Below are 93,296 nucleotides of genomic sequence, written 5' to 3'. Positions count from 1 at the left end.
CGCCCACGCAAAACGCTCGACTGGGAAACCCCAGCCGAGCGCCTGCATAAACTGCTCGCGGCCTGATCAACACAACCACGTGTTGCGACGACCCCTAGAGACCGCCGGGTACCGGGGCCCTCTCCCGTATGCGTCGGCTTCCGTGGGCGTCTACGGCCTGCGCGCCGACGTCACGCGGTAGACGTCGTACACGCCCTCCACTCCCCGGACCGCCTTCAGGACGTGCCCGAGGTGCTTGGGGTCGCCCATCTCGAAGGTGAAGCGGGAGGTGGCGACGCGGTCGCGGGAGGTCTGGACGGCCGCCGAGAGGATGTTGACGTGCTGGTCGGACAGGACCCGCGTGACGTCCGACAGCAGCCGGGAGCGGTCCAGCGCCTCGACCTGGATGGCGACCAGGAAGACCGAGGACTGGGTGGGTGCCCACTCGACGTCCAGGATCCGTTCCGGCTGCCGGGACAGCGAGTCGACGTTGAGGCAGTCGGCGCGGTGCACCGAGACGCCGCTGCCGCGGGTGACGAAGCCGATGATGGGGTCGCCCGGCACCGGTGTGCAGCAGCGGGCCAGCTTGACCCACACGTCGTCGACGCCCTTGACGACCACACCCGGATCGGCGCTGGAGCGGCGCTTGGAGCGCGGCCGGATCGGGGTGGACTCGGCGATGTCCTCGGTGGCCTCGTCCTGCCCGCCGAGCGCCTGCACCAGCTTCTGGACGACGCCCTGCGCGGCTACGTGGCCCTCGCCGATCGCGGCGTAGAGCGAGGAGATGTCCGGGTAGCGCATCTCGTGCGCGAGCGTCACCAGGGAGTCGCCGGTCAGGATCCGCTGGATCGGCAGGTTCTGCTTGCGCATCGCGCGCGCGATGGCGTCCTTGCCCTGCTCGATGGCCTCGTCGCGGCGCTCCTTGGAGAACCAGCCGCGGATCTTGTTGCGGGCGCGCGGGGACTTGACGAAGCCGAGCCAGTCACGGGACGGACCGGCGCCGGGCGCCTTGGAGGTGAAGACCTCCACCAAGTCGCCGTTGTCCAGGGTCGATTCGAGCGGTACCAGCCGGCCGTTGACCCGGGCGCCTATCGTGCGGTGGCCGACCTCGGTGTGCACCGCGTAGGCGAAGTCGACGGGCGTGGCACCGGCCGGCAGCGCTATGACGTCGCCCTTGGGGGTGAAGACGAAGACCTCGTTGCGGGACAGGTCGAAGCGCAGCGACTCCAGGAACTCTCCGGGGTCCTCGGTCTCCTTCTGCCAGTCGAGCAACTGCCGCAGCCAGGCCATGTCGTTGACGGTTTCCTGGCCCTTGCCGGCGTTCTTCGGCACGTCCGTGCGGACCTTGGACGCGCCGGCCACCGCTTCCTGCTTGTACTTCCAGTGGGCGGCGATGCCGTACTCGGCGCGGCGGTGCATGTCGAACGTGCGGATCTGGAGCTCAACCGGCTTGCCGCTGGGGCCGATCACGGTCGTGTGCAGCGACTGGTACATGTTGAACTTCGGCATCGCGATGTAGTCCTTGAACCGGCCGGGGACCGGGTTCCACCGCGCGTGGATGGTGCCGAGGGCGGCGTAGCAGTCGCGGACCGTGTCGACGAGGACGCGGATGCCCACCAGGTCGTAGATCTCGGCGAAGTCGCGGCCGCGCACGATCATCTTCTGGTAGACGCTGTAGTAGTGCTTGGGGCGGCCGGTGACGGTGGCCTTGATGCGGGCGGCACGCAGATCCGCCTGGACCTCGTCGGTCACTATCGCCAGGTACTCGTCCCGCTTGGGCGCCCGCTCGGCGACCAGCCGCACGATCTCGTCGTACATCTTGGGGTAGAGGATCGCGAAGGCGAGGTCCTCCAGCTCCCACTTGATGGTGTTCATGCCCAGGCGGTGGGCGAGCGGGGCGTAGATCTCCAGCGTCTCGCGGGCCTTCTTCTCCTGCTTCTCCCGCTTGAGGTAGCGCATGGTGCGCATGTTGTGCAGCCGGTCGGCGAGCTTGATGACCAGGACCCGCGGGTCCTTGGCCATCGCGACGACCATCTTGCGCACCGTCTCGGCCTGCGCGGCCTCGCCGAACTTGACCTTGTCCAGCTTGGTGACGCCGTCGACGAGCAGGGCCACCTGGTCGCCGAAGTCGCGGCGCAGCTGCTCCAGGCCGTACTCGGTGTCCTCGACGGTGTCGTGCAGCAGACCGGCCATCAGCGTCGCCGGGTCCATGCCGAGCTCGGCGAGGATCGTGGTGACGGCCAGCGGGTGGGTGATGTACGGGTCGCCGCTCTTGCGCTTCTGGCCGCGGTGCCAGCGCTCGGCGACCTGGTAGGCCCGCTCGACCTGGCGCAGCGTCGCGGTCTCGATCTTGGGGTCGTTGCCGCGGACCGCCCGCAGCAGCGGTTCGAGCACCGGGTTGTACGGGCTGGAGCGCTGCACGCCGAGGCGCGCCAGGCGGGCCCGTACGCGGTTCGGGGAGCCGGAGCGGCCGGCCGGGGCGGCCGGCAGCGGCTTGGCGGCCGCGGGCTGGTCGGCCTTGGCCGGGGGCTTGGGGGCGCGGGCCGGTGCGGCCGCGGGGTGGGGCGAGGCGGCGGCGGGCCCGGGCTTGGGCGCGGAGCGGGGCCGTTCCGCGGGGGCCGCCGCGCCGGACCGGCCGGTGCCCTCGGGCGTCGCGCCGTGCCGCTCGGGCCGGGGCGCGTCCGGGGAAGCCCCGGTCGCGGGCTTCGGCTCGTCCGGGCGCGCGGCATGGGATCCCGCCGGACGCAGTCCGGGGGAGAGCGGCTGGGCCTCGTCTGGCAAGAGCACTCCTCAAGCGGTTCCGGACCCCAGACCGTCGAACAGGCCGGGGTGCCATGGTATCCAGCCCGGGGCCGCAACCGCCGCGCGGCTACGGCTAGGTACATGACACAGCAGCAGGGGCACCCGGATTGTTCCGGATGCCCCTGCTTGTCCAGCACCTGCCGTGGGCCGGTCAGACCGTGATCAGCGCCTCCAGCGGAGCGCCCTTCAGGCCCGGCTCCAGGCGCTGCCGCCCGGCGAGGAAGCCGAGCTCCATCAGCACCGCGACGCCCGCGACCTCGGCGCCGGCCCGGCGGATCAGCTGCAGCGAGGCATCGGCGGTGCCGCCGGTGGCCAGCACGTCGTCGATCACCAGCACCCGCTCCCCCGGGGCCAGCGCATCGGCGTGCATCTCGATCTCGGCGGTGCCGTACTCCAGCTCGTAGGACTGCCCGAGCGTCGCGCCGGGCAGCTTGCCGGCCTTGCGCACGGGTACGAAGCCGAGGCCGGCCCGGACCGCGACGGGGGCGGCGAGTATGAACCCGCGCGCCTCCAGGCCCACGACCTTGTCGGCACCGTGCCGCTCACACAGCCCGGCGAGCGCGTCGGTGAGCGCACCGAAGGCCGCCGGATCGGCCAGCAGCGGGGTGATGTCCTTGAACATCACGCCCGGCTGGGGATAGTCCGGCACGTCCGCGATCTTGCTGAGGAGCAGCTCCCGCAGAGCTCCCGGGGCCCTCATCGGCGCTTGCCCGACGGGCGGCCGCGTCCGCGGTTGCGGGCGGCGGGCTGGTGGCGGGGGCCGACGACCGCGGGGCCGTCCTCGCCGCCCACCGCACCCTCGGCCTCGGGCTCGGCCTCCTCCTGGCTCTCGGCCTTGGCGGCGGCCGCCGCGCGCTTGGCCTTGACGCGCTTGGCCAGCGCCTTCATCTCCGGCTGCCCGTTCTTGAGGTCGGTGACCAGCGGGGTCGCGATGAAGATCGAGGAGTACGCACCGGCCGCGAGACCGACGAACAGGGCCAGCGAGATGTCGTTGAGCATGCCCGCGCCCAGCAGACCGCCGCCGACGAACAGCAGACCGGCGACCGGGAGCAGCGCCACGACCGTGGTGTTGATGGACCGCACCAGCGTGCTGTTGATCGAGCGGTTGGCGATCTCGCTGTAGGTGAAGCGGGTCTGCTTGGTGAGGTCCTTGGAGGCTTCCTTGAGGCTGTCGAAGACGACGACCGTGTCGTACAGCGAGTAACCGAGGATCGTCAGCAGACCGATGACCGTGCCCGGGGTGACCTCGAAGCCGACCAGGGCGTAGACGCCGACGGTGATCGTGAGGTCGTGGATGAGCGCGATCAGGGCGGCCAGCGCCATCCGCCACTCGAAGGCGATGGCCAGATAGAGCACCACCAGGACCATGAAGATGCCCAGGCCCAGCCAGGCCTTGTCGGCGATCTCCTCACCCCAACTCGGGCCCACCAGCTGGGTGTTGACGTCCTTGACCGGGACCTTCAGGTCCTTGGCGAGCTGCTCCTGGACCGGCACCGCCTGCTGGGTGTCCAGACCGCCGATCTGGATCCGCAGCGCACCGCCGCCGAGCTTCTGCACCACGGCCTGGTGGCCGCCGGACGCGGCCTCCGCCTGATGCTGGGCCTCCGAGGTCGACACCGAGGTCTTCGGGGTGGTGAAGACCGCGCCGCCGGAGAACTCGATGCCCATGTTCAGACCGCGCACCGCCAGGCCGACGATGGCCGTGATGGTGATGAGGATCGAGAGGCCGTACCAGATCTTCCGCTTGCCGATGAAGTCGTAGCCGACCTCACCGCGGTAGAGCCGGGCGCCGATGCTTCCGAGCTTGGACATCTCACGCCTCCTTCGTCTGGGTGGGGGCGGTGCGACGACGGCGCAGCGGCGGCTTGGCGCCCAGGCGCTTGGGGTCGAGGCCGGACCAGGAGTGTCCGTCGGCGAAGAACTTCCGGCGGGCCAGCAGCGTCATCAGCGGCTTGGTGAAGAAGAAGACCACGACGACGTCGAGCAGAGTGGTCAGGCCGAGCGTGAACGCGAAGCCCTGGACCTTGCCGACGGTGACGATGAACAGCACCGCGGCGGCCAGGAACGACACGAAGTCGGAGACCAGGATCGTCCGGCGGGCGCGCGGCCATCCGCGCTCGACGGCCGGACGCAGGGTGCGGCCCTCCCGGATCTCGTCCCGGATGCGTTCGAAGTAGACGATGAACGAGTCGGCGGTGATACCGATGGCGACGATGGCGCCGCAGACCGCCGGGAGGTTCAGCGCGAACTGGATGGCCGGCCCGAGCAGCGTCATGATCGCGTACGTCAGGATCGCCGAGACGCAGAGGCTGGCCAGCGCGACCAGCGCCAGGCCCCGGTAGTAGGCGATGAGGTAGATCACGACCAGCCCCAGGCCGATCGCGCCGGCGATCAGACCGGCGTGCAGCTGCTCACCGCCGAGCGCCGCGGTGACCGTGGTCTCGTCGACGATCTTGAAGGAGAGCGGCAGGGCACCGTAGGAGAGCATGTTGCCCAGGTCCTGCGCGGACTGCTGGGTGAAGCCGCCGGAGATGGTGGCGTTGCCGCCGTTGAGGCGCTCGCTGACCCGCGGGTCGGAGACCACCGCGCCGTCCAGGACGATCGCGAACTGGTTCTGCGGCTGCACCTTGGTGGCGAGCTTGCCGGTGATGTCCGCGAACTTCTTGCCGCCGTCGGAGGTGAAGTCCATCTGGACGATCCAGCCCTGGCCCTGCTGGCCGTCGAAGACCGCCTTGGCGCTCTTGACGTCCGTGCCCTCGACGGCGACCGGGCCGAGCACGTACTTCTGCGTGCCCTCGTTGTTGCAGGCCACGACCGGGTCGGAGGGCTTGGCCGCGGCGGCCTGCTCACCGGCGGCGGCGCGGCCCTGCTTGGTCGTGCAGTCCAGCGCGTTCAGCTTCTTCTGGAGGGCCGGCGGGACCTGGTCCCCACCGGGGACCGGCGGCGCCGGAGGCGTGGACGGCTTCGCCGTGCCCGAAGGAGTGGCCTTGGGTGAAGGCGCCTTCTTCAGGGAGTCCGTGACGGCGCGGCCCTGCGTCGTGGGCTTCGCCTGAGGAGTCGGCGAGGAGGAGGCGTGCTGCTGGGTGCCGCCGGCCTGCTGGCCACCCTTGCCCTTGGCGTTCTTGCCGCTCTGCGAGGGGCTGGGCTTCGGCTCGGGCGTCTTCGTGCCCACGGTGGTGGTGAGCACCGGCCGGAAGCCGAGCTGAGCGGTGGTGCCGACCTGCTGGCGGGCCTGCTTCGCGTTCGTCCCCCGGGGGATGTTCACGATGATGTGGTTGAGGCCCTGCGTCTGGACCTCGGTCTCGGACACACCCAGACCGTTGACCCGCCGGTCCATGATCCCGGCGGCGGTCTTCATGTTGGTCTCGTTGATCGCGTTGGGCTTGCCCGGCATGTTCTCGGCCTGGAGCGTGAAGCTGGTGCCGCCGGCCAGGTCGATGCCCAGCCGGGGCGTCAGCGTGCCGGAGTAGAACATGCCTCCGATCAGCCCCGCCATCGCGATCAGGACCAGGATCAGGGTGCGGCCCGGATGCCCCTGGCCCGCGGGCGCCCTACGGCCCTTTTTCGGTGCTGCCACCTTCTCGATTCTCCCTGTCCAACCCCTCGGCCTGGGGTATCGGCCGAGCGGCCACGAAGTGTTGTGGGGACGTGCCCCCCGCCGGAGCCTAAACCGTCCCGGAACCGCGGTGCACGCCTCGACGCATGCTCCGCGGTTCCGTGGGAGGGACTACTTCGCGTCGTCGCCGCCGGACTTCTTGTCCTCCTTGGCGGCGTCCGCGTCGGCCTTGGCGCCGTCCCCGGCGTCCTCGGTGTCCTTGCCGGCCCCGGCCTCGGCGGCCGCGGACTGCTCGGCGGCGGGCTCGGCGTCGGCCGGGGTCGCGGCCTTGCCCAGGTCGATCTTGTCGGCCTTGTCACCCGTTTCGGTGGCTTCGCCGGCGGTGTCGCCGGTCAGCGACGAGGCGTCGTCCGGGACGACGGTCTCCTCGGCGTGGATCGGGTCGGCACCGTCCAGGATGCGGTTGTACTCCTCGTCCGCGAGCACTGCGCCGATGGCGTTCTTGGCGTAGATGGCGTGCACGCCGGGGGCGACCTCCAGGAGGACGGTGTCCTCGTGGACCTCCTTGACGGTGGCGTACATGCCGCCGATCGTGCGCACGCCGGCGCCCGGCTGCATCTGGTTGCGCATCTCCGCGGCCGCCTGCTGCTTCTTCTTGGCGGACCGCGTCATCAGGATCATGGCCCCGATGAGGACGATGAAGGGGAGGAGAGAGACGATATTGGGCACGGGACGGAGATCCTTCGCACGACCGCTGTCCGCGGTCTCATATACGGGGGTGGTATGCCGGCCCCTACGGACGGCATCGGCGGAGTCTAAGCGAGTCCCCACCAGTGGAACAACGCCCAGCATCGCACCGCAGTTCCTGCCCGGGCGAGTCTCCGCGCCGTCACGCCCCGAACAGGCCCTGCTGTCCGCTTCCCCCCGCTTGGTGCTGCGGCGGAACCATCCCCAGATGCGCCCAGGCCGCCGGGGTGGCGATCCGTCCGCGCGGGGTCCGGGCGAGCAGGCCCTCCCGTACGAGGAACGGCTCGGCGACCTCCTCGACGGTCTCCCGCTCCTCCCCGACGGCCACCGCCAGCGTGGACAGGCCCACCGGGCCGCCGCCGAACAGCTTGAGCAGGGCGGTGAGCACCGCCCGGTCGAGGCGGTCCAGGCCGCGCGCGTCGACCTCGTAGACCCGCAGGGCCTGCGAGGCGATCTCGCGGGTGATCACACCGTCGGCCTTGACCTGGGCGTAGTCGCGGACCCGGCGCAGCAGGCGGTTGGCGATCCGGGGCGTGCCGCGGGAGCGGCCGGCGATCTCGGCGGCGCCGTCCGCCTCTATGCCGACGTCCAGCAGCCCGGCCGAGCGGTGGATGACCCGCTGGAGCTCCTCGGGGGCGTAGAACTCCATGTGGGCGGTGAAGCCGAAGCGGTCGCGCAGCGGCGGCGGCAGCAGACCGGCCCGGGTCGTGGCCCCGACCAGCGTGAACGGCGGGAGTTCGAGCGGAATGGCGGTGGCGCCCGGCCCCTTCCCCACGATCACGTCGACGCGGAAGTCCTCCATCGCCATGTAGAGCATCTCCTCGGCGGGCCGGGACATCCGGTGGATCTCGTCGAGGAAGAGCACCTCGCCCTCCTGGAGGGAGGAGAGGATCGCGGCGAGGTCGCCGGCGTGCTGGATGGCGGGGCCGGAGGTGATCCGGATCGGGGCGCCCATCTCGGCAGCGATGATCATCGAGAGGGTCGTCTTGCCGAGCCCGGGCGCGCCGGAGAGCAGGACGTGATCGGCGGTGGCGCCGCGGGCGCGGGCGGCGCGCAGGACCAGGTCGAGCTGTTCGCGCACCCGCTCCTGGCCGACGAACTCCTGGAGGTCCTTGGGCCGCAGCGCGGCCTCGACGGCGGTGTCCTCGCCGTCCGCGTCGGCGCCGACCAGCCGGTCGGGACCGGCTGGGACGGCGTCGTCGGTGGACGGTGCGGTGTCGTCCCAGTTCACTGCGGAATGCCTCGCGGGGTCGGGGCGGCCGGGCCGCCGGTCGGGTCGTACGGTCGCGGGCCGGGGCGCCGGTCAGGGCGCGCGGCGGGGCCCGCGGCGGCGGTCATCGGGCGCGGTTGAGGGTCTGCAGGGCCGCCTTGAGCAGCTGCGGCACCTGGGGGGTGCCGCCCTCGGCGACGGCGGCCTCGGCCTGCGGGGCGACCGCGGCGACCGCCTCGTCCGCCTCCCGGGTGGCGTAGCCGAGGCCGATCAGGGCGGCCTGCAACTGGTCGCGCCAGCCGGCCGGGCCCGCGGCGGCCGCCGCCGGGCGACGGCTGCCCACCGGCGCGCCGAGCCGGTCCTTCAGCTCCAGCAGCAGCTTCTGCGCACCCTTCTTGCCGATGCCGGGCACGGCGGTGAGGGCCTTCTCGTCGCCGGTGGAGACCGCCAGCCGCAGGGCGTCCGGGGAGTGCACCGCGAGCATGGCCTGGGCCAGCCGGGGGCCGACGCCGCTGGCGGTCTGCAGCAGCTCGAAGGTCTGCCGCTCGTCGTCGTCGGCGAAGCCGTACAGCGTGAGCGAGTCCTCGCGGACGACGAGGGAGGTGGCGAGCCTGGCCGGCTCGCCGACGCGCAGACCGGAGAGGGTGTTCGGCGTGCACTGGACGGCCATGCCGATCCCGCCGACCTCGACGACGGCGGCATCGGGGGCCAGGGCCGCGACCGGGCCGGAGACAAAGGCGATCATCGGGTGCCCTTCAGCGTGCGTACGGGAGCGGGGGTGCGGCGGGCGGCGGCCTGCGCCTCCTGGAGGCGGTTGACCGCGGGGGCGCGCCATATGTGGCAGATGGCGAGGGCGAGGGCGTCCGCGGCGTCGGCCGGTTTGGGCGGGGCGGAGAGCCGCAGCAGCCGGGTCACCATCGCACCGACCTGCGCCTTGTCGGCCCGTCCCGAGCCGGTGACGGCGGCCTTGACCTCGCTGGGGGTGTGCAGCGCGACCGGCAGACCGCGGCGGGCGGCGCAGAGCATGGCGACCGCGCTGGCCTGGGCCGTGCCCATGACCGTACGGACGTTGTGCTGGCTGAACACCCGCTCCACGGCGACGCATTCGGGGCGGTGGCGGTCCAGCCACTCCTCCAGGCCGCGCTCGATGAGGACCAGGCGGTGGGCGACGTCCGCGTCGGCCGGGGTACGGACGACACCGACCCCGGCCATCGTCAACGGGCGTCCGGCCACGCCTTCCACCACGCCGACCCCGCACCGGGTCAGCCCCGGGTCCACCCCGAGCACCTTCACGACGCCTCTCCCCTCCTCACGCGCGGCGCCGCCCGCCGCGCCGTCCTCGCGCTGCCGATCGGCACCCCGGCGACTACCGGCTTACCGACCTGTCGATCTGTCGATGTGTCAGCCGGTCGGTCTGGCAGCCTGTCGACCGGGCCACCTGGGTACCCGGCTATCCGACCACCTGGCCGCCGGGAACCCGGCTACCTGACCACTTGGCCGCCTGGGTACCTGGCCGCCTGACCACCTGGGTACCCGGGCACCTGGCTGACTGACCACCTGACGGACCGTTTCGTCCCGCATCTCCCCCATGGGGGGCGCGGAGATCCCCTGCTCAGCACAGTATCGGGTGCCACTGACAACGCCACGCACCGACCGCACGCGGGACCGACGGCGCCGGCGCCACAGACCGGACAGGCCACAGACCAGGCAGGCCACAGGCCGGGCAGGCACAGACCTGGCAGGCACAGACCTGGCAGGCCACAGACCGGCAGTACGAAGGCCGATGGCGCCGCGCACCGACGGTGCCACCGGCTCGGTCGACAACGCGACGGGCCGACGGGGTGTGTTCCCCGTCGGCCCGTCGATGCGCGACTGTGGTGCCCGTGCGAGGTCCGGCCTGGGTCGGCTCAGGCGTCGACCTTGGCCATGACGTCGTCCGGGACGTCGAAGTTGGCGAAGACGTTCTGCACGTCGTCGCTGTCCTCCAGCGCGTCGATCAGCTTGAAGATCTTGCGCGCGCCCTCTTCCTCCAGCTCGACCTGCATGGTCGGGACGAAGTTGGCGTCCGCCGAGTCGTAGTCGATCCCGGCTTCCTGGAGGGCGGTGCGGACCGCGACCAGGTCGGTGGCCTCGCTGAGCACCTCGAAGGACTCACCGAGGTCGTTGACCTCCTCGGCACCCGCGTCGAGCACCGCCGCCAGGACGTCGTCCTCGGTCAGCTCGGCCTTGGGGACGATCACCACGCCCTTGCGGTTGAAGAGGTACGAGACGGAACCCGGGTCGGCCATCGAACCGCCGTTGCGGGTCATGGCGACGCGGACGTCCGAGGCGGCACGGTTGCGGTTGTCGGTGAGGCACTCGATGAGCACCGCGACACCGTTGGGGCCGTAACCCTCGTACATGATCGTCTCGTAGTCGGCGCCGCCCGCCTCAAGACCGGCGCCGCGCTTGATCGCGGAGTCGATGTTCTTGTTCGGGACCGACTGCTTCTTCGCCTTCTGGACGGCGTCGTACAGCGTCGGGTTGCCGTCGAGGTCGGCACCGCCCATGCGCGCCGCGACCTCGATGTTCTTGATCAGCTTCGCGAAGAGCTTGCCGCGCTTGGCATCGATCACGGCCTTCTTGTGCTTCGTCGTAGCCCATTTAGAGTGGCCGGACATCCGCCTGTCTCCTTCGCGTAACCCATTACTGAAACGAACGCCGTCGATCCTACCGGGGTCGCGTCACACGGTGTTACTCACCTGATCGACGCAGTCTCACCCGGCAGCGGTCCGCACCATGTCCACGAACAGGGCGTGGACCCGGTGGTCCCCGGTGAGTTCCGGGTGGAAGGACGTGGCAAGGACGTTACCCTGCCGCACGGCCACGGTGTGCCCGTCGTACGTGGCCAGGACCTCGACGTCCCCGCCGACCGACTCGACCCAGGGCGCCCGGATGAAGACGCCTTCGACCGGCCCGCCGGGGATGCCGGCCACGTCGATGGCCGCCTCGAACGACTCGTTCTGCCGCCCGAAGGCGTTACGGCGCACGATCATGTCGATGCCGCCGAACGTCTCCTGGTCCTCGCGGGCGTCCAGCAGCTTGTCCGCGACCATGATCATGCCGGCGCAGGTGCCGTAGACCGGCTTGCCCGCGCGGACGAACGCGCGCAGCGGCTCCAGCATGCCGAAGACGACCGCCAGCTTGGACATCGTGGTGGACTCGCCACCCGGGATGACCAGGCCGTCGACCTCGTCCAGTTCCTCGGGACGGCGTACCGGCCGGGCCAGGGCGTCCGCCTCGGCGAGCGCGGTGAGGTGCTCGCGGACGTCGCCCTGGAGGGCCAGCACGCCGATGGTGGGGGTGCTCATCTGCGTTCTTACGTCCTTACCAGCCGCGGTTGGCGTAGCGCTCGGCCTCGGGGAGGGTGTCGCAGTTGATGCCGACCATGGCCTCGCCCAGGTTGCGGGAGACGTCCGCGATGACCTTCGGGTCGTCGTAGAAGGTGGTGGCCTTCACGATCGCGGCGGCGCGCTTGGCGGGGTCGCCGGACTTGAAGATGCCGGAGCCGACGAAGACGCCCTCGGCGCCGAGCTGGCGCATCAGCGCGGCGTCGGCGGGGGTGGCGACACCACCGGCGGAGAACAGCACGACCGGCAGCTTGCCGAGCTCGGCGACCTCCTTGACCAGCTCGAACGGGGCGCGCAGCTCCTTGGCGGCGGCGTACAGCTCGTTGTTGTCACAGCCGCGCAGCTTGGCGATCTCGCCCTTGATCTGGCGCAGGTGACGGACCGCCTCGACGACGTTGCCGGTGCCGGCCTCGCCCTTGGAGCGGATCATCGCGGCACCCTCGGCGATCCGGCGCAGCGCCTCGCCCAGGTTGGTGGCACCGCACACGAAGGGGGTGGTGAAGGCCCACTTGTCGGAGTGGTTGACCTCGTCGGCCGGGGTGAGGACCTCGGACTCGTCGATGTAGTCGACGCCGAGCGACTGCAGGACCTGGGCCTCGACGAAGTGGCCGATGCGGGACTTGGCCATGACCGGGATCGAGACGGCGTTGATGATGCCGTCGATCATGTCGGGGTCGGACATCCGGGCCACGCCGCCGTCCTTGCGGATGTCGGCGGGGACCCGCTCCAGGGCCATGACGGCGACGGCGCCGGCGTCCTCGGCGATCTTGGCCTCTTCCGGCGTGACGACGTCCATGATCACGCCGCCCTTGAGCTGCTCGGCCATTCCGCGCTTGACGCGCGCGGTTCCGGTCTCGGGGGTCTGGGACGTGGTGGGCGTGCTGGACACGGTTTGACCTCACTCAGTGCGGGTGGTTGTGCGTGCGGACCACACAACCGTTTGTGAGCGGCCGAAGGAAAGGGCCAATTCAAGGCCGGTGGCTCGTTGCGGCCGCGCCTCCCGCGGACGGGTACCCCCTCCCGCGGGCGGCACCCGGCCCATTGGTGAGCGGTTCCCGCTCTTTCCTGACCGGGCCGGCACCCGGCTCGGCTCAGTTGCCCGAGGAGCGGTCGTCCAGGACGGCCGGCGGCTCGTCGTCCATCTCGAAGGCCAGCGGGAACGGGGCGTGACCGGCGAGCCGGAAGTATCGCACCACCCGGTGGCGGCGGACCGCGCGGGCGGCCCGTACGGCGTCGTTGTGGAAGCGCCGGGCCATCGGGACGCGGCGGACCGCGGCGGTGAGCTCGGTGACCGTCTGCTCGCCGCCGGGGGCCTGGCGTACGGCCTCCAGCTGCGCCTCCTCGGCGAAGACGGCCCGCAGCGCCTGGCTGAGTTCGCTCTCGGCGACCTCGCGGTGGTCCTCCTCGGCCTGCCGGGCCTCGTGGGCGGCCTGGTAGAGGACGATCGAGGCGGCCGGGTCGAGGACGCCGGACGTCCCGACCTCCTGCGCGACGGAGGCACGCCGCAAGAGCTGGGCATCGAGCGCCGCGCGGGCGGCGTCGATGCGCGCGTGCAGGCGGTCGAGGCGGCCGGCCGTCCAGCTGAGGTAGATGCCGATGAGGATGATCGCGGCGGCGATCCAGATGAACGTGGTCACGGGGTGGCACGTTACTCCCACGTACTCGGGGGCAGCGCGTGCTGCTGTGCGGCGCCCCCGCACGTACCCGTCCATCCCGCCGTCGGGGTTGCTCACCGTTGCGCTCTGCGGCGCCGCGGACGAACACGTGGGAAGGACCGCCTACGGCGCCGGCGCCACCGCGGTCGCGCCCGCCGTCACCGTTTCGTAGACGGCGAGGATGTCCGCGCCGACCGTGGACCAGTCGAAGCGGCGGACGTGGCGGGTGCCGCGGGTGCGGAGTTCGGCGAGGCGGGCAGGGTCGCCGAGGAGCCGGACCGCCGCGGTGGCGAGTGCCTCCGCGTCCTCGTTGGTGAAGAGTTCGCCGGCCTCGCCCTGGTCGAGGACCTGGGCGAACGCGTCGAGGTCGCTGGCCAGTACGGGGGCGCCGGCGGACAGGGCCTCCACGAGGATGATGCCGAAGGATTCGCCGCCCGTGTTGGGGGCGACGTAGAGGTCGACGCTGCGCAGCAGGCGGGCCTTGTCCTCGTCGCTGACCATGCCGAGGAATTCGACCCGGGGGCGGAGTTCGGCGGGGAGGGAGGCGACGGCCTCTTCCTCGTCGCCGCGGCCGGCGACGAGGAGGCGGGCGTCGGGGACCTCGGCGAGGATCTTCGGCAGGGCCTTCATGAGGACCGGCAGTCCCTTGCGGGGTTCGTCGATGCGGCCGATGAACCCGATCGTCTTCCCCTGCCATTCGGCTTTGGGTTCGGCGCGGGCGAAGAAGTCGACATCGACGCCGTTGGGGATGACGACCGCGTCGCCGCCGAGGTGTTCGACCAGGGTGCGGCGGGCGTATTCGCTGACCGCGATGCGGGCGCTGATCTTCTCCAGGGCGGGTTGCAGGATCGGGTAGGCGGCGATCATCGCGCGGGAGCGCGGGTTGGAGGTGTGGAAGGTGGCCACGATCGGGCCCTGGGCGGCCCAGCAGGCGAGCAGGCCCAGGGAGGGTGAGGCCGGTTCGTGGATGTGGATGACGTCGAAGGCGCCGTTCGCCAGCCAGCGGCGGACCCGGGCGGCGGAGAGGAAGCCGAAGTTGAGGCGGGCGACCGAGCCGTTGTAGGGCACGGGGACGGCGCGGCCGGCGGAGACGACGTACGGCGGGAGCGGGGTGTCGTCGTCGGAGGGGGCCAGGACGGAGACCTCGTGGCCGAGCCGGATGAGGTGGTCGGCCAGGTCGCGGATGTGGAACTGCACGCCGCCGGGGACGTCCCAGGCGTACGGGCAGACGATGCCGATCTTCACGCCGTCTCCCTTCCGGGGTCGCGGGCTTCCAGGTCGGCGAGCCACAGGCGCTGGAGCATGTGCCAGTCCTCGGGGTGGTCGGCGATGCCGGAGGCGAAGGTGTCGGCGAGTGTCTGGGTCATCTGGGCGGCTTTCTCGGCGCGGGTGCCGGTCTCGGGGACCTCGATCTCGGGGTGGACCCGGCCGCGCATGACGGGTGTGTCGTCGTACCAGAGGGTGACGGGCAGCAGCATGGCGCCGGTCTGGAGGGCGAGCATCGCCGGGCCGGCGGGCATCTTGGTCTCCTCGCCGAAGAACTTGACGGGTATGCCGGAGCTGGAGAGGTCGCGGTCGGCGACCAGGCAGACCAGGCCGCCGGCCCGCAGGCGGCGGGCGAGGGTGCCGAAGGCGGCGCCGCCGGTGTGCGGCAGGACCTCCATGCCCAGGCCTTCGCGGTAGGCGACGAAGCGGTCGTAGAGGGATTCCGGCTTGAGGCGTTCGGCGACGGTGGTGAAGGGGGTGTTGAGCTTGGTGGTGACCCAGACGCCGGCGAGGTCGTAATTGCCCATGTGGGGCAGGGCGAGGATGACGCCGCGGTCGCTCTTGAGGCCGTCGGTGAGGTGGTGGACGTCCTCGGGGACGAAGCCGTTCTTTCTGCGGTCCTCGCTCCAGGCGGGCAGGCGGAAGGACTCCATCCAGTAGCGCATGTACGAGCGCATGCCCGCGCGGGAGAGTGCGGCCAGGCGCTCCGGGGAGGCGTCCGGGACGACCCGGGCGAGGTTCGCCTCCAGGCGGCGGACGCCCTTTCCGCGGCGTTTCCAGGCGGTGTCGGCGATCTGCCGGCCGAGGCGTACCGCGACGCCTTCGGGCAGCCGCTTGACGGTGCTCCAGCCCAGTCCGTAGAGCGCGTCGGTGAGTGTGCCGGTGTCGATCCGCGGCAGCCGCGGGCTCATGCGCTGTTCCCCCCTTGTGCGATGGCGTCGGCCTCGGCCGATTCGCGGCGTACCGTCACCACGCGCTGGCCGAGGGTGACGGCGCTGCCGATGGCGACGATCCACAGGGCGATCGGCAGCAGTACTTCGATGCCGGGTACCCCGAACTTGTGGAGACCCGAGAAACCGCAGGCGACGAGGGTGACGACGAGCCGTTCGGCGCGCTCCACCAGGCCGTTGACGGCCACCGGCAGCCCGATGGCCTCGCCGCGGGCCTTGGTGTACGAGACGACCTGGCCGCTGGCCAGGCAGAAGATCGCGATGGCGCAGAGCGTCAGGCTGTTGCCGCCGCCGGCGTACCAGAGGGCCAGTCCGCCGAAGATCGCCGAGTCGGCGACCCGGTCGAGGGTGGAGTCGAGGAAGGCACCCCAGCGGCTGGAGCGGCCCAGTTGCCGTGCCATGTTGCCGTCGACGAGGTCGGAGAAGACGAACAGCGTGATGACGACCGTTCCCCAGAAGAATTCGCCCTGCGGGTAGAAGATCAGCGCCCCGGCCACCACGCCGCCGGTGCCGATGAGGGTGACCGCGTCCGGGCTGACGCCGAGGCGGATGAGCAGGGCGGCGAACGGCGTGAGAACACGCGTGAAGAAAGCACGCGCGTACTTGTTCAGCATGGCCTTCCCGGAGGTCGATATGGGCCGCGCGGTCAAGGGGCCACCGGCTGGCCCATCGTAGCCACGAGGTCTTCGGCCACCACGAAGGCATCGCGGCGCAGGGTGCATCCCGCGGCTCGGGCCGGGCGGCGTGCGCCTCCGGGCGCGCGGGCGGGCCCCTCGGACCCCTTGGGAGCGCGGGGGCGCTGTGCCATCTATGGACGGCTGGTGACCACGGTGGAAAGCTCGAATCACCGCAAAGTGTCGACCTGGAGGCGAGACACATGAGCGAGAAGACGAGTACACACCCGGGAGCCGCCGGAAGGGCGGTAACGGCCGGCCGGCCCACGGCCCTGCGGAACGTGGTGCTGGTCGGCCACAGCGGATCGGGAAAAACCACCCTGGTCGAGGCGCTCGCGCTGGCGTCCGGCGCGGTCAACCGGGCCGGGCGGGTCGAGGACGGCGGCTCGCTGTCGGACTACGACGAGATCGAGCACCGGCAGCAACGTTCCGTACAGCTCTCCCTGGTCCCGGTGGACTGGGGCGGAATCAAGATCAATATCTTGGACACCCCCGGATACGCCGATTTCGTCGGGGAACTCAGGGCCGGTCTGCGCGCCGCGGACGCGGCCCTTTTCGTTGTCTCGGCGGCCGACGGCGTGGCCGGCGCGACCCGCGCGGTCTGGGACGAGTGCGCGGCCGTCGGGATGCCGCGGGCGCTGGTCATCACGCACCTGGAGGCGTCCCGGTCGGACTTCGACGAGATGACCGAGCTGTGCCGGGCCACCTTCGGCGGGGAGGATCCGGACGCGGTGGTGCCGCTGTATTTGCCGTTGTACGGGACACCGGGGGCCGACGGCCACGCCCCCGTGCACGGCCTGATCGGCCTGCTCTCGCAGCGGGTCTTCGACTACTCCTCCGGGGAGCGCACCGAGCGTGAGCCGACCGCCGAGGAGCTGCCGTTGATCGAGGAGGCCCGGGGCCGGCTGATCGAGGCGATCATCGCCGAGAGCGAGGACGAGTCCTTGATGGACCGCTACCTCGGCGGCGAGGACATCGACATCAAGACGCTCGTCGGGGACCTGGAGACGGCGGTGGCCCGCGGCACCTTCCACCCCGTGCTGGCCGCGGCCCCGGCCGCCGAGGGCTCGAAGCAGGGGCTGGGGACCGTGGAGCTGCTGGAGCTGATCACCGGCGGTTTCCCGACCCCGTCGGAGCACGAGGCGCCCGCGGTGACCACCCCGGACGGCAGGCCGCGCCCGCCGCTGGTGTGCGATCCGGACGGTCCGCTGGCCGCGGAGGTGGTCAAGACCTCCTCCGACCCGTACGTCGGCCGGATCTCGCTGGTGCGGGTCTTCTCCGGCACCCTGCGTCCGGACGAGACGGTGCACGTGTCGGGGCACGGTCTCGCGGACCGGGGGCATGAGGACCACGACGTGGACGAGCGGGTCGGCGCGCTGTCCGCCCCGTTCGGCAAGCAGCAGCGCCCGCTGCCGCAGGCGATCGCCGGTGATCTGGCGTGCGTGGGGAAGCTGACCCGTGCCGAGACCGGCGACACCCTCTCGGCCAAGGACGATCCGCTGCTGATGGAGCCCTGGTCGATGCCGGACCCGTTGCTGCCGGTCGCCATCCAGGCGCACAGCAAGGCCGACGAGGACAAGCTGTCCCAGGGCCTGGCCCGGCTGGTCGCGGAGGATCCGACGATGCGGCTGGAGCACAACCAGGACACCCACCAGGTGGTGCTGTGGTGCCTGGGCGAGGCCCATGTGGACGTGGCGCTGGAGCGGCTGCGGACCCGCTACGGCGTCCAGGTCGACACCGTTGCGCACAAGGTGCCGCTGCGGGAGACCTTCGGCGAGTCCGCCGCGGGCCGCGGCCGGCACGTCAAACAGTCCGGCGGGCACGGGCAGTTCGCGATCTGCGAGATCGAGGTCGAGCCGCTGCCGGGCGGTTCGGGGATCGAGTTCGTGGACAAGGTCGTGGGCGGTGCGGTGCCGCGGCAGTTCATCCCGTCCGTCGAGAAGGGGGTGCGTGCCCAGGCCGGGCGCGGGGTCGCCGCGGGGCATCCGCTGGTCGACATCCGCGTCACGCTGCTCGACGGCAAGGCGCACTCGGTCGACTCCTCGGACGCCGCGTTCCAGACGGCCGGTGCGCTGGCGCTGCGGGAGGCGGCGGCCGACGCCCGGATCGATCTGCTGGAGCCGTTCTGCGAGGTCAGCGTGATGGTTCCGGACGAGTACGTGGGGCCGGTGATGAGCGATCTGTCGGGTCGCCGGGGCCGGGTCGTGGGCACCGAGCAGTCGGGGGCCGGCCGTACGGTCGTCCGCGCCGAGGTGCCGGAGATCGAGGTCGGCCGGTACGCGGTCGACCTGCGGTCGCTCTCGCACGGCACCGGCCGGTTCTCCCGGGTCTACCTCCGGCACGAAGCGATGCCGCCGCAGCTCGCCGCGAAGGTCCGGGAAGAGGCCGGGAACGGCGGGTAGTTGACGTCATATCAGCGCTGAAGCAGCCGTGATTCAGCCGTCGTCCGGCTCAACTCCCTTGGGGTGGACGGCGGCTGTACGCTGGGATGCCGCCGTTGTGAGGGGGACGGACGCTTGTTCGGCGGTGGTGGCGCGAGGCCGGCAGGTGTGCCGTCAGCGGAAGTCGGGAAGAGCCGCATCATCGGATGCGAGCGGTGTGGGGGCGGTAGTGGCAGACGGCTTTGACTTCAGTCCTGGGGCGCAGGTGCCGCTCTCGGGGAGCGCCGGTCAGACGGCGGCGACCCAGGCACTGGCCTCGGCCGCCTACCGTGACGACCCGCTCGCGGCCATCAGCAAGGCCGACTCCGACACCGCCAAGTCCGCGATCAAGAAGCCGAAGCTGTCGCTGTTCGAGCCCAATCTGGGCGAGGCGTTCGCGCGTGCCGTGCAGGTGCGGATGCTCGGCGGCGGCCGCAAGCCGCTGATCCAGTCGTTCGGCATCGAGCCGCAGACCGTCGTCGAGCACTGCCTGTCGGCGACGCGCATCCGCAAGCAGCGGGACACCAAGCTGACGCTGGTGATGGTGCTGTTCGGCGTGGTGTTCCTGCCCGGTGTGCTGCTGTGGCTGGGTGTCTTCCAGCTGCGCAAGATGCTCTCCAAGGACGGTGAGGGCAACGGCGTCTCACTGCTCGGCGCGACGCTGCTGACGGTGCTGGCCGGTCTCGGGCTGTTCTTCATGGTCAAGCTGCCGCTGACCGGCTTCTGGCCGATGTACGCGCGGGCCATGGTGATCGTGCCGATGATCGGCTGGTGGTGGGCCAAGCAGATCTGCGAGAAGACCGCGGTGGCCATGCGGGAGTCCTGGAAGGGGCTGCTGGAGGGCGGCGGGGTGGCCGCGAAGATCCCCGAGGCGGTGCCGCAGGACCCCAACCAGACCGCCGCCGAGACACTCCGCCAGAACCTCGCCAAGGTCACCGCCGAGCAGAACAGCAACGTGGTCTTCTACGCCGGTCCCAAGGGCATACTCGGCATGGGAACCCGTTGGGGCAGCTGGCAGCTCGCCGAGGAGCTCAAGCCCGTCCAGGAGGGCACGGAGATCCACCCGTTCCGCAGCTGGGACGTGATCCGGGCGATCCACGACAAGCTGCGGCTGCTGGAGCGCAGCCCGCTGCACACCGGCGGTTTCCCCACCCCGTCCGTACGCCACTGGATCGTCTCCCCGGTCGGGGAGAACGCCGACGCCGTCAGCCGCCCCGAGGGCGCGCACGTGGAGGCGTACCAGATCCGGGGGCACGAGATAGAGCGGATCTGCAACGAGCAGCAGTTCGGCAGCGGCAACAGGCACTACCTGGGCGTGCAGTTCGTGCTGTGGGACGGCCAGCTGGTGATCACGCTGATGATCACCGTCACGGTGCTGCACGAGACGCTGCGCATCGAGGTGACCGGCCATGCCCTCGGTCCGGTCCACGGCCTGTTCACGACCAAGCCGGAGCCGAAGACCAAGGACGTCGCCAAGGTCGTCAAGTTCTGGGAGACCAAGACCCAGCACCTCCCGCTCATCGAGCCCAAGGAGGTGGTGCGGCTGGCCGCCCGGGCGCCGCTGACGTGGTTCCCTCCGGTCCTGGACTTCCTCGGCGGGAAGCTGACCCTGCCCGAGCCGTTCGGCCTGCGGCACGTCTGGGCGGACAAGCCCTGGCGGCACCGCTTCATGGCCGATGACGCGCTGCGCGCCGCGACCCCGGTCCTGCGCGTGGTCCACGCCGCCGCCATGGGCGTCCTCAAGGAGCACGGCGTGGACACCGAGCGCTTCACCAACCGTGCGCTGGTGCTCAGCGGCCTGATCCAGGGCGTGGACCCGCAGAAGGCCGACGAGTACAGCGCCTAGCCGGGTGCTCGGCCGTGGGCCGGGCGGCCCCGGGGGTCACCGGAAGATGCCGGTGTGTCCCAGGGAGTACCGCCCGGGCTGCGGGTAGACGGCCAGGCCGTGCGGGCCCTGGCCGACCGGGATCTTGGCGAGGGTCTTGCCGGTTCTGGTGTCGAGCGCGTAGACCTCGGAGTTGTAGCGGCCGGACAGCCACAGCACCTTGCCGTCGGTGGACAGTCCGCCCATGTCGGGGCTGCCGCCGCCGCGGATGTGCCACTTGTCGACGAGCTCGCCGGTACGGAAGTCGAGCAGGGAGATGGAGCCCTCGCCGCGGTTGGAGACGTACATGTAGCGCGAGTCGCGGCTGACGTAGAGGCCGTGGGCGCCCTTGCCGGTCGGCATGAGCCTGGGCCGGTCGAAGGTGTCGCCGTTCATGACCCAGATGCCGTCGGCCATCATGTCGGCGATGTACCAGGTTTTGCCGTCCGGGGAGATCTTCACGTCCTGCGGCATCGCCCCGTCGAACGGCAGCTTCTCCTGGCCGATGACCTTCATCTTCTCGGTGTCGACCTTGAGGAGTTCCCCGGAGAACTCGCAGGAGACGATGAAGTACCGGCCGTCCGGCGAGAAGTCGGCGTGGTTGACGCCGGCGCAGTTGACCGGGAGGGTCTTGCGGACCTCCATGGTGTGCGGGTCGCGGAAGACCAACTGCCGGTCCATCGAGGCCATCACGACGGCGTACTTGCCGTTGGGCGTGAAGTAGAGGTTGTACGGGTCGTGCACCTTGACCGGCTCGCCGGCCTTGCCGGTGGCCGGGTCGATCGGCGTCAGGTCGTGCCCGCGGTTGTTGTTGACCCAGAGCGTCTTCAGGTCCCAGGACGGTACGACGTGCTGCGGCTGGATGCCCACCGGGATGGTCTCGATGACCTTGTACGTCTTGGGGTCGATGACGCTGACCGTGTCGGAGCCGGTGTTGGGCACGTAGATCCGCGACGGGAAGTCCTTGACCTGCGGCACCAGCTTGCCCGGCCGGTCGGCCGCGTACAGGTCGTGCTCGTCGATCAGCGGCGGCATCCCGGGCAGTCCCGGCTTGGCGGCCTTCAGCGGGGCGCGCTCGACCGGCCGGGGGCTCTGCCCGGCCGGCTTGCCCTCCCCGCTGCAGGCCGCGGCCACCAGCGCGCAGGCCACGGCGAGCAGCGCGGCCGCCCGGCGGCGGGCGCGGGGGCTCTTGGGGTCGTGGGTACGGTTCCGGTCAGCCATCAGGTCACTAGCTCCGTTGTCGTCACCGCGCGCAGTCCGCGCCGGCGGAGGCCGTCGAGGATCGGGGGCAGCGCGGCCACCGTGCCGGCGTGCCCGAGATGGAGGCTCACGACCGAGCCCGGCCGGACCGCGTCCAGGACCGTGCGGCGGACGGCCGGGGCACCGGGGTCGTTCGCGTCGAGGGAGTCCACGTCGTAGGAGAGGACGTGCGGATAGCCGGCCTTGCGGGCCAGCTGTGTGACCAGGTCGGTGGCCCGCCGGGTCTGCGAGGGGCGGAACCAGCTGCCGATGGTTCCGGTGAGGCGGCGCAGCCGGTCGGCGCAGCCGGTGATCTCGGCGTAGGCGTCGGCGGCCGGCAGGGCGCAGATGTTGCGGTGGTGGAGGGTGTGGTTGCCCAGCTCGTGGCCGCCGTCGAGGATGCGGCGGGCGATCTGCGGCTGGGCGTCGAGCCAGTCGCCGACGACGAGCACGGTGACCCGGGCGCCGGCCCGCTCGGCCTCGCCCAGCAGGGCGGTCGCCAGCTTCGGGTCGCCTCGTCCGTGGAAGGTCAGCGCGACCGCGCGGGCGTCGCGCGGGCCGTTCTCGATCTGTACGGGCAGGCCCGGCACCCGGGTGGGCGGGCGGGCGGCATGGGCCGGCCGGTGCGGTTCCCGGCCCGCCGGGGACGGGCTCGGGCCGGCGGTCCGCACGGCCCCGCGCTCCTCGTCCCGGTGGGGTTCGCAGCCCGACATCAGCACGCCGGCGGCCGCGGCGGAGGCGGCCGCGCGCAGCACCGAGCGACGATCTGGGGAAGTCACCACCCCATTAGAGAGGCAACTAATCCGAATTAGGGCGATCTATCCGATTCACCCTCGTACGTGTCGCCTCCGGGCCGGCCCCGGCGGGCCGCCCGGACGGCGGGCGGGACGCTACGCGGGCCAGGCGGCGGCCAGCATCGCCCGGGTGTCGGCGAGGAGTTGCGGCAGCACCTTGGTGTGCCCGATCACCGGCATGAAGTTCGTGTCGCCGCCCCAGCGCGGGACGACGTGCTGGTGCAGGTGGGCCGCGATCCCGGCACCGGCCACCGAGCCCTGGTTCATCCCGATGTTGAAGCCGTGCGCCCCCGAAGCGGTCCGCAGCGCGGTCATCGCCCGCTTGGTGAACTCCGCCAGCTCCGCGGTCTCCGGCCCGTCCAGCTCGGTGTAGTCCGCCACGTGCCGGAACGGGACCACCATGAGGTGCCCGCCGTTGTACGGATACAGGTTCAGCACCGCGTAGACGCGCTCACCGCGGGCGATCACCAGCCCGTCCTCGTCGGACTTCTCCGGGATCGTGCAGAACGGGCAGCCGTCGTCGGCACCAGGGCCGCTCGGCTTGTTCTCGCCCTGGATGTAGGCCATCCGGTGGGGCGTCCACAGGCGCTGGAAGGCGTCCTGCGTCCCGACTCCGATCTGCTGCTCCGGCTCGCTTGTCATACGGGCCAGCATATGGCGTCGCCCATTGGCAGCGTGTCGTTGGGGCGGATCGCACCGGCCGCTGGACGATGCTGGGCCGGTGGACAGGGAACAGCGGCGACAGGAATGGGAGCGTGCCTCCGGGCCGTACCTGCTCGCCGCCTCGCTGCTCTTCCTGGCCTCCTACGCGGTACAGGTGCTGATCCCCGACCTCTCCCCCGGCTGGCACTTGTTCTGGTCGCTCGTCAGCTTCACCACCTGGGGCCTCTTCGTCGCCGAATATCTGGCCCGGCTGATCCTCAGCGACGACCGGAAGCGCTTCGTCCGCACCCGCTGGCTGGACCTGATCGTGACCGTCCTGCCGCTGCTCCGGCCGCTGCGGCTGATCGATACGCACGACCGGATGCAGCGCCGCCGGGCCCACCCCCGGCTCGCCCTCGAAGCCCGGGTGATGGCCTACACCGGCCTGACCGCCCTGCTGCTCGGCTTCGCCGCCAGCCTGGCCGTCTTCCACGACGAGCGGCACGCCCCGGGCACCACCGTCCACACCTTCGGCGACGCGGTGTGGTGGGCGTGCTCGACCCTGACCACGACCGGTTACGGCGACGTCACCCCCGTCACCCCCCGCGGCCGGGTCACCGGCGCAGGCCTGATGTTCGTCGGCGTCGCCCTGGTCGGCGCGGTCGTGGGCTCCTTCTCCTCCTGGCTGGTGCGCCGCTTCCGCCGGGAGGGCGAGACGTGACAGGGCCCCGGGGAGCGGATGCTCTCCCGGGGCCCTCCGTCACGCAACGGGCGTCACATCACAGCTGGACGCGGCGCTCCACGACGTCCAGCAGCTTGGCGATCGCCTGGTCGCGCGGAATGCCGTTCTCCTGCGACCCGTCGCGGTAGCGGAACGACACCGCGCCGTGCTCCATGTCCTCGTCACCGGCGAGGATCATGAACGGTACCTTGCTGCGCTGTGCGTTCCTGATCTTCTTCTGCATACGGTCCGAGGACGCGTCCACCTCGACCCGCAGCCCCTTGGCCTTCGCCTGCGCGGCGAACTCCGCCAGGTACGGCACGTGGGTGTCACCGATCGGGATGCAGGTCGCCTGCACCGGGGCGAGCCACGCCGGGAAGGCGCCCGCGTAGTGCTCCAGCAGGACGGCGAAGAACCGCTCGATCGAGCCGAAGAGCGCCCGGTGGATCATGACGGGCTGCTGCTTGGAGCCGTCCGCCGCGGTGTACTCCAGGCCGAAGCGGGCGGGCTGCTGGAAGTCGACCTGGATGGTCGACATCTGCCAGGACCGGCCGATGGCGTCCTTCGCCTGCACCGAGATCTTCGGGCCGTAGAACGCGGCGCCGCCCGGGTCCGGAACCAGCGGCAGCCCCTGCTTCTCGGCCGCCTGGCGCAGCGCCTCGGTGGCCTCCTCCCACTCCGCGTCCTCGCCGATGAACTTGTCGGACTCCGGATCGCGGGTGGACAGCTCCAGCTCGAAGTCGGTCAGGCCGTAGTCACGCAGCAGGTCGAGGACGAAGGTGAGCAGGTTGTCCAGCTCGTCCGCCATCTGCTCCTTGGTGCAGTAGATGTGCGAGTCGTCCTGGGTGAAGCCGCGCGCCCGGGTCAGGCCGTGCACCACGCCGGACTTCTCGTAGCGGTAGACCGTGCCGAACTCGAAGAGCCGCAGCGGCAGTTCGCGGTACGACCGGCCGCGGGCCTTGAAGATCAGGTTGTGCATGGGGCAGTTCATCGCCTTGAGGCGGTAGTTCTGCCCGTCGAACTCCAGAGGCGGGAACATCGCCTCGCCGTAGTTCGGCAGATGACCCGAGGTCTCGAAGAGACTCTCCTTGGTGATGTGCGGGGTGTTGACGAACTCGTAGTCCGCCAGCTCGTGCCGCTTGCGGGAGTAGTCCTCCATCACCCGGCGCACCACGCCGCCCTTGGGGTGGAAGACGGCGAGGCCGGAGCCCAGCTCCTCCGGGATGGAGAACAGGTCCAGCTCCGCGCCGAGCTTGCGGTGGTCGCGCTTCTCGGCCTCGGCGAGGAACTCCAGGTACGCCTTGAGCTCGTCCTTGGTCGGCCAGGCGGTGCCGTAGATCCGCTGGAGCTGCGGGTTCTTCTCGCTGCCGCGCCAGTACGCGGCGGCCGAGCGCATCAGCTTGAACGCCGGGATGACCCGGGTGCTGGGCAGGTGCGGACCGCGGCACAGGTCCTTCCAGCACAGCTCGCCGGTCTTCGCGTCGAGGTTGTCGTAGATGGTCAGCTGGCCGGCGCCGACCTCGGCGGAGGCGCCCTCGGCGGCGTCCGCGGCGGAGCCCTTGAGGCCGATCAGTTCGAGCTTGTACGGCTCGTCGGCCAGCTCCTCGCGGGCGGCCTCGTCGCTGACCGCGCGGCGCGAGAACTTCTGCCCGCGCTTCTGGATCTCCTGCATCTTCTTCTCGATGCGCTTGAGATCGTCCGGGTGGAACGGGGTCTCGACGTCGAAGTCGTAGTAGAAGCCGTCCTTGATCGGCGGGCCGATGCCGAGCTTCGCCTCCGGGAACAGCTCCTGCACGGCCTGCGCCATCACGTGCGCGGTGGAGTGCCGCAGGATGTTCAGCCCGTCCTCGGAGGAGATCTCGACCGGCTCGACCTCGTCGCCGTCGGCGACCTCGTACGCCAGGTCCTTCAGCTCCCCGGCGACCCGTGCGGCGACGACGCTGCGCTCACCCTGGAAGAGGTCGGCGGCCGTAGTGCCCGTGGTCACCACGCGTTCTTCCCGCTCGGAATCGCGTTGGACGGTCACACGGACGTCTGACACCGGTCTCTCCTGACTCATGTCTGCTGCGCGTCAGCGTTTGCTGCGCAGCCGAATCGTACCGAGCCGGCGCACCCGACCGCGAAACGGATTCCGGGGCCGGCCCGCGGGCGGTCAGTCGTCGGCGCCGCACGCCTCCTCGAAGAAGTCGAGATTCTCCTGGAGCGACTTCAGCAGCCGGTCCCGCTCCGCCTCGTCGACCTGGACCGGCGTGACGTCCCGGCCCCCGGTGATCCGGCGGAACCCGCCCCGGCTCTCCAGTCTGCCGCTGACCCGGATCGGCAGCCCCACGAGGTGGGCGTGGCCCGCGATCCGGTAGTCCTCCTCCCCCAGCGCGACCCGCACCTGGAGCACGTCGGCCCCGGTCAGCACCCGCAGCCGGACCGTGCCCGGGCCGCCGGGCCGCTCCCGGCGCAGCCGTACGACCGCGCCGGTCACCCGGACCGGCAGCGAGGGCTCGTCGCGGACGTAGCGCCGGGCGGCCTGCTCCAGCGCCGGGAGGTCGCCGGGCGAGAACTCGACCGGTTCGGGGCGGGCCGGGCAGCCGGCCGGCGGACCGGCCGCCGGGGACCACTCGACCGCGATCCGCACCCCCTCCGCGTCCCGGACGAGCGCGATCAGCGCCTGCACCAGTTCGTGGCAGACGCCCAGCTCGACGGCCGCGTCATAGGCCTCCATGCCGCCGGTGGCGCGCTGGTAGTCGGTGGCGTCCCGGGCGGCGTGCAGGGCCCGCTGCAGCCCGGCGACCGCCGCGCGCCCGCCGCGCACCGGGACGAAGGCGGTCAGCCGCCGGCCGGCGGTCGCGGGCCCGACCAGGACCTCACCGAGGAAACCCTCGGCCTGCCGCTTGTGCCGGGCGCCGTAGTAGCCGGCCCGGCCGTACGTGCCCAGGGCCCCGGCGACCAGCATCGCTCGGGCCGCGCCGCGCAGCTGCTCCTGGGCGACCCAGTGCGCGGCCCCCGAGCCGCCGTCGGGGACGTCGCGCTCCCAGCCGACCTCGTCGCTGGGCACCGCCAGGCCGGTCAGCACCTCGCGGGCGGAGGGTGCGGCGGACCGCGAGAGCGCCGCCACGGCCTCGGTGAGCAGTTCCGCGCTGTCGGGGAAGCGGCGGTCGTGCGGGACCAGCAGGCTGGTGCCGCCCAGGCCGCCGGGCGGGGTCCAGCGGGCGTAGTGGCCGGCGGCCCCGCCCCGGCGCCGCCAGCCGTGCCGGGCCAGCAGGGCGCTGAGGACGGCGGGGTCGAGCCGCGCGGGATCCAGCGGGCGCGCGTCGGGTCGGTCGATCGGCCGGTACATCAGGGTCTCCCTCCCGCCCCGACCCGGGTCATGATCTCGCAGAGCGCGCGGTCGTCGAAGATCCGCGTGGTCGGGATCCGCACAGTGGTCCTGCGCCGGCCGGTCACCGGATGGCCGGCCAGGTTGATCCAGTAGCAGCAGTGGCGCAGTTCGAGCCGGTCGTGGGAGGCCCGCAGCCATTCCTCCCGGGTCCGCGGGACGAGCATCACGACGAGGATCTTGTGCACCGACACGGGCGTGCGGGCCAGCTTCACCAGGTGGTCGTTGTCGAGGGTGAAGGCGAAGGCCGGGCCGGGCGGGTGCGGGGCGATCTGGTAGGTGCATTTGAGCTGCACCTTGATGGTGACCTCGTCGTCGACGGTGTGGCCGGGCGCGCCGTGGCTGACGTGCCAGTCGATGCCGTTGTCCGGGAAGGGCTGGGCCAGCGAGCAGCCGGAGGCGGCCGCGACCGCGTGCAGATAGCCCACCTGGAGCGTCTCCATGCAGGCGGTCGTCGCGAGTCCGCCGCGCTGCGGTGTGGTGGCGGGCGGGGGGTACCTCCCGCTTGCGGGGGACAGCCCGCCCGGTTCGGGCTGCGCGAGGGTCATCGCGGGCGTGCCTTCCGGGCTCGGTGGGTGCGCGGAGATGAATGCGTCGAAGGACGGGGAACCGGCGGATCGCATGGCCCGTCCCTGTGGTTGTCTCCGCGTCAAGTGGTCCGCAAACAAGGACGGTTCGACCACCGGCGGGCTCGGGTATCACCTGCTCGGGTGGCCTTGCGCCGCCATCCCCCGTACGAGCGCGAGGAGTTGGGATGATGCCGTGCTGGTATGACGGCCCTCTTGCCGCCTTCGACACCGAGACGACGGGGATCGACGTCGAGCGGGACCGCATCGTCTCCGCCGCGCTGGTGGTCCAGGAGACCCCGCGTTCGGCGCCCCGCATCACCCGCTGGCTGATCAATCCCGGCGTCGAGATACCGGAAGCCGCCATCGCGGTGCACGGTCTCACGGCCGACCACCTCGCCCTGCACGGCCGCTGGCCGGCGCCGGTGCTGGAGGAGGTGGCGCGGGCCCTGGCCGCCCAGTCGGTGGCCGGCCGCCCGCTGGTGGTGATGAACGCCCCGTTCGATCTGACCCTGCTGGAACGCGAGTTGAAGCGGCACCGCGCCAGCTCGCTGGACGCGTATCTGGGCGCCCATCCGCTGCGCGTGCTGGATCCGCGGGTGCTGGACAAGCATCTGGACCGCTACCGCAAGGGCCGCCGTACGCTCACCGATCTGTGTGCGCAGTACGAGGTCGAGCTGACCGAGGCGCACGACGCGGCCGCGGACGCCCTGGCCGCGCTGCGGGTGGTGCGCGCGCTGGGGCACCGGTTCGCGGACCGTCTCAAGGGCCTGCACCCGGCGGAGCTGCACACCCGGCAGGCGGTCTGGTACGCGGCCCAGGCCCGGGGGCTGCAGGCGTGGTTCGCGCGCAGCGGCAGTACGGAATCGGTGGATCCGCACTGGCCGTTGCGTCCCGAACTCCCCACCGCCGCCTGATTCGGCATCAGGAATTCCGGGTGGGCGGCCGGTCGACGACCGGTTCGGCCGGCCGGGAAAGAATCGGCGGAATTCCGTTTCCGGGTCGGCTCCCGCGGCGGCGGAACGCGTCGGCAACAGAACTCCACGGCACGGAACTCCCCACTACGGAACTCCGTTCCCGCACCACTCAACAAAAAGAACCGGGCCACCTTTTGGCGGCCCGGTTCTTGATCCCGGTGGGCGATACTGGGTTCGAACCAGTGACCTCTTCGGTGTGAACGAAGCGCTCTCCCACTGAGCTAATCGCCCGGGTGTCCGGCGGGGATTCCCTCGCGAACGACCTGAACAATACAGGCCGCGCGGGCGTTCCATCAAATTTCCTCAGGTCCTGGCCAGCCAGCCGGCCAGCCCGCGCCGCCCGGCCCGCATCATCAGGGCGTGATTGGCGCGGAACAGCGGCCGCGCGAGCAGCCCGATCCGCCGCATCAGCGGCTTGCGGACCTCGACGTCCTGCTCGAAGACGGCGCGGGTGCCGCCGGCGCCGGGGACCACGGTCCAGCGCGCCCGGCCGGCCAGATCGCCGCGCATCGCGATCTCCAGGACGCCCGCCCCAGGGTCCCGCACCCGCTCGACGGCCACCACCGTGAGGTCGTACGGCAGCAGTGAGCGGAAGCGGGCGGTCCCGGTCCGGTCGTCGAGCCGGGTCACCTCGCGCACCTGCGGCCACCACTGCGGGTAGCTCTCGGCCCGCTCCAGGACGGCGTAGACGACGGCCGGCGGGGCGTCGAGCAGCCAGACGCTGCGGAAGCGGTAGCGGTGCAGCCGGCGGGACCAGTCGGGCATGATCCCAGTGTGCACCCCACGGGCCGGCGGGCACCCGGGAGAGGCCGGGCGCCCAACGCCGGTGGCGTTCCGTGGACTTGGCACCTACGGGCCGTCGCGCACAGCGGCACGCAAAAGGGGCGGCGCGACCCGCATCGTCTGCGAGTACCCGCCGCCCCTTGTGACGTGGGCGATACTGGGTTCGAACCAGTGACCTCTTCGGTGTGAACGAAGCGCTCTCCCACTGAGCTAATCGCCCGGGCGCACCGCCAACATTACCCCACGTCGGCGGGCACTTGTGACCACGTTCCGGTCACTCGGCGACGTTCCAGGGCAGCACCAGGCCGAACTTCCACGCGTAGACCGCGACCCCGACGGCGATGATCGTCACGCCGATGGCGGTCAGGGTGATGTTGCGGCGCCGCACCTTGGGGTCGAGCGCCTTCTGGGCCGCTTCGGTGACCTTGCGTTTGGTCCAGCGCAGGACCAGCTGGGCCCAGACGAATTCGGTCGCCCAGATCGCCATGCCGGCGAAGATCACCAGCCAGCCGGGCCCCGGCAGCGGGAGCATGATCACTCCGCCGGCGACCACCGCGAGGCCGACGACGAAGACGCCGACCTGCCAGCTCAGGTGCAGCGGCCGGGAACGCTTGATGAAATGTGGCGCTCGCGAGCCGAGCGGCTGCTCGGGGGGCACGGCCTCCTCCTCGACTACGGCCGATCCCCCGTTACTCAGCGTATTCATACCGTCAAACTTACCGGACGGGAGGGGTCCGCGGAATTACCGACGAGGACGATCTCGCAATCCGCCGTAAGAGGTACCTGAAGCCACCCAAAACCGTCAGAGGGGTTTACAACGGCACCGTAGGTGGCATGTCGATTTCGCCGACGTGCGAATCCCCGAGCGCACACTGAGCGAAAGGCCCTGGCGCTTATGAACACCACGGTCAGCTGCGAGCTGCACCTGCGCCTCGTTGTGTCGAGCGAGTCCTCACTGCCTGTACCCGCGGGCCTGCGGTATGACACGGCCGATCCCTACGCCGTGCATGCCACCTTCCATACCGGAGCCGAGGAGACCGTTGAGTGGGTGTTCGCCCGCGACCTCCTCGCCGAGGGCCTGCACCGGCCCACGGGCACCGGAGACGTCCGCGTGTGGCCGTCCCGGAGCCACGGGCAGGGCGTGGTCTGCATCGCCCTGAGCTCCCCGGAAGGCGAAGCCCTGCTCGAAGCCCCCGCGCGGGCTCTCGAGTCGTTCCTCAAAAGGACGGATGCCGCCGTACCGCCCGGTACGGAGCACCGGCATTTCGATCTCGACACGGAGCTGTCCCACATCCTCGCGGAGAGCTGAGACGCAGCACGGTTACCGAAAGCACCCATCCGCTCACACTTGCGCCCGTCCGACTCGGGGAGACGGCGCAGGACCGACAAGTTCATACGGCAGAGATCGGCGTCGTCGTCGCGGAGCCACCGCGGGAGACGGCGCCGAAGCTTGTCCCAGCCGCTAGAGTCGGCGACCATTCGGCCACGACACCGGGGGCGGTACCCGTCCGGCCCCACCCTGCCAGGGAGCGGAACCGTGATGATCACCCATGACACCCGGTGCGCGCTGGACGCGGTCGTCGATCTGCTCAACACCGCTCCGGAGGGCGAGGCGCCCGGCGCGCCGGACAGCCTGACCGACGCCACGGCCGTCGAGGACTTCGCCCGCCGCAACAACTTCAGCGACGTGGGCCCGCTCGGCCCGGACGACCTCGCGGCGGTACGCCGGGTCCGCGCGCGGTTCGCCGAGGTCTTCGCCGCCGAGGACGACCGCACCGCGGCCGCGCGGCTCAACACGCTGGTCGCCTCGGCGGGCACCACCCCGCAGCTGACCGACCACGACGGCTACGACTGGCACGTGCACTACTTCGCGCCGGGCGCCTCGGTGGCCGACCGGTTGGCCGCGGACGGCGGGATGGCGCTCGCCTTCCTCGTCGTGGCCGGTGAGCGCGAGCGGCTGCGGCGCTGCGAGGCGCCGGACTGCCGGCACGCGTTCGTCGACCTCTCCCGCAACCGTTCGCGGCGCTACTGCGACAGCCGCACCTGCGGCAACCGGCTGCATGTCGCGGCCTACCGCGCGCGGCGCCGGGAGGCCGCGGGCTGACGGCCGGAGCGGGCCGGCCGACGGCTGCCACGGCCGGTGCGGGCGGGCCGTACGCCGGCCTCACAGGAGGAAGAGGTCGTGTACGGCGCCGAGGAGGAGCAGGCAGCCGATGATGGCGAGGAAGAGCATCAGCGGCGGCTGGGACAGCGCGAACAGGCAGCCGCGGGGTTCGGGGGACGGGGCGTCGTCTTGGGCGAGGGCGCACTCATCGTTCATCTCGCGCGCATCATGGCGCACATGATCTTCCGAGTGCGCCCAAAGGGCGCCTCAGCAGCGGGAGTTCATCAGATCCCGTGCTTTTTCAGGATCGCTTCGATGTCCGAGAAGTCATCCTTGGGAGCGCTGGCGGCCTGCGGTGCCTTCCCCTTGCCGGCCGGCCGGTCCGCCGTACGGCCCGCGCCGAGGGACGGTATGGAGGCCCCCGGAGCCACCGCGTCGGACGTGGCGCCTCCGGCCGCCTTGCGGTCCTTGCGGGCGCCGATCCCGCCCCGGCGGCGCTCCACGCCCCGGCTGATCATGAACAGCAGGAACGAGAGCGCGAGCAGACCGAAGCCGGCCCAGACCGTGGGCTTGAAGACGATGTTGGTGACCCAGTCGATGACACCGGTCATCACCAGGCCGATCGGGATCAGGGAAAAAGCGGCGATGCGGGTCGCGGCGAGGAAACGCTTGCGGTACGCCGTCAGCGCGGCGATGCCCAGGCCCGCTGCCGACACCGCGGCACAGACGGTCGAGGTCAGCATCCGGTCCTCCTGCCGGTGAAAGGGCGAGCAGTGCCTCTGCTCCCTTCCATCCTGCCCTGTGCGGGGCCGCCGCGGCCATGTTCCGGCACCGGCTTCAGGGTCTTCTCCGGGTCACCCTCATCCTCAGGTCCGGGTTCGGCCACCAGGGGGCGGGCTGAAAGACTGGCCGCATGAACGACGCCACCACCTCCGTCCCCGCCCTCCCCCAAGCTCTCGGCTTCGCTCAGGCAGGGGGTACCCCCATCGTCCTCGACGTGTGGTGTGAGCTGCAGTGCCCGGACTGCCACACCGCGCTGGCGGACCTGCGGGCGCTGCGCGAGCGCTACGGCGACCGGCTGGAGATCCGGCTGCGCCACTTCCCCCTGGCGAAGCACAAGCACGCCTACGCCGCGGCCCAGGCCGCCGAGGAGGCACTGGTGCAGGGGCAGGGCTGGCCGTACGTCGAGGCGGTGCTGGCGCGCACCGAGGAGCTCGCCGCCCGCGGCGAGAAGCTGCTGCTGGAGGTCGCCGGGGAGCTCGGGCTGGACGCGGAGGAGCTGGACACCGCGCTGATCGACGGGCGGCATCTGCTGATCGTGGACGCCGACGAGGCCGAGGGGAAGGCGATCGGCGTGACCGGCATCCCGACGTACGTGATCGGCGGTGAGCGGCTGGACGGCGGCAAGAGCCAGGAGGGGCTGCGCGCCCGGATCGAGGAGATCGCCGACCGGCTGCTGGCCGGTCAGGGCTGAACCGGCCAGGGCTGAGCCGGCCAGGAACGGGCCGGCCGGGGCCGGGCCGCCCCGGAGTGCCGGAGCGCGGCCGGCCGCCCTACAGGATCGGCTTCCACAGCAGGTACCCGGTGGGCCGGTAGCCCAGCGACTCGTAGAGGCCGAGGGCCGGCGCGTTGCCCGCGTAGACGTTGAGGCCGAGGGTGGGGCGGCCGGCCGCGAGGCTCTCGCGCTCGGCGATCAGCATCAGCGTGCGGCCGTGGCCCCGCCTCCGGTGTGCGGGGTCCACCCGCACGTCGACGACGTAGCCGCCCGGCTGGTCCGGCATCCGCAGGGCGAGCCAGAGACTGCCGGCGTCGGCGCCGTCGTGGGACAGGATCCGCAGGACCTGGTCGGGGGTCTCCGCCCCGTCCGGCAGCAGGGCCCGGTGGCCCTTCACCGCGGTCTCCTCGGCGCGCGCCCGGGACATCCCCTGGCCGGTCTGCGTACGGACGTACTCGGCGAGCGCGGCGTCCCGCCAGGCCGGGTACTCCGCCTCGCTCAGCGGCCGGTCCGTGACGTCCTCGGGCAGCCGCGGCGGCGCGTCGAGGGGTTTGCTCAGGGTGCGGCTGCGCTCGGTGTAGCCCAGGGCGGTCGCGAGCCGCAGCGCGGCCTCCGCCTCGGCCGGGACGGTCACCTCGATCTGCCGGCAGCCCCAGCCGCGCAGTACCTCCTCGGCGGCCAGTGCGGCGACCGTGGCCCGGCCGCGGTGCCGGTCCGGCGGGTCGATGGCCAGGTAGGTGATCCGGCCGGCCGTCGGCCCGAAACGGGCGTCGGTCGACAGCCGGACCGTGCCGACCCGCCGGCTGTTGACGCAGATGTCGTACGGGCGGGCCCGGGTGCCGTCGTCGTGGTGTTCCTCGGGTCCCGCGGGGCGCAGCGTAGTGGTCACGGGGTCTTTCTACTCGCCCGTGCGCGGGCCCGTCATCACCTCGTACGGGGGCCGTTCCTCACCGCGGGTCGAAGTCGGCGGCGGACTGCTCGTCGAAGATCCGCATGGCCTCGGCGGTCACCGGGCCCGGCTCCGCGGCCAGTTGGCGGCCGTCGATCCGGGTCACGGCCTGCACGTCGCGGAGGGTGGAGGTCAGGAAGATCTCCTCGGCCCGCTCCAGGACGTCCAGCGGCAGCTCGGTCTCCTTGGCGCCGGCCCAGGCGACGGTCAGCGCGCGGGTGATGCCGGCCAGGCAGCCGGAGGTGAGCGGCGGGGTGTGCAGTTCGCCGTCCAGGACGACGAAGACGTTGGAGCCGGTGCCCTCGCAGAGCGCGCCGACGGTGTTGCCGAACAGCGCCTCGGTGGCGCCCTGTTCGCGGGCGCGCGCCAGGGCGACGACGTTCTCGCCGTACGAGGTGGTCTTCAGGCCGGCCAGCGCGCCGCGCTCGTTCCGGGTCCAGGGGACGGTGACGGCGGCGGTGGTGTCGGTGCGGCGGGTGGTCGCGGAGAGCGCGACGACCAGTGTGGGGCCGGCGTCGCCGCGGTCCGAGCCGAGCGGGGACTCGCCGCCGGTGTAGGTGATCCGCAGCCGGCCCAGCGGCACCGGGTTGGCGTCGAGGACGGCCTCGCAGCCGCGCCGCACCTCGTCGAGGTCGGGCTCGGGCAGGCCGAGGCCGCGGGCGGAGGTGGCCAGGCGCTCCAGGTGGCGGGTGAGGGCGAAGGCGCGTCCGTGGTCCGCCTTGACGGTCTCGAAGACGCCGTCGCCTACCGTCAGCCCGTGGTCGAAGACCGAGACCCGGGCGTCCTCGGAGTCCCGCAGTGACCCGTCCAGCCAGATCCTCATCGCTCTCCTCCGCTCGGCTCGTTGCGCCCCGACGCTACCGCGAGCAGCCGGCTCGCCTTCAGTTCGGTCTCCGCCCATTCCCGCTCGGGGTCGGAGTCCCAGATGATCCCGGCCCCGGCGCCGAAGCGGAGGACCGGCCCGTCGGCGGCGGTGCGGTCGATCCAGAAGGTCCGTATGCCGACCGCGAGCTCACCGGTGCGGCGGTCGGCGTCGACCCAGCCGATGCCGCCGCAGTACGGGCCGCGGGGCGCGGTCTCCAGCTCGTCGATGATCCGCAGGGCGCTGGACTTGGGGGCGCCGGTGACCGAGCCGGGCGGGAAGGTGGCGTCCAGCAGGTCGGCCCAGGCGCTCTTCTCGTTGGCCGGGTCCAGTTCGCCGCGCACCGTGGAGACGAGGTGCACCAGGCCGGGGTGCTCCTCGACCGCGCAGAGTGCCGGGACGGTGACGGTTCCGGTGGCGCAGACCCGGCCGAGATCGTTGCGGACCAGGTCCACGATCATCACGTTCTCCGCCCGGTCCTTGTCCGAGAGGTCCGCGGCGGTCCGGCCGGTGCCCTTGATGGGGCCGGACCACACGGCGCGGTCGTCGCGTCGCAGGTAGAGCTCAGGGGAGGCGCTGGCGATCTCCACGCCGTGGCCGGGCAGCCGGATGGTGCCGGCGTGCGGTGCGGGGTTGCCGCGGGCCAGCACCGCGGACAGCGCGTCGACGTCGGCCCGGTCGGGGTCGGGCAGCGGCGCGCTCAGCACCCGGCAGAGGTTCACCTGGTAGACGTCGCCGGCCGCGATGTGTTCCCGGACCCGCCGTACGCCGCGGACGTAGGCGTCGCGGTCCAGGGAGCTGACCCAGGCGTCACGCGCGGGGCCGTGCCAGGTGCCGGGGGCCGGGGTGTCGGCCGGGGTGGCGGGGCGTACGTCGGCGAAGCGGGCGCAGACCACCTGGCCCTCGAAGTCGGCGGCCACCGCCCACCAGCCCGTCGAGTCGAGGGCCGCGGGATCGCTGGTCACGTCCCTTAGATCGGTGGCTATCAGGCCGCCGAAGCGGGCCATGGGAGCGAAGTCGTGCACGTCAGCGAGTCTATGGCGGGGGCCCCGGGTGCGCCTGTGCCGGGCGAGCAGCGCAGCACGCTGCACAAACGCGTTTTTGTACTGGCCCCGGAATCCGCTAGAGTTCAACACGTCGCCGGGACGCGGAAGCGCCCCGGGGGCCGGGTAGCTTCCCGGACGTAGTCTGGGAGAGACACCTGCGGACGTAGCTCAGTTGGTAGAGCACCACCTTGCCAAGGTGGATGTCGCGAGTTCGAGTCTCGTCGTCCGCTCGATGTGGGGGATCTTCCCGAACCCCCTCACTCCTGGTGGAGTGGCCGAGAGGCGAGGCAACGGCCTGCAAAGCCGTCTACACGGGTTCAAATCCCGTCTCCACCTCCAAGGACGATTAGCTCAGCGGGAGAGCGCTTCCCTGACACGGAAGAGGTCACTGGTTCAATCCCAGTATCGTCCACTGGTCCGGCTCAGGCCGGGCCCCCGCGCGATTAGCTCAGCGGGAGAGCGCTTCCCTGACACGGAAGAGGTCACTGGTTCAATCCCAGTATCGCGCACGCAACCGTGGGTCTTCGCGATCCATGGTCCCGAGGACGATTAGCTCAGCGGGAGAGCGCTTCCCTGACACGGAAGAGGTCACTGGTTCAATCCCAGTATCGTCCACACGCAGCCCGAGGGCCGGAGCGTTTCGCTCCGGCCCTCGGCTTTTGTGCCGTGCCGTAGCGGTCACGGGCTTCGGTGCGGGCCGGCCGGTGTGAACCTGCCGGCCGGGCCGGGTGCGACCGTTCAGGACGAGAACAGCATGTGGCCGAGGCCACGGTGATGACCGTGGTGTCCATGGTGGCCGTGGTGCCCGTGGTGCGGGGCGCCCCAGGCGGGGGCGGCGGGGTAGGCCTGCGGGGCGGGCGGCGGCGGGGCCTGCTGGACCCACTGCGACTCCAGGCGGGTCAGCGCCTCCAGCTCCCCGTAGTCGAGGAAGATCCCCCGGCAGCCGGCGCACTGCTCGATCTGGACGCCATTGCGGTTGTACGTGTGCATCGGTGCATGGCACTTGGGGCACTGCATCGTCGGCTCAACTCCTGTCGTTCACTGCCGCTCGGCGCGGCGCCACCGGAACGTCCTTCCGGTGGCGTGGGGTTCAGCGTACGACGGGCCCGTCGGATGCCAACTGCTGCGGCAGGGACACCATCCGGGCGCAGGCGTCGATGACCGCGGTCGTGGCCTCGTCCAGCGCGCGCTCCCCGGTGACGGCCTTGGCGACGGCGAGCGCGGCGGTCTGCACGGTCAGGGCGCGGGCGGGGACCTCCAGCTCGGGCCAGGGGTCGCCGTCGGGGCGCAGGGCCGGTCCGCCCGCAGCGCGGTAGGCGGTCAGGAACCGCGTCCAGATGTCCGGGGCGAGCAGGCCGGTGGCGAACCAGGCGGCGGGACGGGCCAGGTCCCAGGCACCGTCGCCGAGGCCCAGGTCGTCGACGTCGATCAGGAGCCAGCGGCCGCCGGTGGCCGGGTGGCGGACCAGTTGGCCGAGGTGGAGGTCGCCGTGGCAGAGGGAGGCCGCCCGCGGGGGCGACGCCTCGCCCCGGGCCCAGGGCGGCAGCCCGTACCAGGCCCGTTCGACGGCCGCGGCGGCCGCGCGCAAGGGCCCTGGGACGGCCTCCCAAGGCGCGTCCTCCACTGCGGTGCGCAGCCGGGCCAGGGCGCGGACGGCCTTGGCGGGGCCGCGCATCGGCGGGACCGGGCCGGGGAGTTGGCGCGGATCGACGGAGTGCAGCCGCGCCAGCAGGCGGGCGGCGTCCTCCCAGGGCGCCGCGTCGGGGTCGTCGGGCGCGACCGGGGTGCCGTACGGCCAGCGGGTGAGCGCCCGGCCGTCGTCGGTGAGGGTGAGGAAGCCGCCGGGGGCGGTGAGCGGGAGCGGGGGCAGCAGGATCCCGTGCAGGAGGGGGTGCGCGGCGATCCGCAGCCGGGCGGCGAGGTCGTGGGGGTCGGCGTCGGGGGCGTGCGCCTTGGCGACCGTACCGCCGCTGCGGACGACCGTGCCGTCGGGGCGGTCGGCGAGGACCTGGGGGCGGTCCGCTGCGGGGGCGGGGAGGGGCTCTGTGGGTGTCCGGGGGTGGTGGGCGGACGTTTCGGGGTGGTTGGTGAGTGCCTCTGGGGCCGGTGGGGCGGGTGGGGTGCGGTCGGGGGCGGAGGATGCGGCGAGGGCGGCGAGGCGGGCGGCCAGCGGCGTGGTCATCGTTCCCCTCCCCCGGGCCTGGTCGGTGTGGGGGCCTTGCCCGGGTGGGCCCGAGGGGATCGTACGCGGCGGGGCGGGCGGGGCGTTGCGGGTGACGGCGTACGTGGGAGAGGCGGGAGGGGCGGGCGGGGCGTTTGCCGTGGCGTGGTGCGCGGGAGGCCCGGGGGGGGTGTTGTGGTGGCGTGGGTACGCGGGGGGGGCGCGTGGCGAGTCGCGCTTCGGTGGGTGGGTGGGTGTGGAAGCTCGACGGCCGGGCATCTCCCCAGATGCCCGGCCGTTCATGCCGTCCGCCGCACCCCCGTCCCCACGGGGTATTCGGCCGGAGGTCCCCGTCCCGGGCCGCTCTCCCGGGCCCGGGGCGCCGCTCAGCGCCCCAGCATTCCGGCCACGGACGACGCCTGTGTGATGACGGCTTCCCAGCCGCCGAAGACCACGGCGAGCAGGATCGCCAACGGCAGCACCATGACCACCGCGACGAGGGGATGCCGGGTGCCCGAGGACTGGTGGCCGCCGAGCGCCGCGGCGACCTTGCGCCCCTGCGCCCGAAGGGCCGTCCGTCCTGAGGTCCGTTCCATCGTCCGCTCCCGTCGTCTCTACAGCGGCGGGCGTCTGACCTCGGGGGACGAGTGCTGCGCCCGCCGCTTGATGACCACAGTAGGCACCCGGCGGAAGGCAGGCGTCATGCCGTCGTACCTATTGGGCGGCCTCCGGGAGGATGACGGGACGGGCCGTCATGTACTCCCCTGGGTGGAGAAAATCCCTCGGGACTCCGGGACATCCCCCAGGGGTAGCCGTCGGGGCGCAGGTCCGCGGTCCGCCGGCCGGCGGTCCGCATGCGTGACCTCGCTCACGTCGGCGGCTTCCGCGCGCCCCGCCGCCCGACAGCCGCCGGCCACCGCGCACGCCGCCGTCGTCCGCCGCCGGAAGCCGCACCCCGTATCTCCGGCATCCGGCCTTGATCCTCTTTCATCGCGCCAATCCCCCTTATGTGGGCCATCATTGGGCGCGCGGGGTGAAAACGCCGCCGCCGCACGCCCCTTTCCCCTCCCGCACTCCGAGGATCGCACCCGCCACCGACAATCCGCTTGCCGACGCATGCGCGGCCTCTCAGCACAGCGAGCCGTCAATCCGTAAGCTGTGCCACGTCAGACGGTTGGCAGCGGAGGGGCCTCCCACCGCAGGTAGGGGACGGACATGGCGATGATGCGGCTCCGGCGCGAGGACCCGCGTGTCGTCGGGACGTTCCGGTTGCACCGCCGGCTCGGCGCGGGCGGGATGGGCGTGGTCTACCTCGGCTCGGACAAGCGCGGGCAGCGGGTGGCGCTGAAGGTGATCCGGCCGGACCTGGCGGAGGACCAGGAATTCCGCTCGCGGTTCGCCCGCGAGGTCTCGGCGGCCCGCCGGATCCGCGGCGGCTGCACGGCGCGGCTGGTCGCGGCCGATCTGGACGCGGACCGCCCGTGGTTCGCCACCCAGTACGTCCCCGGCCCGTCGCTGCACGACAAGGTGAACGAGGAGGGGCCGCTCTCCCCCGCGCAGGTCGCGTCCGTCGGTGCGGCGCTCTCCGAGGGGCTGCTGGCCGTCCATGACGCGGGGGTCGTGCACCGCGACCTGAAGCCGTCCAACATCCTGCTGTCCCCCAAGGGCCCGCGCATCATCGACTTCGGCATCGCCTGGGCGACCGGCGCGAGCACGCTCACTCATGTCGGCACCGCCGTCGGGTCACCGGGCTTCCTGGCGCCGGAACAGGTACGCGGGGCAGCGGTGACCCCGGCCACCGACATCTTCGCGCTGGGCGCCACACTGGCGTACGCCTGCACCGCGGACTCCCCCTTCGGACAAGGGAGTTCGGAGGTCATGCTGTACCGGGTGGTGCACGAGGAGGCGCAGCTCGGCGGGGTGCCGGACGCGCTGGCGCCGCTGCTCGCGTCCTGCCTGGCCAAGGATCCGGCGGACCGGCCCAGCACCCTGTCGCTGTCATTGCGGCTCAAGGAGATCGCGGCCCGGGAGGCGCACGGTCTCTCGGGCGGTCTCTCGGGCGGCCTGTCGGGTGGTCTGTCGAGTGGTCTGTCGGGCGGCCTCCTGCACAACGGGTCCGGCGGTGGGGCCGGATGGGGCCGGACGGATCGCCGTCCGTCGGACCGGCCGACCGGGCGGCGGGCCGAGGAGTACGCGCGCCAGCGCACCGAGCGGCGGACGGCGGGCGGCTCCGCGCCGCGTCCGCATGCGTCGCGTCCGCCGGCGCCCCGGGACGGGACCGCCGGGCGGCCGGGCGGTCCGGCTTCCGGTGCGGGTGCGGGGGCCGGTGCCGGTGCCGGTGCGGGCACCGGCGCGCGGAAGAATCCGCGTACCGCGGGGCGGAACGGCCGACGTGCCCCGGCGGCGCGGCCGACGGGGCGAAACGGTTCGCGCACCCCGGTCCGTACGACCTCGGGCGGCCGCCGTCCCGGCCCCGACCGCCGGCTGCTGCGCCAGCGGGTCATCGTGTTCGTCGTGGTGACGCTGCTGGTCGCGCTGGGGATCGCGGCGGCCCAGGGCTGCCAGGGACCGGCCCGCGGGATGGGAGCGGGTGCCGCGGAGCGGCTGGCTCCGGTTGCACCGGCCGGGAGCCCGGCCGCTCCGGGTGAGACCGGATGACGCGGGGCGGGGGCGCGGACGCGCGGTAGGCGTGCGGGGGCGCGGACGGCGGCGTCCCCGGGGCGGGGCGGGGCGTGGCCTTCTTGGGTGTGGACTTGGGCTTGGGCTTGGGCTGGGGTTTTACGGGCGTGGTCGGGGGCGGCGGGCGGCCCTTAGGGGTGGGGGAACGGATCCCCTAAGGGGCGCGAGCGCCCCCTCGGGGCCGACAACGTGGTGGGGCTGACGGGTATTCCCGGGGGAACGGCGTCATGACGGGGGCCATGACGGTGAGCCAGGTGCAGTTGGGCCCAGTCCGGGCCGTAGGGCGCATACAGCCCGCACGGCCCGTACCGTCCGAGTGGGCCGCGCCCCGACATCACCGCCTGGAGCGCCCCCGCCCCGCCCGTACGGCCGGTACCGGCTAGGCCGGCGGGCGGCCCGACGTCACCGCGTAGAACGCCACCGCTGCGGCTGCGCCGACGTTGAGGGAGTCGACGCCGTGGGCCATCGGGATGCGGACCCATTCGTCGGCGGCGCGCAGGGCGCCGGTGGTGAGGCCGCCGCCCTCCGCGCCCAGCATCAGGGCGACGCGGTCCAGCGTGTGCGGGGCGGCCTCGTCGATGCCGGTGGCCTTCTCGGCGGGGGTGAGGGCGAGCAGTTTGAAGCCCGCTTCCCGTACGACGGACAGGTCACGGGGCCAGCTCTCCAGACGGGCGTACGGGACGGAGAAGACCGCGCCCATGGAGACCTTCACCGAGCGGCGGTAGAGGGGGTCCGCGCAGTCCGGGGAGAGCAGCACCGCGTCCATGCCGAGGGCCGCCGCGCTGCGGAAGATCGCACCGATGTTGGTGTGGTCGTTGACGGCCTCCATGACCACGATGCGGCGCGCGTCGCCGAGGAGTTCGGCGGCCGTGGGCAGCGGGGTGCGCTGCATGGAGGCGAGCGCGCCGCGGTGGACGTGATAGCCCGTCACCTGTTCGGCGAGGGCCGGGCTGACGGCGTAGACCGGGGCCGGGACCTCGTCGATGACGTCGCGCATGACGTCGACCCACTTCGAGGAGAGCAGCATCGAGCGCATCTCGTAGCCGGCGTGCCGGGCGCGCCGGATGACCTTCTCGCCCTCGGCGATGAAGAGTCCCTCCGCGGGCTCGCGCCGGCGCCGCAGTTCGACGTCGGTGAGGCCGGTGTAGTCGGCCAGCCGCGGGTCGTCCGGGTCGTCGACGGTGATGATTTCTGCCACGAGGAGATAGTGCCTTGTCGGGGTCGGGGTTCCAATGCCGGAGGGAACGAATCGGCTGGGGTGGACGGGGGTGGGCTGGAGTGATTCTCTCTGATCCGGTCCGAGAAGGTCCGGATCGGCCTGAATCAGTCTGATCCGGTCTGATCCGGTCCGCTCCAGGAGACGCCCCGCAGCCGGCCGTGATGGGCGCGCGCCGGCCGTCGGTGGGCGCGGGTCAGCCGGCCGTGGTGGGCGCGGGTCAGCCGGCCGGGGTGAGCGTGCCGATGGTGACGACGTCGCCGATGACGATGACCGCCGGCGGCCGGACGCCTTCGGACCGGACCGTCTCGCCGAGGGTGGCGAGGGTGGCGTCGACCCGGCGCTGGGTGGCGGTGGTGCCCTCCTGGATGACGGCGGCCGGAGTGTCGGCGGGGCGGCCGTGCTCGACGAGTGTGGCGGCGATGGCGCCGCTGTTCTCCACCCCCATGAGGACGACCAGGGTGCCGCGCAGCTTGGCGAGCGCGGGCCAGTCGACCAGGGACCGCTCGTCGTCGGGGGCGACATGGCCGCTGACGACGGTGAACTCGTGGGCGACGCCGCGGTGGGTGACGGGGATGCCGGCGGCGGCGGGCACCGAGATCGTGCTGGAGATGCCGGGGACGACCGTGCAGGGGATGCCGGCCTCGGCGAGCGCCTGGGCCTCCTCCATGCCGCGGCCGAAGACGAACGGGTCGCCGCCCTTGAGGCGGACCACGGCCTTGCCGGCCTTGGCGTGCTCGATCAGCGCGTTGTTGATGGCCTCCTGCGCCATGAAACGGCCGTACGGGATCTTCGCGGCGTCGATGACCTCGACGTGCGGCGGCAGCTCGGCCAGGAGGTCGCGGGGGCCGAGGCGGTCGGCGATCACCACGTCGGCCTCGGCGAGGAGGCGGCGGCCGCGCACGGTGATCAGGTCGGGGTCGCCGGGACCGCCGCCGACCAGCGCCACGCCGGGGGTGTGCGGGTGGCGGTGGTGCGGGGCGGCGATGCTGCCGTCGCGCAGGCCCTCGACGATGGCGTCGCGTACGGCGGCCGAGCGGCGCGGGTCGCGGCCGGTGAGGACCGCGACGGTGACGCCCTCGCTGCGCCCGGTGGCCGGGGTCCAGGCGGTGGCCGCCTCGGCGTCGTCGGCGCGTACGCACCACACCCGCCGCTCCTCGGCCTCCTGGGAGGCGGCGGCGTTGGCCTCGGGGTCGTCGGTGGAGATCAGCGCGTACCAGGCCTCGGCGAGGTCGCCGGAACGGTAGCGGCGGCGCTCCCAGCGGATCTCCCCGGCGTCGGCCATCGCCTCGACGGAGGGGGTGGCGGACGGGGAGACGAGCAGGACGTCCGCGCCCGCGGCGACGAGCGAGGGGAGGCGGCGCTGGGCGACCTGTCCGGCTCCCAGGACGACCACCCGGCGGCCGGACAGCCGCAGTCCGACGGGGTAGGCAGCGTGTTCGGCGACGTGCTCGGCCATGGCGGGGCGGCTCCTTGTGCGGATGGTGCGGGTTCGAGACCGGCTCAGTCGCTGCGGCTCTGGAGCGGCTGATCAGGGATGATACGACCCTCGGGGCGTACGGCCCCGGCCCACAGCCTAGGGGGCTGCGGGCCGGGGGTCATGCGGGGCGGCCGCGTTCCGGCCGCACCGCATCAGCTCTTCTCCGTCACTCCGGCGGAGTCGAAGGTGGCGACCTCGTGCATGGCGCGGGCCGCGCTCTGCACGACGGGGAGGGCCAGCAGGGCACCGGTGCCCTCGCCGAGGCGCAGGTCGAGATCGACGAGCGGGCGCAGGCCGAGCTTGTTGAGGGCCGCGACATGGCCCGGCTCGGCGCTGCGGTGACCGGCGATGCAGGCGGCCAGCGCCTCGGGGGCGATGGCGCGGGCCACCAGGGCGGCGGCGCCGGCGCTGACGCCGTCGAGGATCACCGGTGTGCGCAGCGAGGCGCCGCCGAGGATCAGGCCGACCAGGGCCGCGTGCTCCAGGCCGCCGACCGCGGTCAGCACGCCGACCGGGTCGGCCGGATCGGGCTGGTGGAGCTCCAGGGCGCGGCGGACCACGTCGACCTTGCGGGCGTGCGTCTCGTCGTTGATGCCGGTGCCGCGGCCGGTGACCTCGGCCGGGTCGACGCCGGTGTAGACGGCGATCAGCGCGGCGGAAGTGGTGGTGTTGGCGATGCCCATCTCGCCCGTGAGCAGCGCCTTGTTGCCGGCCGCTACGAGGTCGCGGGCGGTCTCGATGCCCACCTCGATGGCCTTGAGGACCTCGTCCTGGGTGAGCGCGGGGCCCTGGGTGAAGTCGGCGGTGCCGGCCCGGACCTTGCGGGGCAGCAGGCCGGGCGTGGCGGGCAGTTCGCCGGCCACGCCGACGTCCACGACGCACACCTCGGCGCCGACCTGGTTGGCGAAGGCGTTGCACACCGCGCCGCCGCCCAGGAAGTTGGCGACCATCTGGCCGGTGACCTCCTGGGGCCAGGGGGTGACGCCCTGGGCGTGCACGCCGTGGTCGCCGGCGAAGATCGCCACGGCGGCCGGCTCCGGGATCGGCGGCGGGCACTTGCGGGACAGGCCGCACAGCTGCGCGGAGATGATCTCCAGCATGCCCAGCGCGCCGGCGGGCTTGGTCATCCGCTTCTGGCGCTCCCAGGCCTCGCCGAGCGCCTTGGCGTCCAGCGGGCGGATGCCCTGGAGGGTTTCCTGGAGGAGGTCGTGCGGGTTCTCGCCGGGCAGCGCGCGGCGGCCGTAGGTCTCCTCGTGGACGACCCAGGACAGCGGGCGGCGCTTGGACCAGCCGGCCTGCAGCAGCTCGGGCTCCTCGGGGAACTCGTCGACGTAGCCGACGCACAGGTAGGCGACGACTTCGAGGTGCTCGGGCAGGCCCAGTTCGCGGACCATCTCGCGCTCGTCGAAGAAGCTGACCCAGCCGACGCCCAAGCCCTCGGCGCGGGCGGCGAGCCAGAGGTTCTCCACCGCGAGCGCGGAGGAGTACGGGGCCATCTGCGGCTGGGTGTGCCGGCCGAGGGTGTGCCGGCCGCCGCGGGTGGAGTCCGCGGTGACGACGATGTTCACCGGCGTTTCGAGGATCGCCTCGATCTTCAGCTCGCGGAACTGCTTGGCGCGCGCCTTGGGCAGCGACTTCGCGTACGCGTCGCGCTGCTGCATGGCGAGCTGGTGCATCTTCTCGCGGGTCTCGGCGGACCGGATGACGACGAAGTCCCAGGGCTGGGAGTGGCCGACGCTGGGGGCGGTGTGGGCCGCCTCCAGGACGCGGAGCAGGACCTCGTTGGGGATCGGGTCGCTGCGGAAGCCGTTGCGGATGTCGCGGCGTTCGCGCATCACGCGGTGGACGGCGGCGCGCTCGGAGTCGTCGTAGCCGGCGGCCGGGGGCCCGGCCGGGACCTCTGCCTCCTCGGGGGCACCGTCGGCGGCGTCGGTCTCCGGGGCTGCCGGCTGGGCGTCGGCGGCCTGCGGCTGTTCGGCCGCCGGGGTCGCGTCGGGCTCCTGCGGCTGGTCCTCGTCCGCGCCCTCACCGCGCTGGAGGAGCGCCTCGGCGTCCTGCTGGTGGGGGGCCTCCTCGGCGGCCTCGGCAGGCACCTCGACGGCCTCCTGGGTGTCGGCGGGGGCCTGCGGCTGCTCTCCGGCGGACTGCTCGGCGGTTGCCTGGGCCGGGATGTGGACGACGCCGGGCTGGGCCGCGGCGGTGGGCTCGGCGGGGGCGTCGGCCGGGGTGGGGTCGGGCGCCTGTGCCGGCTCCGCCGCCTCTTCGCCTGCTGCCGGTGCGGCCGGTTCTTCGACCTCTGCGGTGGCTGCCTGCTCGGCGGCTGCGTGGTCCGGGGTGGCCGCGGCCTCCGGCGCCGGGGTGGCCTCGGGAGTCGCTGCCGCCTCATCAGGAGTGACGGCCGCGGGATCGGGGGACGCGTCGACGGGGGTGTCCGGCGTGGCGTCCGCGGCGGGTGCTGCGGACTCGGCGGCCGGGGCCGCCTCGCCCTCGGGGGCGTCCGTGGCGGCAGGGGCGGCCGAGGTGTCAGGGGCGACCGCCTCGGGCGGCTCTATGACGGCCTGCACCTGCTCGACGGGGGTGACCTCCTGCTCGACGGGCGCGCCGTCCTCGGCCACGGGGAAGGCGACGGGACCCTGCGGCGGCGCGACGGCCTCGGGAGCAGCTGCCTCCGGAGCGACGGCCTCGGGCTGGGGGGCGGCGTCCGCCTCGACGTTCCCTTCCGTTGCCTCGGCCGCACCCTGCTCAGGAGCGTGCTGAACGTCCTGTACGGGCGCTTCCGGGGCGGCGGGCGCTTCCGGGGCAGCGGGTGCGTCCTGCTCCGGAGCTTCCTGTGCCGGAGCGTCCGGGGTCTGGGCGGTCGTCTGCTCCACCACCGGCGCCTCCGCCGCCGGCACCTCCGCCGCCGGCATCTCCTGCGCCGGGGCCTCCACGGCCTCGGCCGGTTCGGTCTCCGCAGCGGCAACTGCCGGGCCGTCCGCGGCCGCTGCCGCCTCCTCGGCGACGCCCTCCGCGGGCTGTACCACCGGCTGGGGCTGTGCCTGCGGCTGCGCCGCGGGCTGCTGTTCGGCGGGCTGCTGCTGCTCGGCGGGCAGTTCGGGGTCCTGGGCGACGGGCTGCGCAACCGGCTGGGCGGCTTCGTCCGCCGGCGCGGCAACCGCCTCCGCGGGCGCAACCGTTTCCGCGGGCGCAACCGTTTCCGCCACCGGTACTTCCGCCACCGGTGCCGCGTCAGCAACCGGGGCCGCTTCCGCGGCCGTTGCGGTCTCCGCGACGGGCGACACCTGGTCGGCCACCGAATCCTGGTCAGACACCGAAACCTGGTCAGACACCGGCACGTGTTCGGCCGCCGGAACCTGGTCGGCCGCCACGGCCGGTTCGGGAGCCTCCACCGGCTGGGGCGCGGGTGCCTGGGCGGCCGGGGCCGCCTGGACCGAGGCGTCGTTCCAGGCCGGCATCTGGGCCGGGATCTCGCCGAGCTGCGGGCCGGGCAACGGGCCCTGGCCGGCGGCCCCGTAGGTCTGCTCGGGGGAGAACTGCCCACCGTAGGAATGACCGCCGTACGTCTGCTCCACGTACGGCGCCGCCTCGGGCTGCGACGGCGGCTGCGGTTCGGCGTACGCCGGGGCCGGGGCCGGCTGGGCGGCCGCGGCTTCCGGGGCCACGGGCGCCTGGGCGGGGGCGGCGGCGTCGAAGTACTCGGGGGCGCCGGCGGGCGGGGCGGCGTGCCGGGCGGGGGCGGGTGCGTCGGCGGGGCCGCGGTCGGCGAGCGAGCGGACCACGCCGCCGGTCGCGTCGGGCACCGGCGGGCCCATGTGCAGCGGGCGGCGGGTGGGCGCGGAGGCGCGGGCCCGGTCCGGCTGCTGGGGGGCGGCGGGCTGCGGGATGCGGACCGCGCTCAGGTCGACGGAACCGGAATCCCGGCCGCCGCTCTCGTGGTCGCCGGCCTGGGCGGGCATCGGCTCGTAGCCGGTGGCTCCCTGGACGGCGGCGTCGAACGGCACGCCGGACTGCGGCTGCTGGGCCGGGCCCTGGTGGGGCTCGTGCGGCAGCGGCTGGGCCGCGGGCTGCTCGCTCCAGGCACCCTGGGCGCCCGGCATGAGCAGCAAGTCGTCGTCCTCGACGCCGGGGTCGGTCTGGTCGAGGTAGGGGTAGTCGCCCTGAGGGGTCACCATGCCCGGCAGCTCCGTGGGTCCGGCGTCGGCAGGGGAGGGAGCGGCCGCCGGCTGCGGCTGCCCGGGATGTCCGCCTGCGTTCTCCGGCTGTCCCTCGCCCGGGACCTGGCCGGTGTCGGTCATGCGTACCCCTCGCCCATTGGTAGTGCTCCTTCCAACCGCTCGTGCGACACGCTCGACCGGGGCGCCCCGACGCCCCGATAGCTAGAACGAGCGAGCACGCCTCGCGGCACGTCCGCGCTCACAGCTTCATATTCGTCCAAAACCACGGCATTTTCCGGATATTGGCGTACGAAGCCGAACGCGGAACGGCGGCGCAACGATCCGCCAGCCTACCTCGCGCGGGTTGCCTTCCTGGTCACGGGTGAGGAACGCGATACCCGCTGAGCAAAAACACCACGGACCGCTCGCGTTCGACCCAGACGGAGGTGTCCAGGTCCACGGACTGCAGCAGGGCGCACTCGACGTCGTACCCGCCGTCCGCCAGTGCCCGGCCGAGCAGCTCGGCCTCGTCGCGGGTCGCGGCGTGGGTGACGATCCGTTCGGGACGGCGGGCCGCGCACGCGGTGACCACCTCCGCTCCCCCGCCCCCGATCCGTACCACGTCGGGTTCGGGCAGGTCCTCCAGGATCTGCGGCGCCCGCCCGTGCACGACCTGGAGTTGGACGCCGTGCCGGCGGGCGACGGCGGCGGTGCGCCCGCAGGCGTCCGGGTCGGCGTCGACCGCGATGACCGCGGCGCCGAACCGCGCGGCCTCGACGGCGGCGGCTCCGCTGCCGGTGCCGATGTCCCAGACCAGGTCGCCCACCCGCGGCCCGAGGCGGGCGAGTTGGGCGGTGCGCAGCTGGACGCTCTCGCCCTCGGCGAGGGCGCCGCCGTAGGCGCGGTTGGGCAGTCCCCAGCCGCGCGGTCCGGTCGGGTGACCGACCTCGTGGCCGGCGATCCAGCCGGTGCCCTGGGCCGCGGCGCCGCCGGGTGAACCGCCGACGACGATGACGACGTTGGGGTCGCGCCAGACGTGGTCGGCGGCCTTGTCGGATGTGAGGACGGTCACCTGCTCGCGTTCGGTGCCCAGTTCCTCGCAGATGACGAAGGTGCGGTGGACGCCGCTGAGCAGCAGGGCGAGTTCGGCGGGGCCGGCGCCGGGCGAGGTGAGGACGGCGACCTTGGTGTGAGCGCGGCAGACGTTGACCGCGCGGCGCAGGTCGCGGCTGTGGGCCACCACGATCTGGGCGTCGTCCCAGGGCATGCCGGCCCGGGCGAAGGCGGCCGCGACGGAGGAGACGGCCGGGACGACCTCGACCTCCAGGCCGTGCTCGGGGGCCCGCAGGGTGCGGACGACGCCGAAGAATCCGGGGTCGCCGTCGGCGAGGACGACGGCGGTGCCGCGGTGCTGGGCGATCCTGCGGGCGGCCAGGGTGACGCTGCCGAGCCGGATCCGCTCGGCGTGCGGCGGCACTTCGGGCAGTGCGAGGTGGTGGGCGGCGCCGGCCACGAGTGTGGCGGCGCCGAGGGCGGAGCGGGCGGCGGCGGTCAGCGGAGAGCCGTCCCATCCGATCACCGTGACCCGGTCGGCCATGCTCGTCAGTCTCCTGGGGCTGCTGTGGGTACGCGGGCGGGGGCGGCCGCGGGGTGGCCGCGGGCCGGTGGCGCGCCGCTGTGGTGCGCCGGACGCAGGTCCGCGCTGGTCGCGCGGGTGCGCGGGTGCGCGGCAGGGCGAGAGTACCCCGAGAGGTACGGACCTGGGCGCCGGCGTGGGTCAGTTCCACTCGGGGTAGGTGAATCCGTTCGCGTCGGCCATCCGGCCGGGGACCCCGTCGAGGTCCTCGGGCAGCAGGCTCCAGACGATCAGATCGGTGCGGATGTCCGTCCAGCCGCCGTCCTCCGTGCGGCTGCGGGCTATCCAGGCGTTGCGGAGCACGCCCTCGCTGATGCAGCCGATCTTCTGCGCGACCTGCTGGGAGGCGGTGTTGTCGGCGGCGGTGCGCAGTTCGAGGCGTTCGAACCTCTGGTCGTAGAAGAGCCATTGCGCGACCGCGAGGACGGATTCCGAGGCGTAGCCCTCACCGCGGGCCCAGGGGGCGGTGACGTAGCCGATCTCGGTGGAGCGGATGCGCCAGTCGGTGTGGTCGAGGTGGAGGGTGCCGACCAGGCGCTGGGTGAGGAATTCGGTGACGGCGAGGGCGAGGCCGCGGCCGGTGGTGCGCAGTGCGGCGGCCTTGCCGGTGGCCCAGGCGCGGGCCTCGGCGGTGGTGTAGGGGTGCGGGAGCGCGGTCCAGGCGGTGACCAGCTCGTCGGACATCATCTCGGCGAGGGCGGGGACGTCGGCCTCTTCGAAGGGGCGCAGCACCAGCCGGTCCGTGCTGAGGGAGATGTCCGGAAAGGTGGGTGTCATGCCGCTGCTCCAACGCCGTTGACCGTGGGTGCTCCGGGACGTCGCGGGATGGTTCACCGCGAGGTCACGGGCCGTCTGACCGTCTTGAATGCACCAGCATGCAGCATGGGCCGGTGGGTGTGCCACGCGCCCGGGCCCCGGCCGCGCGGGGTGCGCTGCCGGGGCCCGGTGGTGGCCGGTCGGGGTCAGGCCTTGGCGGGACCGAAGGCGGGGATGACCGAGCCGTCCTTGTACTTGTCCTCGATGAACTTCTTGACCTCGGGGGAGTTCAGGAGCTTGGCCAGCTTCTTGATCCGCGGGTCGTTCTCGTTGCCCTTCTTGACGGCGAGGAAGTTGGCGTAGGGGTTGTCCTTGGCCTTCTCCAGCGCGAGGGCGTCCTTGGAGGGCTTGAGGTGGGCGCCGATGGCGAAGTTGCCGTTGATGATGGCGGCGTCGACGTCGTCGATGCGCGGCGCGGTCTGCGCGGCCTCCAGCTCGGTGATCTTGACGCCCTTGTCGTCCTTGACGTCGGTGAGCTTGGCGTCGGCGCCGACCCCGGGCTTGAGGGTGATCACACCGTTGTCGGCGAGCAGCTTGAGCGCGCGGCCCTCGTTGGACGGGTCGTTGGGGACCGAGACGGTCGAGCCGGACTTGAGGTCCGAGAGCTTGTGGATCTTCTTGGAGTACAGGCCGAGGGGCTCGATCAGCACGTTCTGGACCGGCACGATGTGGGTGCCGTTCTCCTTGTTGAAGGTGTCCAGGAAGGGCTTGTGCTGGAAGAAGTTGGCGTCGACCTGGCCGTCGTCGGTGACCTTGTTGGGGATCTTGTAGTCGTTGAACGGCTTGACGACGAGCTTCAGGCCCGCCTTGGCCGCCAGCTTGTTCTTGACGAAGTCGAGGATGGTGGCGTGCGGGGTGGGGCTCGCGGCGACGACGAGGGGGGCGTTCTTGTCGCTCTTGTCGCTGCTGGCGGTGGCGTCGGAGGGCGCGGAGCAGGCGCTCGCGCCCAGGGCGACGGCGGAAGCGGCGGCGACGGCCACGGTGATCTTGACGGTGTTGCGCACGAAGAGTGCCTCTTTCTTGTTTCCCACACGGGGTGTCCGTGTGCTGTCCGCCCGGCAAAGGGTCCGGGCTCTCGGGTGGTGCGGGTGACGCGGGTGGTTCGTGGGGTCAGGCGGCCTCGGTGACGGCCGCCGGCTCCTCGGTGCGGGCGCGGCGCAGGCCGACGCGTACGGGCGAGGAGGAGCGGGTGCCGCGGCCGGCGAGCCGGCGGACGACCAGGTCGCCGAGCAGCTGGATGGCGGTGACGAGGACGATCAGCTCGACGACGGTGATGACCATCAGCCTGGTCTCGTACTGCAGGTAGCCGTAGTTGTAGGCGAGGGAGCCCAGTCCGCCGCCGCCGACCGCACCGGCGATCGCGGAGTAGCCGATCAGCGTGATGACGGTGGTGGTGACGGCCGCGACCAGCGCGGGCAGGGCCTGCGGCAGCAGCACCTTGAAGATGATGGTCCAGGTGCCGCCGCCCATCGCCTGGGCGGCCTCCACCAGGCCGTGGTCGACCTCGCGCAGCGCGGCCTCGACGAGGCGGGCGAAGAACGGGATGGCGGCGATGGCCAGCGGTACGACCGCGCCGGTGGGGCCGATGGAGGTGCCGACGACGAGCCGGGTGAAGGGCATCAGCACGACGATCAGGATCAGGAACGGGAAGGACCGTCCGATGTTCACGACCGCGCCGAGGGCCTTGTTCACCACGGCGTTGTTCAGCAGGGCGCCGCGGGCGGTCAGGTGCAGCAGGATGCCGACGGGGATGCCGAAGAGGACCGCGTAGAACGTCGACCACCACACCATGAAGAGGGTGTCGAGGGTCGCGTCGTGGAGCAGCGGCTGCATCTCGGTCCAGCTCACTTGGCACCTTCCTTCTGGAGCGGGGCGGCGGCGGGCGCCGGAATGGCCGCGGCGGCGAGGTCGGAGGCGAGGTCGGCCACGTCGGCCACGTCGACCTGGAGGCCCTGCTCGCGCAGGAAGCCGATGGGGACGACGTTCTCCTCGAAGCGGCCGGGCAGCTCGATCCGCATCCGGCCGATCTGCTTGCCGCCGACGGTGTCCATGGCGGCGCCGAGGATCGAGATGTCGACGTTGTAGGTGCGTGCCAGCTCGGAGATGACCGGGCGGGTGGCGGCCGAGCCGTGGAAGGTGATGTCGACGACGGTGCGGTCGTCGGCCGAGGGCTCGCCGCCGACCGGGAAGAGCTCGCGGGCGAGTTCGGAACCGGGGGTGGCGAGCAGTTCGGCGACGGTGCCCTGCTCGACGACGCGGCCGTTCTTCATCAGGGCGGCCGAGTCGCAGATGGTCTTGACGACGTCCATCTCGTGGGTGATGAGGACGACGGTCAGGCCGAGCTGGCGGTTGAGGTCGCGCAGCAGGGTGAGGATGGAGCGGGTGGTCTCCGGGTCGAGGGCGCTGGTGGCCTCGTCGGAGAGCAGCACCTTGGGGTCGCCGGCCAGGGCGCGGGCGATGCCGACGCGCTGCTTCTGGCCGCCGGAGAGCTGGGCGGGGTACGCCGTGGCCTTGTCGGCGAGGCCGACCAGGTCGAGCAGTTCCAGGGCCTTGCGGGAGCGTTCGCGGCGGTCGACCTTGAGGATCTCCAGCGGCAGTTCGACGTTGTCCTGGACGGTGCGCGAGGACAGCAGGTTGAAGTGCTGGAAGACCATGCCGATGTGGCTGCGGGCGGCGCGCAGTGCGGCGCCGGCGCGCTGGCCCCGCCCGGCGAGGGCGGTCAGGTCCTGGCCGGCGACGGTGACCGTGCCGGAGGTGGGGCGCTCCAGGAGGTTGAGGCAGCGGATGAGGGTGGACTTGCCGGCGCCGCTCTGGCCGATGACGCCGTACACCTCGCCCTCGCGGACGTGCAGGTCGACGCCGTCCAGGGCGGTGACGTCGCGGTCTCCTGAACGGTAGACCTTGGTCAGGCCCGTTGTGGTGATCACAGGGAATTCCGTCACTGTCGAGTGCTCGGCGGTTCGCCCGCCGGGCACGGGGCATTCTTGCGAGTGCGGCAGGGGGGAACGGGAGCGGCGGCGGGCGCGGAGCCCGGCTCCTGGTTCCGGTGACGCGGGGCGGCCGCTGCGGTCGGGGACCGGTGCACGGCATGGGGTCTCGCTTCGGGGCGCGAGGCTCAGGCGGGGGCCCTCAGCGGTCACACATTCGACACATGCAACGAGCACCGGGCGTCAGGTTCGCCTCGGTCGCAGGGGTGCGGTTGCTCGTCGTGGTCATGGCGGCAAGTAAACCAGACGGCTGTGCGGGCCGATCAACCGTGTCCGTATTGCGGACATGGCTGACCGGCCCGTGGACAGGGCCTCATCCGGCCAGGGTGATCTCCACCGCCCCGTCCGTGGCCTGCGCGGATACCGCCGACAGGTCGGGGACGACGACATCGGCGGAGAGCTCGGCGGCCGGGTGCGTTGTGGTCAACGCCACGGTCGTCATGCCGGCCGCGCGGCCCGCCGCCAGCCCGGCCGGCGCGTCCTCGAAGACAACGCAGCGGGCCGGGTCCACGCCGAGCCGGCGGGCGGCCAGCAGGAACGGCTCCGGGTCGGGCTTGCCGCGGGTGATGTCGTCGGCGGATATCAGCTTCTTCGGCCGGATGCCGACCTCGCCGAGACGGGCCTCGGCGAGCCGCCGGGTGGCGGAGGTGACCACCGCCCACCGCTCGGGAGGCAGGCTCTCCAGGAGGGCCCGGGTGCCGGGCAGCAGCGTCACTCCCCCGGCGACGTCCTCGACCTCCAGCTGCTCGATCCGCGCCAGCGCCCCGGGCACCTTCCCGGCCGGGAGCAGATCGGCGACGATCTCGGCCGCCGGACGGCCGTGCAGCTCGACCCGGGCGAAGTCCTCGGCAGCGAGGCCGTACTCCTTGGCCCACCGGGTCCAGCAGCGGTAAACGGAGTCGAGGGACGAGATCAGGGTGCCGTCGTTGTCGAAGAGGAGTGCGTCCGCGTGGATCTTCATGGGGACCGAGCGTATGTGCGGCCCAGGGGCGGGCGCATCGGGCTTTTCGGCCCGTAATAGGGTCTCGGCATGCTTGATGCCCTGACGGCCGCGATCGGCGTGGCCGCGCTCGCGCTCGCCGCCTGGTGCGGCTTCGCCGCCTACCGGGACCAGCGGACCATGGACTGGCACTTCATCGGCATGGCCGTGGTGTCGCTGCTCGCCGTGGTGCAGCTGGTCGTCGGCATCGTCCAGCTGGCGCGCGGCGAGAAGCCCGCGCAGGGCACGACGATCTTCGTGGCGTATTTGCTCGGTGCGTTCGCCTGCGTTCCCGCGGCGGGCTTCATGTCCCTTGCGGAACGCAGCCGTTGGGGTTCGCTGACGGTGTCCGCCGGCGGCGTGGTGCTGGCCGTGCTCGAAGTGCGCCTGTTCGACATCTGGGGAGGCTGACGTGACGGCATCCGGCGAGGCCGGCCTGACCGCCGAGGAGGGTGCGCCGGGCACCCGCCGGAAGCTGATCGGCGGCCCCGGGATCCTGCTGGTCTGGCTGTACGGCGTGATGGTCGTCGGGGCCGTGTCGCGCTCGGTCTTCCAGATCGCCACGGACTTCGACCGGGCCCCGCTGGCGTACACGCTCTCCGCGCTCGCCGGCCTGGTCTACGGCTTCATCACCTACTCGCTCGTCCGCGGCGGCGACCGGGCCCGCCGGGCGGCCCTGGTGTGCTGTGCGGCGGAACTGGTGGGCGTGCTGATCGTGGGCACCTGGACGCTGGTGGAGCCGTCGGCGTTCCCCGACGCCACGGTCTGGTCGGACTACGGCAGGGGCTACCTCTTCATCCCGGTCCTGCTGCCGGTCACCGGGATGCTGTGGCTGCGCAGGGCGCGCACGGCGTAACGGCCGTCCCCGGGCGCGTGCGGCACATCGCCGGTGGACGGGCCCGCCCCCACAGCGGGCCCGCCCCCCTGCCGCGAGGTCGGCGGCCTTCGCGACACCGGCGGCCTTCGCGACTTCCGCGAGGGCCGCGACGTGCGACGTACGAGCCGCTACGCCTGGGCCACGAACTCCTCGGCCGCGGCCTCCTTCTCCAGCGTGACCACGTTCAGCCGCCGGCTGAGCTGCTCGGTGCCCACGGGCGCGTAGCCGTGGCTGCGGTACAGCCGCAGATTGCCCTCGCTGCGGTGGCCGGTGAAGAGGCGGAAACGTTTGGCCGAGCGCTCCTCGGCCAGCCGCTGCTCGACCGCGGCGAGCAGCCGGCCGCCGAGACCGTGCCGCTGGAGCCGGGGGTGCACGATGAGCTTGGCTATCGCCGCGGTGCCCGCCGCATCGACGGTGCCGCGCACGGATCCGACCACCTCGTCGCCGAGCCGGGCCACCAGTACGCAGCCCTCGCTCAGTTCGGCGCGCAGCGCGGCCAGTGTCTGGGTGAGCGGCTCGATGCCGTAGTCGTCGTACAGCGCGGCCTCCGACTGGTAGCAGAGGTACTGCAGTTTGAGGATCTGCTCGGCGTCCTCGTCGGTCGCCGCAGAGATGGTCACGCTCGTGCCCATGCGCGTATGCCTCCCCTTATTCGGTTGGCCCGGGCGCGCGAGGGTGAGAGGGGTGTGCGCCCGGACGTGGTGCCCTGACTTCCGGACTCCCCGGAATGTGGCGGCGGCAACCGCCGCCGGGAGCATTCTGCGCAGGCAATTGGGGCAAGCGGAACGGACCGGCACCGAGCTCTTCTGTGACATTCCCAACTCAGATGAGAGTTTCGGGGGAGGTCAGGGCCCGGTGCCGGTCGGTGGCCGGGCGGCCGGTCAGCCCTTGCGGAACTCCGCGGCGGCCAGCAGCGCGGTGTCCGGGTTGTCGGAGAACAGCCCGTCGATGCCGGTGCCGAGGTACGCCTTGAAGACGCCGAGGGCGTCGCCGTAGGCGTCGGGGTCGGTGCCGCGGCGGTAGTCGGCCGGCAGGAACGTGTTCTCGTTACGGACCGTGTACGGGTGCAGGACCAGCCCGGCGGCGTGCGCGTCCCGGACGACGGAGGTGGGCGTGCCGAGCTTGCCGTCCTTGTCCCGCGGGATGATCACGGTCAGGTCCGGGCCGATGCCCTCGGCGAAGCCGGCGATCCATTTCAGGCCCTCGGGCGTGACCAGGTCGGCGACGGTACGCGGGTCGCCCGCCTCGGTGAAGTCCCAGGGGCGGTCCTTCAGCGTGCCCAGCAGCACGACCTTGGGGCAGTCGACGAGCTCGCCGAGCCGCCGGATGCTGCCGGGCTCGAAGGACTGCAGGAAGTTCGGGGAGTTGCGGCGGTGCCGGCCGTGCGCGCGCAGGGCCTTGGCGAGGCGCTCCTCCAGGCCGAGGCCGAGCTTGCGGAAGTAGGTGGGGTGCTTGGTCTCGATGTGCAGCCAGACCCGGCGGCCCCGCTTGCGGCCCTCCCGCTCGGCCCACCCAAGGACCTCCTCGAAGGTGGGCACCTGCCACCGGCCGTCGTAGAGGGTGTTGTGCTGCCGGGTGCCCGGTATGCGCTCCTTGGCGCGCAGGGTCTTGAGCTCGGCGAGCGTGAAGTCCTCGGTGAACCACCCGGTCAGCTGCTGTCCGTCGACGGTCTTGGTGGTCCTGCGGTCGGCGAACTCCGGGTGTGCGGAGACGTCGGTGGTGGCCGTGATGTCGTTCTCGTGCCGGCAGACCAGATGGCCGTCCTTGGTGGGGACGAGGTCCTGCTCGATGACGTCCGCGCCCATGTCGAGGGCGAGTTGGTAGGAGCCGAAGGTGTGCTCGGGGCGGTAGCCGCTGGCGCCGCGGTGGCCGACGATCAGCGGGACCGGCAGTTCCCGGCCCGCCGTGCCGCTCCCGGCGGCGCTCGCCTGCCCGGCCCCGCCGAACACCGCCGCCCCCGCACCGAGGGCCGCCGCCCCCAGTACCGTCCGCCGTCCCGGCTGCTGCCGCTTCTGCATACCCACGCTCCTTGTTGTGCGTCGTCTCGTGCGGTCCGGGTCCGCCCGGGCGCTTCGGTGCTTCCGGGTGTTTTCCGGTCGGCGTCAAGGCGTGTTGCACGGGCACCCGTAGAACCGGGCCGATCGTAGGCACGGACGGGCCATGCCGGGGAGACGCACGACGACTTCGGGGGGAACATGGTGGTAACACACGTCAACCGTGAGTCAACTGTGCGTATCGACCTCATGAACCCGGATGTGCGCGCGGGAGTGACCCGCGAGTATCGTCCTGGGCTGCAGAGTTCTGCGCCCGCTTGACCCCGACCAGCAAGCCACGACCCGGAGGACCCGTTGTCCCGCATTGTGCTCAAGGCGATTCTCGGATTCGTCATGCGTGTCCTTTACCGCCCGAAGGTCGAGGGTATGGAGCGCATTCCGGCGACCGGACCGGTGATCCTGGCCGGCAACCACGTCACCTTCATCGACTCGCTCTTCCTCAGCCTGGTGGTCAAGCGGCCGGTGTACTTCATCGGCAAGGACGAGTACGTCACCGGCACCGGCATCAAGGGCCGGCTGATGGCCTGGTTCTTCACCAGCGCCGGCATGATCCCGGTGGACCGCGACGGCGGCCACGGCGGGGTGGCGGCCCTGATGACCGGCCGCCGGGTGCTGGAGCAGGGCAAGGCGTTCGGCATCTACCCCGAGGGCACCCGCTCCCCCGACGGCCGTCTCTACCGCGGCCGTACCGGCATCGCCCGGCTCGCCCTGATGACCGGCGCGCCCGTCGTCCCGTTCGCGATGATCGGCACGGACAAGGTGCAGCCCGGCGGCAAGGGCCGGCCGCGGATCGCCCCGGTGACCATCCGCTTCGGTGAGGCGCTGGACTTCTCCCGGTACGACGGGATGGACCGCGACCGCTACGTCCTGCGGGCCGTCACCGACGAGGTGATGAGCGAGGTCATGGAGCTGTCCGGCCAGGAGTACGTCGACATCTACGCCACCAAGGCCAGGGCCGCCGCCTGAGCCGGCGGTCCGACACGGCATCACGGGCCCCGTCCGCAGCCGCGGACGGGGCCCGTGGTGTGTCAGCAGGGCACCCGGAAGCCGCCGGGGGCGCGCTGGCCCTCGGGGCCGCCGGTCAGCGCGGTGCGCAGCGCCGCCTCGGGGCGCGGCACCACGCTGCCGTCCTGGAGCAGTTGCTGGCGCTGGGTGACGGTGCCGGTGCGGGCGCCGCGCAGATCGGCGTTCTTGACCGCGACCCGGCCCAGCGGGGCGGGCACCAGCCGCTTGCGGGTCCGCACGAAGGCGATGAAGCTCTCGAAGTCGCGGGTGTGCCGCACGGGGGCGGTGAAGCCGGTGAAGGCGCTGAAGCCGTCCTGGTTGATCAGGGTGTAGGAGGGCGCGGCGAGGCGGTAGCTGCGCTTGAGGTCGAGGGCGGTGCCGTCGATGAGGACGTCGGCGGGGTCCACCCGGCGGCCGACCCTGCCGGCGGCGTCGAAGGTGTAGCGGACGTTGGCGGAGACGGCGAGCGGGGAGAAGCCGAGGCCGCCGCCGGCGGTCGGCGCCCACTGTTCCTCCAGGGCGTCGTGGATCTGCCGGCCGGTGACGGTGACGGTGACGATCGGGTCGCCGAAGCCGACCGCGTTCCAGGCCTGGGCGAAGGTGACGGTGCCGTCCGACTCCTCGTCCCGGATCAGGTCCCCGGCGATCACCGCCTGGCCGACGCGCGGGGCGACCGCGATGACCGCGAGGTCGGCGGGGGTGTCCGGGTGCTCGGCGGGGTCGGCCATCGGGCCGGGCGGCTGCCGGCCCGCCCACAGGGCCCAGTCGGCGACGAGGTTGCCCATGGTGGACTCCCCCAGCGCGTTGCGGCGCCGGGAGAAGGAGGCGGTCTGGGTGCCGATCTTGGTGCGGGCCCGCCGGCTGCCGTAGCCGGCCCAGTAGGAGGCGATGGACCGCAGTTCCGGATCGGGGGCCACGTCCCGGGTGTTGGGGTGGTTGACGGAGGTGGTCAGTTCCCGGACGACGGCCCCGGTGTCCGGGTCGAGGCGCAGGTTGATCTCGTTGATGATCTGGCCGTAGCAGCCGGCCTCGACGAAGGGGCGGGGCTCGCCGTCGGGGTCGGGCAGCATCATGGTGAAGGCGCAGTGCCAGTGGCCGGTGACGATGGCGTCGATGTCCGGCGAGGCGCGCAGCGCCAGTTCGTAGGCCGGGCCGGAGGGGTTCTTGCCGCTGGAGAAGTCGCTGCCGGCCACCGCGCCGTCGTGCATGCTGAGCACGATCGCGTTGACGCCGCGTTTCTTCAGCTCGGCGGCGCAGCGGTTGGCGGTCTCCAGTTCGTCCAGGGTGCGCAGGCCGGGCTGGTAGGAGCCGGGGAAGGACTCGGTGCCGATGGCGGTCAGGTGGATGAAGCCGATCGGCAGCCGGCGGCCGCGGCCGGCGTCCACGTGCACGATGTTGTACGGCGCCAGGACGCGTTCGCCGGTGGCCTTCCACACCATGTTGGCGCTGTAGTACGGGAACTCCGCGCCGCGGAAGCGGCGTCCGGTGGAGTCCTTGAAGTCGTCGTCGCGTCCGGCGGTGGGGAAGGCGTCGCCGTCCTCCATGTGCGAGGTCAGGAAGCGTGCGGACTTGTCGAATTCGTGGTTCCCGGCGGAGGCGAAGTCCAGGCCCATGGCGTTGAGGGCCTCGATGGTGGGTTCGTCGGCGAAGGCGGCGGCGTCGAACTCCCAGCCGGAGAAGAGGTCGCCGGGGGCGAAGAAGAGGGAGTTGCGGCGGCCGTCGCGCAGCCGCTCCAGGTGGGCGGCCATGTAGGCGACGCCGCCCACGGTGTAGGTCTTCCCGCCGGCGCCGGTGATGACGGAGTGGGCGCCGGGGGCGCCCTGCAGGTAGCCGTGCAGATCGGTGATGTTGAGGAGCTGGACGTCGACGTATTCGTCGGCGGTGGCCGCGTCGCGGGCGTGGCCGGTGGCGTAGGCGTTGCTTCCGATGGCGCTCGCGGTGGCCAGGGCCCCCGCGGCGGTGAAGAAGGACCGTCGTCCGATGTCGCGCACTGCGTCACTCTCCTGAGCGGGCCGTCCGTAGGGGGACGACCGGAGAGTCGAGCGAGCCGCGCCTGACGGCCGGTCACCAGCGCGCGTACCGGGCGTGAACGGGCGGGGGACAGTCGCCCCCAGGGCGTGTCCTGTGGATCATCGCGGGTGCGGGGCGGGGTGATCCATCAGACACGCCCTGGGGCGGGGGTGCGACCGCCGTCCGGCGGAGCGGTGGACGGCGCGGCGGGGCTACCGGCCGTCGGCGAGTTCCTGGCCGCGGAGCAGGAACCAGGCCGCGACCGCGGCGGCGAGCAGCACCCCGGAACCGACCGCGGCCGCGGCGTCCACGCCGTCCACGAAGGAGTGCTGAGCGGCCCTCATCAGCGCGGCGCCCTGGTGGGAGGGGAGCTGGACGGCGGTCTCGACGGCGCCGCCGAGCGATTCGCGGGCCGCGCCGGCGGCGTGTTCGGGGACGTCCGCCGGGGTGGGGAAGCCGCGGTAGATGCTGGTGACGATGGAGCCGAGCAGGGCGATGCCGAGCGCGGCGCCCAGTTCGTAGGCGGTCTCGGAGACCGCGGAGGCCGCGCCGGCCTCCTCCTTGGGCACGTTGGAGAGGATGACGTCGGCGGTGACGGTGAAGGAGAAGCCGGCGCCGATGCCGACGACGAGGAGGATGACGCACATCGCGGCGGTGCCGGTGTCGGCGTGCAGGGTGGTGCAGCCGGCCAGTGCGAGCCCGACCACGGCCAGGCCGCCGGCCACCACGACCCGTACGGACAGCTTGCGGGCGACCCGTCCGGCGACGAGTCCGGCGCCCACCGCACCGATCGCGGCCGGGAGTTCGATCAGTCCGGCGTTGAGCGGCGAGCGCAGCTGCACCATCTGGAGGAACTGGGAGAGGAAGAAGACCAGGCCGGACAGTCCGAGGATGGTCAGCAGGTCCGCGAGGACCGCCCCGGAGAAGCCCCGGTGCTGGAAGAGCTTCATGTTGAGCAGCGGGGAGTCCAGGGTGAGCTGCCGGCGGACGAACACGACGAGGGCGAGGACGCCGAGGACGGCGGTGAGCGCGACGTCCCAGCGGTAGCCGTCCACGGCGGCTTCCTTGACGGCGTAGACGACGCCGACGATGCCCACCAGGGCCAGCAGCACGCTGGGGATGTCCCAGGGGCCGGGGTCGGGGTTGCGGGACTCGGGGATCACCTTGGCGCCGACGGCGACCAGCAGCAGCATCACCGGCAGGTTGATGAGGAAGACCGAGCCCCACCAGAAGTGCCCCAGCAGGAAGCCGCCGACGACCGGCCCGACGGCCATGCCGGCCGAGGCCATCGCGCCCCAGATGCCGATGGCCAGGCTGCGTTCCCTGGGGTCGTGGAAGAGGTTGCGGATCAGCGCGAGGGTGGCCGGCATCAGCGTGGCGCCCGCGACGCCCTGCAGCGCCCGGGCGGCGATCATCATCTCCGGGCTGGTGGCGTAGGCGGCGAGCACCGACATCGCGCCGAACCCGACCGAGCCCGTCAGCAGCAGCTTCTTGCGTCCGATGCGGTCGCCGAGGCTGCCCATGGAGACCAGCAGTCCGGCGATGACGAAGGAGTAGATGTCGCCGATCCACAGCAGTTGGGTGCCGGACGGGCGGAGGTCCTCGCTGAGGAAGGGGGTGGCGAGGCCGAGGACCGTGGCGTCGACGCCGACCAGCAGGACGGCCAGGACCAGGACGGCCAGGGCGAGCCAGCGTCCGGGGCGGGGCTGGTCGTCCACATGGGCCGAACCGGCCCGGGCTGACGCTATGGTCTCGGTCATTTCTCCATGCTCCGTCGGATGCCACCGAGCAGCAGCTCAGCGATCGAGTGGGTGAGGTCGTTGCGGGCGACCCGTCCTTCGTGGACGGCCCAGGCGCCGGCGCCGATCAGGCCGTAGAACGCCTCGGTGAACCAGGCGGCGCTCAGGTCGAGGCGGAAGTCGCCGTCCTCCTGGCCGCGGCGGAAGAGGGCGGTGATACGGGCGTCGAGCTCCGCCCAGCCGGCGTTGATGTCGCCGTCCTCGAAGAGCTGGTTCTCGGTGAAGAGGAACGCGAGGACGGCGGCGACCGGTTCGGCCTCCCGGATCAGCCGGCGGAGCGCGGCGGGGGCGTCGTCCTCGTCGAGCCGGGCGGTGTCCATCGCCTGCGCGAAGCGGGCGATCCCGTGCTCTTCGAGCGCGCGGATCAGCGCGTCCCGTCCTGCGAAGTGCCGGTGCAGGGTCGCCCGGCTGATGCCGGCGGCCCGGGCGATCTCGTCCATCGACGTCGATGCCCGGCGCGTCAGCAGCGCGGCGGCTTCCTTGAGTACGTGTTCACGATCCACGGCCATGAGACACAGGATAGCCGAATGAGACACTCTTGTCTCACACCGGACATTCTTGTGGGACGGCGACGGCCCGCACCCGGGATGTCCTCCGGGTACGGGCCGCCAGTACGGATCCGTCGTCGCCTATCGCGGCTGCTTGGCCGCCGCCCACTCCTGCTGCCGCACCAGGTCGGCGCGCATCTCGGCGAGCTGTACCGCCACCGCCGCGGGGGCGGTGCCGCCGCGGCCGCTGCGCGCGGCGAGTGCGCCGGGGACGTGGAGCACCTCGCGGACCTCGGGGGTCAGATGCGGCGAGATCTTGGCGAACTGCTCGTCGGTCAGCTGGTCCAGCTCGATACCGTGCGCCTCGCACTCCTTGACGCAGGCGCCGGCGACCTCGTGCGCCACCCGGAACGGCACACCCTGCTTGACCAGCCACTCCGCGATGTCGGTGGCGAGCGAGAACCCGGCCGGGGCGAGCTCTTCCATCCGCTCGCGGTGCACGGTCAGGGTGGCCATCATGCCGGTGAACGCCGGGAGCAGGAGCTCCAGTTGGTCGCAGGAGTCGAAGACCGGCTCCTTGTCCTCCTGGAGGTCGCGGTTGTACGCGAGCGGCAGCGCCTTGAGCGTCGCCATCAGGCCGGTCAGATTGCCGATGAGGCGGCCGGACTTGCCGCGGGCCAGCTCCGCGATGTCCGGGTTCTTCTTCTGCGGCATGATCGACGAGCCGGTGGAGAAGGCGTCGTGGAGGGTGACGAAGGAGAACTCCTTCGTGTTCCAGATGATGACCTCCTCCGCGATCCGCGAGAGGTTCACCCCGATCATCGCGGTGATGAAGGCGAATTCGGCGACGAAGTCGCGGGAGGCGGTGCCGTCGATGGAGTTGCCGGCGCTGCCGCGCTCGAAGCCGAGGTCCCGGGCCACCGCCTCCGGGTCGAGCCCGAGGGACGAACCGGCCAGCGCGCCCGAGCCGTACGGCGAGACGGCGGTCCGCTCGTCCCACTGCCGCAGCCGCTCGGCGTCCCGGGACAGCGACTGCACATGCGCCAGCACGTGGTGCGCGAACAGCACCGGCTGGGCGTGCTGCAGATGCGTACGGCCCGGCATCGCCGCGTCCGGGTGGGCCTCGGCCAGGCCGATCAGCGCCTCCTGGAGGTCGGCGATCAGCCCGCCGATGATCCGGGCGTGGTCGCGCAGGTACATCCGGAAGAGGGTGGCGACCTGGTCGTTGCGGGACCGGCCGGCCCGCAGCTTGCCGCCGAGGTCCGGGCCGAGCCGCTCCAGCAGCCCGCGCTCCAGGGCGGTGTGCACGTCCTCGTCGGCGACGGTGCCGGTGAACGAGCCGTCGGCGACGTCCGCTTCGAGCTGGTCGAGCCCGGCGATCATGCGCGCCAGCTCGTCCTCGCTGAGCAGCCCCGCCTTGTGCAGGACCCGGGCGTGCGCCCGGGACCCGGCGATGTCGTACGGCGCGAGGCGCCAGTCGAAGTGGACGGACGCCGACAGCCGGGCCAGGGCCTCGGCGGGCCCGTCGGCGAACCGGGCGCCCCACAGCCGGACGTCACCGCTGTTGCTGCTCACTGCTGCTCCTCGCAAGGGATGGGATGTGCGGCCGCCTCCCCACCGCGGGGCGGGGAGACGGCCGTGGTACGTAGTGCCGTCAGGCCAACGAGCCGGGCTCGGGCCGGGTCGCGTCGGGCCGGGCCCGCAGTTGACGCCGGGCCGCGATCTTGCTGGACATGCCGAAGAGCTCGATGAAGCCCTTCGAGAGCGACTGGTCGAAGGTGTCGCCGGTGTCGTACGTCGCCAGGTGGAAGTCGTACAGCGACTGCTCGGACTTCCGGCCGGTGACCACGGCGCGGCCGCCGTGCAGCGTCATCCGGATCTCACCGGACACGAACCGGTTGGCCTCGTCGATGAAGCCGTCCAGCGCCCGCTTGAGCGGCGAGAACCACAGGCCGTCGTAGACCAGCTCGCCCCAGCGCTGCTCGACCTGCCGCTTGTAGCGGGCGAGTTCGCGCTCGACGGTGACGTTCTCCAGTTCCTGGTGGGCGGTGATCAGCGCGATGGCACCGGGCGCCTCGTACACCTCGCGGGACTTGATGCCGACGAGACGGTCCTCGACCATGTCGATCCGGCCGACGCCCTGGGCGCCGGCCCGCCGGTTGAGCTCCTGGACGGCCTGCAGGACGGTGACGGGCTTGCCGTCGAGGGCGACCGGCACCCCCTCGTGGAAGGTGATGACGACCTCGTCGGCCTCGCGCGGGGTGGCCGGGTTCTGGGTGTACTCGTAGACGTCCTCGATGGGCGCGTTCCAGATGTCCTCTAGGAAGCCGGTCTCCACGGCCCGCCCGAAGACGTTCTGGTCGATGGAGTACGGCGACTTCTTGGTGGTGGCGATCGGGAGGTTCTTCTCCTCGCAGAAGGCGATCGCCCGGTCCCGGGTCATGGCGTAGTCACGGACCGGGGCGATGCACTTCAGGTCGGGGGCCAGGGAGGATATCCCGGTCTCGAAGCGGACCTGGTCGTTGCCCTTGCCGGTGCAGCCGTGCGCGACGGTGGTGGCGCCGTGCTTCCTGGCGGCGGCCACCAGGTGCTTGACGATCGCCGGCCGGGAGAGCGCGGAGACCAGCGGGTACCGGTCCATGTACAGCGCGTTGGCCTTGATCGCCGGGAGGCAGTACTCGTCGGCGAATTCGTCCCGGGCGTCCGCGACCTCGGCCTCGACCGCGCCGCAGGAGAGCGCCCGCTTGCGGATGACGTCCAGGTCCTCGCCGCCCTGACCGACGTCCACGGCGACGGCGATGACCTCGGCGCCCGTCTCCTCGGCGATCCAGCCGATGCAGACGGAGGTGTCCAGGCCGCCCGAGTAGGCGAGTACGACGCGCTCGGTCACGGGTCTCTCCTTACGTGCATGCCCTGATAGGCATAAGTATGCACTCCACCGTATGTTTCGTCAATGAACGGGGAACGCCCTGGTCAACGAGGGACCGAGGAGGAACCGCCGGCACATCGAACCTCCTCAGAGCCCCTTCCGGAGCACCTCGGCCAGCACCGCGACATGACTGAGCGGCACCTCTTTCGTCGCCGTCAGCAGCGTCAGCGGTCCCTGGCCGGCGAGCTCCCGCAGCCGCTCCAGCGCCGCCCCGGCCGCCTCCTCCTGCGCCAGTTCCGCGCGGTAGCGCTCGGCGAACGCCTCGAACCGCCCCTCCTCGTGCCCGTACCAGCGCCGCAGCTCCGACGAGGGGGACACGTCCTTGCACCACTCCGTCAGTGCCGCGTCCTCCTTGGACAGCCCGCGCGGCCACAGCCGGTCCACCAGCACCCGCACCCCGTCCGCCTTCTCGGCCGGCTCGTACACCCGCCGCATCCGGATCCCCGCACCGTCGGACATTTCACCCATAACCCCATCGAAGCACGGAAGCCCCCACCCCGCCGGGAGACCGGGAAGCGCCCCTTGGAGGACCCGCTTTGGATTCACGGCCCGGGACAGGGTATTTTTCTTCTGCACGCCCCGGCCGGGACCTTCCGGCCGGCCGCAGCACCGGGACGTGGCGCAGCTTGGTAGCGCACTTGACTGGGGGTCAAGGGGTCGCAGGTTCAAATCCTGTCGTCCCGACGGTGCAAAGGGCCCAAGGCCCGGTTGAAGGCCCTGCCACACTTCGGTGCGGCAGGGCCTTCGGCGTTCCTGCGTTCCGGGCGGACCGCTACGACGGCCCGCCGGTCCTGCGGCGGGCCGGCGGGCGGGCCAAGGGCTGCTGCGTGCTCTCGCCGGTGTGAGGCGGGCGGTTCAGCGGGCCTTCTGGGCTAGGCGGAGCAGGTGGTCGGCGAGGGCCTGGCCGCCGTGGGGGTCGCGGCTGATGAGCATCAGGGTGTCGTCGCCGGCGATGGTGCCGAGGATGTCGTGCAGCTCCGCCTGATCGATGGCGGAGGCCAGGAACTGGGCGGCGCCGGGCGGGGTGCGCAGGACGACGAGGTTGGCGGACGCCTCGGCGGAGATGAGGAGTTCGCCGGAGAGGCGGCGCATCCGCTCCTCCTTGGCGGACTCGCCCAGCGGGGCGCGCGGCTTGCGGTCACCGCCCTCGCTGGGCACCGCGTAGATCAGCTCGCCGCCGGTGTTGCGGATCTTCACCGCGCCCAGTTCGTCCAGGTCGCGGGAGAGCGTCGCCTGGGTGACGGACAGGCCGTCGTCGGCGAGCAGCTTCGCGAGCTGGCTCTGGGAGCGGACCGGCAGCCGGTTGAGGATGTCCACGATCCGGCGGTGGCGGGCGGTGCGGGTCTGCGGTACGGCCTGGCCGCCGTTGTACAGCTCGTTGTCCTGCGGCTCGCTCATCGGTCTCGTCAGTCTCCGGATCGTTGTTCCCCGTCGGCCCCTTGGCGGGCCGCGTCGAGGACGTCGGGGAGCCTCCGCAGGAACGTGTCCGCCTCGTCGTCGGAGACGATCAGCGGCGGGGCGAGCCGGATGACGTCCGGCGCGACCGCGTTCACCAGGAGACCCGCGTCCTGAGCCGCCTGCTGCACGCGCGGCGCGAGCGGCTCCGTCAAGACGATACCGAGGAGCAGGCCCGCACCGCGGACCTGGCCGACCATTGGGTCGCCCAGCGCCTCGATCCCGTCCCGCAGCCGCTCGCCGACGCGCTTGACGTGCCCGAGGATCCCGTCCGCCTCGATGGTGTCGAGGACGGCGAGGGCGCCGGCGCAGACCACCGGGTTGCCGCTGAAGGTCGAGCCGTGCGACCCGGGGGTGAGCAGGCCGGCGGCCGGGCCGAAGGCCAGGGTGGCGCCGATCGGCAGGCCACCGCCGAGGCCCTTGGCGAGGGTGATGACGTCCGCCTCGACGCCCTGCGCCTGGGACTCCAGCCAGTGGCCGGTCCGGCCGATGCCGGTCTGGATCTCGTCCAGGACGAGCAGGGTGCCGGTGGCGGCGGTGATCTCGCGGGCGGCGCGGAGGTAGCCGGGGGGCGGTACGACCACGCCGTTCTCGCCCTGGACGGGCTCCAGGACGACGAGGGCGGTGTCGGTGGTGACGGCGGCCCGCAGCGCCTCGACGTCCCCGTACGGGACGTGGCTGACGTCTCCGGGGAGCGGGGCGAACGGGGCCTGCTTGGCGGGCTGGCCGGTGAGGGCGAGGGCGCCCATGGTGCGGCCGTGGAAGCCGCCTTCGGTGGCGACCATGTGGGTGCGCCCGGTCAGCCGGCCGATCTTGAAGGCGGCTTCGTTGGCCTCGGCGCCGGAGTTCGAGAAGTACACCCGTCCGGGGCGTCCGCCGGCCAGCGCGAGCAGCCGCTCGGCGAGCGCCACGGTGGGCTCGGCGACGAAGAAGTTCGAGACGTGGCCGAGGGTGGCGATCTGGTCGGAGACCGCGCGGACCACGGCGGGGTGGGCGTGGCCGAGGGCGTTGACCGCGATGCCGCCGAGGAAGTCGAGGTACTCCTTGCCGTCGGCGTCCCACACCCTGGCGCCCTCACCGCGGACGAGGGGGACGCGCGGGGTGCCGAAGTTGTCCATCATGGCGCCCTGCCAGCGCCGGGTGAGGCCCTCGTTGGTCACCGGACCCTGGTCGGGTGCCTCCGGACTCATGACTCCCCCTCGGTTTCCGCGTCCGGCACGACCATCGTGCCGATTCCTTCGTCGGTGAAGATCTCCAGCAGGATCGAGTGCTGGACCCGCCCGTCGATGACCCGGGCGGTGTGCACGCCGTTGCGCACCGCGTACAGGCAGCCCTGCATCTTCGGGACCATGCCGCTGGCCAGGTCGGGCAGCAGCTTCTCCAGTTCGCCGGCGGTGAGGCGGGAGATCACCTCGTCGCTGTTCGGCCAGTCCTCGTAGAGGCCCTCGACGTCGGTGAGGACCATCAGCGTCTCGGCGCCGAGGGCGGCGGCCAGGGCGGCCGCGGCGGTGTCGGCGTTGACGTTGAAGACGCCCGCGGCGCCGGCGGCACCGGACCGGACGTCTTCCTCGTCGCTGCTGCGGGCGATGGAGGAGATGACCGGGATCCGGCCGTCGTCCAGCAGTGCCTGGACCGCGCCGGGGTCGATGTCGGTGATCTCGCCGACCCGGCCGATGTCCACCCGCTCGCCGTCGATGTCGGCGTAGTGCTTGGTGGCGGTCATCAGATGGGCGTCCTCGCCGGTCATGCCGACGGCGAGCGGACCGTGCTCGTTGAGCAGCCCGACGAGCTCGCGCTGGACCTGGCCGGCCAGCACCATCCGGACCACGTTCATCGCCTCGGGCGTGGTGACCCGCAGGCCGCCCTTGAACTCCGACGGCAGGCCGAGCAGGTCCAGATGGGCGCTGATCTGCGGGCCGCCGCCGTGCACGACGACGGGGCGCAGTCCGGCGTGCCGCAGGAAGACCACGTCCTGGGCGAAGGCGCGCTTGAGCTCCTCGTCGACCATGGCGTTGCCGCCGAACTTGATGACGACGGTCTTGCCGTGGTGGCGGGTCAGCCAGGGCAGCGCCTCGATGAGGGTGCGGGCCTTGGGCAGCGCGGTGTGCTTGCGGGTCGTGGTCATGAGGAGTACGCGCTGTTCTCGTGGACGTAGTCGGCGGTCAGGTCGTTGGTCCAGATGACCGCGGACTCGGTGCCGGCGGCGAGGTCGGCGGTGATCCGCACCTCCCGGTAGCGCATGTCGACCTGGTCGCGGTCCTCCCCCACCGAGCCGTTCTTGCAGACCCAGACGCCGTTGATGGCGACGTTCAGCTGGTCCGGCTCGAAGGCCGCGGAGGTGGTGCCGATGGCGGAGAGCACCCGGCCCCAGTTCGGGTCCTCGCCGTGGATGGCGCACTTGAGGAGGTTGTTGCGGGCGATGGAGCGCCCGACCTCGACGGCGTCCGCCTCGCTCGCGGCGTTGATCACCTCGACCTTGATGTCCTTGCTGGCGCCCTCGGCGTCCCGGATCAGCTGCTGGCCCAGGTCGTCGCAGACGGTCCGTACGGCCTGCGCGAACTCCGCGTATTCCGGGGCGGCCCCGGAGGCTCCGGAGGCGAGGAGGAGGACGGTGTCGTTGGTGGACATGCAGCCGTCGGAGTCGACCCGGTCGAAGGTGACCTTGGTGGCGTCCCGCAGGGCCCGGTCCAGGACGTCGCCGTCGAGGTCGGCGTCCGTGGTGAGCACGACGAGCATGGTGGCGAGGCCGGGCGCGAGCATGCCGGCGCCCTTGGCCATACCGCCGACGGTCCAGCCGTCGCCCTCGTACACGGCGGTCTTGTGCACCGTGTCGGTGGTCTTGATGGCGAGGGCGGCCTTCTCACCGCCGTGCTCGGAGAGCTGCGCGGCGGCGGTCTCGATGCCCGGAAGCAGCTTGTCCATGGGGAGCAGGACACCGATCAGGCCGGTGGACGCGACGGCCACCTCACCCGCGCTCAGGCCGAGGACCTGGGCGGCCTTCTCGGCGGTGGCGTGGGTGTCCTGGAAGCCCTTCGGGCCCGTACAGGCGTTGGCGCCACCGGAGTTGAGGACGACGGCGGAGACCGCGCCGCCCTTGAGGACCTGCTCGGACCAGAGGACGGGGGCGGCCTTGACGCGGTTGGAGGTGAAGACGCCCGCGGCGGCCTGGCGGGGCCCGTTGTTGACCACGAGGGCCAGGTCCGGGTTCCCGCTGTCCTTGATCCCGGCGGCGATACCCGCCGCCGTGAATCCCTTGGCTGCCGTCACACTCACTGTGTCTCCTTGTTCGCTTCTCCGCCCGCGCAGCGCAGCGGCACGGCTTTCGTCGTCATCTGCGGCCCGGCGGCTGCGCGCCCTCCCCCAGTTGCCGCTGGGCGGTACCCCCAGCTCACGGCGCGACTCCGATCGTCGAGAGCCCCGTCGTCTCGTCGAGACCGAGGGCGATGTTCATGGACTGGACGGCACCGCCGGCGGTGCCCTTGGTGAGGTTGTCGATGGCGCTGATCACGATGATGCGGCCGGCGGCCTCGTCGTGCGCGATCTGGATCTGTACGGCGTTGGAGCCGTGGACGGCGGCCGTGGCGGGCCACTGGCCCTCGGGCAGGAGGTGGACGAACGGCTCGTCCGCGAGCGCCTTCTCGTACGCGGCGCGCAGGGCCCCGGCGGTGACGCCGTCCTTGGCCTTCGCGCTGCACGTGGCGAGGATGCCGCGCGGCATGGGCGCGAGCGTCGGCGTGAAGGAGACCGAGACCCGCTCCCCCGCGACCTCGCTGAGGTTCTGGATCATCTCGGGGGTGTGCCGGTGGCCGCCGCCGACGCCGTACGGGGACATGGAGCCCATGACCTCCGAGCCGAGCAGGTGCGGCTTGGGGGCCTTGCCGGCGCCGGAGGTGCCGGAGGCGGCGACGATCACGGCCTCGTTCGCTGCGAGCCCCGCGGCGTACGCCGGGAAGAGGGCCAGCGAGACGGCCGTCGGGTAGCAACCGGGTACCGCGATGCGCTTGGACCCCTCCAACGCCGCGCGGGCACCCGGCAGTTCGGGGAGCCCGTAGGGCCAGGTCCCGGCGTGCTCGCTGCCGTAGAACTTCTGCCAGTCGCCGGCGTCCTTCAGCCGGAAGTCGGCACCCATGTCGACGACGAGGACGTCCGGGCCGAGCTGCTCGGCGACGGCCGCGGACTGGCCGTGCGGCAGCGCGAGGAAGACCACGTCGTGACCGGCGAGGACCTCGGGGGTGGTCTCGTCGAGGACGCGGTCGGCCAGCGGGAACAGGTGGGGCTGGAGTGCGCCCAGGCGCTGGCCGGCGTTCGAGTTGGCCGTCAGGGCGCCGATCTCCACCTCGGGGTGGGCGAGCAGCAGACGCAGGACTTCACCGCCCGCGTATCCGCTCGCACCGGCCACTGCCGCTCGTACCGTCATGGACCCTCCTCGTCGATGGCATGACTATACGGAATGCGGCAGTTTTATGCAATGCCTTCCGTTGCCCACGCCCGGCCCCGGAGGGTGCCGCGCCCTTTCCCCGCCGCACGTGCGGCCGCCGCCCCGTGCTGCGGGGCGGCGGGAGGGCCTCGGCATTCCCCGGTGGCCGGGTGCGCCGCGGCTCAGGCGGGCTGCGGCATCTCGTTCTTCAGGGAGGCCCGGATCTGGTCCCGCAGCTCCGGGCTGTCGGTGTGACCGTGGACGGATATCGCGTGCGCGGTGGCCGCGCGCACCACTTCCTCCTCCTCGCCGGAGATCACGAGGGAGCAGTTGGTCTCGCTCGGGTAGTCGCGGCAGTCGATCTTCTTGCGCATGGCGCACCTCCTCACTCCCAGTGTCGGCGGGCGCCCGGCTCCGCCGTATACGGCGAATCCCGTATGGCGCGCGGGAGCGCCGGGCTGGTGGAGTGGAAGACGACCTGGTGACCGCTCGTGGAGGCGACGGGAGGTGCGGGACGTGGCGACTTCGACCTCTGCCGGCACCCCGTCCCGCGCCGTGGACCAGGAGCGGGTGCAGGAGTTCCTGGAGAAGGTGATCACCGACGGCGGGGCCGCGGTGGCCGGGCTGTGCACCTCGCTCGGCGACCGGCTGGGCCTGTACGCGGCCATGGCCGGCGCCGGCCCGCTCACCTCCGCCCGGCTCGCCGCCCGCACCGGCCTGGTCGAGCGCTACGTCCGCGAGTGGCTCGACGCCCAGGTGGCCGGCGAGTACGTCGCGTACTCCCCCGGGACCGACACCTACCTGCTGCCCGACGAGCACGCCGCCGTCCTGGCGGACCCGGACCGGAGCACGTACGCCGCCGGGTTCTTCACCATGCTGCAGGCCGTGTACGCCACCGAGGACAGCCTGATGGACGCCTTCCGCACCGGCGAGGGCGTCGGCCGGGAGGAGCGCGGCCCGGCGCTGTTCGCCGGCACCGCGGAGTTCTTCCGCCCCGGATCCACCGCCTCGCTGGTACCGGAGTGGCTGACCGCACTGGACGGCGTGGTGGAGAAGCTGGAGCGCGGTGCGCGGGTCGCCGACGTCGGCTGCGGCTACGGCTACTCCACGACGCTGATGGCCCGGGCCTTCCCCCGGTCGTCCTTCCGGGGTTTCGACGTCCACCGCCCGTCCGTCGAGGCCGCCCGCGGCATCGCGGCCGAGCGGGGACTGGCCGACCGGGTCAGCTTCGACGTCGCCGGCGCACAGGACTTCCCGGGCGAGAACTTCGACCTGATCACCTTCTTCGACTGCCTGCACGACACCGGCGACCCGGGCGGCGCGCTGCGGCACGCCGAGCACGCGCTGGCCGATGGCGGCACCTGCATGATCGTCGAACCTGGGGGCACCTCCCGGACGGCGTCCGGGAGAGGGTCGGCCACCGCCCGGGAGAACGCCGGTCCGGTGGGCCGGGCGCCGACCGCCGCCTCGGTCGTCGTCTGCCTGCGGTCCACGCCGGCCCGGCACGGACCGCAGGCGCGGGAAAACCACGCGGGTGAGGAGGCGATGCGGAAGATCGCCGCCGACGCCGGGCTCCACGACTGGCGGCTCGCCGCCGAGAGCCCGGTCAACCGCGTCTATGCCGTCGGGCGTTAACCGCGCCTGACGCGCCCGGCCGGTCTTCCCCCGGCCGGCCGGGTGGCACCCGGGGGCCGGGCGGACCTGCCTTGACGGGCCCCGGCCCCCCTCGGCACGCTGGGAACATGACCCCGGCCGCCGAGGTCGGCCTGCGACGGATCCTCGCCGTCGTGGACCTCCTGATGGATGCCGTCATCGATGCCGTCGACGAGGACACCCTCGTTCCGGTCCTGCTCCCGCTGCTTCTCGGAGCGGTTCCCGGCGACAGCATCGTCTGGTCGCCGCACGCCGGGAGCGCGGAGCGTCCGCTCACCGTCCCCGCCGGGCTGCTGAGCCAGGACGTCCGCGACGCCTTCGCCCGCGAGGCGGCCACCGACTCCCTCGTACTGCACACCACCGTCGGCCCCGGTACGCCGATGCGCCGCTCGACGCTGCAGACCCGCGGCGCGTTCCACGCGCTGGCCGCCTACCGGGACGTGTACCGGCCGCTCGGCGCCGAGCAGCAGCTGGCGATGTCGTTCCCGGCCGGCGGCACCGGTGAGCCGCCGCGCAAGGTGTGCGTGGCGGTCAACCGGGCCGGCAGCGACTTCTCCGACGACGACGTGGCCACCGCGGCACTGCTGCGCGGCCGGCTCACCCGGGTCCTCACCCGGCTCGCCCCGGCGGCGCCCGCCCCGCCGCCGGTCACCCGCCGGGAGTCCGCCGTACTCGCCCTGCTGGCCCGCGGCCTGACGAACCAGCAGATCGCGCACCGGCTGGCGATCAGCCCGCGCACGGTCGACAAGCACCTGGAGCACGCCTACGCCAAGCTGCGGGTCGGCAGCCGGGTCGAGGCGGCGAACGCCTGGCTGACGCGGGAGACGGCGACGGTGCGGCCGCTGCGGTAACGGGGCCGCGCGTCCGCCTCGGCCGGCGAGGCGGTCCGGCGGCGACCGTCGTCCGTCCGCCTCAGTCGTCCAGCCGGTCCGGGTCGGCGGCCATCGACTCCCAGAACTCCGCGTGGGCCCGCTCGTGCAGCACCCCGAGCCGCAGCAGCCGGGCCCGGGAGCGCTGCCGGGAGTCCTCGGCCGGATCGAGGGCGGCGCGCAGCGACTCGTAGTGGGCGAGCCATCCGCGGTGCCGTTCGGCCTGCCGGGTGGCCAGCGCGACGATGTCCGCCGCGGTGCCGAGGTCGGCGAAGAACAGCTTCAGCTGGGCCGGATCGCGGGTCTCCGCCTCGGGGGTGTCCGGGTCGGCCAGCCAGCGTTCCAGGGCGGCGCGGCCCTGCGCCGTGAGGTGGAAGATCCGCCGGCGGCGGCCCGCCGTCTCGGTCTCCTCGCGCAGCAGACCGGCCGCTGCCAGCTCCGCCGGGATGCGGTACAGCTGCGCATGCAGGATCGGCCAGAACGGCTGGATGTCGTCCTCGACGCGGGATTTGAGCTCGTACGGCGTCATCGCCCCGTGCCGCGCGATCAGACCGAGCACGACGTATCTCGCCGGGCTGTACTCCGCCATCCTCCGCCGCCTCTCACTCCCCTTGACACCATCTCATTGAGACCATACCTTCCCTCTCACCGAGACCATCTCAATGAGATGGTTGGATCTCACGCACCACACGAACGGGGAACCCCATGACCAGCCGCACCACCACGACCGCCGTCCGCCCGCATCCCGAACTGGCGGCCGTCCTCGACCGGTTGCCCCCGCGCCCCGCCGACCCGTACGCCGACATCGAGGCGGTGCGCAGCGGCTTCCGGCAGCTCATGACACCGCTGATGCCGGCCCGCGACCCGCGGGTGACGGTGCGGGAACTGACCGTCCCCGGGCCGGACGGCAACGCCCTCGACGTGCAGGTACTGCGTCCCGCCGGCGCCGAGGGGGTGCTGCCCGGCGTCCTCTACCTGCACGGCGGCGGCTTCGCGTACGGGGAGTTGGACGGGCCCAGCCCGATGGCGCGCAACGCCTGTGTCGCGGCGGGCGCGGTGGTGGTCAACGTCCACTACCGGCTGGCCCCCGAGCACCGCTACCCGGCCGGGGTCGAGGACTGCTACGCCACGCTGGAGTGGATGGCCGCGTCGGCGGACGAACTCGGCATCGACCGCGACCGGATCGCCGTCACCGGCGCCTCCGCGGGCGGCAATCTGAGCGCCGCCGTCTGTCTGATGGCCCGCGACCGCCAGGGGCCGCGGATCGCGTTCCAGTGCCTGCTGATCCCCTGCCTGGACGACCGCGACCGGGCCGCCTCCCGGCGGCGGATCGAGGACCCGCGCATCATCAACGGCCAGGGCATCGCGCGCACCTGGGACACCTACCTCGGCCCCGGCCGCGGTCCCGACACCCCCGCCTACGCGGCTCCCGCCCGGGCCACCGACCTCACCGGGCTGCCGCCCGCCTACGTCCTGACCTGCGGTCTCGACCCGCTCCGCGACGAGGGCCTGGAGTACGCCCGGCGTCTGACGGAGGCGGACGTCCCGGTCGAGGTCAAGGACGTCCCCGGCGCCTGGCACTTCTTCGAGGCGTACGCCCCGGAGTCCGAGCTGGCCCGCCGCACCACCGCCCACTGGCTGGCGGCGCTGCGCACCGCCCTCGGCTGACCCGCCCGGGCCCCCGGCCGGCCGGGGGCTGCCGCCGGTCGGTGACTTCAGCGGGGCACCGAGCGCCGGCGGTAGGTCACCTTGCCGTCGTGGACGCGGGTGACCTCGACGGTCAGGTGGCGGTCCCGGCCGATCGGGAAGTGCGCCGTACAGCGCACCGCGGCGGACCGCACCGGCCGCAGGTCGCCCGAGCAGTGCACCGCGTCCGGGCCGGTGCGGAACGGGAGGGTGAGCTGGCCGCTGAGGGTGCGGGCGATCTCGGTGCGCGGGACGGTGTGGGTGCCGTCGTCGACCTCGCTGGTCGCGTCCCGGCCGTACAGCGGGGGCACAACGAGCACGAGGAGGGCGGTACCGGCCGCGAGGAGGGCGGTGAGCAGGCCAAGGAGCAGTCCGCCGGCCGGTGCGCGGCGGGACGGTGGCTGACCGGTCACCGGCGTCAGCCCCGGGCCCGGCGGGCGCGCCGGCGGTGGGCGCCCGCTCCCCAGCCGGCCGCGCCGACCAGCGCCAGCCCGCCGAGCACCGCGGCCGTACGGTCACCGTCGCGGCCGGCCGCCCCGCCGAGACCGGTGCGCGAGCCGCCCTGCGGGAGGTAGCTGCCGGAGTCGTCGGAGGGCCCGGAACCGTCGAACCGGGAATCATCGAGCCCGGAATCATCGAGCCCGGAATCGTCGGAAAGCTCCTCGTCCGCGGCGGCGCCGTCCTCGGGGGCCGCGCCACCGGAGAACGTCCCGGAGCCGCCGGAGACCGGGGTGGCCAGGAGCGGGCCGTCCGTGACGGTCAGGGTGCCGGTGGCGGTCTTCGCCGCTTCCTGCCCGCCGCCTTCCCGGCTGTCGCCGTCCTCCCGTTCGCCGGCCGCCTCGTACACCGCGTGGTGCTGCCGGGTGCCCGTTCCGCCGCCGCAGACGACGGTGACCCGGTACGTGCCCGCGGTGACGCCCTGCGGCAGGACGGCGGTGGTGCCCGCGCGGCTGCCCATCGGGGCCAGCCGCACGGCCGGGATGTCCGGGCTGTCGAAGCGGGCCTCGGCGGACCCGCCCGCGCAGAGGCCGCCGTCGTACACCGAGAACGCCCCGCCCGGCGCCACCCGCTCGGGCTGGACGGTCACCGCCCCGGAGGCGTCCGGAGCGGGACCCGGGACGGCCTGGGACGCGGCGCCGCTCACCGCCTCGCCCGCCGTGTCCGTGGCGGCGTCCGCACCGTCCCCGTCACCGAAGAGCAGGACGGACACCGCCAGACCGCCGGCCGCCAGCGCGTAGAGAGGAATGTGGCTTATGTGCATACCCCACAGAGAAGCGCCCCGCCCGACGGCCCGCACCTCGATGGGCACCGCGGTCGCCGCCCGGGACCTGGGGCGAGGCCGCGACTGTCGCCGTTCGCGCAGGTCACACCGGGTGCGCATGCCCCGGACAGCGGAGTGCGCGGGATGGGCTTTCCGGGTGGTGACGGTCCGTGACGACGTGTCGGGGAGTGGCGAGCGGGACGGTGACCAGGGGCACTGATGACCAGGGGCACGGATGACCAGGGGCACAGAGACCACGGGCACGGGTGACGAGCGGAACGGTACGGGCCGCTCACGGCTCCAGCCGGAGGTCCCACTTGCCGGCGCGGCCGCTGAGGGTGACCACCGACAGCGGCCGCACGTCGATGCGCCAGAACGAGTGCGGCGTTGCCTGGAGGGCGTAGACCAGGGCGGCCCGGACCACGCCGGGCTCGGCGACGGCGAGCAGTCCGGCGGCGTCCTCGACCGGGCGGGTGTCCAGCCAGCCTCCGACCCGGGTGATGAAGGCCAGCAGCGATTCCCCGCCGTGCGGGGCCGAGCGCGGGTCGGCCAGCCAGGTCTCGACCGCGGCCGGCTCGGCGGCCGTCACCTCCCCCAGCGTGCGGCCGCGCCAGCGCCCCATGTCGCAGTCGCGCAGCGCGGGTTGGGGCAGCGGGCGCAGGCCCAGCCCCTCCCCGGTCTCCCGGCAGCGCGCGGACGGCGAGCAGTAGCGCAGCTCGGCGGCGGCGAGCCGGCACAGCACGGGCGCGGCCCGCTCGACCTCCCGCCAGCCCCTCGCGTCGAGCGGGCGGTCGTCGTCGAACTGCGTCGCGAGCAGCGCGGAACTGCGGGCCGCGGCCAGCAGGGTGAGTCGGACGCTCATTCGCCGATGGTAAGAGGCGGACCGGCCGGTGGGACCTCGCTTGCGCAGATCGCGAGCGGACCCGCTCGGAGACAGCCGCCCGGCCCGCTCAGATCCCCAGCGGACCCGGGTCGACCAGTCCGAGGGTCATCCACTGCTCGGGTGCCACCAGCGGCCGGAAGCCGACCTTCTCGTAGACGCCGTGGGCGTCCTTGGTGGCGAGGGTGAGCCGGTTCAGCCCGCTGGGCGCCAGGTGGTCGGCGATGGCCTCGACCAGGGCGGTGCCCAGCCCCTTGCCGCGGTCGTCCCGGCAGACGTAGACGTCGCAGAGCCAGGCGAAGGTGGCGTGATCGGTCACGACCCGGGCGTACGCCGCCTGGCGGCCGGAACCGGACGCGTACAGGCCGAAGTTGAGCGAGCCCGCGACGGCACGGTCGTGCAGCGCCCGAGGCCGGTCCAGGGCCCAGTAGGCGTCGGTGGCGAGCCAGCTGTGGACCAGGTCGGCGTCCAGGCGGGCCGGGTCGGTGGAGATCTCGTAGCCGTCGAGGGCGTGCGCGTTCATGCCGGGAGATTCCCAGAAGGGCGGCGGCGGCGTCGAACCGGTGTGCCCCCGGTCGTCGCCGTGCCGCCCTGCGCCGTCACCCGACGGCCACCCCGAGCTCGTCGCAGGCCGTACGCAGCCGGCGGACGCCCTCGGTGATCTCGGCCGGGCCTGCCGCGGCCGCGAAGCTCAGCCGGAGGTGCCCGGCCGGGGGTTCGGCGGCGAAGTACGGGCGGCCGGCGGCGACCGCGACCCCGGCGCGCAGTGCCGCATCCGTCAGCGCGGCCTCGTCGGCGCCGTCCGGCAGCCGCAGCCAGAGCTGGTAGCCCCCGTACGGCACGTACGGGAACGTGGCACCGGGTCCGGCGAGGGCCGGCAGCCGGTCCCGCAGCGCCGTGGTCAGCGCGTTCCGGCGGACGGTCAACTCGCCCGCGATGAACCGGAGATGACGGCTCCAGGCGGGTGATCCGACCAGTTCCAGGGCGGTCTCCTGGAGCGGTCCGGGCACGAAGAAGTTGTCGACGACCTGGATGGCGCGCAGCCGGTCGCGGACCGGGCCGCGGGCGGCGAGCGCGGCCACCCGGAGGTTGGGCGAGGTGGCCTTGGTCAGGGAGCGGATGTGCACGACGGTGCCGTCCCGGTCGTCCGCCGTCAGGGTCGGCGGCAGCCCGGCCGCGTCGTCGTGGACCAGCAGCCGGGCGAAGTCGTCCTCGATGACGAAGGCACCGGCCGCCCGGGCCACCCGGAGCACCTCGCTCCGCCGCTCGGCGGAGAGCACCGCCCCGGTCGGGTTCTGGAACAGCGGCTGGCAGACGAAGAGCCGGGCGCCGCTGACCCGGAAGGCGTCGGCGAGCAGATCGGTCCGTACGCCGTCCGCGTCCACCGGGACCGGTACCGGGCGCAGGCCGGAGGCGCGGGCGACGGCGAGCATGCCGGGGTAGGTCGGCGATTCGACGAGTACGGGCGCGCCGGGTGCGGCGAGCGCGCGCAGCGCGGCGGTCAGCGCGTTCTGTCCGCCGGCGGTGATCTGCACGTCGCTCGCGGCGAGCGTGCCGCCGGGGCCGCCGATCTCCCGGGCGAACCAGGCGCGCAGCTCCGGCACGCCGTCGACCGGGGGCCGCGCCCAGGCGCCCGGGCGGCGGCCGGCCCGGGCCAGGGCGGCGGCGAGGGCGCGTTCGGGCTGCAGGTCGGGGTGCAGATAGCCGCCGTTGAGCTCGATGACGCCGGGGGCGGGGCGGGCGAGGGTGGCCACCACGCCGGACGCGTCGACGCTGCGCGGCACCTGGTCGCCGCCCGGTTCGGCGCTGAGCGCGATCTCCTGCCAGGAGGTGTCGACCGGCTCGGGGGCCTTTGCCGGGGGCTCGGCCCGGAAGGCGCCGGCGCCGGGCCGGGTGGTGACGAGCCCCTCGGCGACGAGCTCGGCGAGGGCGCGGGACACGGTCACCGGGCTGACGCGGTGCCGCTCCACGAGGGCCCGGCTCGATGGCAGCTTCTCACCTGGAGAGTAGCGCTTCAGCTCGTTCCTCAGGCTCGCGGCCAGCTCAGCCACACTGCTACGCTCTTGCATGAGTACCAACGATAGCGCTACTACCGCCGCAGCGATAGCGGTGAACGCCCCCGCCCCGTCCTCCGGGACCGCCGGCGCCACCGTCGGGACCGCCGTCCCGGAGACCGCCGGGTCCGCCGACCGCACCCCGGCGGCCCGCGGGGCGCTGCTCGCCGGACTGGGCGTGGCGTCGTTCTCCCTCACCTTCCCCGGGACCGCCTGGGCGCTGGAGGGCATGGGGCCCTGGACCGTGGTGATGCTGCGCAGCGTGCTGGCCGCCGTACTGGCCGGCAGCGCGCTGGCCGTCCTCCGGGTGCGCCTCCCGGAGCGCCGCCACTGGGCCGGGATCGCGGTCGTGGCGGGCGGCGTGGTGCTCGGGTTCCCGCTGCTGACCACGCTGGCGCTGCAGACCTCCACCACGTCCCACGCGGCCGTCGTGGTCGGTCTGCTGCCGCTGACCACCGCCGCCTGCTCGGCCCTGCGGACCGGCGCCCGCCCGTCCCGCACCTTCTGGGTGGCGTCCCTGGTCGGCGCCGCCGTCGTGCTCGCCTTCGCGGTACAGCAGAGCGGCGGCACCCCGGGCCGCGGAGATCTGCTGCTGTTCGCGGCGCTCCTGGTGTGCGCGGCCGGCTACACCGAGGGCGGCCGGCTGGCCCGTCACATGCCGGGCTGGCAGGTGATCGGCTGGGCGCTGGTGCTGTGCCTGCCGGTGACGGCGGCGGGTGCGGCCCTCGCGCTGGCCACCGAGCCGCTGCGGCTGACCGTGCACGCGGTCACCGGGCTGCTGTGGCTGGCGGCCGGTTCGCAGTTCCTGGGGCTGGTGGTCTGGTACCGCGGGATGGCCGTGATCGGCGTCTCCAAGGCGAGCCAGCTCCAGCTCGCCCAGCCGCTGCTGACCCTGGTGTGGTCGGTGCTGCTGCTCGGCGAACACCTGCCGCCGGCCGCGCCCGCGACGGCGCTGGCGGTCCTGGCCTGCATCGCGGTCACCCAACGGGCCCGCGGGTGACCGGCCCGGGCGCTGCGGCCCCGGGCCGGGCCGCCGGTCGTGGGCAACCGGCGGCCCGCTCCCCGGATGCGTCGCGGCCCCGCGGACGTAAACTTGCCGCGATGGCAGATAGCGCGCCGTCCGGGCCGCCCGAGGCCCGTAAACCCCAGAAACCGTTGGCCGTTCAACCGCTCGGCCGTCCCCTCGTCGGCCGTTCGGGTCGCATGGCCGCCCGAAGCGGGGAGGACCCTGATGCACGCGACCAAGGGCGACCGGCTGGTGGTGCACGGCAGGACCGTCGGGCATCACGACAAGGTCGTGGAAATCGTCGAGGTACTGGGCACGAACGGCGATCCGCCCTACCGCGTCCGCGCGGAGGACGGACACGAGGCGATCGTGTCGCCCGGGCCCGACTCGGTCGTCCGGCACGCCAAGACCTCCGACGTCGAACCCGGCCGGTAACACCCCTCGACCGACCGAGGACCACCGGGGCCGCGAGGCCCCGCCACCCGACCCGTGCCGCGCGGGCGGGCCCAGGGCAGCGCCCTAGGACCGTGCCGCGCTGCCGTAGTGGTCACGCACGACCCTGGCCAGCGCACCCACCCGGTCCTTGGCCACCGATTTCGCCGAGAAGTAGACGTGCCCGCCGACCTGCGGGTAGCCGTGGGCGAAGGTGAGGTGGCGGGACAGTTCGGCCGGGTTCCGCCAGCCCGCCGGCTGGCTGTCGCCCGCCTTGTAGAGCGCCTCGCCGATGTAGAGGTCGACGCCGGTGCCGTCCACCGTCCGGGACCACCACGGCACCAGTTCGGCGTAGTCGGCGGCCTTGGTGCCGATCGGCCAGTAGACCTGCGGCACGATGTAGTCCAGCCAGCCCTCGCGCACCCAGCGGCGGGTGTCGGCGTAGAGGTCGTCGTAGGTCTCGACCCCGGCCTGGGTGCGGGAGCCGTTCTTGTCCGTGGCCTGGTTGCGCCAGACCGCGAACGGGCTGACCCCGAACCGCACCCGGCGGCCCTCCTGCCGGCCGCCCTCGTCGAGCCGCTTCGCCATCTCGTACACCAGCCGGTCGATGTTGTCCCGCCGCCAGTCGGCCCGGTCGTCGAAGTCCTCGCCGTAGGTGTCGTAGGCCTCGTCGTCGTCGAAGCTCTTGCCGGCGACCGGATACGGATAGAAGTAGTCGTCGAAGTGCACCCCGTCGACGGAGTAGTGCTCCACGGCGTCGAGCGTCGCGTCCTGGACGAACGTGCGGACCTCGGGCAGGCCGGGGTTGTAGTAGAGCTTGCCGCCGTAGGGCACGATCCACTCGGGGTGCCGGCGGGCCGGGTGGTCGGCGGTGAGCCGGTCCGGGTCGGCGTGGTTGGCGACCCGGTACGGGTTGCACCAGGCGTGCAGTTCGAGGCCGCGCCGGTGCGCCTCGCGGACCGCGAAGTCCAGCGGGTCCCAGCCCGGATCGCGCCCCTGCTGCCCGGTCAGCGACTCGGCCCAGGGCTCGTACGGAGACGGCCAGAGCGCGTCCGCGGCGGCCCGTACCTGGAAGAACACCGTGTTGAGCCGGTGCGCGACCGCCGCGTCGAAGTGGGCGCGCAGTTCGCGTTGCTGCTCGGCGGCGGTCAGCTTCGGGCGCGAGGGCCAGTCCAGGTTGCCGACGGTCGCCAGCCACATCCCGCGCATCTCGCGCCGCTCCGCTCCCCCGGCCGGTCCGCCGGCCGCCGCCCCGAGCACGGAGCCCGCCATTCCGATCGCTGCCCTGCCGAACACCCTGCGCGTGATCCGTCTCATCAGAAATTCCCCAGCTTGTCCGGTTCGTCCGTCCTGCGGGCTCAGAATGCCCGCCCCGGAAGCCCTCGCCCAGCACCGCGCGGAGTAACGTCGGGGCCGAGGCGGCCGCCGGACCCATACGGCGTACCGCCGGTCCTGAAGATCAGCGAAAGGCACGAGGTGACGGACATCGAACGCGTCGGAGTGGTCGGTTGCGGCCAGATGGGCGCAGGCATCGCCGAGGTGTGTGCCCGCGCCGGGCTGGACGTCATGGTCGCCGAGACCACGGGCGAGGCCCTGGAGCTGGGGCGCACCCGCCTGACCAACTCCCTCGGCAAGGCCGCCGAACGCGGCAAGATCACCGCCGAGGAGCGCGACGCGACGCTCGACCGGCTCAGCTTCACCACCGACCTCGGGGAGTTCGCCGACCGCGATCTCGTCATTGAGGCCGTGGTGGAGAACGAGCAGGTCAAGACCGAGATCTTCCAGGTTCTCGACCAGGTCGTCAGCCGCCCGGACGCGATCCTGGCGTCCAACACCTCCTCGATCCCGCTGGTGAAGCTGGCGGTGGCCACCTCCCGCCCGGACCAGGTCATCGGCATCCACTTCTTCAACCCGGCCCCGGTGCAGAAGCTGGTGGAGCTCATCCCGGCGCTGACCACCGGCGAGGAGACCATCAAGCGGTCCGAGGCACTGGTCCAGAACGTGCTGGGCAAGCACGCCATCCGCGCCCAGGACCGCTCCGGCTTCGTGGTCAACGCGCTGCTCATCCCGTACCTGCTCTCCGCGATCCGGATGTTCGAGTCGGGCATCGCCAGCCGCGAGGACATCGACAACGGCATGGAGCTGGGCTGCGCCCACCCGATGGGCCCGCTCAAGCTGTCCGACCTGATCGGCCTGGACACCGTCGCCTCGGTCGCCGCGTCGATGTACGAGGAGTACAAGGAGCCCCTCTACGCCGCTCCCCCGCTGCTCCAGCGGATGGTGGACGCGGGGCGGCTGGGGCGGAAGTCGGGGTCGGGGTTCTACGCGTACTGAGCCCGGACCCGGCAGGATCCCAGGGCCGGCGGGCACCGTCCGCCGGCCCTTCGCCCCTTCCCTCAACCGCTCCGCCCGTTGAGGGTGGTGAACCCCGCACCGTGCGGGGCGTGCGCACCCGGGGCGGTGATCGCTGCGGCCGGGTCGCCGCCGGTGCCGTCCGCGCAGAGCACGACGAACGCGACGTCGTCCGGTAACCGCCCGCCGGCGTGCCGCAGCAGCGCCTCCCGGACCTCGTCCACCACCCCGGCCGGCGTGGGCCCGGACGCCCCGGCGGCCGTCGCCACGCTGCGGTGCAGCCGCTGCGTCAGCGGGAAGAACTCCCCGGCCCGGTCCCGGGCCTCCACCGCACCGTCGGTGTGCAGGAACAGTCCCTCCCCGGGCCCCAGCCGTCCGCAGCACACCGGCGCCGCGTCCTCCGGGAGCGGGAACAGCCCGAGCGGGGGCATCGGCTCGCCGGGGGCGAGCTGCACCACCGGGTCCACCGTCCGCCACACGAGGCGGTACGGCCAGGGGTGCCCGCAGTTGAGCGCCGTCACCGAGCCGTCCGGGGCGATCTGCACCAGCAGCAGCGTCACGAACTCCTCCCCGGCCGGGCCCGCCGCGCCGCCGTCCGCCGGGTCCGGCCGGCGTGCCCGCTCCCCCAGATGCCGCTGGTGCGCCCGCTCCAACCGCCGCAGCACACCGGCGAGTTCCGGCTCGTCGTGCGCGGCCTCGCGGAAGCTGCCGAGCATCGCCCCGACCGTGCCGATGGCCGCGAGGCCGTGGCCGCGGACGTCGCCGATCACGGCCCGGACGCCGTACCGGGTACCGACGACCTCGTAGAGGTCCCCGCCGACGACGGCGCCCTCGCTCGCGGAGAGGTGGTCGGCCGCCAGCACCAGCCCGCCGATCCGCGGCGGCAGCGGCCGCAGCAGGACCCGCTGGGCGGCCGTGGCGACCTCGCGGGTGCGTTCCAGCTCGTGCAGCAGCCGCAGCCGGCGGCGGGCCGTCAGATAGCTGGCGCCGACCACCGCGAGGATCGCCCCGCAGGTCACCAGGCGGGTGCCCGGGCCGGGACCGGCCCCGGCCACACCGAACGGGACCAGGGCGACCAGCGCGCACACTCCGCCCAGCAGTACGCACTGCCGGCGGCCGGTGCCCGCACAGGCGATGGCCGGCGCGGCGGCGAGGAGTTGCAGCAGCCGGCCGCTGGTCGGCTGGCAGAGCTCCCAGGTGACCACGCCCAGCACCCAGAGTCCGGGCAGCACGAGGACGAAGCCACGCCGGGCACGGCGCGCCCCGGTGCGTGCGCCTGCCCTCGCCCAGGCTCGGATCATGCCGATCGTTCCCCCAGCCGGTGGTCCTGGCTCGACCGGATCGATTCTTGCGACGTTCCGTGTCCGTTCCGCCACGAATCGTGGATCATCACCCGATTGGGTGATGGTGTATGGATCGGATCGTCGACAAATCGGCGCCGCACACGACGAGGGCGTGGACGACCGTGCCGTCCACGCCCTCGCCCGGGTCCGTGCGCGGGTCAGCCGCGCAGCACCGCTCCGGTCCGCTCCACGGCCGCCGCCACCGCCGCGTCCCGGGCGGCCGACGCCTCCTCCGCGGTCAGCGTGCGGTCAGCGGCACGGAAGCGCAGCGCGTACGCCAGCGACTTCTTGCCGGCGCCGAGCTGCTCGCCGGTGAAGATGTCGAACAGCCGCAGCGACTCCAGGAGTTCACCGGCCCCGTCGCGCAGCGCAGCCTCGACGTCCGCCGCCGGGACGGAGTCGTCGACGACGAGCGCCACGTCCTGGGTGGCGACCGGGAAGGACGAGATCGTGGGCGCCTTCAGCGGGCCGGCGCCGGCCCGCTCCAGACGGTCCAGGTCGATCTCCATCGCGCAGGTGCGCTCCGGCAGGGACAGTGCCTTGATGACCCGCGGGTGCAGCTCACCGGCGTTGCCGACGAGGACCTCCTCGCCGTCGACGACGGCGAGCAGCGCCGCGCACCGGCCCGGGTGGAACGGCGCGTGCTGGTCCTGGCGGACGATCAGCTCGACACCGGCCTCACGGGCGACCGTACGGCCGGCCTCGATAGCGTCCGCCCAGCCGGACGGGCGGCCGCCGCCCCACCAGCCGGGCTGCTCGCGGTGGCCGGTGAGGACCACCGCGGCGCGCCGCGGCTGCTGCGGCAGCGAGGCGTCCAGCGAGGCGATCTCGTCGTCGGTCGGCCGGCGGTCGACGACCAGCCGGCTGGCCGGCTTTTCGTCACCGGTCGCCCGGAAGACCGGACCGGTCTCGAAGAGCGCCAGGTCGTGCGTGCCCCGGCCGTAGTTGCGGCGCAGCGCGCCCAGCAGCCCGGGGATGAGCGTGGTGCGGAGGTCGGGCTCCTCATCGGAGAGCGGGTTGACGAGGGTGACCGCCGAGCGGCGCGGGTCGTCCGCCTCGATGCCGAGCTGGTCGAGGACGTGCGAGCCGGTGAACGGGTAGTTCAGCGTCTCGACGTAGCCGGCACCGGCCAGCGCCCGGCCGACCCTGCGGTGCAGCCGCTGACGCTCGGTCAGGCCGCGGCCGGCCGGCGGCTTGGGCAGGGTGGAGGGCAGGTTCTCGTAGCCCTCCAGCCGGATGACCTCTTCGGCCAGGTCGTTGGGGTCGGAGAGGTCCGGCCGCCAGGACGGCACGGTGACGACCAGCTCGTCCTGGCCGTAGACGTCGCAGCCGACCTGCTGGAGGCGGCGGACGACGGTCTCCCGGCCGTAGGTGACGCCGGCGACCTTGTCCGGGTGGTTGGCCGGGATGGTGATCGTGCGCGGCCCGCGGGGCGAGACGACCTCGGTGACGCCTTCCTCGGCGGTGCCGCCGGCGAGCAGCACCAGCAGGTCGACGGTGCGCTGGGCCGCGGCGGACGCCGCCTCCGGGTCCACCCCGCGCTCGAAGCGCTTGGCCGCCTCGGAGGACAGCTTGTGCCGGCGGGCCGTACGGGCGATGGCGATCGGGTCGAAGTGCGCGGCCTCGATCACGACGTCGGTGGTGCCGCGCAGCTGACCGGTCTCCGGGTCGGTGACCGGCGCGGCGATCTCGGTGTTGGCGCCGCCCATGACACCGGCGAGCCCGATGGGGCCGCGGTTGTCGGTGATGACCAGGTCCCCGGCGTCCAGCGCGCGCTTGGTGCCGTCCAGGGTGGTCAGCTTCTCGCCGGGGGTGGCGCGGCGGACGCCGATCGGGCCCTCGACCGTGGCGCGGTCGTAGGCGTGCAGCGGCTGGCCGAGCTCCAGCATCACGTAGTTGGTGATGTCGACGGCGAGCGAGATCGGGCGCATGCCGGCCTTCTGCAGCCGGCGCTGCATCCACAGCGGGGTGCGGGCGCCGGGCTCCAGGCCGGTGACCGTGCGTGCCGTGAAGCGGTCGCAGCCGATCGGGTCGGCGACCTGGACGGGGTAGCCGGCGGCGTTCGGCGGCGGGACGTCCAGCAGCGCCGGGTCGCGCAGCGGCAGCCCGTAGGCGATGGCGGCCTCGCGGGCCACGCCGCGCATCGACAGGCAGTAGCCGCGGTCGGGGGTGACGGCGATGTCCAGCACCTCGTCGACGAGCTCCAGCAGCTCGATGGCGTCGGTGCCGACCTCGGTCTCCGGGGGCAGCACGATGATGCCGTGCGAGCCGTCGTCGCCCATGCCCAGCTCGTCGCCGGAGCAGATCATGCCGTGCGAGACCTTGCCGTAGGTCTTACGGGCGGCGATCTTGAAGTCGCCGGGGAGCACGGCGCCGGGGAGGACGACCACGACCTTGTCGCCGACCGAGAAGTTCCGCGCGCCGCAGACGATCTCCTGCGGCTCGCCGGTGCCGTTGGCCTGGCCGACGTCGACCGTGCAGAAGCGGATCGGCTTCTTGAAGCCCTCCAGCTCCTCGATGGTCAGCACCTGGCCGACGACCAGCGGGCCCTTGAGGTCGGCGCCGAGGCGCTCGACGGTCTCGACCTCCAGGCCGACCGCGATGAGCTTTTCCTGTACGTCCCGGCCGGTCGCCGTCGCCGGCAGGTCGACGTACTCCCGCAGCCAAGAAAGCGGGACCCGCATCAGATCTCCATCCCGAACGGCCGGGTGAACCGGACGTCGCCCTCGAACATGTCGCGCATGTCTTCCACGTTGTGCCGGAACATCAGCATCCGGTCGATTCCGAACCCGAAGGCGAATCCGCTGTACTTCTCCGGGTCGACACCGCAGGCGATGAGCACCTTGGGGTTGACCATCCCGCAGCCGCCCAGCTCGATCCAGCCCTCGCTGGAGCACGTACGGCACGGACGGTCGGGGTTGCCCACGGACTCGCCACGGCAGACGTAGCAGACCATGTCCATCTCGGCGGACGGCTCGGTGAACGGGAAGTAGTTCGGCCGCAGCCGGGTCTTCATGTCGGGGCCGAACAGCGCCCGGACCATGTGGTCGAGGGTGCCCTTGAGGTCGGCCATGGTCAGGCCCTCGTCGACGGCGAGCAGCTCGATCTGGTGGAAGACCGGGGAGTGCGTGGCGTCCAGCTCGTCGGTGCGGTAGACCCGCCCCGGACAGACGACGTAGACCGGCGGCTCGCGGTCGACCAGCGTGCGGGCCTGGACCGGCGAGGTGTGGGTGCGCAGCACGACACCGGACTCATCGCCCTGGGCGCCGTTGGCCTTGACGAAGAAGGTGTCCTGCATCTGGCGCGCCGGGTGGTCCGGCACGAAGTTCAGGGCGTCGAAGTTGAACCACTCCGCCTCGACCTCGGGGCCCTCGGCGATCTCGTAGCCCATCGCGACGAAGACGTCCGCGACCCGCTCCATGAAGGTGCTGAGCGGATGCCGGGCGCCGGCCGGGACGCGGTCGTAGGGCAGCGTGACGTCCACCGCCTCCTCGACCAGCACCCGCGCGTCGCGCTCCGCCTCCAGCTCTTCCTGGCGGACCTTGAGCGCCTGGTTGACGCGGCCGCGGGCCTGGCCGACGCGCTTGCCGGCGTCCGCCTTGGCGTGCGGCGGCAGGGCACCGATCTCCCGGTTGGCGAGGGCGAGCGGCGAGCGGTCACCGGCGTGGGCGACCTTCACCTCGCGCAGCTCCTCCAGATCGGCCGCGGCGGCGACGGCGGCCAGCGCCTCGTCCAGCCGGGCGGCGATCTCTTCCGGTTTCAGGGCTTCGACCTCGACAGGGTCGTACGACTTATTGGGTGCGGACATCTCTTCCCGTGCTTCCGGTGGACTGGCTTGGCTTGGCTCGCTTCGCCTCGGCTCTTCGACCACATGGGTCGTGAGGGCCGAGCCCGCGCTGCGCCCGCGAGGCCCGTGCGCCAAAGGTGCCAAAGGTCAAGTCTAAGGGGGACGGGCGACGCGGCAGGCCCGAGGTCCCCCGGGGCGGGGCGCCCGCCGCTTCCCCTTATGCCATGAAGGCCGGGGCCGCGACGGGCAGGCTAAATCGGAACTGGGCGCCGCCGGCCGGGGCCCGGCCCACCGTGATCGTGCCGCCGTGGGCCTCGACGATGCCCTTGACGATGTAGAGGCCCAGACCGGTGCCGCCGCGCTTGCTGCCCCGCCAGAAGCGGGTGAACACGCGGCTCATCGACTCCTCCGGGATGCCGGGGCCCTCGTCGCTCACGGTGACGCTCGTCCCCTCCGTGCTGGTCGCTTCCGTTGCCGGTCCAACCTCGATGGTGACCGTTCCCTCGCCGTGGCGCACCGCATTTTCCAGGAGGTTGCCCAGCACCTGGTCCACCTTGTCCGGGTCCGCCCACAGATCGGGCAGGGGTTCCCGCATCCGGATCAGGAAGCGGTCCGGCCGCTGGCCCGCGGTGGTCTGGGCCTGGACGTGCCGGCGCACCGCGGCGATCATGTCGACCCGCTGCCGGCGCACCTCCAGCCTTCCGGAGTCGATCCGGGAGATGTCCAGCAGCTCGGCGATCAGGCGGGTGACGCGGTTGGCGTCGGCGTCCACCGTCTCCAGCATCAGCCGCTTCTGGTCGTCGGTGAAGCGTTCCCATTTCTGGAGGAGGGTGGCGGTGAAGCCCTTGACGGAGGTCAGCGGCGAGCGGAGCTCGTGGGCGACGGTGGCGATCAGCTCGGCGTGGCTGAGCTCGGTGCGGCGCCGGGCCTCGGTGCCGCGCAGCGCGACCACCAGCCGCTCGACCGGCCCGCCCGGCCGGCCGCGGACGTAGCGGGCGGAGACCAGCACCTCGCGGCCGCCGAGCAGCAGGTTGCGCTCGGGCTGGCCACGGCGGATGGCCAGCCCGCCGTACGGATCGGTCAGCCGCCACCAGCGGCGGCCCTCGATGTCCTGGAGCGGCAGGGCCTCCTCCAGGGGGCGGCCGAGCGCGTCCTTCGGGGCGAGGCCGGTGATCCTGGCGGCCGCGGCGTTGAAGCAGATGACCCGGCCGGTCGCGTCGGCGACCACCAGGCCGTCCGGAAGGTCGTCGGGGTCGAGCCCGAGCCCGGTCCCCGGGGCGGCGGACGCCACCGCGCGGGCCGGCTGCTGGGACGGGCTGCCGTCGTCGCGTGTTGTGATGCCGGAAGTCCTCACACTCATCCCCGTTACCCCCTTCCGGGCCCCCGGGCACGCAAGACTACTAGCTCGCCCCGGGCGGGCCGGGACGTTCCGGTGGACGCCCCTCAGGCGGGTGACGCGGAGCGGCAGCCACCGGGGCCGCGCTGGGCGCGGGCCGAGGCGTAGAGGCAGACCGCGGCGGCGGTGGCGAGGTTGAGGCTTTCGGCCTTGCCGTGGATGGGGACGCGTACGACGGCGTCGGCGAGCGCCCGGGTCTCCTCGGGCAGCCCCCAGGCCTCGTTGCCGAAGACCCAGGCGGTGGGCCCGCCCATGGAGCCGGCGTCCAGTTCGGCGTCCAGGTCCCGGTCGCCGGCGCCGTCCGCGGCGAGGATCCGTGCCCCGGCGCCCTTCAGCCCGGCCACCACCTGCTCGACCGGTACGCCGACCGCGACCGGCAGGTGGAAGAGGGAACCGACCGACGCCCGTACGGACTTGGGGTTGTACAGGTCGACGGAGGCGTCGGTGAGGACCACGGCGTCCGCGCCGGCGGCGTCCGCGCAGCGCAGCACCGTACCGGCGTTGCCGGGGTCGCGGACGTGGGCGAGCACCGCGACCAGCTTCGGGCGGGCGGCGAGGATGTCCTCGAAGGGCGAGTCGAGGAAGCGGCAGACGCCGAGCAGGCCCTGCGGGGTGACCGTCTGGGAGATGTCCCCGATGGTCCGGTCGTCGGCGAGGTGCACCCGGACCCCGGCCGCGTGGGCCGCGCCGACGATCTCGTGGTGCCGTTCGGCGGCCTCGACGGTGGCGAACAGCTCGATGAGCGTGGCGTCGCCGTCCGTGCGGTGCGCGATGGCCTCCCGTACGGCCTGCGGGCCCTCGGCGATGAACCGGCGCTCCTTGCCGCGGAAGGCGCGGCGGGCCAGCCGCCGGGCGGCGGTGACGCGCGGGGAACGCGGGGAGATCAGCTCGGGGGTGCCCATGGGCGGCGGCTCGCTTCTGTGGTTCGGTGCGGGGGCCGGGACCGGGCGGCCCGGGCCGGAAAAGCGGCGGACCCGCAGGCCCGGGGCCTGCGGGTCCGATCACGACGGTGTCACGACCGCGGAGGTCGCGACGGCCACGTCGTCAGGCTGGGGTTCAGGCAGCCTTCGGGGCGTTGACGTCGCTCGGCAGGGCCTTCTGGGCCACCTCGACGAGCGCGGCGAACGCGTTGCCGTCGTTGACCGCGAGGTCGGCCAGGATCTTGCGGTCCACCTCGATGTTGGCGGCCTTCAGACCCTGGATGAAGCGGTTGTAGGTCATGCCGTTGGCGCGGGCAGCGGCGTTGATGCGCTGGATCCACAGCTGACGGAAGTCGCCCTTGCGCTTCTTGCGGTCGTTGTAGTTGTAGACGAGGGAGTGGGTGACCTGCTCCTTCGCCTTGCGGTACAGGCGGGAGCGCTGGCCGCGGTAGCCGCTGGCCTGCTCGAGGATCGCCCGGCGCTTCTTGTGGGCGTTGACTGCCCGCTTGACGCGTGCCACTTGTTAACTCCTTGTAGCGGGGCCGTGGTTGTCGTCACACGGCCCGGTTCGATTGAGTCCCGGTCCGAGTCGCGCGCCCCCTCGTGTCAGTGGGGCGCGGCGACTCACTTGCCGAGAAGCTTCTTGATCTTCGCGGCGTCGCCCGGGGCCATCTCGGCGTTGCCGGTGAGGCGACGCGTCACGCGGGACGACTTGTGCTCAAGCAGGTGGCGCTTGCCGGCGCGCTCGCGCAGCACCTTGCCGGAGCCGGTGACCTTGAAGCGCTTGCTGGCACCGCTGTGCGTCTTGTTCTTCGGCATGCGCCGTTCTCTCCTCGTCAGTGGCGCTCCCACCGGCACGGGCCGGCTGGCGGGAGCGTCAGATGTATCGGTTGGTGTCCGGGGCGGCTTGCCCCGGCATGAATCCGGGGCTCGCGCCCATGGATCACGCCTCGGCGGGCTCCCCGGCGGGCTCCTCCGCAGGAGCACCACCCTGGCGCTCCGCCTTGCGGGCGGCCTGCGCCTCACGGGCCTCGGCCATCGCCTCGGTCTTCTTCTTGTGCGGACCGAGGACCATGATCATGTTGCGGCCGTCCTGCTTCGGGTTCGACTCGATGAAGCCGAGCTCCTGGACGTCCTCCGCGAGCCGCTGCAGCAGTCGGAAGCCCAGCTCGGGGCGGGACTGCTCGCGACCACGGAACATGATCGTGATCTTGACCTTGTCACCCTGCTTGAGGAACCGGACGACGTGACCCTTCTTGGTGTCGTAGTCGTGCGGGTCGATCTTCGGCCGGAGCTTCATCTCCTTGATGACCGTGTGCGCCTGGTTCTTGCGCGCCTCACGGGCCTTCATGGCCGACTCGTACTTGAACTTTCCGTAGTCCATGAGCTTGCAGACCGGCGGACGGGCGTTCGCCGCCACCTCGACCAGGTCGAGGTCGTACTCCTGCGCAAGCTCCAGGGCCTTGGCAAGCGGCACAATGCCGACCTGCTCGCCACTGGGACCGACGAGTCGCACCTCGGGGACGCGAATCCGGTCGTTGATGCGGGGCTCGGCGCTGATGGATCCTCCTCGGTAGCACCACGCGACGGCCTGGCGGACTGCCGCGTAACGTCTGTTCGGTGTGACCAACCGCGCCGGTACATGAAAAACGCCCCGGACGGGACACAGGCGGGGCTCCACATAGATCTGGAGCACCGCCGCGAAGTCTCCGCGGGGCGCAGCCGGACCGTTGACCCGCCAACCTGAGGTCGGCCGGGTGGGAGAACGGAGCCTCCACTTGTGGGCCGGTCACATGAGTGTCCGGCCGGTCGGAACACCAGGATACACGAGTCAAGCCCTGGCCCCCACTCGTACACGGCCGGGCGGGCGCCGCCGGTCAAGGTGACGCTCCCGGACGCCGGGGCCGCGGAGCGGGGCCATAGGCTGGAGCCGACCCCTCCTCATCAGGAAGAAGCCCTTCAGACATGAGCGACCAGACCCCGCAGCCGTCCGACGCCCCGCAGCCGTCCGGTGCCGCCCACCCGGCGGGCCCCGACTTCGACGCCATGACCCGTGACATCGCCGACGTCCCCGCGGTCGAGGTGATCACCACCGTCGCGGTGCACCTGATGAGCTCGGCGGCGGTCAACCTGGGGCTCGCCGAGGGCGGCGAGGCGCACAAGGACCTCGACGAGGCGCGCAAGCTCATCCAGGCACTGGCCGGCCTGGTCACCGCCAGCGCCACCGAGATCGGCTCGTACCACGCGGCACCGCTGCGGGACGGCCTGAAGTCGCTCCAGCTGGCCTTCCGCGAGGCCTCGGTCGTCCCGGACGAGCCGGGGCAGGGTCCCGGGGAGAAGTTCACCGGGCCGGTCTACGGCTAGATGAATGAGTCCAAGGGATGGCCTGCGGATATAGGACGAGGGCGTCCAATGTCAGTGTGTGAAGACAGACCTGGACACCCTCGCGACAGCA

Annotated in this window: 87 protein-coding genes and 8 tRNA genes; 24 read left to right on the top strand and 71 right to left on the bottom strand. The window is 72.6% G+C overall.

Annotated features, from left to right (window positions below):
• Positions 1-150: 150 nt before the first annotated feature.
• The 15 genes from AB0G35_RS27405 to pgsA form a co-directional block, all read right to left on the bottom strand.
• Complete coding sequence (locus AB0G35_RS27405) at positions 151-2,760, bottom strand: bifunctional (p)ppGpp synthetase/guanosine-3',5'-bis(diphosphate) 3'-pyrophosphohydrolase (protein WP_360954903.1); 2,610 nt, start codon at positions 2,758-2,760, stop codon at positions 151-153.
• A 172-nt stretch (positions 2,761-2,932) separates the two neighbouring features.
• On the bottom strand, positions 2,933-3,481 hold the full coding sequence (locus AB0G35_RS27400) for an adenine phosphoribosyltransferase (protein WP_360954900.1): 549 nt from the start codon (positions 3,479-3,481) through the stop codon (positions 2,933-2,935).
• A complete protein-coding gene (gene secF, locus AB0G35_RS27395; protein ID WP_360954897.1) occupies positions 3,478-4,593 on the bottom strand; it encodes a protein translocase subunit SecF in 1,116 nt (371 codons plus the stop codon). The genes AB0G35_RS27400 and secF overlap by 4 nt, the downstream gene beginning before the upstream one ends.
• Before the next feature lies 1 nt (position 4,594).
• Positions 4,595-6,358 (bottom strand): protein translocase subunit SecD, encoded by a 1,764-nt coding sequence (secD, locus tag AB0G35_RS27390; protein ID WP_360954894.1) that lies wholly within the window; start codon positions 6,356-6,358, stop codon positions 4,595-4,597.
• A 150-nt stretch (positions 6,359-6,508) separates the two neighbouring features.
• Positions 6,509-7,066: a preprotein translocase subunit YajC gene (gene yajC / locus AB0G35_RS27385; RefSeq protein WP_360954891.1), complete on the bottom strand. Its 558-nt coding sequence runs from the start codon at positions 7,064-7,066 to the stop codon at positions 6,509-6,511.
• Between the two features lie 160 nt (positions 7,067-7,226).
• Positions 7,227-8,315: a Holliday junction branch migration DNA helicase RuvB gene (gene ruvB, locus AB0G35_RS27380; RefSeq protein ID WP_360954888.1), complete on the bottom strand. Its 1,089-nt coding sequence runs from the start codon at positions 8,313-8,315 to the stop codon at positions 7,227-7,229.
• A 103-nt stretch (positions 8,316-8,418) separates the two neighbouring features.
• On the bottom strand, positions 8,419-9,039 hold the full coding sequence (ruvA, locus tag AB0G35_RS27375; protein ID WP_360954885.1) for a Holliday junction branch migration protein RuvA: 621 nt from the start codon (positions 9,037-9,039) through the stop codon (positions 8,419-8,421).
• Complete coding sequence (gene ruvC, locus AB0G35_RS27370) at positions 9,036-9,587, bottom strand: crossover junction endodeoxyribonuclease RuvC (RefSeq protein ID WP_360954882.1); 552 nt, start codon at positions 9,585-9,587, stop codon at positions 9,036-9,038. The genes ruvA and ruvC overlap by 4 nt, the downstream gene beginning before the upstream one ends.
• A 614-nt stretch (positions 9,588-10,201) precedes the next feature.
• A complete protein-coding gene (locus AB0G35_RS27365) occupies positions 10,202-10,954 on the bottom strand; it encodes a YebC/PmpR family DNA-binding transcriptional regulator (protein WP_360954879.1) in 753 nt (250 codons plus the stop codon).
• 96 nt (positions 10,955-11,050) lie between these two features.
• Complete coding sequence (gene pdxT, locus AB0G35_RS27360; RefSeq protein WP_360954876.1) at positions 11,051-11,644, bottom strand: pyridoxal 5'-phosphate synthase glutaminase subunit PdxT; 594 nt, start codon at positions 11,642-11,644, stop codon at positions 11,051-11,053.
• A 16-nt stretch (positions 11,645-11,660) separates the two neighbouring features.
• Positions 11,661-12,572 (bottom strand): pyridoxal 5'-phosphate synthase lyase subunit PdxS, encoded by a 912-nt coding sequence (gene pdxS / locus AB0G35_RS27355; protein WP_360954873.1) that lies wholly within the window; start codon positions 12,570-12,572, stop codon positions 11,661-11,663.
• 202 nt (positions 12,573-12,774) lie between these two features.
• Positions 12,775-13,320 carry a hypothetical protein gene (locus tag AB0G35_RS27350; protein WP_360954870.1) on the bottom strand — a complete coding sequence of 182 codons (546 nt, stop codon included), beginning with the start codon at positions 13,318-13,320 and terminating at the stop codon, positions 12,775-12,777.
• 141 nt (positions 13,321-13,461) lie between these two features.
• Positions 13,462-14,583: a glycosyltransferase family 4 protein gene (locus tag AB0G35_RS27345; protein WP_360954867.1), complete on the bottom strand. Its 1,122-nt coding sequence runs from the start codon at positions 14,581-14,583 to the stop codon at positions 13,462-13,464.
• The gene (locus AB0G35_RS27340) at positions 14,580-15,515 is read right to left on the bottom strand and encodes a phosphatidylinositol mannoside acyltransferase (RefSeq protein WP_360954864.1); all 936 of its coding nucleotides are present in this window, start codon (positions 15,513-15,515) and stop codon (positions 14,580-14,582) included. The genes AB0G35_RS27345 and AB0G35_RS27340 overlap by 4 nt, the downstream gene beginning before the upstream one ends.
• Positions 15,512-16,168: a phosphatidylinositol phosphate synthase gene (gene pgsA / locus AB0G35_RS27335; RefSeq protein ID WP_360954861.1), complete on the bottom strand. Its 657-nt coding sequence runs from the start codon at positions 16,166-16,168 to the stop codon at positions 15,512-15,514. Before pgsA ends, AB0G35_RS27340 begins: the two co-directional genes overlap by 4 nt.
• A gap of 263 nt (positions 16,169-16,431) precedes the next feature.
• Between pgsA and AB0G35_RS27330 the strand changes: the two genes are divergently transcribed.
• Positions 16,432-18,630: an elongation factor G-like protein EF-G2 gene (locus AB0G35_RS27330; protein ID WP_360954858.1), complete on the top strand. Its 2,199-nt coding sequence runs from the start codon at positions 16,432-16,434 to the stop codon at positions 18,628-18,630.
• Between the two features lie 208 nt (positions 18,631-18,838).
• Positions 18,839-20,494, top strand: coding sequence for a hypothetical protein (locus AB0G35_RS27325; RefSeq protein ID WP_360954855.1), 1,656 nt, complete (start codon positions 18,839-18,841; stop codon positions 20,492-20,494).
• 36 nt (positions 20,495-20,530) lie between these two features.
• Here the strand turns inward: AB0G35_RS27325 and AB0G35_RS27320 are convergent, their stop codons facing one another.
• The 3 genes from AB0G35_RS27320 to AB0G35_RS27310 form a co-directional block, all read right to left on the bottom strand.
• Entirely contained in the window at positions 20,531-21,733 is a 1,203-nt protein-coding gene (locus AB0G35_RS27320) for a hypothetical protein (protein ID WP_360954852.1), read from the bottom strand.
• Complete coding sequence (locus tag AB0G35_RS27315; RefSeq protein ID WP_360954918.1) at positions 21,733-22,506, bottom strand: polysaccharide deacetylase family protein; 774 nt, start codon at positions 22,504-22,506, stop codon at positions 21,733-21,735. Before AB0G35_RS27315 ends, AB0G35_RS27320 begins: the two co-directional genes overlap by 1 nt.
• A 135-nt stretch (positions 22,507-22,641) precedes the next feature.
• Complete coding sequence (locus tag AB0G35_RS27310) at positions 22,642-23,199, bottom strand: HIT domain-containing protein (protein ID WP_360954849.1); 558 nt, start codon at positions 23,197-23,199, stop codon at positions 22,642-22,644.
• A 67-nt stretch (positions 23,200-23,266) separates the two neighbouring features.
• On the opposite strand from AB0G35_RS27310, the gene AB0G35_RS27305 reads away from it, so the two are divergent.
• A complete protein-coding gene (locus tag AB0G35_RS27305; RefSeq protein WP_360954846.1) occupies positions 23,267-23,908 on the top strand; it encodes an ion channel in 642 nt (213 codons plus the stop codon).
• 58 nt (positions 23,909-23,966) lie between these two features.
• Here the strand turns inward: AB0G35_RS27305 and thrS are convergent, their stop codons facing one another.
• From thrS to AB0G35_RS27290, 3 genes are all read right to left on the bottom strand, one after another.
• On the bottom strand, positions 23,967-25,949 hold the full coding sequence (gene thrS / locus AB0G35_RS27300; RefSeq protein WP_360954843.1) for a threonine--tRNA ligase: 1,983 nt from the start codon (positions 25,947-25,949) through the stop codon (positions 23,967-23,969).
• A 111-nt stretch (positions 25,950-26,060) separates the two neighbouring features.
• Positions 26,061-27,239, bottom strand: coding sequence for a hypothetical protein (locus AB0G35_RS27295; RefSeq protein ID WP_360954840.1), 1,179 nt, complete (start codon positions 27,237-27,239; stop codon positions 26,061-26,063).
• Positions 27,239-27,826, bottom strand: a complete 588-nt coding sequence (locus AB0G35_RS27290) for a DUF4365 domain-containing protein (RefSeq protein ID WP_360954915.1) — start codon at positions 27,824-27,826, stop codon at positions 27,239-27,241. Before AB0G35_RS27290 ends, AB0G35_RS27295 begins: the two co-directional genes overlap by 1 nt.
• A 209-nt stretch (positions 27,827-28,035) precedes the next feature.
• Here AB0G35_RS27290 and AB0G35_RS27285 point away from each other — a divergent pair, with 209 nt between their 5' ends.
• Positions 28,036-28,761 (top strand): exonuclease domain-containing protein, encoded by a 726-nt coding sequence (locus tag AB0G35_RS27285; protein WP_360954837.1) that lies wholly within the window; start codon positions 28,036-28,038, stop codon positions 28,759-28,761.
• Positions 28,762-28,980: 219 nt separating this feature from the next.
• Here the strand turns inward: AB0G35_RS27285 and AB0G35_RS27280 are convergent.
• The 4 genes from AB0G35_RS27280 to AB0G35_RS27265 all read right to left on the bottom strand — a co-directional run bounded on the left by AB0G35_RS27280 (position 28,981) and on the right by AB0G35_RS27265 (position 30,310).
• Positions 28,981-29,052: transfer RNA gene (locus AB0G35_RS27280), tRNA-Val, on the bottom strand.
• 72 nt (positions 29,053-29,124) lie between these two features.
• Entirely contained in the window at positions 29,125-29,586 is a 462-nt protein-coding gene (locus AB0G35_RS27275) for an SRPBCC family protein (RefSeq protein ID WP_360954834.1), read from the bottom strand.
• A gap of 166 nt (positions 29,587-29,752) precedes the next feature.
• A tRNA-Val gene (locus AB0G35_RS27270) sits at positions 29,753-29,824 on the bottom strand.
• A gap of 54 nt (positions 29,825-29,878) precedes the next feature.
• Entirely contained in the window at positions 29,879-30,310 is a 432-nt protein-coding gene (locus AB0G35_RS27265; protein WP_360954831.1) for a TIGR02611 family protein, read from the bottom strand.
• A gap of 189 nt (positions 30,311-30,499) precedes the next feature.
• Between AB0G35_RS27265 and AB0G35_RS27260 the strand changes: the two genes are divergently transcribed.
• Entirely contained in the window at positions 30,500-30,913 is a 414-nt protein-coding gene (locus tag AB0G35_RS27260) for an SsgA family sporulation/cell division regulator (protein WP_003959770.1), read from the top strand.
• A 228-nt stretch (positions 30,914-31,141) separates the two neighbouring features.
• Positions 31,142-31,708 carry a CGNR zinc finger domain-containing protein gene (locus AB0G35_RS27255; protein ID WP_360954828.1) on the top strand — a complete coding sequence of 189 codons (567 nt, stop codon included), beginning with the start codon at positions 31,142-31,144 and terminating at the stop codon, positions 31,706-31,708.
• Between the two features lie 60 nt (positions 31,709-31,768).
• Here the strand turns inward: AB0G35_RS27255 and AB0G35_RS27250 are convergent, their stop codons facing one another.
• Positions 31,769-31,924: a hypothetical protein gene (locus AB0G35_RS27250; protein WP_360954825.1), complete on the bottom strand. Its 156-nt coding sequence runs from the start codon at positions 31,922-31,924 to the stop codon at positions 31,769-31,771.
• A gap of 68 nt (positions 31,925-31,992) precedes the next feature.
• On the bottom strand, positions 31,993-32,451 hold the full coding sequence (locus AB0G35_RS27245; protein WP_360954822.1) for a hypothetical protein: 459 nt from the start codon (positions 32,449-32,451) through the stop codon (positions 31,993-31,995).
• 170 nt (positions 32,452-32,621) lie between these two features.
• Between AB0G35_RS27245 and AB0G35_RS27240 the strand changes: the two genes are divergently transcribed.
• A complete protein-coding gene (locus tag AB0G35_RS27240) occupies positions 32,622-33,182 on the top strand; it encodes a DsbA family protein (RefSeq protein WP_360954819.1) in 561 nt (186 codons plus the stop codon).
• Between the two features lie 79 nt (positions 33,183-33,261).
• Here the strand turns inward: AB0G35_RS27240 and AB0G35_RS27235 are convergent, their stop codons facing one another.
• From AB0G35_RS27235 to AB0G35_RS27225, 3 genes are read right to left on the bottom strand one after another with little or no spacing between them, the layout of a single operon-like run.
• Complete coding sequence (locus AB0G35_RS27235) at positions 33,262-34,092, bottom strand: GNAT family N-acetyltransferase (protein ID WP_360954816.1); 831 nt, start codon at positions 34,090-34,092, stop codon at positions 33,262-33,264.
• Between the two features lie 58 nt (positions 34,093-34,150).
• Positions 34,151-34,975 (bottom strand): aminodeoxychorismate lyase, encoded by an 825-nt coding sequence (locus tag AB0G35_RS27230; RefSeq protein WP_360954813.1) that lies wholly within the window; start codon positions 34,973-34,975, stop codon positions 34,151-34,153.
• The gene (locus AB0G35_RS27225) at positions 34,972-36,021 is read right to left on the bottom strand and encodes a chorismate-binding protein (protein WP_360954912.1); all 1,050 of its coding nucleotides are present in this window, start codon (positions 36,019-36,021) and stop codon (positions 34,972-34,974) included. The genes AB0G35_RS27230 and AB0G35_RS27225 overlap by 4 nt, the downstream gene beginning before the upstream one ends.
• 196 nt (positions 36,022-36,217) lie before the next feature.
• On the opposite strand from AB0G35_RS27225, the gene AB0G35_RS27220 reads away from it, so the two are divergent.
• The 5 genes from AB0G35_RS27220 to AB0G35_RS27200 all read left to right on the top strand — a co-directional run bounded on the left by AB0G35_RS27220 (position 36,218) and on the right by AB0G35_RS27200 (position 36,675).
• A tRNA-Gly gene (locus AB0G35_RS27220) sits at positions 36,218-36,290 on the top strand.
• Positions 36,291-36,325: 35 nt separating this feature from the next.
• Positions 36,326-36,399, top strand: a tRNA-Cys gene (locus tag AB0G35_RS27215).
• A 1-nt stretch (position 36,400) separates the two neighbouring features.
• Positions 36,401-36,472: transfer RNA gene (locus tag AB0G35_RS27210), tRNA-Val, on the top strand.
• 25 nt (positions 36,473-36,497) lie between these two features.
• A tRNA-Val gene (locus tag AB0G35_RS27205) sits at positions 36,498-36,569 on the top strand.
• 34 nt (positions 36,570-36,603) lie between these two features.
• Positions 36,604-36,675, top strand: a tRNA-Val gene (locus AB0G35_RS27200).
• A 123-nt stretch (positions 36,676-36,798) separates the two neighbouring features.
• On the opposite strand, the gene AB0G35_RS27195 is transcribed toward AB0G35_RS27200, so the two are convergent.
• The 3 genes from AB0G35_RS27195 to AB0G35_RS27185 all read right to left on the bottom strand — a co-directional run bounded on the left by AB0G35_RS27195 (position 36,799) and on the right by AB0G35_RS27185 (position 38,817).
• On the bottom strand, positions 36,799-37,077 hold the full coding sequence (locus tag AB0G35_RS27195; protein ID WP_030813535.1) for a zf-TFIIB domain-containing protein: 279 nt from the start codon (positions 37,075-37,077) through the stop codon (positions 36,799-36,801).
• A 73-nt stretch (positions 37,078-37,150) separates the two neighbouring features.
• Positions 37,151-38,242: a phosphotransferase gene (locus AB0G35_RS27190; RefSeq protein WP_360954810.1), complete on the bottom strand. Its 1,092-nt coding sequence runs from the start codon at positions 38,240-38,242 to the stop codon at positions 37,151-37,153.
• 365 nt (positions 38,243-38,607) lie between these two features.
• The gene (locus tag AB0G35_RS27185) at positions 38,608-38,817 is read right to left on the bottom strand and encodes a hypothetical protein (protein ID WP_360954807.1); all 210 of its coding nucleotides are present in this window, start codon (positions 38,815-38,817) and stop codon (positions 38,608-38,610) included.
• A gap of 619 nt (positions 38,818-39,436) precedes the next feature.
• Between AB0G35_RS27185 and AB0G35_RS27180 the strand changes: the two genes are divergently transcribed.
• Complete coding sequence (locus tag AB0G35_RS27180) at positions 39,437-40,879, top strand: serine/threonine-protein kinase (protein WP_360954801.1); 1,443 nt, start codon at positions 39,437-39,439, stop codon at positions 40,877-40,879.
• 400 nt (positions 40,880-41,279) lie between these two features.
• On the opposite strand, the gene AB0G35_RS27175 is transcribed toward AB0G35_RS27180, so the two are convergent.
• The 9 genes from AB0G35_RS27175 to AB0G35_RS27135 form a co-directional block, all read right to left on the bottom strand.
• Complete coding sequence (locus tag AB0G35_RS27175; RefSeq protein ID WP_360954798.1) at positions 41,280-42,098, bottom strand: RNA methyltransferase; 819 nt, start codon at positions 42,096-42,098, stop codon at positions 41,280-41,282.
• Between the two features lie 238 nt (positions 42,099-42,336).
• Positions 42,337-43,575 (bottom strand): uroporphyrinogen-III C-methyltransferase, encoded by a 1,239-nt coding sequence (gene cobA, locus AB0G35_RS27170; protein WP_360954795.1) that lies wholly within the window; start codon positions 43,573-43,575, stop codon positions 42,337-42,339.
• A gap of 173 nt (positions 43,576-43,748) precedes the next feature.
• A complete protein-coding gene (gene cobT, locus AB0G35_RS27165; protein WP_360954792.1) occupies positions 43,749-47,891 on the bottom strand; it encodes a nicotinate-nucleotide--dimethylbenzimidazole phosphoribosyltransferase in 4,143 nt (1,380 codons plus the stop codon).
• A gap of 235 nt (positions 47,892-48,126) precedes the next feature.
• On the bottom strand, positions 48,127-49,347 hold the full coding sequence (gene cbiE / locus AB0G35_RS27160; RefSeq protein ID WP_360954789.1) for a precorrin-6y C5,15-methyltransferase (decarboxylating) subunit CbiE: 1,221 nt from the start codon (positions 49,345-49,347) through the stop codon (positions 48,127-48,129).
• Between the two features lie 180 nt (positions 49,348-49,527).
• A complete protein-coding gene (locus tag AB0G35_RS27155) occupies positions 49,528-50,163 on the bottom strand; it encodes a GNAT family N-acetyltransferase (protein ID WP_360954786.1) in 636 nt (211 codons plus the stop codon).
• 185 nt (positions 50,164-50,348) lie between these two features.
• Entirely contained in the window at positions 50,349-51,206 is an 858-nt protein-coding gene (locus AB0G35_RS27150) for a MetQ/NlpA family ABC transporter substrate-binding protein (RefSeq protein ID WP_360954909.1), read from the bottom strand.
• 106 nt (positions 51,207-51,312) lie between these two features.
• On the bottom strand, positions 51,313-52,050 hold the full coding sequence (locus tag AB0G35_RS27145) for a methionine ABC transporter permease (RefSeq protein WP_360954783.1): 738 nt from the start codon (positions 52,048-52,050) through the stop codon (positions 51,313-51,315).
• Entirely contained in the window at positions 52,047-53,129 is a 1,083-nt protein-coding gene (locus AB0G35_RS27140) for an ATP-binding cassette domain-containing protein (RefSeq protein ID WP_360954780.1), read from the bottom strand. Before AB0G35_RS27140 ends, AB0G35_RS27145 begins: the two co-directional genes overlap by 4 nt.
• Before the next feature lie 373 nt (positions 53,130-53,502).
• Entirely contained in the window at positions 53,503-54,150 is a 648-nt protein-coding gene (locus tag AB0G35_RS27135; protein ID WP_360954777.1) for an HAD-IA family hydrolase, read from the bottom strand.
• A gap of 69 nt (positions 54,151-54,219) precedes the next feature.
• Between AB0G35_RS27135 and AB0G35_RS27130 the strand changes: the two genes are divergently transcribed.
• Positions 54,220-54,579 carry a hypothetical protein gene (locus tag AB0G35_RS27130; protein WP_360954774.1) on the top strand — a complete coding sequence of 120 codons (360 nt, stop codon included), beginning with the start codon at positions 54,220-54,222 and terminating at the stop codon, positions 54,577-54,579.
• A gap of 25 nt (positions 54,580-54,604) precedes the next feature.
• Positions 54,605-55,024 (top strand): hypothetical protein, encoded by a 420-nt coding sequence (locus tag AB0G35_RS27125; protein WP_360954906.1) that lies wholly within the window; start codon positions 54,605-54,607, stop codon positions 55,022-55,024.
• 149 nt (positions 55,025-55,173) lie between these two features.
• Here AB0G35_RS27125 and AB0G35_RS27120 read toward each other — a convergent pair whose 3' ends face one another.
• Together AB0G35_RS27120 and AB0G35_RS27115 are read right to left on the bottom strand one after the other, a co-directional pair.
• Positions 55,174-55,677, bottom strand: coding sequence for a GNAT family N-acetyltransferase (locus tag AB0G35_RS27120; protein WP_360954771.1), 504 nt, complete (start codon positions 55,675-55,677; stop codon positions 55,174-55,176).
• A gap of 249 nt (positions 55,678-55,926) precedes the next feature.
• Positions 55,927-57,063: a glycerophosphodiester phosphodiesterase gene (locus tag AB0G35_RS27115; protein WP_360954768.1), complete on the bottom strand. Its 1,137-nt coding sequence runs from the start codon at positions 57,061-57,063 to the stop codon at positions 55,927-55,929.
• Positions 57,064-57,393: 330 nt separating this feature from the next.
• On the opposite strand from AB0G35_RS27115, the gene AB0G35_RS27110 reads away from it, so the two are divergent.
• Complete coding sequence (locus AB0G35_RS27110) at positions 57,394-58,065, top strand: lysophospholipid acyltransferase family protein (RefSeq protein WP_360954765.1); 672 nt, start codon at positions 57,394-57,396, stop codon at positions 58,063-58,065.
• 62 nt (positions 58,066-58,127) lie between these two features.
• Here the strand turns inward: AB0G35_RS27110 and AB0G35_RS27105 are convergent, their stop codons facing one another.
• From AB0G35_RS27105 to AB0G35_RS27080, 6 genes are all read right to left on the bottom strand, one after another.
• Complete coding sequence (locus AB0G35_RS27105) at positions 58,128-60,095, bottom strand: bifunctional metallophosphatase/5'-nucleotidase (RefSeq protein WP_360954762.1); 1,968 nt, start codon at positions 60,093-60,095, stop codon at positions 58,128-58,130.
• A 231-nt stretch (positions 60,096-60,326) separates the two neighbouring features.
• Positions 60,327-61,874, bottom strand: coding sequence for an MFS transporter (locus AB0G35_RS27100; RefSeq protein ID WP_360954759.1), 1,548 nt, complete (start codon positions 61,872-61,874; stop codon positions 60,327-60,329).
• A complete protein-coding gene (locus AB0G35_RS27095; protein WP_360954756.1) occupies positions 61,871-62,422 on the bottom strand; it encodes a helix-turn-helix domain-containing protein in 552 nt (183 codons plus the stop codon). Before AB0G35_RS27095 ends, AB0G35_RS27100 begins: the two co-directional genes overlap by 4 nt.
• 120 nt (positions 62,423-62,542) lie before the next feature.
• Positions 62,543-63,976 (bottom strand): argininosuccinate lyase, encoded by a 1,434-nt coding sequence (gene argH / locus AB0G35_RS27090; protein ID WP_360954753.1) that lies wholly within the window; start codon positions 63,974-63,976, stop codon positions 62,543-62,545.
• Between the two features lie 79 nt (positions 63,977-64,055).
• On the bottom strand, positions 64,056-65,291 hold the full coding sequence (locus tag AB0G35_RS27085; RefSeq protein WP_360954750.1) for an argininosuccinate synthase: 1,236 nt from the start codon (positions 65,289-65,291) through the stop codon (positions 64,056-64,058).
• Positions 65,292-65,417: 126 nt separating this feature from the next.
• The gene (locus AB0G35_RS27080; RefSeq protein WP_360954747.1) at positions 65,418-65,798 is read right to left on the bottom strand and encodes a DUF488 family protein; all 381 of its coding nucleotides are present in this window, start codon (positions 65,796-65,798) and stop codon (positions 65,418-65,420) included.
• A gap of 142 nt (positions 65,799-65,940) precedes the next feature.
• On the opposite strand from AB0G35_RS27080, the gene AB0G35_RS27075 reads away from it, so the two are divergent.
• Positions 65,941-66,014: transfer RNA gene (locus AB0G35_RS27075), tRNA-Pro, on the top strand.
• Between the two features lie 171 nt (positions 66,015-66,185).
• On the opposite strand, the gene AB0G35_RS27070 is transcribed toward AB0G35_RS27075, so the two are convergent.
• The 6 genes from AB0G35_RS27070 to AB0G35_RS27045 all read right to left on the bottom strand — a co-directional run bounded on the left by AB0G35_RS27070 (position 66,186) and on the right by AB0G35_RS27045 (position 71,576).
• Positions 66,186-66,728 carry an arginine repressor gene (locus tag AB0G35_RS27070; RefSeq protein ID WP_360954744.1) on the bottom strand — a complete coding sequence of 181 codons (543 nt, stop codon included), beginning with the start codon at positions 66,726-66,728 and terminating at the stop codon, positions 66,186-66,188.
• Between the two features lie 8 nt (positions 66,729-66,736).
• Positions 66,737-67,975: an acetylornithine transaminase gene (locus AB0G35_RS27065; RefSeq protein WP_360954741.1), complete on the bottom strand. Its 1,239-nt coding sequence runs from the start codon at positions 67,973-67,975 to the stop codon at positions 66,737-66,739.
• Positions 67,972-68,910, bottom strand: a complete 939-nt coding sequence (argB, locus tag AB0G35_RS27060; protein ID WP_360954738.1) for an acetylglutamate kinase — start codon at positions 68,908-68,910, stop codon at positions 67,972-67,974. Before argB ends, AB0G35_RS27065 begins: the two co-directional genes overlap by 4 nt.
• Positions 68,907-70,058, bottom strand: a complete 1,152-nt coding sequence (gene argJ, locus AB0G35_RS27055; RefSeq protein ID WP_360954735.1) for a bifunctional glutamate N-acetyltransferase/amino-acid acetyltransferase ArgJ — start codon at positions 70,056-70,058, stop codon at positions 68,907-68,909. Before argJ ends, argB begins: the two co-directional genes overlap by 4 nt.
• A gap of 115 nt (positions 70,059-70,173) precedes the next feature.
• Complete coding sequence (argC, locus tag AB0G35_RS27050) at positions 70,174-71,202, bottom strand: N-acetyl-gamma-glutamyl-phosphate reductase (RefSeq protein WP_360954732.1); 1,029 nt, start codon at positions 71,200-71,202, stop codon at positions 70,174-70,176.
• 182 nt (positions 71,203-71,384) lie between these two features.
• Positions 71,385-71,576, bottom strand: coding sequence for a DUF1059 domain-containing protein (locus AB0G35_RS27045; RefSeq protein ID WP_360954729.1), 192 nt, complete (start codon positions 71,574-71,576; stop codon positions 71,385-71,387).
• A 142-nt stretch (positions 71,577-71,718) separates the two neighbouring features.
• Between AB0G35_RS27045 and AB0G35_RS27040 the strand changes: the two genes are divergently transcribed.
• A complete protein-coding gene (locus tag AB0G35_RS27040) occupies positions 71,719-72,837 on the top strand; it encodes a methyltransferase domain-containing protein (RefSeq protein ID WP_360954726.1) in 1,119 nt (372 codons plus the stop codon).
• Between the two features lie 107 nt (positions 72,838-72,944).
• Positions 72,945-73,706: a helix-turn-helix transcriptional regulator gene (locus AB0G35_RS27035; protein WP_360954723.1), complete on the top strand. Its 762-nt coding sequence runs from the start codon at positions 72,945-72,947 to the stop codon at positions 73,704-73,706.
• A gap of 61 nt (positions 73,707-73,767) precedes the next feature.
• Here AB0G35_RS27035 and AB0G35_RS27030 read toward each other — a convergent pair whose 3' ends face one another.
• On the bottom strand, positions 73,768-74,313 hold the full coding sequence (locus AB0G35_RS27030) for a PadR family transcriptional regulator (protein ID WP_360954720.1): 546 nt from the start codon (positions 74,311-74,313) through the stop codon (positions 73,768-73,770).
• 116 nt (positions 74,314-74,429) lie between these two features.
• Here AB0G35_RS27030 and AB0G35_RS27025 point away from each other — a divergent pair, with 116 nt between their 5' ends.
• A complete protein-coding gene (locus AB0G35_RS27025; RefSeq protein ID WP_360954717.1) occupies positions 74,430-75,392 on the top strand; it encodes an alpha/beta hydrolase in 963 nt (320 codons plus the stop codon).
• A gap of 47 nt (positions 75,393-75,439) precedes the next feature.
• On the opposite strand, the gene AB0G35_RS27020 is transcribed toward AB0G35_RS27025, so the two are convergent.
• The 5 genes from AB0G35_RS27020 to AB0G35_RS27000 form a co-directional block, all read right to left on the bottom strand.
• Positions 75,440-75,823 carry a DUF4333 domain-containing protein gene (locus AB0G35_RS27020; protein WP_360954714.1) on the bottom strand — a complete coding sequence of 128 codons (384 nt, stop codon included), beginning with the start codon at positions 75,821-75,823 and terminating at the stop codon, positions 75,440-75,442.
• A gap of 5 nt (positions 75,824-75,828) precedes the next feature.
• The gene (locus AB0G35_RS27015) at positions 75,829-76,671 is read right to left on the bottom strand and encodes a hypothetical protein (protein WP_360954711.1); all 843 of its coding nucleotides are present in this window, start codon (positions 76,669-76,671) and stop codon (positions 75,829-75,831) included.
• 292 nt (positions 76,672-76,963) lie between these two features.
• Positions 76,964-77,533: a histidine phosphatase family protein gene (locus AB0G35_RS27010; RefSeq protein WP_360954708.1), complete on the bottom strand. Its 570-nt coding sequence runs from the start codon at positions 77,531-77,533 to the stop codon at positions 76,964-76,966.
• Positions 77,534-77,621: 88 nt separating this feature from the next.
• Entirely contained in the window at positions 77,622-78,074 is a 453-nt protein-coding gene (locus AB0G35_RS27005; RefSeq protein ID WP_360954705.1) for a GNAT family N-acetyltransferase, read from the bottom strand.
• Positions 78,075-78,150: 76 nt separating this feature from the next.
• On the bottom strand, positions 78,151-79,620 hold the full coding sequence (locus tag AB0G35_RS27000; protein WP_360954702.1) for a PLP-dependent aminotransferase family protein: 1,470 nt from the start codon (positions 79,618-79,620) through the stop codon (positions 78,151-78,153).
• Between AB0G35_RS27000 and AB0G35_RS26995 the strand changes: the two genes are divergently transcribed.
• Both AB0G35_RS26995 and AB0G35_RS26990 read left to right on the top strand, forming a co-directional pair.
• On the top strand, positions 79,619-80,605 hold the full coding sequence (locus tag AB0G35_RS26995) for a DMT family transporter (RefSeq protein ID WP_360954699.1): 987 nt from the start codon (positions 79,619-79,621) through the stop codon (positions 80,603-80,605). The two genes, AB0G35_RS27000 and AB0G35_RS26995, sit on opposite strands and share 2 nt — an antisense overlap.
• Positions 80,606-80,836: 231 nt before the next feature.
• On the top strand, positions 80,837-81,046 hold the full coding sequence (locus tag AB0G35_RS26990) for a DUF1918 domain-containing protein (protein WP_360954696.1): 210 nt from the start codon (positions 80,837-80,839) through the stop codon (positions 81,044-81,046).
• Between the two features lie 84 nt (positions 81,047-81,130).
• Here the strand turns inward: AB0G35_RS26990 and AB0G35_RS26985 are convergent, their stop codons facing one another.
• Positions 81,131-82,360 (bottom strand): family 10 glycosylhydrolase, encoded by a 1,230-nt coding sequence (locus AB0G35_RS26985; protein WP_360954693.1) that lies wholly within the window; start codon positions 82,358-82,360, stop codon positions 81,131-81,133.
• Positions 82,361-82,519: 159 nt separating this feature from the next.
• On the opposite strand from AB0G35_RS26985, the gene AB0G35_RS26980 reads away from it, so the two are divergent.
• Positions 82,520-83,377 (top strand): 3-hydroxybutyryl-CoA dehydrogenase, encoded by an 858-nt coding sequence (locus tag AB0G35_RS26980; RefSeq protein WP_360954690.1) that lies wholly within the window; start codon positions 82,520-82,522, stop codon positions 83,375-83,377.
• 62 nt (positions 83,378-83,439) lie between these two features.
• On the opposite strand, the gene AB0G35_RS26975 is transcribed toward AB0G35_RS26980, so the two are convergent.
• The 8 genes from AB0G35_RS26975 to infC all read right to left on the bottom strand — a co-directional run bounded on the left by AB0G35_RS26975 (position 83,440) and on the right by infC (position 92,471).
• A complete protein-coding gene (locus tag AB0G35_RS26975; protein ID WP_360954687.1) occupies positions 83,440-84,696 on the bottom strand; it encodes a PP2C family protein-serine/threonine phosphatase in 1,257 nt (418 codons plus the stop codon).
• Positions 84,697-84,896: 200 nt separating this feature from the next.
• Positions 84,897-87,422 carry a phenylalanine--tRNA ligase subunit beta gene (gene pheT, locus AB0G35_RS26970; RefSeq protein WP_360954684.1) on the bottom strand — a complete coding sequence of 842 codons (2,526 nt, stop codon included), beginning with the start codon at positions 87,420-87,422 and terminating at the stop codon, positions 84,897-84,899.
• Complete coding sequence (gene pheS / locus AB0G35_RS26965; RefSeq protein ID WP_360954681.1) at positions 87,422-88,546, bottom strand: phenylalanine--tRNA ligase subunit alpha; 1,125 nt, start codon at positions 88,544-88,546, stop codon at positions 87,422-87,424. The genes pheT and pheS overlap by 1 nt, the downstream gene beginning before the upstream one ends.
• 196 nt (positions 88,547-88,742) lie before the next feature.
• Positions 88,743-89,885, bottom strand: coding sequence for a PAS domain-containing sensor histidine kinase (locus tag AB0G35_RS26960; protein ID WP_360954678.1), 1,143 nt, complete (start codon positions 89,883-89,885; stop codon positions 88,743-88,745).
• Between the two features lie 83 nt (positions 89,886-89,968).
• On the bottom strand, positions 89,969-90,823 hold the full coding sequence (locus AB0G35_RS26955; protein ID WP_360954675.1) for an RNA methyltransferase: 855 nt from the start codon (positions 90,821-90,823) through the stop codon (positions 89,969-89,971).
• Positions 90,824-90,977: 154 nt separating this feature from the next.
• Positions 90,978-91,361: a 50S ribosomal protein L20 gene (rplT, locus tag AB0G35_RS26950; RefSeq protein ID WP_360954672.1), complete on the bottom strand. Its 384-nt coding sequence runs from the start codon at positions 91,359-91,361 to the stop codon at positions 90,978-90,980.
• 104 nt (positions 91,362-91,465) lie between these two features.
• On the bottom strand, positions 91,466-91,660 hold the full coding sequence (rpmI, locus tag AB0G35_RS26945; RefSeq protein ID WP_016576627.1) for a 50S ribosomal protein L35: 195 nt from the start codon (positions 91,658-91,660) through the stop codon (positions 91,466-91,468).
• 124 nt (positions 91,661-91,784) lie between these two features.
• A complete protein-coding gene (infC, locus tag AB0G35_RS26940) occupies positions 91,785-92,471 on the bottom strand; it encodes a translation initiation factor IF-3 (RefSeq protein WP_078866077.1) in 687 nt (228 codons plus the stop codon).
• A gap of 335 nt (positions 92,472-92,806) precedes the next feature.
• Here infC and AB0G35_RS26935 point away from each other — a divergent pair, with 335 nt between their 5' ends.
• Entirely contained in the window at positions 92,807-93,205 is a 399-nt protein-coding gene (locus AB0G35_RS26935; protein WP_360954667.1) for a DUF1844 domain-containing protein, read from the top strand.
• Positions 93,206-93,296: the final 91 nt, after the last annotated feature.

The organism is Streptomyces sp. NPDC021749 (genome assembly GCF_040640655.1).
In the GTDB taxonomy this organism is placed as follows: domain Bacteria; phylum Actinomycetota; class Actinomycetes; order Streptomycetales; family Streptomycetaceae; genus Streptomyces.
This window is presented reverse-complemented; position numbering and strand designations above follow the sequence as displayed.

What these genes read in the sequence shown, in the direction of transcription:
- AB0G35_RS27400 (WP_360954900.1), bottom strand. Translation starts at nt 3,481, where the DNA reads ATGAGGGCCCCGGGAGCTCTGCGGGAGCTGCTCCTCAGCAAGATCGCG.
- secF (WP_360954897.1), bottom strand. Translation starts at nt 4,593, where the DNA reads ATGTCCAAGCTCGGAAGCATCGGCGCCCGGCTCTACCGCGGTGAGGTC.
- ruvA (WP_360954885.1), bottom strand. Translation starts at nt 9,039, where the DNA reads ATGATCGCCTTTGTCTCCGGCCCGGTCGCGGCCCTGGCCCCCGATGCC.
- AB0G35_RS27365 (WP_360954879.1), bottom strand. Translation starts at nt 10,954, where the DNA reads ATGTCCGGCCACTCTAAATGGGCTACGACGAAGCACAAGAAGGCCGTG.
- pdxT (WP_360954876.1), bottom strand. Translation starts at nt 11,644, where the DNA reads ATGAGCACCCCCACCATCGGCGTGCTGGCCCTCCAGGGCGACGTCCGC.
- AB0G35_RS27340 (WP_360954864.1), bottom strand. Translation starts at nt 15,515, where the DNA reads ATGAGCCCGCGGCTGCCGCGGATCGACACCGGCACACTCACCGACGCG.
- pgsA (WP_360954861.1), bottom strand. Translation starts at nt 16,168, where the DNA reads ATGCTGAACAAGTACGCGCGTGCTTTCTTCACGCGTGTTCTCACGCCG.
- AB0G35_RS27330 (WP_360954858.1), top strand. Translation starts at nt 16,432, where the DNA reads ATGAGCGAGAAGACGAGTACACACCCGGGAGCCGCCGGAAGGGCGGTA.
- AB0G35_RS27320 (WP_360954852.1), bottom strand. Translation starts at nt 21,733, where the DNA reads ATGGCTGACCGGAACCGTACCCACGACCCCAAGAGCCCCCGCGCCCGC.
- AB0G35_RS27310 (WP_360954849.1), bottom strand. Translation starts at nt 23,199, where the DNA reads ATGCTGGCCCGTATGACAAGCGAGCCGGAGCAGCAGATCGGAGTCGGG.
- AB0G35_RS27295 (WP_360954840.1), bottom strand. Translation starts at nt 27,239, where the DNA reads ATGTACCGGCCGATCGACCGACCCGACGCGCGCCCGCTGGATCCCGCG.
- AB0G35_RS27290 (WP_360954915.1), bottom strand. Translation starts at nt 27,826, where the DNA reads ATGACCCTCGCGCAGCCCGAACCGGGCGGGCTGTCCCCCGCAAGCGGG.
- AB0G35_RS27285 (WP_360954837.1), top strand. Translation starts at nt 28,036, where the DNA reads ATGCCGTGCTGGTATGACGGCCCTCTTGCCGCCTTCGACACCGAGACG.
- AB0G35_RS27275 (WP_360954834.1), bottom strand. Translation starts at nt 29,586, where the DNA reads ATGCCCGACTGGTCCCGCCGGCTGCACCGCTACCGCTTCCGCAGCGTC.
- AB0G35_RS27265 (WP_360954831.1), bottom strand. Translation starts at nt 30,310, where the DNA reads ATGAATACGCTGAGTAACGGGGGATCGGCCGTAGTCGAGGAGGAGGCC.
- AB0G35_RS27260 (WP_003959770.1), top strand. Translation starts at nt 30,500, where the DNA reads ATGAACACCACGGTCAGCTGCGAGCTGCACCTGCGCCTCGTTGTGTCG.
- AB0G35_RS27250 (WP_360954825.1), bottom strand. Translation starts at nt 31,924, where the DNA reads ATGAACGATGAGTGCGCCCTCGCCCAAGACGACGCCCCGTCCCCCGAA.
- AB0G35_RS27245 (WP_360954822.1), bottom strand. Translation starts at nt 32,451, where the DNA reads ATGCTGACCTCGACCGTCTGTGCCGCGGTGTCGGCAGCGGGCCTGGGC.
- AB0G35_RS27240 (WP_360954819.1), top strand. Translation starts at nt 32,622, where the DNA reads ATGAACGACGCCACCACCTCCGTCCCCGCCCTCCCCCAAGCTCTCGGC.
- AB0G35_RS27230 (WP_360954813.1), bottom strand. Translation starts at nt 34,975, where the DNA reads ATGAGGATCTGGCTGGACGGGTCACTGCGGGACTCCGAGGACGCCCGG.
- AB0G35_RS27225 (WP_360954912.1), bottom strand. Translation starts at nt 36,021, where the DNA reads ATGGCCCGCTTCGGCGGCCTGATAGCCACCGATCTAAGGGACGTGACC.
- AB0G35_RS27195 (WP_030813535.1), bottom strand. Translation starts at nt 37,077, where the DNA reads ATGCAGTGCCCCAAGTGCCATGCACCGATGCACACGTACAACCGCAAT.
- AB0G35_RS27190 (WP_360954810.1), bottom strand. Translation starts at nt 38,242, where the DNA reads ATGACCACGCCGCTGGCCGCCCGCCTCGCCGCCCTCGCCGCATCCTCC.
- AB0G35_RS27185 (WP_360954807.1), bottom strand. Translation starts at nt 38,817, where the DNA reads ATGGAACGGACCTCAGGACGGACGGCCCTTCGGGCGCAGGGGCGCAAG.
- AB0G35_RS27180 (WP_360954801.1), top strand. Translation starts at nt 39,437, where the DNA reads ATGGCGATGATGCGGCTCCGGCGCGAGGACCCGCGTGTCGTCGGGACG.
- cobA (WP_360954795.1), bottom strand. Translation starts at nt 43,575, where the DNA reads ATGGCCGAGCACGTCGCCGAACACGCTGCCTACCCCGTCGGACTGCGG.
- cobT (WP_360954792.1), bottom strand. Translation starts at nt 47,891, where the DNA reads ATGACCGACACCGGCCAGGTCCCGGGCGAGGGACAGCCGGAGAACGCA.
- cbiE (WP_360954789.1), bottom strand. Translation starts at nt 49,347, where the DNA reads ATGGCCGACCGGGTCACGGTGATCGGATGGGACGGCTCTCCGCTGACC.
- AB0G35_RS27155 (WP_360954786.1), bottom strand. Translation starts at nt 50,163, where the DNA reads ATGACACCCACCTTTCCGGACATCTCCCTCAGCACGGACCGGCTGGTG.
- AB0G35_RS27135 (WP_360954777.1), bottom strand. Translation starts at nt 54,150, where the DNA reads ATGAAGATCCACGCGGACGCACTCCTCTTCGACAACGACGGCACCCTG.
- AB0G35_RS27130 (WP_360954774.1), top strand. Translation starts at nt 54,220, where the DNA reads ATGCTTGATGCCCTGACGGCCGCGATCGGCGTGGCCGCGCTCGCGCTC.
- AB0G35_RS27120 (WP_360954771.1), bottom strand. Translation starts at nt 55,677, where the DNA reads ATGGGCACGAGCGTGACCATCTCTGCGGCGACCGACGAGGACGCCGAG.
- AB0G35_RS27115 (WP_360954768.1), bottom strand. Translation starts at nt 57,063, where the DNA reads ATGCAGAAGCGGCAGCAGCCGGGACGGCGGACGGTACTGGGGGCGGCG.
- AB0G35_RS27100 (WP_360954759.1), bottom strand. Translation starts at nt 61,874, where the DNA reads ATGACCGAGACCATAGCGTCAGCCCGGGCCGGTTCGGCCCATGTGGAC.
- AB0G35_RS27095 (WP_360954756.1), bottom strand. Translation starts at nt 62,422, where the DNA reads ATGGCCGTGGATCGTGAACACGTACTCAAGGAAGCCGCCGCGCTGCTG.
- AB0G35_RS27080 (WP_360954747.1), bottom strand. Translation starts at nt 65,798, where the DNA reads ATGGGTGAAATGTCCGACGGTGCGGGGATCCGGATGCGGCGGGTGTAC.
- AB0G35_RS27070 (WP_360954744.1), bottom strand. Translation starts at nt 66,728, where the DNA reads ATGAGCGAGCCGCAGGACAACGAGCTGTACAACGGCGGCCAGGCCGTA.
- AB0G35_RS27065 (WP_360954741.1), bottom strand. Translation starts at nt 67,975, where the DNA reads ATGAGTCCGGAGGCACCCGACCAGGGTCCGGTGACCAACGAGGGCCTC.
- argB (WP_360954738.1), bottom strand. Translation starts at nt 68,910, where the DNA reads ATGACCACGACCCGCAAGCACACCGCGCTGCCCAAGGCCCGCACCCTC.
- argC (WP_360954732.1), bottom strand. Translation starts at nt 71,202, where the DNA reads ATGACGGTACGAGCGGCAGTGGCCGGTGCGAGCGGATACGCGGGCGGT.
- AB0G35_RS27045 (WP_360954729.1), bottom strand. Translation starts at nt 71,576, where the DNA reads ATGCGCAAGAAGATCGACTGCCGCGACTACCCGAGCGAGACCAACTGC.
- AB0G35_RS27035 (WP_360954723.1), top strand. Translation starts at nt 72,945, where the DNA reads ATGACCCCGGCCGCCGAGGTCGGCCTGCGACGGATCCTCGCCGTCGTG.
- AB0G35_RS27030 (WP_360954720.1), bottom strand. Translation starts at nt 74,313, where the DNA reads ATGGCGGAGTACAGCCCGGCGAGATACGTCGTGCTCGGTCTGATCGCG.
- AB0G35_RS27025 (WP_360954717.1), top strand. Translation starts at nt 74,430, where the DNA reads ATGACCAGCCGCACCACCACGACCGCCGTCCGCCCGCATCCCGAACTG.
- AB0G35_RS27015 (WP_360954711.1), bottom strand. Translation starts at nt 76,671, where the DNA reads ATGCACATAAGCCACATTCCTCTCTACGCGCTGGCGGCCGGCGGTCTG.
- AB0G35_RS27010 (WP_360954708.1), bottom strand. Translation starts at nt 77,533, where the DNA reads ATGAGCGTCCGACTCACCCTGCTGGCCGCGGCCCGCAGTTCCGCGCTG.
- AB0G35_RS27005 (WP_360954705.1), bottom strand. Translation starts at nt 78,074, where the DNA reads ATGAACGCGCACGCCCTCGACGGCTACGAGATCTCCACCGACCCGGCC.
- AB0G35_RS26995 (WP_360954699.1), top strand. Translation starts at nt 79,619, where the DNA reads ATGAGTACCAACGATAGCGCTACTACCGCCGCAGCGATAGCGGTGAAC.
- AB0G35_RS27000 (WP_360954702.1), bottom strand. Translation starts at nt 79,620, where the DNA reads ATGCAAGAGCGTAGCAGTGTGGCTGAGCTGGCCGCGAGCCTGAGGAAC.
- AB0G35_RS26990 (WP_360954696.1), top strand. Translation starts at nt 80,837, where the DNA reads ATGCACGCGACCAAGGGCGACCGGCTGGTGGTGCACGGCAGGACCGTC.
- AB0G35_RS26985 (WP_360954693.1), bottom strand. Translation starts at nt 82,360, where the DNA reads ATGAGACGGATCACGCGCAGGGTGTTCGGCAGGGCAGCGATCGGAATG.
- AB0G35_RS26975 (WP_360954687.1), bottom strand. Translation starts at nt 84,696, where the DNA reads ATGATCCGAGCCTGGGCGAGGGCAGGCGCACGCACCGGGGCGCGCCGT.
- pheT (WP_360954684.1), bottom strand. Translation starts at nt 87,422, where the DNA reads ATGCGGGTCCCGCTTTCTTGGCTGCGGGAGTACGTCGACCTGCCGGCG.
- pheS (WP_360954681.1), bottom strand. Translation starts at nt 88,546, where the DNA reads ATGTCCGCACCCAATAAGTCGTACGACCCTGTCGAGGTCGAAGCCCTG.
- AB0G35_RS26960 (WP_360954678.1), bottom strand. Translation starts at nt 89,885, where the DNA reads ATGAGTGTGAGGACTTCCGGCATCACAACACGCGACGACGGCAGCCCG.
- AB0G35_RS26955 (WP_360954675.1), bottom strand. Translation starts at nt 90,823, where the DNA reads ATGGGCACCCCCGAGCTGATCTCCCCGCGTTCCCCGCGCGTCACCGCC.
- rpmI (WP_016576627.1), bottom strand. Translation starts at nt 91,660, where the DNA reads ATGCCGAAGAACAAGACGCACAGCGGTGCCAGCAAGCGCTTCAAGGTC.
- AB0G35_RS26935 (WP_360954667.1), top strand. Translation starts at nt 92,807, where the DNA reads ATGAGCGACCAGACCCCGCAGCCGTCCGACGCCCCGCAGCCGTCCGGT.